Source organism: Pseudomonas asplenii (assembly GCF_900105475.1).
Lineage (GTDB): Bacteria > Pseudomonadota > Gammaproteobacteria > Pseudomonadales > Pseudomonadaceae > Aquipseudomonas > Aquipseudomonas asplenii.
Genome location: NZ_LT629777.1, coordinates 5,274,938 through 5,387,360, shown reverse-complemented (window position 1 = coordinate 5,387,360; position 112,423 = coordinate 5,274,938). Strand labels below are relative to the sequence as shown.

Below are 112,423 nucleotides of genomic sequence, written 5' to 3'. Positions count from 1 at the left end.
CGAGCGTGAATTGTTCGAGCAGGCGCTGGAGCGAACGGCGTCGGCGAAGGAACTCAAGCTGTTGCTGCGCCAGCCGGTGATCCGGGTTTCTCCCCAGCGCTTCACGCAGGCTCGGAGCCGATTGCTCGCGTTGTTCTCCCAGGCCCTGACGCAGGAAGATCTCGACAGTACGCCAGATCGGGAGTTGGCGCTGGAGCAGGCCATGCTCGGCGAGCTGTTGCAACTGATGACCGATCCGGCCTGTGACAAGCAGCAGCGCATTCCCAGCTCCACGCGCAGTTTCATCGTCGAAAAATGCCACCGCATGGCGACTGCGCAAATGATCAACGTGCCCAGCGTGACCGAGTTGTGCCAGCGACTCCAGGTGAGTCGACGCACGATACAGAACAGCTTTCACTCGGTGGCCGAGATGACCCCGCTCAATTACTTGCGCTCCGTAAGGCTCAACGGCGTACGGCGGACCTTGATGTCCACCCGTGCAGCCGACCTCTCGATCGGTGATGCCGCTGCCCAGTGGGGCTTCTATCACCTGAGCCATTTTGCGGCGCAGTACCAGGCTCTGTTTGCGGAATTGCCGTCTCATACTGCCCGCGCGACCCTCGCCGGCTGCACTGCCGCGCTTGTCCCTTACACCCGGAAATGACCGACCAGTTGCTCTTGGTGATTGGCCATTTGATGCAGTGCGTCACTGGCCTTTGACGCATCGTTCATCCGGTGGGTGAGGGTTTCACTGATACCGCGAATGTCACTGACCCGATGGCTGATGTCTTCCACGACGCTGCTCTGCTCCAGGGCCGCGCTGGCGATCTGCTGATTCATCTGTTCGATCATGTCCACGGCCTTGGAAATACTCTCCAGTGCCACCCGGGTCTGTTGTACCTGAATCACGCTGCCGCCGGCTTGCTCGCGGCTCAGTTGGGTACCTTGTACCACCTCAAGGCTCAGCTGTTGCAGGGTCTCGATCACGCTGCGCACCTGTTCGACCGAATGCTGGGTGTTGCTGGCCAGGTGTCGGACTTCATCGGCCACTACCGCGAAACCGCGTCCTTGCTCGCCAGCCCTGGCCGCTTCGATGGCCGCATTCAAGGCCAGCAGGTTGGTTTGCTGTGCGATGCTGCTGATGACGTCCAGTACCTGACCGATCTGGGTACTGCTATCGGCGAGTGCGTTGACGTGTTTGAGGGTGCTTTCCAAACGTTCATCCAGGCTCACAATACTGCGCTCGACCGCGGAAAACACGGACTGGCCTGATCGGCTTGCGCTTTCTGCGGCGGTCGCGGCATCTGCGGCGCTGTGGGAGTGGCGGGCGACTTCCTGGGCACTGGCGCTCATTTCGTGCAGTGCGGTAGCCGCCAGTTCCACCTCATGATACTGGCGCTGCATGCCCGCGCTGATTTCCCGGGCAATCGCCGACGACGTATCGGCGCTGTGGCGGGTATCCAGGGACGCGGCTTGAATGTTGCGGATGATGGGCTGCAACTTGTCCAGGAAACGGTTGAACCCATCGGATAGCTGACCCAGTTCGTCGTGATGTCCGGCGGGCAGACGTTGGGTAAGGTCACCGTCGCCCTCGACGATGGCATCGAGCAGCCCGGCCATCCTGAGCAGGGGGCGTGTCACGCCATAAGCGGCCAGCCAGATCAGCAACATGCCCAGGCTGCTGGCAACGATGCCAAGGCCGAGGTTGAGCCAGTTGGACTCACGGCGCTTGTCGTCCAGTTCGCTTTGCATGTGTCGCGCCGGGGCTTGCACCAAGGCTTGCGGGACCTTGATCACCAGTTGCCAGGGGGGATCGCCCGTCACGGTTTGCACGGCCTGGCGTATATCGTAAGTGTCTCCCGTGACCTCACCACTGCGTCCTGCCACTTGGCCCGAGGCCGACAGAATGGTCACTTCACTGTTGCCCTGATACAGGTCCTGGCCGAGGTTGGCAGCCAGTTTTTGCAAGGTATTGAGGCTGACGTCCATGCCAACCACGCCGATTGCCTTGCCGTTGACGATCAGGGGTACAGAAATGCTGCTCATCAGGACGTTTTGACCTTCCACTTCGCTGGTGTAGGGCTCTACCACACAGGTCCGTTTTTGCGCTTGGGGGCAGGTGTACCAGAGGTTTGCCGCTGGGCTGCCGGGCGGTGCGGTGTTGGTGCTGATTTGTGCCTCGGTCAGTACCTCCTGTACCAACCGCCCGGGCTGGCTCTGTGACCAATACAGCGCAAATCGGCCCGTTTCATTCCCCGCCAGGGCGCGTTGGTCGTGCCACTCGGCGTCGGCACCGGCCAGTGCATCGGGCAGCATGATGACGTACAGCCCCAGGACTTTTTCACGGTTTTTCAGTGTTTCACGGGCCGCGCTGATCAGTGTTTCACGTAATTGCTCGACCGTGAGGCGCCCATTGAGCGTTTGACTGCGCAGTTGGAGCACCTGCTGCGCGAACCCTTCGCCATACAACGCGGTTTCGTTGAAAAAACGCTCCACCTGTTGGCCATGTGCGACGGCCTGAGCTTGCAAGCGCTCTAACGCCGCCTGCCCGAGCAACTGGCTGCTTTGCTCTTTGAGCAGCGTTGCACTGGTCTGATTCTGGTACACGCTGGCGCCTATGAGTGCGCCCACCACCGCCAACAGGCAGAGCCCGCTCAGCAGGGTGATTCGCCATTGAATGGTGAGGTGAGTGAGACGCATGGCTGGGGCTTCCTACTGAGGGATTTGGCGACGCTGGGGGGCGGACCGAGCCCTCGCTCTTATTGTGTTTGCCGGCATCCGGGGTAGAGCGCGGGCGACGTTAGCATGCGGGCAGGGGGCGGGCGGCGACTATCCCGAATCGGCAACAGCTTTCGGGTTGTCAGCGGCGGGTTGAACTGTTTTGGGGCGGCGCTTCGAATGTTACCGATTTGGGATAGCGAGGGGATTGGGGGCGGGCATAGCATCAAATTCAGCGCGCAACTAAAACAAAACGCTAACCGGCACCGATGGAGTTTTTCGGGCCACCCCTAAAGCGACTGCCTCATACAATAAGGTTAATAAAATGAGTGTATCTATTCCGGTCAACGGCTCCACGGAGCTCAAGCGTGGCGCCCTGGGTGTGGGCTTCATCATCTTCTTCGTGGTGTCGGCGGCGAGCCCGCTGAGTGTGATTGCCGGTGGTTTTCCGATCGGCATCATGCTGGGCAACGGTGCCGGGACTCCGGCCTTGCTGCTCCTGGCCCTGGCGGTGCTGTTGGCGTTTTCGGTGGGTTACACCACCATGTCCCGCCACCTGACCAACGCCGGCGGCTTTTATGCGTTCACTGCCAGTGGTCTGGGCGGCCTGGCCGGTGGTGCTGCCGGAGTGTTGGCGATGTTTGCCTATAACATTCTCCAGGTCGCGCTGTACGGTATGTTCGGCGGAGTCGTCAGTGGCACCATGGCAAGTGTGTTCGGGCTGGTGCTGCCCTGGTGGTCTTACTCGCTGATGGCAATGGCAAGCATTGCGATACTCGGTTATCGCAAGATCGATCTGTCCGCGCGGGTGCTCTCGGTGGTGGTGATTGCCGAGTACCTGGCGATTCTGATCCTGGATATTGCCATTCTCAAATCCGGCGGTGACAGTGGCATCAACCTTGACGCCTTTGATCGTAGCCACGTATTCAGTGGCACTCCGTCGATCGGCCTGCTGTTCTGCTTTGCGGCCTTCATCGGCTTCGAAGCCACGACCATTTATGGCGAGGAGGCCAAGGATCCGCAGCGCACTATCCCGATTGCCACTTACTGCTCGGTGCTGTTGATTGGTGGGTTCTATGCGCTGTCGGTGTGGTCGATGATCGTTGGCGTGGGCGCGGACAAGATCGTACCGATGCTCCAGGCCCTGCAAGACCCGACCACGTTTATCTATGGCATGTCTGACCACTTTGTCGGCCCGCATCTGACGCAGATTATCCGTGTGCTGTTCATGGTCAGTACCTATGCCGGGCTGCTGGCGTTTCACAACGCCGCCGCGCGTTATTTCTATGCCGTTGGCCGTGACGGTTTGTTGCACAGTCTGTTGGGCACCACTCACCGAGTGCATCAGAGCCCGCATATGGGGTCGGCGTTGCAGAGCCTGATTGCAGCGGTGGTGGTACTGTTTTTCGCGGCGATGGATGCCGACCCGATTCTGCAATTGTTCGCCTGGCTCTCCAACCTTGCCACACTCTGCGTCATCTTGCTGATGGCGCTGACCTCGGTTGCGGTGTGCGCCTACTTCTACCGTCATCCCGAGCTGGGCGTAGGGCTCTGGCGCGGGCGCATCCTGCCAGGGTTTTCGTGCCTGGCGTTGGTGCTCGTATTAGTGCTGGCCGTGGTGCATTTCGATGTGCTGACCGGTGCCAGCCAACTGTTGTCCTATAGTCTCTGCGCCATTATTCCCGTGGCCCTGATCATCGGCGTTGTGCTCGCTGCGCGCCTGCGAAAAATCTCGCCACAACGCTTTCTCGCCTTGGGCAGCCACAAGCTCTGAGGCAATCCTCGATACCCCCGATTCTCTGGACAATAGCGGTCAGCCGTTCCTCGGCCTGGCTCGTCAGCGTGTGAAAGGAAGGTTGCAAATGAATAATTACAAGATGCTCATCAACGGGGCTCAGGTCGCCGGTGAACAGGGGCAGTTTGACGTCATCAATCCGGCCACCGGTGCGGCATTTGCCCAATGCCCGGCGGGCTCCCTGGGACAACTCGACCAGGCGGTGGAGGCTGCGCAGGCCGCATTCAAAAGCTGGCGGCACAGCACTCACCCTGACCGCTGTGAGCGTTTGCTGGCAATCGCGGTAGATATCGAGCGTGAAGCTGACTCGCTGGCTCGGTTGATTGTACTGGAGCAGGGCAAACCGCTGGAGTTGGCGTTTTCCGAGGTCATGGGGGCCGCCGCCTGGACCCGTTATGCAGCCGCGCAAGAGATTCCCGTGGAACTGGTGGAAGAAACCCCGACCCAACGGGTCGAACTGCATCGCAAACCCTTGGGGGTCGTGGCGTCGATCACCCCGTGGAACTGGCCGTTCATGATTGCCGTCTGGCACATCATGCCGGCGCTGCGTGCCGGCAACTGCGTGATCAGCAAACCGTCGAGCCTGACGCCGTTGAGCACCTTGGGCCTGGTGGCAATCATTGCCCGCCATGTGCCTCACGGCGTGATCAACTGCGTGACGGGGGAGCAGGGTTTCGGCAGTGCGATCACCGCACACACCGGCATCCAGAAGATTGTCTTCACCGGCTCCACCGCCACCGGACAAAGTGTAATGCGTGGCGCCGCCGGCAATCTCAAGCGCCTGACCCTGGAGTTGGGTGGCAACGACGCGGCAATCGTATTGCCGGGCACACCCGTTGACTCGGTAGCTGAAGATATTTTCCAGGCCGCCTTCCTGAACATGGGCCAGACCTGCGCGGCTCTCAAGCGCCTGTACATCCATGAGTCGCAGTACCAGGCCTTTGCCGATGCGTTGACGCGCATTGCGGCGCGGCAGGTGGTGGGTGATGGTCTTGAGGCGGGTGTCACCTTCGGGCCGGTGCAGAACCTTGAACAACTGGAACTTGTGGAGGCATTGGTCGCCGACGCACGGGCCAACGGTGCGCGGGTGCTGTGCGGTGGTACGCGCTTGCAGCACCCCGGATTTTTCTATCCGCCCACGCTGGTCGCGGACGTGACCGACGGACATCGTCTGGTCGACGAGGAGCAGTTCGGGCCCGTCTTGCCCTTGATCGCTTACCAGGATGTCGAGGATGTACTGCAGCGTGCCAATGCCGGTGACATGGGCCTGGGCGGCTCCGTCTGGGGGCCGGATGTCGAGCAGGCGCAGGCCTTGGCCAGTCGCCTGGAGAGCGGCGTTGCCTGGGTCAACTGCCACGCGCAGATCCAGCCGAACACACCGTTTGGTGGCAGCAAGATGTCGGGGTTCGGCGTCGAGTTCGGTCTGGAGGGGCTACTGGAATTCACCGGCCAGCAACTGTTGTTCGTGTGTAAACGTGATGCTGAACAAGGAGCTTGAACCATGCGATATCCATCCGGTAACCCCGTATTCGGGTGCACGCTTGTGTGCACATTGGCGCTTGGCGCTACCCATCAGGCGCACGCCTATGAGCTGTACAGTGATGAAAGTCGTCATCTCAACGCGGACATGACGGCTGTGTACGGCCAGTTCAACAGTCGCAAGAACTACGATGGCACCTCAGGTGGTTCCAGCTGGCGTGAGGGTTATATCAAATATGGCTTGAGCGGCGACCAGGCCTTGGGCGGCAATGGCACCGCGTACGGGGCATTTGCCCTGGTCAGTTCTGCCACCTGGGGTGATGGCGATCCCGGTGGCAATTCCCTCGGCACCGAGCGCACAACAAAGATAGAAGACGCCTACCTGGGCTGGCGTTCCGGTGATCTGTTTCCCGCGCTGGGCAAGGACGGGGTCGATATTTCCGGCGGCCGCCAAGTCGTCAAGGTGGGTCGAGGGTTCCTGATCAACGATGATGGTCTTAACCTGGGCAAGGGCCCGGCCAATGGAACCATGAACCGTGGGGGCGCCTATTATCTGGCAGCCCGGCATGCGTTCGATCAAACTGCGGTATTGCGCCTGGGCGGTCAGGATGGCCTGCATGGCAGCCTGTTGTGGCTCAAGTCCGACAACCGTGTCCAGGCTGAAACCGAACTGGCAGCCGGTACCCTGGATTACACCACCCAGCCGGGTACGATCGGGTTGACCTGGATACATGGCATCGACGTGAACGATCAGTGGGCCAGCGACTTTCAGCGTCAGCGCAAGGGCATGAACGTCTACAGCGTGCGCGGTGAGGGCGATGCGGGGATCAAGAACGTCAGCCTGGCGTTCGAGTATGCCTGGCAGGACAAAGACACGGGCCCCGAGAAAGCCTGGTACGGTGAAGCGGGCTACACTTTCGCCGACACCCCCTGGGCGCCGAAGGTGACCTATCGCTATACCCGCTATTCGCAGAAGTGGGATGCGCTGTTCACCGGCTTGAGCATGGGCTACGGCACCTGGTTCCAGGGTGAGGTGGCCGGCAACTACGCCGGGCCGTTCAACACCAATACCAGCATCCAGCACGTCGGGCTGAAGGCAACTCCGTTGGAAAACCTGACCCTGGGTGCGCTGTACTTCGATTACGCCACGGTACGTAAAAGCAATGCGCTGAACCTCAACGGCAACGAGCTGGATGTGTACGCCGAGTGGGCGGTCAACCCGCACTTGATCATCACGCCCTTGGTGGGGCTCTACAAACCCAAGCAGGACTCGACCACAGGTGGCAATCAAGTCGGCGGCAATGGCACCAACCTGTACAGCCAGTTGACGGTGGCCGTGCCGTTCTGATCATCGGCTAGAGGGCAGCAGAGGGCGGCGGATTGCGCATGTTTTCGGCTATCCGTCGTGTCGTATCCATCACCATTTCGACAACGGTTTCCTGGCGCAGCAGCTTGAAACTTTGGGTGTTGCCGACGGCCGACAGGCTGCCGACCACTTCGTCGATGTCGGCCTGGATGATGGGGGCGGCGATGCCGGTCAGGCCCAGGTTGAGTTCGTCGTGGGTCAGGCAGTAGCCGTCCTTGCGGATCTTTTTTGCGGCCCTGGAGAAGCCTGCCCAGTCATACGGGCTGTCGGGGTCGTTGGCCATGTGCTCGTCGAACAGGCGTTGCAGGCGGCGGCCTTTCTGAAAGGCGATCAACACCTTCGATTGTGCCCCTCGAAAGAACGGTAACGGTTGCCCGCGCCCGAACGCGAAGTGATAGGTGTCGGTGGGTTCGGCAATGTAGGTGTTGATGATGCGCCCGTCATAAAACACGCTGGCAAACACCGCCAGGCCCGTCTGTGCGGACAGTTCGTGCATCAACTCGCGCCCGGCGAGGAGGATCGGATCGTACTGACGCATCATCCAGTCCAGCTCGATGACACGCGGCCCCAGGCCGTAACTGCCAGCGTCCACGCGAGTCAGCAGGCCGCTGTCACACAAGTCCTTGACGTAGCGGTACACGGTCGCCCGTGACAGGCCCATGCGTTCGGCAATGGTGTCGGGGTCGATCTTCAACGTCTGTGGACCGAACAGGTCCAGGACACTCAGCAATTTGCTCAGGCTGCTCATTGTGTTCCTAAAAGAAAGGGAAGGGTGTTTGTTGCGTAGCGGTGTTGATCAGGCAATCCGCGCGAGTGCCAAGCGCTGGCGCAACACTACCGCAGTGAGAGAAAAACGCAATATCGAGTCGATTTTATGAGCAATAAAAACCGTATTAATCTCAATATTTGAGACAAATATAAATAAAATGCTTGTTGATTGGTTTTTTGTGTGTGATAAATCTCATCACTGCAAATGCTCAAGCAAGAGGGCTGAAAATGAATGGTGCGCAACTGATAGTGAATGCGGCAGCGGCAAGCGGTATCGAGTACTGCTTCGCCAACCCCGGGACCACCGAGATTCCTCTGGTGGCGGCCATGGCCAGCGCACCGTCTCTCAAGCCGGTGTTGTCGCTGTTTGAAGGGGTATGCACCGGCGCTGCCGATGGCTATGGCCGGATCGCTGGCAAACCGGCGATGACCCTCACCCACCTGGGCCCAGGCTTTGCCAATGGCATCGCCAACCTGCACAACGCGCGTCGTGCCAATACCCCCATCGTCAATGTCATCGGCGATCACGCCTCATGGCATGTCAACTACGATCCGCCATTGGCCAGTGACATCCAGGCCCTGGCCGGTACTGTCTCCGGCTGGGTGCGCACCTCGCGCACGGCGTCGGGTATCGGTGAGGATTTGCAGGAAGCGGTGCGCGCGGCGTGGCAGGCCAAAGGGCAAATCGCCAGTTTGATCCTGCCCATGGACCTGCAAGCCCAGGCCGTGGCGCACAACGGCGTGTTCGCAGCGTTGCGCGCGCCGGTTCGCCGGTTTGCCGGTGATCGGGTCGAGGTCGTGGCACAGGCACTGCGTGACGGCCAGCGCCTGGTGTTCATCGTCGGCGATGAGGGTTTGTCGGTCGCGGGCCTGGAGGCAGCGGGTCGTTTGGCCCAACTGCCTGGCGTGCGTTTGTTTGCCGAGACCTTTCCACGGCTCAGCTACCGTGGCGGCGGTTTGCCGGACCTGGATCGCCTGCCGTATTTCCCGGAAGTGGCGATTGAAATTCTCGAACAGTACGACCTGGTCGTCTGCGCGGGCGTGCCGGAGCCCATCAGTTATTTCGGTTACGAAGGCATACCGTCGCGTCTCGCCGAGCGTGAGCGTCTGTTGGCGCTGGCCGATGTCGGTGACGATATTGCCGGTGCGTTGACCGCGCTGGCCGATGCCTTGGGTGCGCCTGCCCATGTGCCGACCCCGCAGGGTATCGAGCTGCCGCCCGGGCATGGCGAACTCACACCGCAGTCCATCGGGCAAGTGTTGGCTGCGTCACTGCCGCACGACAGCATTGTCTCGGTCGAAGGCGGCACTTGCGGTTATCCATTTTTCACCGCCTCCGCCCGCGCCGCGCGGCATCGGGTATTGACCAATACCGGTGGCGCGATTGGTCAGGGTATTCCGGTGGGGTTCGGCGCCGCCTTGGCGCAGCGGGGCAATCGCGTGTTCTGCCTGCAATCCGACGGCAGCGCCCAGTACACCATCCAAACCCTGTGGAGCATCGCCCGCGAGCAGTTGCCGGTGGTGATCCTGATTGCCGCCAACCATCGCTACGCCATTTTGCAGAACGAACTGCGGCGTTTCGGCATGACCGAAATGGATCCGCAGGCCCTGCGCCTGACGGTGCTCGATAGCCCGCGCATTGACTGGAAGGCTCTGGCCAAAGGCTATGGCGTGCCGGCCTGCACGGTCAATACCAATGCCGAACTGCACCGGGCGCTGGCCAACGCCAGTGCCGACGGTGGTCCTTGCCTGATCGAAATGGCGCTGTGAAGGAGTCGATGATGAAACAGTTTGACGTGCTGCCGGCTGTCCAGGCCTTTTTGTCTCGACCGGGCCGCCTGTTTATCGGCGGCAGTTGGCAGGATGCTGCCACAGGCCGGCGGTTTGCCGTGGAGAACCCGGCGACAGAAGAAACCCTGACCGAAGTCGCCCAGGGCGATGCGCGCGATGTGGATGCGGCTGTTGCCGCCGCGCGCTCGGCGTTCAACGGCGCCTGGGCGCTGCAGTCTCCCGCCCAGCGTGGCCTGTTGCTGTTCCGCTTGGCGGACCTGCTGGATCAGCACCGCGAGGAGCTGGCGCAGTTGATCACCCTGGAGAACGGCAAGCCTATCGCCGCCGCGCGTGGTGAGGCGGCCAGTGCGGCAACCATCCTGCGTTACTTCGCCGGCTGGCCGACCAAAATCGAAGGCAGCACGCTGCCCGTATCGCCGGCCAGCGGTGCCCCGATGCTCAACTACACGTTGCGTGAGCCGGTGGGTGTGTGTGCGCTGATCGTGCCGTGGAACTTCCCGTTGAACATGTGCGTGTGGAAGCTCGGCCCGGCGTTGGCGACCGGTTGTGTGGCGGTGCTCAAACCCGCCGAGCAGACGCCGCTGGTTGCGATTCGACTGGTGCAGTTGATCGAGACCGCCGGATTCCCGGCCGGGGTGGTCAACCTGGTGACCGGTCTGGGGGCCGAGACGGGCGCGCCGCTGGCTCAGCATCCCGATGTCGACAAGATTGCCTTTACCGGCTCGACCCAGGTCGGTCGGCTGATCGCGCAAGCGGCCACCAGCAACATGAAAAAGGTCTCGCTGGAGCTGGGCGGCAAGTCGCCGAACATCATCCTGCCGGACGCCGATATCGTGCGCGCGGCCAAGGGCGCCGCCGACGGCATTTTCTACAACCAGGGCCAGGTATGCACCGCAGCCTCGCGGTTATACGTCCACGCCAGTGTGCTGGATCAGGTGCTGGAGGAGCTGGAGCGTCATGCCGCCGCTCATGTCCTGGGTAACGGTCTGGATCCGGCCAGCAGCATGGGGCCGTTGGTCTCGGGTCGCCAATTGAACACCGTCAAGGGTTACCTGCAACGAGGCCAGGAAGAGGGCGCCGAGCTGATCTGCGGTGGCGGGCGTCCCGCCCACCTGGAGCGCGGCCACTTCATTGCGCCCAGCGTGTTTCTTGATCGCGCCGAGCGTGCCTGCGTCGCCCGCGAAGAGATTTTCGGCCCGGTGCTGACCGTCATGTGCTGGAGCGAAATCGATGACCTGGTGCTGCGTGCCAACGATTCGCCCTATGGCCTGGCGGCCGGCCTGTGGACCCGTGACCTGCGTTCGGCGCACCGCGTGGCGGCTCAGCTCAAGGCGGGCTCGGTGTGGATCAACTGCTGGAACGTGGTCGATGCAGCCTCACCGTTCGGTGGCTACAAGCAATCCGGCTGGGGCCGGGAAATGGGGAAAAACGTGATCGATGCCTACACCGAGACCAAAAGCGTGTTTGTCGATCTGGCCTGAACTGAATAATCACACGAGGTAATTGCTATGGATCTGGAATTGAAAGGCCGCGTGGCCATTGTCACCGGTGGCGGCATGGGCATCGGCAAGGAAGTGGCGCGTTTTCTGTCTGAAGAAGGCTGCAAGGTGGTGATCTGTGCACGTCGCATGTCGTTCCTGCAGTTGGCTGCCGAAGAGATCAGCGCACAGACCGGCAATGAAGTGCTGCCGCTGTTCTGCGACACCAATGACATGTCGGCGGTATCGGAGATGGTCGAGGCCGCCTACAAGCATTTTGGCCGTATCGACATTCTGGTCAATGGCGCGGCGGCGCCGTCTGGTGTCGTACGCAATGATATCGAGCACGCTGGCGACGATGAGTTGCTGTCGGACCTCAACACCAAGGTGATCGGCTACTTCCGCTGCGCCAAGGCCGTGACCCCGCACATGAAAGCCACCGGCTTTGGTCGGATCATCAATATCGGCGGGCTCACCGGGCGCAGCAGCAAAGTGCTCTCGGGGATGCGCAATCTGGCGATCGCCCACATGACCAAAACCCTCTCCGACCAGTTGGGGCCTTCGGGGATCACGGTCAACCTGATTCACCCAGGCGTCGTCGACACCCCGCATATCCAGGAACTGTACGAACGCGAAGCGCTCAAGCAGGGCAAGACCGCAGAACAGGTCGAGCATGCCTACATCGATTCCACACCGATTCGCCGGACCCTCGCACCGATTGAAATGGGCTGGCTGATTGGTTTCCTGGCGTCGCCCAAGGCGGGTGCGGTGACCGGTGAATCCATCGGCATCGATGGCGGTTTGACCCGTGGCATCTATATCTGAGGAGCATCAGTGATGAGTGACGGAACCTTTCTGGTGGCCACCGTCGGGCAAGCGGTGATCCGCAGTGCCGACGATGGCCGTAGCTGGCATCGCCTGGGCTTGGGACAGGACCTTGAGTTCGATGCAATCACCCGATCCCTGAGCTTTCATCCTGACGCGCCCGAGGTGATCTATGCCGGTACGGACGTAGGCTTGTGCGTCAGCCATGACACCGGTGGCCATTGGCAGCGGGTCGATTCGCCGTTCAATGGGCAGACGGTGTGGAAAGTCGCCGTCGACCCTCAGGACGCCCAACGGATATTCGTCGGCACCGGTGCGCCTTCGCGCGCCGTGTTATGGCGGACCCTGGATGGTGGCCTTGGCTGGGATCGCGCGCCGGTGGAAATCCCGGAGTTCTGCGAAGGCGTCAGTCGTCCGCGCCTGCTGGCTTTCGCCTATGATCCTGGCGACCGCAACCAGCTGTGGTTCGGCCTTGAGGAGGGCGGGTTGTTCCATTCCCGCGACGGCGGCGACCATTGGACTCGCGTCGACGACCGGTTGTTGTGGGACTACAACTCGGACATCCACAACATCGTGGTACTGCCCAATCACGGTGCGAAGGTCATCGTGGTGGTCTGCGTCAATGCGGTCTATCGCAGCCTGGATGAGGGGCTGACCTGGACCGGCATCATCGGCCGCGAAGCTTTCGGTCTGTACTACCTGCGTGCCATGAACGCGCCGTTGGGTACGCAGAACGAGCTGTACCTGAGTATTTCCGATGGCACGCCCGGCACCACCAGCAAGATCCTGGTGTCCCGGGATGCCGCGCTCAGTTGGACCGTGCTGCCCCTGCCGCAGCAGCCCAACTCCTGTGTCTGGGCGATTGCCTTCAACCCGGCTAACCCGCGACAGATCGTGGCGGGGACCAAGTATGGGCACCTGTTCACGTCCGACAATGGCGGTGATGGCTGGCACAAGCATTGGCGCGAGTTCAGTGAGATCGCCGATGTGCTCTGGACACCTGCCGTGGCGCAGATCAAGGCCGGGCATCAATCCATCGTCAAACAGCCCTGAGGTATATCGCCATGAAGGTCGAGATCCTGCGTACCCATTTATCGCTCTGGGTCACTGATCCTGACGTGTCGGCGCGCTGGTACGCCGACATCCTGGGCATGCACGAAAGTGCCCGAGGCGAGAGCTGGGTGATGATGGCGTTTGGCGGCAAGCACCACGACATCGCCTTGATTCGTGCAGACCCTGGCGCCCATCAGGGCGGACTTGGGCTGCAACACTATGGGCTGGAAATCGCCGGCGATATGACCACCCTGCGTCAGCTCTACGGCATGTTGCTGGGCAAGGGCGTCGAGGTGGTGAAGATCACCGATCACGAGATCGGCCATGGCGTGTACTTCAACGACCCTGACGGCAATCGCATGGAATTTTTCCTCGAAACCGAACACGACGATGCGCTCGGTAAGGCCCGGTTCAAGGCCGCTGGTGCGCCGAGCCGACATTTCAAACTGGACCCACTTTGAGGCAACCCTGATGAAAATCGCGAATTTTGCTACCTATCACATCCGCAAATGGTACAGCTTTGTCGAAGAAACCCTGGCCAACGAAAGCGGCCAGTTGGCCGATGGCGAGCCGCTGTTCAAATACGCGGTCGCTGCGGTGATCGCCAACCCCTATGCCGGTCGCTACAGCGAATCGCTGGCTGAACTGGTCGAGCCCTCGCCACTGTTGGGTGAAGAGTTCGGTCGTCGTATCCAGGCGCTGGCCGCCTCCCGTGACATTGTCAGCTATGGCAAGGCGTGCCTGGTGGGCAGCCAGGGCGAGTACGAACATGGCAACGCATTCCTGACCAACCCGGCCGCCGATCCGGTACGCCTGGCGCTCGGTGGCGGCAAGTCCTGGGTGCCTTCCACCGGCAAGCGCGGCGGCCCGGGTTCAACCATTGATGTACCGCTGGCCCACAAGGATGCCCTGTATGTGCGTTCCCACTACGACAGCCTGTCGCTGATGTTCGGTGATGGTCCTGCGCCGGATGAAGTGATCGTGATCTGGGCTTTCGCCACCCGTGGTCGCTTGCATGCAAGGCTGGGCGGTCTGCAGGCTGAAGATGTCAAAGGGCTGGACGGGCTGCACTGATTACAGGCGTGCGGCTTCGGCGATGCGTGATTGAAACCACAACAAGAAAGCGGTGAATAGCGATGAAGCAGGAGAAGACCCAGGTTGTCATTGTCGGCGGCGGGCCGAACGGAATCACAGCCGCGCACTATATGGGGATGTACGGTGTCGACTGCGTCGTCCTTGAACTTGCCGACTGCATACTGCCTTACCCGCGCGCGGTGGGCATGGATGATGAGGCGCTGCGTGTGCTGCAGGGTATCGGCATCGCCGAACTGGCCGCGCGTGACATGATCTGCGATGTGCCGCTGCGCTATTACAACGCGCGCGGTGTCTGTTTTGCCGAGGTCAAACCGAGCACCGCCCATTACGGTTGGCCAATGCGCAATATCTTCATGCAGCAGTTGCTTGAAGGCACGCTGCGCGAAACCCTGGTACAGCGCAGCAGTGTCACCTTGCGCCAAGGCCATGAAATGCTCGAACTGGAGCAGGATGGCGAGGGGGTGAGCTTGCAGGTGCGTGATGCCCGGGGCGAGGTCTATCAACTGCGCGCCGACTATGTCATCGGTGCCGATGGCGGGCGCTCCACGGTAAGGAAAGCCCTCGGTATCGAGCTGCTGGGTCTGACTCATCCGCGCAAATGGGTGGTGGTCGATACCGCCAATGACACCTTGGATGCCCCCTACACCGCACTGCATGCCGACCCTCAGCGGCCCTTCGTGTGCATCTACCTGCCGTACCAGCAGCGGCGCTGGGAGTTCATGCTGATGGAGGGCGAAGATGAGGCGAAGATGTGCGAGGAGGGCACCATCCGCGACCTGATCCGTGGGCATATCGGCGATGCGGTCGATCAGTTGAACATCATCCGTATACGGGCCTATACCCACCACTCACGCGTCGCTGCACGGTTTGTCCAAGGGCGTGTGGCACTGGTGGGCGATGCCGCGCATATATCGCCGCCCTGGGCCGGGCAGGGGCTCAACTCCGGGCTGCGCGACGTTGCCAATGTGGCCTGGAAGCTGGCGGCAATCATCCAGGGTCGCGCTTCCCACGCGATCCTTGCCAGCTACGACCAGGAGCGCCGCGGGCACGCCACCGAGCTGGTGGCCCTGGCCGACAACATGGGCGCCGTATTGGGGCTGACCAACCCATTGATGGCCGGCGTGCGTGACTGGTTGTTCCAGGCGGTGAACACCGTCGACAACCTGCGCTCGCACTTGCTGGAGTTCAAATTCAAACCCAAGGCCACCATCACCAGGGGCCTGGTTCATCACGAGCGTGCCGAACTGCGCGAGGACGACCTGGTCGGCCAGCTGTTTGTGCAACCGTATATCGAAGACGCTCAAGGGCAGCGTCGGCGCCTGGATGAGGTGCTCGGCAATTCCTATGCGGTACTTGGGTACCGGGTCAACCCACGTGAACAACTGAGCGAAGACACGGTGTCTTTTTGGGCACGTTGGGACATGCGCTTCATTCAGGTCAATCGCTCGCGCAGTGGCGTTGGCCGTCATCAACCCTTGACGGCCACGGACGCCCTCAGCGTGGAGGACGTGGATAATCGCCTGGGCGAGTGGTTCTCCAAAGTGCGCGATTGCATCGTCGTGGTGCGTCCAGACCGGTTCGTCGCCGCTATTACCACACCCGAGCGGCTTGAAGGTGTACTGCGCAAATTGGCGGAGCAACTGTCATGAGTGACACCAGGGAGGTATTGAATCGGTTGCAGCATGCCGCGCGCACGGCGCAAGCCATTGCGCCGCTGGTACCTGAGGCACTGGACGTGCTTGCCGGGTATGCGCTGCAACGCCAGGCGCTGGACAGGTACCTGGCCGCAGGCGAACAACGCAGTGGCTGGAAGATCGCTTTCGCCAGCCGTGCCGCGCAAAAGCGTCTGGGGCTCGACGAGCCGGTGTATGGCGGCCTCACTGAGCACATGAGTGTCCGGCCGAACACGGCGGTGGCGCTGTCTCGGTTGATCCAGCCCAAGCTTGAGATCGAAGTGGCGATCGTGCTGGGGCGCAGCCTGGCGCCGGGTGACTACCAGGATGCGGACATTCTGGCCGCCATCGGGGAAGTGGCGCCGGCTTTTGAAATTGCCGATTGCCGTTGGCAGGGCTGGACCTTCGGCGTGGGGGCCTTTCTGGCCGATAACGCGGCGGCGGGTCTTTATTGCCTCGGCCCGCGCACTGCTTTCGATCCCGTGGAGCACGCCAATGTGGCGTACCGCCTGGAGTGTGCAGGCGTGCTCTGCGGTGAGGGCAACACCCTGGGGCGTGAGGACAACCCGTTGGCCAATCTGTGCTGGTTGATTCGCCGTCTGCTGGCTGACGGTCAACCCGTGGAGGCCGGGCAGGTGGTGTTGTCCGGGGCGCTGTTGGCGCCGATCGATATCGAGCCTTCGACGTATCGTCTGCAGATGTTTGGCACGGAACTGGCTTTGGTTTTCACTGCGGACAGCGCCCCCGTGTGAACCTGGCTATCGTCATGGATGACTTGATTCCCTTTCCGGCCGATAACAACAACGGGGGCTACCGAGGAACGACGACCATGCTTGCTGAAGTTCGAACCTTCAATGACTCTCAACAACACGCCGGCTCCATCCAGGGTTGGCGGCAAGTGTATGACCAACTTGGCCGGGGTTGCCTGACCAGTGAACTGCGCCAGTTGTCTGCCGACCGTTTTCAAATCTTCCAGGAAGTATTGGACAAACGTGTAGTGCAGCGCGGTCACGCGCCCCAAGGGCGACTGTGCGCGGCCATGTCGTTGGGCAGTGCGCCCGTGGTACAGGGGCAGCAAGTGGGGACACACAGCATCGTGCTGTTGCGCGATGGCGAGGAGTTTGTGTTGCATGCTCCCGAGGGCACGCACTTTTTTGCCCTTAACGTCGACACGGTACGTTTCGCCAAACTGGCCGCTTTCGAATTGTCCGTCGATCAGCTCAAGCGCCTGACCACCCGTTCTCAACTGTGTGTGGATGACGCGTTACTGCTGCGCATACGCCAGCGTATCTACCCGCTGTTTCGTCACCTTTTGGAACATGCGGATGCTATCACTCGAACCGCTGAAAAAATGCTCGAGGACGAACTGCTCACGGCTTTCCTCGATTTGTTCAGCAACGCTACCGACGAGGTGCGTTGCCGTCGTGGCAACTTTGCCGTGAGTGCTTATCTGGTCAAGCGTTGCCAGGAGTTGATTGACGCCAGCGGCGATGCACCACTGAGCATTCTCGATCTGTGTGAACACCTGCGGGTGAGCCGGCGCACGCTGCAGAACAGTTTCCAGGCGGTGACCGACATGCGTCCGGTCGAGTACCTGCGAAACCTGCGCCTCAATGCCGTGCGTCGACGCTTGATCGCCACCCCCGCCAGCAGCCAAAACGTCGGAGAGGTGGCCGTGGCCATGGGCTTCTTCCATCTGAGCCACTTTGCTGCGCATTACCGGGAGTTGTTTGGCGAGTCACCGTCCGAAACCCGGCGGGCGCAGGTCTGACTACCGGGGGCACTTGTGGTTGTGCTCGATCAGTAGGGAAGGCCTGGCTTGCGTAACGTGTAGGGGGTTGAATTCAGTGTTCCGAGATAAAGATTGCGGGTAACGTCGAGCAAATAACGCGTCTCCTCGGTCATCACCAACAGGTCGATTTGCACTTCTTCGATAATGATCTCGATGATGATCAACAGGCAAATGAGCGGAGCCGTAAATAACCAGTGGTAATAGGACTGGGTGAACAGCGACGCGGTAACGCCAATGATCCATAGCGATAATACAAGATGAGGCGTCCGTTCTTGCAGGGGAATCCAGAACCGCTGCAACCGTCTGAGTTTGTCCTTATAGAGCGTTACCGACTCTTCCAGCAGCACTAAATCAACAAAGTTTTGATCGCGATAATTAATAGGCATACATGCAATCCATGGGTGAACTACAAGGGTTGAGTGATTGACTTGGCCAAGGCGCGTGCAGGCAGCGCTCGGTTCAGCCAGACCAGATTGATTTCGTTGACTTGCACCCATTTGCCGTTTTGTGGAATCCCTTCGCAGCTCTTGAAAGCGATACAGCGTCCGTGTGTGTCGAGCAAGGCAAAGTGGCGATAGTGTTGAAGGCGATTAACTCTGAACAGGGAGAGCCACATGTTTTCACCTGGGGGCGTTGGATTCAGATGGCTACCTGTTGTTCGGGCCAGCTCAGTTCGAATTCGGTGCCACCGTTTTCCAGATTCCGGCAGGTCACGGTACCCGCATGGGCCAGGGCAATGGCGCGCACGACGGCAAGCCCCAGGCCGCTGCCTCCCTGAGCACGGGAGCGAGAGCTTTCCCCGCGTTGGAACGGTTCAAAGATATGTGTTGCAAAGTCTTCATCGATCCCCGGTCCTTCGTCGGCGACGCTCAAGACATTCAGGCCATGTTGGCTGCTCAGGCGTACGCTGACATTTCCCGGGGTGGCATGCTGTCTAAGGTTTTCCAGCATGGCCAGCAAGGCTTGGCGGATTCTGGCCGGGTCACACTGCAGAGGGCGCTTGAGCAGGTCCAGATGGAGCGCGAACCCACTGGCAAGCAGTTCCGGTTCGAACAGGGCCGCGTCAGCCTCAATCTCCTCGGCCAGGTCGGCCTTTCGGATATCCACTTCGAGATAACCATTGTCTGCCAAGCCTACGACCCGCAGGTCTTCGATCAGGCGCGTCAGCCCTTCCACCTGGCTCAGCAGGCTGTAGAACTGGGCCTGGTCCGGTGTGAAGACACCTTCGGCCAACCCCTGCAGCCGGCCGCGCAAGATGGTCAGCGGGGTGCGCAGTTCATGGGCGATGGCGGCGTTCCAGAAAGACTGCTCTTCGGCCATGCGTTTCAAGCGTGTAGCCATGCTGTTGAAGTCATCCACTAACAAGGTCGCTTCTGCCAGGGAACGATCGGAAGCCATCGCACGAGCATCGAGGTCACCATCGGCCAGGCGACGAAGGCTGGCGGCGACAGAGTTCAAGGGCATGAGAATACGGCGAGACAATTTGATCGCCACGACGGCACCGACCGCCAGGCTGATGCAGGTGATCAGCCCCATCCAGGCCCATTCCATGCCGCTGGGCAGCCACTCGTCCATGTCAATGTCCGTCGGTGGCCAGAACATCCAGAGCAACGCGTAAAACACGTAGGACCCGACGAGCGCGAGTGCAATCACGCACATCACCACGGCTGACATCGACAGAATGATCTGCCGGCTCAGGCTATTGGCGACTTTCATGTGCCACTCCCGAATCGGTAGCCGACTCCCCTGATGCTGGCCGGGATCCCCTCCAGGCCCAGGTCTTCGATTTTTCTACGCAACTTGCTGATATGGCTGTCGACCGTGCGTTCAAGGCTGTCACTTTCAGGAGAGCAGAGGGCCAATAGCTCGGCGCGGCTGAATACGCGTTTGGGGGCTTTGGCCAACTGCGCCAGCAACCTGAATTCCGTCACCGTCAGGCTGAGGGGGTGCTTGCGTGCACCGATCTGCACGCTGACTTCATGGTTGTCGATGTCGATTTCAAAGGCATTGACACGCAGCACGCTCTGGCGGCTGCCGTAGCCCTGCGCGATCGAGCGACGCAGTACCGCCTGGGTTCTGGCGACGACTTCGGCCGGGTTGAACGGTTTGACAATGTAGTCGTCGGCGCCGATACGAAGTCCCATCAACTTGTCCATGTCCTGATCCTGCGCGGTCAGCATGATCACGGGGGTATTGCCCCGATGCCGGATCTCGGCCAACACCATCCAGCCATCCAGTTTCGGCATCAGGACATCGAGTAGCACCAGGTCGGGCTTGAGCGATTGATGCAGTTCAAGGGCACGCCGCCCATCCAGGGCATGGGCCGTCTGGAAGCCGCTGCGCTTGAGATAGGCGCTCAGGATGTCGGCAATTTCAGGTTCGTCCTCGGCAATCAGAACCAACGCCTGATGTTGCTCCGCGAGGTCCTGGGGTGCCGATGCAAGGTGCGATTCAGTCATGGTCTGCTCGATCAAGGGGGCCGTGTGCTATGCGGTCATCGCAGTATGGCGAATTTCCACGGGCCGACGAAGTGCACTGTGCACCACGAACATGCACTTTCATGGGAGGTTTTATGGAGAAATGATGGAGGCAGGATTTTATTTTCGAACGGTGATGTCAGGCGTAGCTGATCCGGTCGGTATAGGCGTTCTGCAATATCTTGCGTTGGTAGTCACAGGGCGTGGTGCTGACCAGTTTCTTGAAGTCGCGCAGGAAGTGCGACTGATCGGAAAAACCCAGGTCGAGGGCCAGTTGTGAAAACGACACATCATACTGGGTGTTGAGAGTTTCCAGGGCGGCCTGGCAGCGGATGATCCGGAAAAAAGTCTTGGGTGACATACCGGTGTCCTGGCTGAACTGGCGGTGCAAGGTGCGGCTTGTGTAGCCGCTCAGTTCTTCGAGTTGCTGGATGCGAATATCCCCGCGATGCTGCAAGGCCTGCTGAATCATCATGGTCGTGAGTCGGGAGGTTTTGCCCATCAGGCGCGGCGCCACATAGTCGTTGAACAGGCGTATTTGATCGCCCAACAGGGGTGCCTGAACGATGCTTTCGAAGAGGCGTTGGGCAAACCCCGAGACTTCCAGCAGGTCGAGTTCCCGCTCGGTCAATTCTTCGGCCAGGACGTTGATGAAGCCGGGAACGACCCCCGGTGAAAAACGCACACCGAAGTAGTGATGGTGCTGGTGCAATTCGACGGCCTGGGCGGTCAACGGCGTACCACAGATCCGGGCACTGGGGCGGGTGGCATCGCAGTCGAAAACAATGTCCACGCAGCCGTCCGGAACAGCCAGCAGATTGGCCGATTGAGCCACATCGAAGGCATAGAAATGCGAGATCGCCGGGTGCGTCGAGGGCATCACCGAATAACGTGACGAGTTCAACACGAACCAGGGCTGTTCGTTCGCCGTGTGCTGGCGGCGAGTCGGCATGTTCTGTTTGATCATGGTGGCACCAAGGGAAGGTCGCAATACGGGAATTTTCACGCATTAATCGCGCCAACTATCGTTGTGCCGAACCCCCTGATCTGTCCGAAATTTACAATACCGCCGAAAACCGCCGCCCGATACTCGACGTCGACAGCGTGGAGCTGCGCCTATCGCAGCGATATCACCTTCAGCCCGAGAATAACTATGTCTACAAATACAAAAATCGACTTCATCTACCTCTCCGAGCAGGACATGATCCGCGCGGGCGTGACCGATATGCTGGCGTGCGTGAACACCATGGAAGAGATGTTCGGCTTGCTGTATGCCGGTGACTACCGCATGGCCGGCCCGAACAATGACTCCCACGGCGCGATGGTTGTTTTTCCGCAGGATTCGCCGTTCCCGAACATGCCAAAACCCACGGCGGATCGACGCATGATGGCCATGCCAGCCTACCTGGGCGGCAGTTTTTGCACCGCCGGCGTCAAGTGGTACGGCTCCAATATCGCCAACCGAGAAAAGGGTCTGCCGCGTTCGATCCTGATGTTCACCCTCAACGATCCCGACACCGGCGCACCCCTGGCTCACATGTCGGCCAACCTGTTGTCGGCGTATCGCACCGGTGCAATTCCCGGGGTCGGCGCGCGTCATTTGGCACGCAAGGACTCGAAAGTCGTCGGCCTGCTCGGTCCGGGGGTGATGGGCAAGACCACGCTGGCGGCATTCATCGCGGTTTGCCCGCACATCGACACATTGAAGATCAAGGGCCGTGGGCAGAAGAGCCTCGACAACTTTATCGCATGGGTCCGGGAAACCTACCCACAGATCACCACGATAAAAGTGGTCGATACCCTTGAAGAGGTGGTCCGCGACTCTGACCTTGTTACTTATTGTAGCTCCGGAGAGGTGGGTGATCCCTCGAACTACCCAATCGTGCGGCACGAGTGGGTCAAGCCAGGGGCCTTTCTCGCGATGCCGGCGTCCTGCTCGCTCGACGCTGAAATGGAACAGCCTGATGTGCGCAAGGTGCTGGATAACACCGGTCTCTACCAGGCCTGGTTTGAAGAGTTGCCCAAGCCTGCGCATCACTGCGTGCCAGTGATTGGTGTGCGCTTCATGGACATGATCGCCGAAGGCAAGATGCGCCTCGAAGACGTCGAGGACATTGGCAAGATCATCGCCGGGGCCGCGCCAGGTCGTCAGAGCGATGAAGAAATCATCATCATGTCGGTGGGTGGGATGCCCGTGGAAGATGTGGCCTGGGGCACGGTCGTGTACCGAAACGCCATCGAAAAAGGCATCGGCGTGACCTTGAACCTTTGGGAAACCCCGGTGCTGCGTTAAACCATCCAACCCATTCTCTTGTGAGGCTTTCGACATGACAAAAATCATCAAACTCAAGACCGGTTCGCCGTTTGAAGAGAAGGGCAGCTATTCGCGTCTGGTGGTCGTGGACAACTGGATCCATGTGTCCAACACCGCAGGCCGCAACCCTCAGACCAAGCTGATTGCGGAAGATATCCTCGAGCAGACGCACCAGGTATTTGCCAACATCGAGTCGGCCCTGAAGGCGGTCGATGCGAGCCTGGCGGATGTGGTGTGTTCGCGCGTGTTCATTCAGAACCCCGAGGATGTACCGGCCGTGATGAGCCTGATCGGCGAAAAATTCCGCGGCATCGATCCGGCCAGTACGGTCACCTGTCCGCCCCTGGGCTCCACGGTCTACAAGGTGGAGTTGGAAGTCACTGCGTATCGCGGTGCGTCGAAGGCGCAGGTCGAAGTCATTCGCCTGTCGCAATAATCGTCATGCGGCCCCGCGCAGGCGTGGCCGCCCTTATTCGCTTACCGAGTCTTGATCATGGCACCGACTATAGCGTCCGTGACAACGTCCACTGAGTTTCCCAGCGCGACTTCGGTCGTCATCATCGGCGGCGGAATCATCGGCCTCACGGCAGCGCTGACCTTGGCCGAGCGCAACATCGCGGTGGTGGTGCTGGAAAAGGGTCGTATCGCCGCCGAGCAGTCATCGCGCAACCTGGGTTGGGTGCGCAAGACCAGCCGTCACGCCGACGACATCCCGCTGGCCCTCGCGGCTGACCGTTTGTGGGCACAGATGCCTGAGCGGGTCGGGGCCGATGTCGGCTATCGCCAGGAAGGCATCATGTTTGTCGGCCGTACCTCGGCCCAGATGGCGATGCATGAGGGCTGGCTCAAGTCGGTGGAGCATCTGTCGCTGGATTCACGCCTGCTCAGCAAACGTGAGATTGACGCGCTGGTGCCCGGTGGCCGGGGGGATTGGGCGGGGGGCATTTTCACCCCTTCCGATGCACGTGCCGAACCGACGCTGGCCAGCAGCGCCATCGCCAAGGCCGCCCTGGCCATGGGCGTGGTGATTATCGAACAGTGCGCGGTGCGTACGCTGCAGATGTCCGCCGGTAAGGTCAGTGGCGTGGTCACGGAGAAAGGCGAAATTCGCTGTGATCATGTGTTGCTGGCCGCAGGGATGTGGTCACGGCGTTTTCTGGGCAACCTCGGTGTGTCATTGCCGACCTTGCCCTTGACCTGCTCGGTACTTCGTACCCACCCGATGGAAGGGCCGACGGAGATCGCCGTCGGCGCTCCGGATTTTTCATTTCGCAAGCACAAGGACGGCGGTTTCATCATTACCCAGCGCGGCAAACTGGATGCTCTGCTGACCCTCGATCACTTGCTGCTGGCCAAGCAATACATGCCGCAGTTCCGCGCGCAGCGCAGCGTATTGAACGTGTCGCTGGGCAAGCCGTTTATCAGCGATCTGGCACTGGCCCGGCGTTGGCGATCCGACAGCGTGAGCCCTTTCGAACGGGTCAGGGTACAAGATCCGGCCGCCAATCCACGGCTCAACAACGATGCGATGAACAACCTCATGGCAGCCTGGCCGGTGTTTGAGCAGGCGCGGATCGCCCAGACCTGGGCGGGCACTATCGACGTTACACCCGATTCCAATCCGGTCATCGGGCCGGTCGCGCAGATTCCGGGGCTGACGGTGGCTACCGGCTTTTCGGGGCATGGTTTCGGCACGTCGCCAGCGGCGGGTCATCTGGCGGCGGATCTGGTCAGCGGGCATGCGCCGATCATCGACCCAAGTCCCTATCGCTTCGACCGCTTCTGAAGGAGCATACCCATGCCTCATGACAGCTGTTTTTTTACCAACCGTTCGGGGCTGCGCCTGCACTTTTTGCGCTGGGGTGAATCGAGCGGTGTGCCCCTGGTGCTGTTACACGGCTTGCGCGCTTATGCTCAGACCTGGGAGTCGCTGGTGCAGTCCCTGGGCGAGGGCTATTGCATCTATGCCCTGGACCAGCGTGGTCGGGGGCTGAGCGACTGGGCCGAGCCTGCCAGTTATCACACCCAAACGTATGTCGAGGATCTTGAGGATCTGATTGCCCATGTGGGCTTGCCGCGTTTTGTGTTGCTGGGGCATTCATTGGGCGGCGCCAACGCCCTTGAGTATGCACGGCAAAACCCGGGACGCTTGACGGGCTTGTTGATCGAGGACATTGGTCCAGGTTCCTCAAGCCAGGGCGATGGTGCCGCGCGCATTCGTCGCGAGATGAGCCAGACGCCGTTGCAGTTCGACAACTGGGACGAGGCGCGCGCGTTCTGGCGGGCTTCGCGTCCGGGGTTGTCGCAGGAGGGGCTGGCGTCGCGGCTTGCGCATTCGATGCAAGAGCGCGATGGCATGATTACCTGGCGCCATGACCAGCAGGGTATTGCCGAGGCACGTCTGAGTATCGAACCGACGGATTTGTGGCCGGCGGTGCGCGCGCTGGATTGCCCGAGCCTGTTCATTCGCGGCGGTCGCTCGGACTTCCTGCCTCCCGCGACACTGCAAGCGATGAGTGCCAGCAACCCGCATGTGCGGACGGTGGAAGTCGCCGATGCCAGTCACTATGTTCACGACGATCAAGGCCCGGTGTTCAACGCGCTGGTTGCCGATTTTCTCAAAAGCCTCGTACCGGCACCATGAAACCCACGGCCCGCCTGGTTGCGCTGCTGGCTTCGCTGACGGCCTTCGTGCCGTTTTCCATCGATACCTATCTGCCCAGCCTGCCGCAGATCGCCGTTGATCTGTCGAGCAGTACGGCTCAGGTGCAACATACGATCAGCGCTTTCCTCGCCGGCTTGTGCCTGGGCATGTTGTTCTATGGGCCACTGTCGGACCGCTATGGGCGTCGTCCATTGTTGCTGGGCAGCCTCGTGCTCTATGGCCTGGCAACCTTGGGCTGTCTGTTTGCCGCAAGCATCGAACAGTTGATCGCCTGGCGATTTCTACAGGCGCTGGGTGGGGCCGGCGCACTGGTGCTGGCGCGGACCGTGGCCAGAGATCTGTTTGGCCTGGCACAGGCGGCCAAGGTGATGTCCTGGATGCATATGTTGACGATGATGGCGACATTGGTCGCGCCGATGATTGGCACCTGGCTGGTACTGATCGATGGCTGGCGCACCATCTTCGCCGTGTTGTTCATTCTCTGTACGCTATGCCTGTTGATGGTCGCCACGGGGCTGGGCGAGAGCCTGGCGCCGCAGGCGCGCGGCGGCTCTCTCAAGGGCGCGTTCGCAGCCTATCCGTACATTCTCCAACAACCTCGGGCGGTGGCGTTGATGCTGTGCATGGCACTGGCATCGGGTGGCGTGTTCGCCTTTATCACGGCGTCACCCTTTGTGTATGTGGAGTACTTCGGTGTTTCGCCACGCACGTTCAGCTGGCTGTTTGGCCTTAACATTTTCAGCATCATCGTTGTGAGTTTCATCAATGCCCGTTGCGTCACGCGGTTGGGGCCTCAACGCCTGTTGGGCATCGGTGCTGTGCTGTCGGGTGTGGCCGGCCTGGCGTTGCTGGTGGCGGGTTATACGCAATGGGGCGGGCTGAGCAGTATTGTGCTGTGCCTGATGCTGTACATGGGGGTTACGGGTCTGTTGGGTGCCAATTGCACTGCGAGCCTGATGAGTCTGTTCCCGACGCAGGCGGGGGCGAGTGTCGCCTTGGGGATCGCCGTGCAGTTCGCTTTCGGGTCGCTGGCGAGCGTGTGGGTCAGTCACCTGGCCGATGGCACGCCCTGGCCCATGTGTCTTGTGGTGGGTACCTGCGGGATGGGTTGCCTGGTGGCGTATGGCATTGCCCATCGTGCGCCGGTGATTCCTGTGAAAACCCCTGAGCGCATCGTGCCGTTTCAGCCCTGAGACGGCGATAGTCGCGGGGAGACTGCTGGTATTGCTGGCGAAATACCCGGGAAAAATGCGCCGCGTCCTGGTAGCCGCACTCGAAGGCGATGTCGGTGATCGAGCTGCGGCTACGTGCCGGATCGCCCAGGGCATGGGCTGCTTTCTCCACGCGTAGCCGCTGGATGTACCGACAGACCGGTTCGCCCTCGAACAGGCGATAGAGCTGCCGGCTGGAGATGCCCATCTGCTCGGCCAGCCATGCCGGGTTCAACCGGGGCGATGCCAGTTGTGCCCGCAGCATTCGTTCGGCCTGGACCCGCAGAGGGTCGCTGCTGTGGTTCTGTGTACGCGTGAGTGCGGGGCGCAACAGGGCGATCAGGGCGTCTTCCAATGCACCGTCATCCTCCGTACCCGCCCAGTGATCGAACTCGCCTCGCGACACCTGCAACAGCAGACTGCGCAGCAAATGCCCACTCATGCCGGCGCAGGAGACTTTGCCAAAACGGGTGCCCGGCTTGAGTTTGCTCCGTGGCAAATGAACGCACACATGACGGAACAGGCCCTTGGGCAACATCTCGATGGTCTGTGCGCAATCCAGCAGGGCCATGTCGCCTTCACACAGCTCGATTCTCTCGCTGTCGAGGCGCAGTTCCATGACGCCGGACTGCTGCAGCACGAGAAAGCAGAAACGGTTTTCGGCGCGGTCGCTCGCGCTTTTGTGGCGGGTGATGGAGCCGGCATTACTGCGGATGTGCGCGATCTCGGTGCCGCCCAGGTTCTGCAACTGGATATCACCAATGAACAGTGCGTTGTCATGGGCGAAGCTCGCCGTGAAGGCACCGCACACCGCCGCGACTTTCTGCGACCAGGTGTGAAGCCCGGTATCAGCCTGCTCGAACATGCAACCTCCGTACACACTGCTGTGAATAATTAATACACTATTCACGTGATTTTTTGGGTTGATTGAGGGTCGAGCAGACCTTTGCATACATCAGGCCAAACGTGGCGAATCAGTAACGGATCATCACCGATTTCAGCTCGGTGTAGTCGTCGATGAAGGCACTGCCGAATTCCCGGCCAACCCCTGAGGCCTTGCAGCCGCCAAACGGTACGGCAGGGTCGACGAAGGTGTGCATGTTGACCCACACGGTACCTGCCTCGATGCGTGGAATCAGGCGCAGGGCCTTGGACAGGTCGTTGGTCCAGAGGCTGGCCGTCAAGCCGAACGGACTGTCGTTCATCAGCGCGATCAGTTCTTCTTCATCGTCGAACGGCAACACGCAGACCACCGGACCGAAGGTTTCTTCGTGTAGCAGCGGGTCGTCTTTACCCGTGGCGACGATCAGTGTCGGCTCCACGTAGTAACCGGCGCGGTCGACGGCCCGTGCGCCGCAGATGACCTGGCTGCGTTGGCGGGCACGTTCGAAAAAGCCGAGGATTTTTTCGAAATGGGGTTTGTTGGCCAGCGGGCCGAATTGGGCATGTTCGTCCAAGGGTGAACCGATGACCATCTGTGACAGCACCGCGCCCAGTTTTTGCGTAACGGCGTCGACAAGCGAGCGGTGTACGAACAAGCGTTCGGGCGCCGCACAGACCTGGCCTTGATGCACATAGGCAGACTGCACCAGGCGTTCCACGGCGTCGTCAACGTTGGTATCGGCCAGCAGCGCGGCGGCGTTCTTGCCCCCTAGCTCCAGGGTCACGCGGGTCAAATTGGCAGCCATGGCGGCCTTGCCCACGGCGATGCCGGTGGGCACCGAGCCGGTAAATGACACCTTGCGTACGGCGGGGTGTTCGATCAACTGCTGGCCTACCTGACCGCGCCCGTTGACCACGTTGAGGACGCCGGCCGGAATGCCGGCCTCGATAGCCAGTTCGGCCAGGCGCAACAGCGAAAGCGGGGTGTATTCGCTGGGCTTGAGTATCACGGTGCAGCCCGTAGCCAATGCGGCACCCAGCTTCCACACACCGATCATCAGCGAGAAGTTCCACGGCACGATAGCGGCCACTACGCCCACCGGTTCACGCAGGGTGTAGGCGGTGTATTGCTCGCCCTTGGTTGATGGCATCGAGGGCGTCAGGGTCTGGCCGCTGATCTTGGTGGCCCAGCCGGCGAAATACCGCAGGAAGACCGCGCTCTGTCCGACTTCGATATGACGTGACAAGTTGATCGATTTGCCGGAACTCACGGTTTCCAGTTGCGCCAGTTCTTCGCCATGGATCTCGATCAGGTCGGCCAGGCGATTGAGTGCGATGCCACGTTGATAGGGCGAGGTCTGTGCCCACACGCCTTTGAACGCTTGCTCGGCGCTGGCGACAGCCAGGTCGACGTCATGGGGCAGGGCGTCACGCAGATGGGCTACGGCCTCGCCGGTACTGGGGTCGACCACGGCGATGCGCGTTGCGGACGCGCTGAGCTGTGCTGCGCCCTCGATGAAGTTGGCATGGTCGCGGGCCAGGAAGGCGATGACCGAGGGCAATAAGGCGATGTGCATGCTGGCGCTCCAGAAGGGTTCGTCGCGTCCAGTCCTGTTCAGGTTCTGACGCGCTCGATAGACCCTTTCATTAGAAGCCGATGCCCACTCTTGTGCTTGTTTGAGCTTGCCAGGAGTTTGGAGATGCCTGACAGCAACCAGCCTATCGCCCCTAAGGCTCGCCCAGGTTGTGGAACACCGTTTCCAGCATGCGGTTCAGGCGCTGGATCTGGGCTTCGGTCATGCCGGTGAAGCTGCGCTTGAACACGTCACTGGTCGCAACCTGGATACGCTCGATGGCAGCGCGGCCTTCGGCAGTGATGCGCACCTGGGTAACCCGTCCATCGTCCTCGCATGGCGCGGTGTCGACCAGGCCATCTTCCTTCATGCGGTACACCGTTTTGGTGATGGTCGACAGCTTGGCGATGGCGTGAGTGGAAATCTCGGAAATACTGGACTGGCCGTTTTCCTTGAGGATGAACAACACGCGCCAGCGCGGGATATCCATGCCAATTTTTTTCAGGGCTTTTTCCATGTACTGGCTGTAGCGGCCGTGCACCATGGCCAGCCAGTAGAAGGGAAATTCTTCTTTGTGAAAGTCTTCACTGCCGGGGTCGTAGCGGCTTGCATGGGGTTTGGGAGAGGTCATGGCGGGCTCATGTCGGAAGAGGCGAGTAATCATAGACTTTTCTCGTGAATTGGGCACGGTATTGGTGCGCAAGAGGTGAGGGCGTGAGCAAGGGAAGCCGATGGGATTTAATTGACAATTCACGTAATAGTCGGTGAGTGTGAAAAGGCAAACGGCGTGTCCGCCGTCCCTCTCCGGATTTCGCACTGAAGGAAAAACATGGCATGAGCATTGTGATTGAACAGTTTTCTCTTGGCGGCAACGGGCCTACCGTGATGGTGAAAGACACGATCGACGTGGCAGGCCTGGTGACCCGGGCGTCGAGTCAGGCGCTGAATACCGCGCCGCCCGCCAGCGCCCATGCCGAGGTGGTACAAGCGTTGTTGGACAAGGGCTGCCACCTGGTGGCCAAGACCAGCCTGCACGAGTTGGCGTTCGGTACCACTGGTATCAACCACTGGACCGGTACCGCACCGAACCCACGCTTTCCCGGGCGTATTCCCGGCGGTTCTTCCAGTGGTTCAGCGGCTGCCGTGGCTGCCGGCCTGGCGGACTTTACCCTTGGCACCGACACCGGCGGTTCGGTGCGTATCCCGGCGTGCTGCTGCGGGGTATTCGGCTTCAAGCCGACCTTCGGTCGCGTCAGTCGCCGTGGGGTGATGCCCGCGCGCAGCAGCCTGGATTGTGTCGGACCGTTTGCCGCCAGCCTGCCCATGCTGATCACGGCGATGCAGGCCATCGACGCCACGTTCCAGCCGGTGTCGGTGCAGCAGCAACCCCGGCTCGGCGTATTGGCGGTAGATGCCAGTGCGGCAGTGCAACGCGTGATTGATGCGGCCGTGGCGGGTAGCGGCTTGCCCACTCATTCCATCAGTTTGCCGAGTTTTGACGCGGCTTATGCCGCCGGCATGGTGGTGATCAATCGTGAAACCTTCGACGCCTGTGGTCACCTGCTGGAAAGCGGGCAGGTGGGCGCTGATATCGCCAGCCGACTGGCCGCCGCTGGAACCACCACCGCCGAGGCGTTGGCAAACGCCGAACTGGTGCGCGAGCAGTTCACGGCCGAAGTCGATGCAGCATTGCGTCAAGTCGACGTACTGGTGCTGCCGACCATGCCGGACTTCCCGTTGAGGCTCGCCGATGCTGCCGATACGCAAGCCGTGCTGGGCATGACTCGGTTTGTACGGCCTTTCAACCTGTCCGGTCACCCGGCCTTGAGCATCCCCCTGGGCAGCGCCGAAGGGCTGCCGGTGGGGCTGCAACTGGTGGGTGCCAAGGGCGTGGACGAACAGGTGCTGGCGATCGCCGGTCACTTGCTCGAGCGCCTGTATTCCAGACACGACGGCTGATCGGCCAAGGAGTTGAACATGAGTGAGTCACTGTCTCTGGCAATGCTTGAGCAGCGCTTGCAGCGTTTTGAAACCCAGGACCGCGTCCGTGCCTGCATGAATCGCTACATGGTGCTGTGTGACGGGTTGGATGCGCACACGCCGTTGGAGGAACTGGCCGGCCTGTTCACCCGAGATGCCGTGTGGGAGGGCAAGGGCGCCAAATACGCCAAGAGTTTTGGCGGCTACAGAGGCCGTGAAGCCATTGCCGCGATGTTTGCCGGCTATATGAAGTCACCGGCGCACTTTGCTCTCAATGTGCACTTCCTCACCAGCGAGCTGATCGAGGTTCGCGAGGACTGTGCGATGGGCAGTTGGGTGATGTTGCAGACATCGACGTTTGCCAGCGGCGCGTCCCACTTGAACGCGGCGCGACTGACCGTGCGTTTTGCCGAGGAAGACGGGCATTGGCGCATGGCGCATTTCCAGACGGAAAATCTATTCGGGCGCCCTGTGCAAGCCTGGAACAGCGAAGACGACCTGCCAGTGCCTGAGACGCCCAGGCAATGACCTTGCGCCAGCGCTGACACCTTCTGCCCATCACCTGCCGTGCGCCCCGGTCTAGCGGGGTGCACGCTGTCAAAAAATCAGTCAAATGGCTGATCTGAAAATATTTTTCATGAGGCTTTGGTTTCATGGGATTAAAGTAAAAATCCAATTAAAACAATTATTTGTATCGTATTTCTTTGTTTTTTTGTGGGCTTTTCAGCGAATAAATTCAAGATTAATACGTGAATATTCCATTGACTATTCACGTAAATACGCTCAGATTTATCGCCACGGCAACCACAAAAACAAAGGTAACCACTATGCCGATCCATCCTGTGTGCTCAGCTTGCGTAGCGGCTCTTCTTCGAACCGAAGTCGTCTCTACTGCGCCCGCAACTTCTTTGCGATCCGCCCGCTCCTCTACCCGAGCCCGGCACTGAATCCTGCCCAAGCCCCATACCGTTCCTGACGACGGAGTAAATGTATGCATGCGCTAAATGCCTGCGCGACACAAGTCGCGAGTCCGCTCGCCTGTGGTCCCGATTTCGACGTGTTGCTTGACGACATTCGTAACCGTGCCCAAGCCGGTGAGTTCAATCGCCAGCGGCACATCTCGCCGGATGTGATCGAATCCTTCAAACAGCACGGCGTTTACCGGGCACTGGTGCCTAAACGCTTTGGGGGGCTGGAGTGTTCGCCTGCCGAATTCTGCCGGTTGATCGAACGCATCTCCCAGGCCGATGGCTCGGCCGGTTGGGTGGCCAGTTTCGGCATGAGCCCGGTCTACCTCGCGGCGTTGCCCCTGGACAGCATTGCCCAGTTGTACGCCGATGGCCCTGACCTGGTCTTCGCCGGTGGCATCTTTCCGCCGCAACCTGCTGAAGTGGTCAGCGGAGGCTTCATGGTCAGCGGCCGTTGGAAGTATTCCAGCGGGTCTTTGGGGGCGGATGTCGTCGGTGTCGGCATCGCCCCCAAGAGCGGCGACACGTTTGGCCTGCCACGCATTGCGGTGATGCCGCGCAGTGCGATTCGCATCGAAGAAACCTGGGACACCGTCGGCCTCTTGGGGACCGGCAGTCACGACCTGGTCGCGCAGAACGTGCGAGTTGCCGAGGAGTGGACCTTTGTACGCGGCGGTCTGCCCAACCTCGACGAGCCGTTTTTCCGTTACCCGTCGCTGTCATTCGCCACCCAGGTGCTCTCGGTGGTCGGCCTGGGCGTGGCCCGTGCGGCCCTGGATGCGTTGGCTGACATGGCCAGTGGGCGGGTGTCGGTGACCGGAGCCCCGGCGATTGCCGACCGTCCGCTGGCACAGGTCGATATGGCCCGCGCCGAAGCCGACCTGCGCGCCGCCCGTGCGTTTTTCTACGAGTCCATCGACCGTGCCTGGGATTACGTGCTGGCCGGTGATGCGGTGCCTGTGGAGGCAACCAACTTGCTGCGCCTGTCTTCGACCCATGCCACCCGCGTGGCCGCCGATGTCGCCCGTACCGCGCAGATGCTGTCGGGCATGAGCGGTGTGTACAACGACAGCCCGCTGGCACGCTGTGTCAACGATGCCCAAGTCGTCACCCAGCATGCCTTCATGGGCGATATCACCTATCAGAACGCCGGAGCGATGTTCTTCGGCAAACAGCCCTTGCCTGGCTACCTCTAACCGTCGAGACCTTGAAATGACTTCCAGGAAAATGCTTCGCGTGCTGTTTTGCATGGGTATCAACCAGAATTTCTTCGACGCCCCCCGTGACGAGCAACTGCAGGTGTGGGCCGCGTTCAGCGCCATGTGGAACGGTATTCATGACCTGGCGGGCGTGCACGTGCTGGGCAATATGGACGATGACCAAAGCATGGTCGGGCCCTCCGATGGCTTCCCGTGGACCACCTATCTGCTGGCCGATGTACCGGATATCGAAACCGTGCATGCCGCCTGCAACCTGTTTCGCAGCACGCCGGTCGGTGAGGGGCCATACAAGTTGTGGCGCTACGCCAAGGTCGAAGCCCGGGTTGGGCGCGAGCTGATCATCCAGCGTACTTGAGGCTGACCTACCATGAACAAGCTGATTCCCGCGGTAAACCTGAGCGTTGATCCTGCCGACCTGGTGCAGTCCGATCGTGTGCACACCTCGATGTACACCGATGCCCGGTTGTTCGATGCCGAGCTTGAAAAGATTTTCTACAGTACCTGGATCTGGGTCGCCCATGAAAGCGAGATCCCCGACAACGGCAGCTACAAGACCACCTATGTCGGCAAGCAACCGGTCATCGTGGTGCGCGACCGCAAGAAAGACGTACACGTCTTGCTCAATCGCTGCCGCCACCGTGGCGCAACCGTGTGTGAACACAAAAAGGGCAAGACCAACAGTTTCGTCTGTCCGTATCACGGCTGGGGCTACGCGCTGGACGGTTCACTGCGTGGCATTCCGCATCCGGAGAGCTACGGCGATTGCATCGACAAGGCGCAATTGCCGTTGGTCAGCCTGCGCACCGAAAGTTACGCCGGCATGATTTTCGCCACCTTCAAGGACGATATCGAGCCGCTGGTGGACTACCTGGGCCCGGCGAAAAAATGGATGGACCTGTTCATGAAACAGGGCGCGGGCTATGGCATCAAGGTGCCGGGCGAACATCGCTTCCGCTTTCCGGGCAACTGGAAGATCCAGCTGGAAAACACCACCGACGCCTATCACTTCCCGCTGGTGCATAAGAGCTTTCTGTCCTCGGTGGACGAGCAGACCCTGGCGTTGTTCGACTTCGTCAAAGGCCCGGGTTATGTCGAGGACCTGGGCAACGGCCACAGCGTGATGGTGATGATTCCAGACCTGGTTGACCTGGAAGCCGAGCTGGACAAACCGATCCCCGAACGCTTTGAAGCATTGGCCGCCGAGCTGCGTGAAGAAGGCATCGAAGAGCAGCAGGTGCGCCGTATCGTGCGCGCCGTCGGCGGCACCGGTTTCAACCTCAACCTGTTCCCGAACGTGGCCTGTTCGATGGCCTTTTTCCGTGTGCTGCAACCGATCTCGGTCACCGAGACGGAGATTCATCACTCGGTCATCACCATGGACGGCGGTCCAGCCGCCGCCAACCGCTACCGACTGCGTCTGCATGAGCACTTTCAAGGGCCGATGGGCTTTGGCACGCCGGATGACTCCGAAGCCTGGGAGCGTGTGCAGAAGGGCGCCAATGCCGGTGAGGAACTGTGGATCATGCTCAATCGCGGCTTGCCGGGTGAGCGTGCCAGTGAAGACGGCCTGGTATCTGATGTCAGTGCCGAGACGGGTATGCGCGCCGCCTATCAGCAGTGGAAAAAGATGATGTCGGCCTGAGCCGTGGAGAACCCTATGAACCTGCAATTACTGCAAGAAGTCACCGCCTTCATCTGGCAGGAAGGCGACATGCTTGATCACGGCGAGTACGACAGCTGGCTGAAGATGTGGACGGCCAAAGGCACCTACGTCATCCCGATCAACCCGAAGGAAACCGATTTCGAGAACACGCTCAACTACGCCTACGACGACCACCATATGCGTGAGTTGCGGGTGCAACGTCTGATTGGTGGCGAGTCGATCTCGACCAGCCCGCAGCCGCGGACCGTGCGCACGCAATCACGCTTTCGAGTGCTCAGTGATGACGGTACGCAAGTCACCGTGCGCTGTGCGCAGAACGTGCGTGAGTTCCGCAAGGAAAACCTGAAACTCTACAGCGCCGACCTGACCTACGAGCTGGTGCGTACCGAGGGTGGTTTCAGCATTCAGCGCAAGGTGATCAGCCTTATCAACAGTGACGATGCCCTCGCCGGTATCGGCTACATCCTTTAAGGGGCGCCGACATGAACCAGATTGCATTGGTGACCGGCGCAGGGCAGGGGCTGGGCCAGCATTTTTGCGCCAGCCTGCTGCGGGCCGGTTATTCGGTAGTCATCACCGATATAAAACTGGAGGCCGCAACCGCTTGTGCGTCCCAATTGGACCCCGATGGCATGCGCACCCTGGCCCTGCAACTGGACGCCGGACGCAAGGAAGATTTCGAGCGCGCCCTGGCCCAGGTTCTGCAGCGCTTCGGCGCGCTGCACGTGGTGGTCAATAACGCTGCGGTAACCAAGACCACGCCGCTGATGCAGATCAGCCCTGAGGAGTTCGACGCCGTGGTGGGGGTCAACCTGCGCAGCGTGTTCCTGGGCTGTCAGGTGTTGGGCACGCACATGGCGCAGGCTGGTTATGGGCGCCTTATCAATATGGCTTCTCTGGCCGGGCAGAACGGCGGTACCGCCACGGGGGCGCATTACGCCGCGAGCAAGGGCGCGATTATCACGCTGACCAAGATCTTCGCCAAAGAGTTTGCCGCCAGCGGAGTAACGGTCAACGCGATTGCTCCTGGCCCCATCGACTCCAGCGCCGTGCGTGCCGCGGTACCGCCGGATCGCCTGCCGGGCCTGCTGGCGAATATCCCGGTACAGCGCTTGGGGGATGCGGATTTTCTCGGTGATCTGATTGTGCAGTTGGCACGTCCCGAAGCCTATTTCACCACCGGGGCGACCTGGGACGTGAATGGCGGCCTGTTCATGCGCTGACTGTGACCTGGCCGCTGCGGCGGCCTTTGCGAACTCCATGGAGTAATGACCATGATTGAACAACTGTTGGACGTAGTCGTGCGCAAGCGCGAGCTGCAAGGGGACGGCGTTGTCGTCCTGGATCTGATTCGTCGTGACGGTACGCCGTTGCCGATGTTCGATGCCGGCGCCCATGTGGACCTGCATATCGGCCCGGGCCTGGTGCGCCAATACTCGTTGTGCAGCAACCCCGCCGATCAGAGCGTCTACCGATTGGGGATCCTCAAGGATCCGGCGTCTCGCGGCGGTTCGGTCGGTGTGCATGACACGCTGCATGAAGGCCGAGAAGTACAGATCAGCACGCCGCGCAATCTGTTCCCATTGGCCGCCGAGGCGCGTCGATCGATCCTGCTCGGCGGCGGTATCGGCATCACACCGATGATCGCCATGGCCCACACCCTGCAGGCCGCTGGCCAGGACTTCGAGCTGCATTACTGCGGGCGTGAACGTGGCCGCAGTGCGTTTCTGGCAGAGCTGGCCGACTCGCCGTTTGCCGCGAAGGTGTTCACTCACTTCGACAATGAAGGGCCCGAGCAAAGGCTGGACCTGGCCAAGGTGCTGGGGCGCGGCGAGGCCGGAGCACACCTGTATACCTGCGGTCCCGCCGGTTTCATGGACTGGGTGATTCAGGGCGCGCGTGACCTGGGTTATACCGAGGAACACATCCATAAGGAGTATTTCCAGGTGGAGGTAGACAGTTCCGGTGCCAGCTTCGACGTGGTGGCTGCGCGCAGTGGCAAGACCGTGCAGGTGGCAGAAGGGCAAAGCATTCTCGCCGCGCTGGCGCAAGCGGGAATCAAGATCGAGATGTCCTGTGAGCAGGGGGTGTGCGGCACCTGCTTGTGCGATGTGCTTGAAGGTGAGCCGGATCATCGTGATGTGTACCTCACGGATGAAGAGAAAGCTGGCAATGACCAGATTCTCGTGTGCTGCTCACGCGCCAAATCCAAAACACTCGTGCTGGATATCTAAGGGGAACGACCATGGTAGACGTAAGCAGTTTTCGTAATGCAATGGCCATGCTCGGCGGTGCCGTGACGGTCATCACCACCGATGGCGTGGCAGGTCGGTTCGGTTTTACCGCGTCGGCGGTCTGCAGCGTGACAGACTCACCACCCACGCTGTTGGTGTGCATGAATCGAGCTTCCCATTCCAACGAACACTTCAAGCGCAACGGCGTAGTGTGCGTGAACATTCTGTGTGGCGATCATCAGGAGATGTCCGGAGCTTTCGCGAATCGGGTACTGACGATGGATGAGCGCTTTGCCGTCACGCAGTGGACCACCCTGGAAAGTGGTGCGCCCGTGATGCTCGACGCGCTGGTCAATTTCGACTGCCGTATCGCACAGGTTCACGAAGTGGGCTCCCACAGTATTTTCTACTGTGAGATCCAGACCATTCGCCAGGGTAATGCGGACGAGGCCCTGGTGTATTTCAACCGTGCCTATCACCGTCTGGGTGAAGCCTCCAAAACCTGCTGAACCGCGTGCTTTTTTGCTGCCTGAACCAGGTTGGCGCACGGCAGGGATTACCGAGATAAAAGCCGGCCAATATGGGATAGCTGTTGCCGTGAGCGGCGCCTAACATCCCATGCAATAGTTGAACACTCATAATAATTCGCCACCGGTCTTGCGTGACAAGGTGGCTTTTTCCGCAACGACTGCCCTCATAAAACAAGGTAAATAAAATGAGCGTATCAAGCTGCGACAGTTCCGCCACTGAACTGCGTCGAGGCACCCTGGGTGCCGCCATGATCATCTTCTTCGTTGTGTCCGCCGCCAGTCCGCTCAGCGTACTGGCCGGTGGATTCCCTATCGGCATTATGCTGGGCAATGGGGCTGGCATGCCCGCATTGCTGGCAGCCGCCCTGGTGGTGCTGCTGTGTTTTGCGGCGGGTTACACCACCATGGCCCGGCATGTGGTGCATGCCGGTGGCTTCTATGCATTTATTTCCCGCGGACTGGGTGGCCTGGCGGGCGGGGCGGCAGGGATGTTGGCGATGGTGGCGTATAACGTCCTTCAGGCCGGTATGTACGGGCTTTTTGGCGCAATATTCGCCGGCAATCTGGAGGCAATGCTGGGCGTCCAGGTGCCGTGGTGGTGCTGCTCGCTCGCCACGCTGGGGCTGATTGCTTTTCTGGGCTATCGCAATATCGACTTGTCCGCGCGCCTGCTGTCGGTGGTGGTGATTGCGGAATATGCCGTGGTGCTGGTTCTCGATGTGGCGATCATCGGTCATGGTGGTGCCCACGGTGTGAATCTCAGCTCGTTTACCCCGGCCCAGGTCAGCCAGGGCAATCCTTCGATCGGGTTGCTGTTCTGTTTTGCTGCCTTCATCGGTTTCGAGGCCACCACGTTGTATGGTGAAGAAGCCAAGAATCCCAAACGCACCATCCCGTTGGCCACTTACGCCTCGGTGTTGCTGATCGGCGGTTTCTATACCTTGTCGGTGTGGGCGATGGTGATCGGCGCGGGCAGTGACGACATCGTCTCCAGGTTGCAAGGCATGCAGGATCCGACCACGTTTTTGTACTCGCTGTCGGATCAGTATGTGGGCAGCGGCCTGACTGATCTGATCCGGCTGCTGTTCACCTTGAGTCTGTTCGCCGGGCTGCTGGCGTTTCACAATGCGGCGGCGCGTTATTTCTTCGCGATTGGCCGTGATGGCCTGATTCCGAAACGTCTTGGCACCACCCATGCGCGGCATCAGAGTCCGCACTTCGGCTCCGGTCTGCAAAGCCTGATTGCTGCACTGATCGTGTCGACGTTCGCGTTGCTGGGCGCAGACCCGGTCATGCAGTTGTTTGCCTGGTTCTCCAACCTGGCGACCCTGTGCCTGATCCTGCTGATGGCGCTGACGTCGCTGGCGGTGATCTGCTATTTCAGGACCAATCCCCAACTGATGACCAGTAAGCTCAAGTGCTTTGTGCTACCGGCTTTTTCCGGACTGGCATTGGCGACTATCTGGTTGATGGCGCTGGTGCATTTCGATGTGCTGACGGGCGCCAGCCGAGAGCTGTCGATCCTGCTGTGCTCGATTATTCCGCTGGCGGCATTCATCGGTATCATGCTGGCGGCGCGTCTGCGCAGTACGGCACCCTTGAGTTTCCGTGCGTTGGGCCACTCAGCGGCTTGAGGCGGCGGTATGGGCGAGGGCTCTGCCTTGCGGCAGGTGGCTGAAACTGGCGTGGGTAGCGCTGGTGAAGAAAAGTATTGCGAGTGAACATTTGTTCATTCTAGCATCGGCACTTGCCCCGTCGTGGGGACTATCAATGGCTATCGGAGTCTCTGTATGAAAACCATCACCACTGCAAATGCCCCCGCAGCGATCGGACCGTATTCTCAGGCCAAGGCCTTCGGCAACCTCATTTTCACCTCCGGCCAGATCCCGCTGAATCCTGCCAATGGGCAAGTGGTGGAAGGCGGGATCCGCGAGCAGACACTGCAGACCATCAAAAACCTCGAGGCTGTTCTGACGGAGGCTGGAGTTGGTTTCGAGCAGGTGCTCAAGACCACGTGCTTCCTGCATGACATGGCGGATTTCGCTGCCTTCAACGAGGTCTATGAGCAGTTTTTCCTGTCCAAGCCGGCACGCTCCTGCGTCGCGGTCAAGGCGCTGCCCAAGGGCGTGCTGGTGGAGATCGAGGCGATTGCCGTCTCGGCGTGACGCCCTGAGTCCCATACCTGGTCATACCGCAGGCATTCCAGATGCTCAAAAGAGCAAAATCCAAGCCCGACCTGGTGAAGCTCTCGTCTGCTGACCAGGCCATTCTCCAGTCCCACGCAACGCTGCTGGATGGTCTGGCCGCGTACCTGGGGGCGGGTTTCGAGTTCGTCCTTCACCGCCTGGACAATCTGGATGCCTCGGTGATCAAGATCATCAATGGGCATCTGACCGGCCGGCAAGCGGGGGCGCCGATCACCGATCTGGCGTTGCGTATGTTGGCCCAGATCAATGAGTCGCAGCACAGCAGCGCGATGAACTACTTCTGTAGAAACCGCAATGGTGAGCCGCTCAAGTCAACCACCCTGGTTATTCTTGGCGAGCAGGGCACGCCGATCGGGTTGTTGTGCATCAACTTCCACCTGAACACGCCGCTGCACGAAATACTTGGCAGTTTCATGCAGTCACCGACTGGTGCGACCGAAGTGCTTGCGGAGAACTTTGGGGCCGATGTGAATGAAACGCTAAGCCTTGCGCTCAACACGGCGCGCAAAAAAGTCGCCGAAACGATGGCGTTATCGTCCAGCGGCTACAACAAGGCGGTGATCAACCTGCTTCACGAGCAGGGCATGTTCAAGCTCAAGGGAGCCGTCATCCAGGTCGCCCGGGATCTGGGGGTTTCCAGGAACACGGTCTATCTGCACTTGCGTTCCGCGCAGGACATCGAGTCCTCACTCTGATCGAGAAATAGCCCCTACGACGAATGGCCTGTTGGCTTTGTCGCGCCTGGCTGGCCATGACCAGGCCGGATCAATGGGTTCACCGTCAGCGCCACACAGGGCGAGTGTACGAATGTACATAATTCTATTGAAAATGCGAATCGTTAGCAGATAATATCGCCGCGCATTTTAATCCCTCTCGCTTTTGCTTTTTTTGGAACTGAAATCGATGCGCCGCACGATCGTCTCGCTGTGTCTGCTCCACGCTGCTCCTTCACTTGTCTGGGCCTCGGAACCACCGGCTGCCCCAGGTACCGTCCAGCTGGAAGCCGTGAACATCAACGCCGACGCCAGTGATTACGAACGCGCCGATGGCCCGGTGCAGGGTTACAAGGCCAACCGTTCGGCCAGCGCGACGCGCACCGATACCGCGCTGCACGAAACGCCACAATCGGTCAGCGTGGTCCCCAAGGATGTGCTGGAAGACACCGGGGCCACTCGCCTGCAAGACGCTCTCGACTATGCCGGCGGCGTCGGTCGTGCCAACAACTTTGGCGGGCAGGGGCTGACCACCTTCACCGTACGGGGCTTCACCACGGGTGAGTTCTATCGTAATGGCTTCCCGATCAACCGTGGTTACCCCAACGCCCCGGACGCAAACACTGTCGAGCGTCTGGAAGTATTGCGTGGCCCGGCCACCAGCCTGTATGGCCGCGGCGATCCTGGCGGTACCTTCAACGTGGTCAGCAAGCAGCCACTGCCGGAGTCCAAGGTTACCCTGGGCAGCCAGTTCGATGATCAGGGCATGCACCGCGCCACGCTGGACGCAACCGGCCCGCTGAGCCAGGACGGCAGCCTGGCGTATCGCTTGAACGTGTTGGGTGAGGGCGGCGGCAGCTTCCGCGACGACGTGCAGAGCGAGCGTTATGACGTGGCGCCAGTCGTCAGCTGGCAGGTCAATGACAGCACGAAGATCGTCTTCGAAGGCGACTTCATGCGCAACAATCACCCACTGGACCGTGGCCTCACTCGCTATAACACCCAGACCGGCAGCGCCTCGCGCGATACCTATATTTGGGAGAAGGGCAGCGACAATCTGCTGCACAACGACAACAACATGGCCCAGTTCCGTTTCGAGCACCTGCTGAACGACAACTGGACGCTCGGTGGCGGTTTCCAGTTCCTCGACGGCTCGATCCAGGGTAATGCGGTGGAGGCGAACGGCGCGCCTGCCGATGGGCGTACCCTTCAGCGTAACTTCAACTATCGCAAGTTGGAGTGGACCGACCGCGACTGGCAACTCAACCTGACCGGGCATTTCGATACCGGAGCCTTCAGCCACACCTTGCTGACGGGCGTCGAGTACGAGAACTACGACTACAATTCGATCATCCAGCGTTCTTCAACTGCAGTCGGTACCTATCCGATCGACATCTACAACCCGGTACTGGGGCAGCCACGTCCAGCCCTGACCCGTACCACCACCTGGGACAAGGAAAACCTGCAGACCTGGGCGTTCTTCATCCAGGACCAGGTTGCGCTGACCGAGCGACTCAAGGCGCTGGCCGGTTTGCGTTTCGAGCGCTTCGAGCATGACTACGACAACAAGCTCAATAATGCCGGCGATTTCACCAAGGCGGAAAATGGGGTGACCCCGCGTTTCGGGTTGATCTATGACCTGACCGACACCCTCGCGGTCTATGCCAACACCGCGCGCTCGTTCAAACCCAACAGCGGTACACCGGCTGCCGGTGGCGGTTTCGAGCCGGAAAAAGGCAAGTCTTACGAGCTGGGTCTGAAGTGGGAAGCCCTTGAACGGCAGCTCAGCGTCGATGCGGCGATCTACCATATCGTCAAGGAGAACGTGCTGACGCTGGACCCGGTCAACCCCAACTCTAACCTGGCCGCCGGCGAGGTCCGCAGCCGTGGCCTGGACATCAACGTCACCGGCAACATCACTCCCGAGTGGCGCATGATCGGTGGTTACGCCTACGTCGATGCCGAGGTGACCAAGGACAATCGCCTGCCAACCGGCACGCGCCTGGCCAACATCCCGCGCAACAGCTTCAGCCTGCTCAACACCTATGAGTTCCAGGACGGCTTCGCCAAGGGCCTGGGGCTGGGCATGGGCGTCAAGTATGTGGATGACCGTCGTGGCCAGACCGAGACCGTCACCTACAACATGGATGAGTACACGGTGGTCGACCTGCTGAGCTTCTACAAGGTCAACGAACACGTGCGCCTGAACCTGGACGTGAAGAACATCTTCAACAAGGGGTATGACGAGGGGGCCTTCAACGCCTATGCCTACCCCGGTGCACCGCGCACGGTACAGGCAGGCGTGGCGTATACCTTCTAAGCGAGCCTGCGGCCCGCAAGGCACACGCTCGGTACTCGACCGGGCTTGTGGCTTGCGGGCCGCAAGTTGGCTAGCGGTTGAAGCGCTCGACCAGCGAATATTGCGTGGAGGCGGTTCGGGTCAGGTCCTTGCTCAGTTCCGTGGAGAGGGTGGCCTGTTCCGAGGACTGGTCCGCCAACTGGGCGATGGTGCTGATATTGCGGCTGATTTCTTCGGCGACCGCCGTCTGCTGTTCCGTGGCGGTGGCGATCTGCGAGGTCATGTCGGTGATGTGGGCCACGGCTTCGCTGATGCCCACCAGGGCCTTGTCCGCTTCGAGCACCCAGGCGACCCCTTCTTCGGCCTGGCGGTTGCCGTTCTCCATGGTTTGCACGGCATTGCTGGACGAGGTCTGCAGTTTGGTGATCAGCTCATGGATCTGGTTGGTGGATTGCGACGTTCGCTGTGCCAGTTGCCGAACTTCATCGGCCACCACCGCGAAACCGCGTCCCATGTCTCCAGCGCGTGCCGCTTCGATAGCGGCATTGAGTGCCAGCAGGTTGGTCTGGTCGGCGATGCCCTTGATCACGTCGACCACGGTGCCGATTTCGTCGCTGTCCTTGGCCAGTTGCGCCACTGTCATGCCGGTTTCGCCGACGACAGCCGAGAGGCGCTCGATGGCCTGGCGCGTATCCCGGGCCACATCGCGTCCCCGGCTGGTGAGCAGGTTGGCTTGCTGGCTGGCATCCGCCGTGCGCTGGACGTGGCTGGCCACTTCCAGGGTGGTCGCCGCCATCTGGTTGACCGCGGCGGACACCTGTTCGGTCTCCAGGCGTTGGCGTTCAAGTCCCTTGGAACTGTCGGTGGCCAGCAGGTCGGACTGCCCAGCCAGTTCGCTGACCTGCTCGGCGGTGTCCTGCAGGCGCGTGAGGCAGGTTTTCAGGCGGGAGTTCTGGCTGACCAGCGCAGTTTCCAGGCGCCCTTGGGGGCCTCGCGCATCGCTGTACATTTTCGCCAGCAACGAGTCGCTGGTGGAGGGTTCAACCAGTTGCAACAGCCGCAGGGTTCCTTGCTGTTGCCAGCGTGAGGACAGCAGCGCGATCGGCAGCGAGATGCCCACTGTCACGGCGATCGCCAGCGGTGCGCTGAGGAACAGGCCACTCGTGGTGGCCACCAGGCCCAGCGCCAGGTACGGCAGGTAATCGAGCAACATCGGCAGCCAGCTGTCCTGGCGCGGAACGGCCGGCTTGCCCTGGCTGAGGCGCCGGTACAGTGATTCGGCGCGTTGAACCTGCTCGGCCGTCGGCTTGACCCGAACCGATTCGTAGCCCACCACCTGATTGCCCTCGAATACCGGCGTCACGTAGGCGTTGACCCAGTAGTGGTCGCCATTTTTGGAGCGGTTCTTGACGATCCCCATCCAGGGGCGCCCTTGTTTGAGGGCACTCCACATATGCCCGAATACGGCAGGTGGGACATCGGGATGACGGACAATATTCTGTGGGGCTCCGATCAGATCGGCTCGCTCGAAGCCGCTGATCTCCACAAACGCGTCATTACAGTAAGTGATCATGCCTCGAGCGTCTGTCGTCGAGATAAGCTTTTGTTGCGGGCCTAGCGAGACTTCACGCTGCGTAACAGGCTGGTTGTTTCTCATTCCGACGACTCCTTTTCCATACAAAGCTATCTGCCGACTCTATGAAAAGGTTTAGGGCGAACCGGATAAAATTTTAGCCCAAGAGTGTGAAAGTGTACGCCAGTCGGACGAGATGCTTCAAAAAGCCATCATCTGTAGTTTTTCCGGTACACGATTACTGATAAATCTTACTTTTCCCGCTTCGTTTCCTTGAGAACAGACTTTTACCTGCAGCCCGGGATTCATCTGGGCTGGCGATCAAGGGAGATCGGGAAAATGGTGGCTATGACGCGTCGTTCGGTGGTGGGGCTGATGGCAGCACTGCCGTTGTTGAGTCATTCGGGACGGGCATTTTCGGCGACCGTTCCCGGCGCCTCGAGGGCATCTTCCCGAGAGGTCTATCTCAATTTCAACGAGAGTCCCTGGGGACCTTCGGCGGCGGCGCGGCAGGCAATGGAACAGGGCATCGCCCTGTCCGGACGCTACCCCTACAAGTACCAGTACCAACTGGCGGCGCTGCTGGCGCGGCAACTGTCGATTCCCGAGGAACACATCGAGATCTACGCCGGCTCCAAAGTCGCGTTGCAGCAGGCAGTCGTGGCCTTCACCGGCAGCCGCAGCCTGGTGATGGCGACGCCGTCGTACGAGGTTCCGCGCCTGGCGGCCCAGGCACACGGGGCGGTCGTGCATGAAGTACCGCTCGATAGCGGGCATGCCCATGACATTGGCGCGATGCTTGCGGTGGACCCTGACCTGGGGGCGATCTACCTCTGCAATCCGAATAACCCGACCGGTACGCTCACGACGCTGGCGCAGATCGAGCGCGTCTTGAAAGAAAAACCTGCCGGTGCACGGGTGGTGGTCGATGAGGCGTACATCCATTATTGCGATGCGCCCAGTTGCGTGCCCCTGGTCAAGGATCACCCCGACCTGCTGGTGCTGCGCACGTTTTCCAAAATCTATGGCATGGCGGGCGCGCGTCTGGGGTATGCCGTCGGCCAGCCCGCATTGCTGGAGAAGCTGAACGTGCTGGGTGAGCAGAATGTTGCTGCCACCTCGTCGTTGCTCGGCGCGATTGCCAGCCTCGAGGATCGTGCGCTGCTTGCGGAGCGCAAGCAGACCAACGCCCGGATCCGCGATGAGAGCATCGCCTGGTTCCGCGATCGCGGATTCACCTGTACCGCCGCCCAGGGCAACTTCTTCATGGTCGATCTGCGGCGTCCGGCCAGGGCGATTGCTCAGGCCCTGGCGCAGCAGGGCGTACACGTGGCGCGAATCTGGGAAAACTGGCCGAACTGGATACGTATCACCGTCGGCAAGGATGAGGAAATGGCCCGCCTGCGCAAGGCGTTTGCCCTGGTAGCCCTGCCGGCGAAGCCCTGATCCGGGAGGATAGCGTGACGGCCTTCACATTTTCTGACAGTGCTGGCGCAGGGACAGTCCCTAGTCGTCAGGCCGCCTGCATGTAGCAATAGTTGGTCTACGCTCATTCGGCAAGAGCTGCCTCGAACTCGCTTTCAGGGATAACCACCATGCTTGCAGAACGTGAACTGTGTCAGATCATTGAGTCCGGCTTTCTGCCGTTGTCCTGCACCTGTACCGTCAACGGCAACGGTGCACTGATGATCAAGATCTTCGACCCAGTGTCCGGGCGCGTGGACCTGCAGCTCAATGGCGTCGCCGCCAGCAGTTTCACCAGCGTCCGTTCGGCCGCCAACTTCATCGGCGAACTGCGCACTGAGATGCAGGCCGGGCGCCGAGCCTTCGCCGGCGCGCTTTAGCGCAGGATCAGCTCGCGACTGCGGCGAGGGGCTGGTGGGCGCGTTGCAGGTGGGTAGCGCTCACGGTGTTCTTCAGCAGATAGGCAATGGTCATCGGCCCGACACCGCCCGGTACCGGGGTGATGGCGCTGGCCACGGTGCGGGCACTGGCGTAGTCGACATCGCCCACCAGGCGCGGGCCGGCCTCGGTATCGATGCGGTTGATGCCGACATCGATGACCACCGCTCCCGGTTTCAACCAGCTGGCGTCGATCATTTGCGCACGGCCGACGGCGACCACGACGATATCGGCCAGACGGCACAAGGCTGCTGCGTCGATGCTGCGCGAGTGGACCACGCTGACCGAGCAGTGGGCCCGCAGCAACAGGGTCGCCATCGGTTTGCCGACGATGTTCGAACGACCGATGACCACGGCGTGCAACCCGCTCAGGTCACCGCAGGTCTCCTCCAGCAACCGCATGCAGCCGCTGGGTGTACAGGGAGTCAGCACTTCGGCGCCCTGGACCAGCCCACCCACGTTTTCACGGTGAAAACCATCCACGTCCTTGATCGGGTCGATGGCGTGGATGACCGCCTGTTCCTCGATGTGGGCCGGCAGTGGCAATTGCACCAGGATGCCGTTCACGGCAGGGTCGGCGTTGAGTTCGGCAATCAGGTGCAGGACGTCGGCCTGGCTGGTGGTGGCCGGCAGGCGATGTTCCAGGGAGCGGATACCGGCTTCCTGGGCGCGCAGCAGCTTGTTGCGTACGTAGACATGACTGGCCGGATCGTCACCGACCAGCAGTACCGCGAGGGACGGTACGATACCTTGCCCGGCCAGGGCCGCGACATCCACGCGGACTTCTTCGAGTACCCGAGCGGCAATGGCTTTGCCGTCGATATCGCGGGCGAGGGGAAGGGAATTGCTCATGGAATGCGTCACCGTCGTCTGTGGCCAATAGATCGGCAGCGCCTTGAAAACAGCTCTCAAGGTGCTGGCGGAGTGACGGAAATATAGCACCTGCGTGGTGGTGGGCGGTGTGACATAGCGCAGCAGGTTGGCTGGGAAGGTATTGGATTTACCCGGTCCCTGTCGCAGCCGGCTTGCTGCTGGCGGTGTTCCGACGAACAGGGCCGGAGATCGCTATCGCCAGCAAGCCGGCTCCCACAAGGGGGTTGTGGAGGCCGGCAGGTGGGGTTTACAGCGTGCTCAGCGGAACGCTGGTACGACGTGCTGGATGAACAGTTCCAGCGACTTCTTTTTCTCGGCGTGCGACAGGCCGTTGTCACACCAGAAACTGAACTCGTCGACGCCCAGTTCCTGGTAGTAGCGGATGCGGCTGATGATCTCTTGCGGTGTGCCGATCATGGTGTTCTTGCGGATATTCTCCAGTTCGAACTCCGGACGTTCGGCGAACTTCTCTTCCGGGCTCGGTGCCAGGAAACCGTTCTGCGGCACCTGCTTGTTGCCGAACCAGGCGTCGAAGGTCCGGTAGAACCGGTTGATCGCCGTGGCGCCGACTTTCCAGCCTTCGGGATCGTCCTCGGCGTGCACGTGGGTGTGGCGCAACACCATCAGTTGCGGACGTGGCACGCCGGGGTTGTTATCCAGGGCGGCCTGGAATTTGTTCTTCAGGTCCAGGACTTCTTCATCACCCTTCATCAGCGGCGTGACCATGACGTTGCAGCCGTTGGCCACGGCGAAGTTGTGCGAGTCCGGGTCGCGGGCGGCGATCCACATCGGCGGGTTGGGTTTCTGTATCGGCTTGGGCACGCTGGTGGAGGTGGGGAACTTCCAGATCTCGCCATCGTGGGCATAGTCGCCCTGCCACAGGGCGCGGACCACCGGAACCATCTCCCGCAGCGCCAGGCCGCCGGAAGAGGCCGGCATGCCGCCCGCCATACGGTCGAACTCGACCTGATAGGCACCGCGTGCCAGACCGACTTCCATCCGGCCGTTGCTGATCACGTCGAGCAGGGCGCACTCACCTGCGACCCGCAGCGGGTGCCAGAACGGCGCAATGATGGTCCCGGCGCCCAGGTGAATGGTGGTGGTACGAGCCGCGAGGTAGGCCAGCAATGGCATCGGGCTTGGCGAGATGGTGTATTCCATCGCGTGATGTTCGCCGATCCAGACGGTGCTGAAACCACCGGTTTCGGCCATCAGCGTCAGTTCGGTGAGGTCTTCGAACAACTGGCGGTGGCTGACGCTTTCGTCCCAGCGTTCCATGTGTACGAACAGGGAAAATTTCATGACGCTTACCTCGGGTCTCTTGTAGTCGGCCTGTCGACTGCGGGCCTGTTGCCTGGATGGAGCGCGGCGCGCTGCCGGATATGTTCAAGCGGTTCGAGTCGGGCAGAACATTATTGGCCTCTCGATAAGGTGTTGGTATACCATAATATGGAATATCTGCAAAACCTTTCTCTCCGACAAATCGCACTCACCTGACAAGGAAGGCGAGCTAGATGAACATAAAACAAAAACTGACCCTGGCATTCGCTGCAATTGCCGCTTTGCCGGTCATCCTCGTGGCGCTTCTGGTCATTCTCAACCTGCGCCACGAGGCCCGCGAGGCGTTTCTGGACAGCAGTGGTCGGGAAATCCGCCAGGTCGAGAACGCCATGCAACTGTTCTTCGAGGGTATCACCCAGAACGTCGAGTTCCTCGCCGACGCGCCCCAACTGCAGAATATCGATGGGCAGCTCAAGCGCTACCTGGATGCCGATGCACCGAAGGTCGCCATGGGCGAGCAGGACCAACAGGTGTTTCGCCTGTTCGCTCAACTGGCCAAGAGTCATTCGGCCTACAGCTATCTGTCGCTCGGTACCCGTGAGGGCGGTTATGTATTCTGGCCGGGCGATCCCAAACTCAACAGCTATGATCCGCGCAGCCGCCCCTGGTATCAGACGGCCATGGCTCAGCCCGGCAAGACTCTGCGTACCGGCGCTTATTACTGGGCCGCAGATAACGTCGTGTTGGTCAGCACCGTGCGCAGTTTCGCCAATCGTCTGGGCGAGCAGGGCGGTGTGGTGAATATCGACGTTTCGCTCAAGCAATTGACCGATCTGGTCAAGCAGATCCGACTGGGCGACAGCGGTTATCTGATGCTCACCGAGGGCAGCGACAAGGTGCTGGTGGACCCGCAGCAGCCCGAGCACAACTTCAAGAACCTCGGCCAGTTGGGGGATGGGTATGCGGTCCTTGCCAAGGCCGGCAAGGGCCTGGTTGACGTCGAGTTGGCCGGCGAGCGCTACATCGCCAATATCCAGCCTTCCGAGGCCCTGGGCTGGCGTTTCGTCGGTCTGGTACGCGAGAGCGAGGTGATGGCCGGGGTGACGCGTCTGACCTGGATCATCGCCGCCATCGCCGTGGTCTGTGCGGTGCTGTTCGCCTTTGCCGGGGCGTTCTTTGCTGGCCTGATCGTGCGGCCGATCCGTGGGGTGGCCAATGGTCTGGAAGGCATCGCCCAGGGCGACGGCGACCTGACCGCGCGGCTGGAGGTGCGTGGCCGGGATGAAACCGCGCAGTTGGCAGGCTGGTTCAACCAGTTCCTGGAGGCGATCCGCAGTCTGATTCAGCGCATTGGTGAGGCGGCGATGCAAATCCACGCCACCTCCGGTAGCACCACCGAGGTTTCCCAGGAGATGGCTGAGGTCGCTGCGCGTCAGCGCGAAGCGGTGGACATGGTCTCGACCGCCTTCCACGAAATGGTTGCCACCTCCAACGAGGTCGCCCGTTCCTGCAATCAGGCTGCCGACGCGGCGGACAATGGTCAGCGCCAGGCCCACAGTGGGCAGAAGCAGATCGAGGCGGCAGTGAACAAGGTCGACCGGTTGAGTCAGGAGATTGGCCTGTCTGCCGAGGCGATGCAGCAACTGACACAGGACAGCAACGACATCCAGTCGATTCTCGGCACCATCCGCTCGATTGCCGAACAGACCAACCTGCTGGCGCTCAACGCGGCGATCGAGGCGGCTCGTGCTGGCGAGCAGGGTCGGGGTTTTGCCGTCGTCGCCGACGAGGTGCGCGCGCTGGCCAAGCGCACGGCTGATTCCACCGGCGAAATCGACAACCTGCTGGGCACCCTGGCGCGTCGTACCCAACAGATGGGCAAGCAGATGCATGCCAGCCTGGAGGTTTCCCAGGAAACCGTGGTGTCGATCAATGAGGCGCGGGCCAGTTTCGAGCTGATCCGCGAGTCGGTGGACGTGATTCGTGACATGAACACCCAGATCGCCACGGCGGCTGAAGAGCAGCACCAGGTGGCCGAGGACATCAATCGGCATATCAGCCAGATTCACGGCGACGCGCAGTTGGTGGCGGACCTGGCGGACTCCAGCAGCCAGGATGCGAGAAACCTGACGCAGTTGTCCGAGACGTTGAATCAGTGGGTCCGACGCTTCCGGACCTGAGGTGGGAACGCGGCGGTGCCAGCAGGCACTGCCGCGCAGTTCGATCAGGCCACGGCGGGCAGGGCGCCCATCTTGCCGTGGCAGTACACCAGCGGGCCGTTCTCGCGTTGCGGCACGATCAGGTTTTTCACCGCGCCGACCATGATCGCATGGTCGCCGCCCTCATATTCGCGCCACAGCTCGCATTCGATGATCGCCGTGGCGTTGGCCAACAGCGGATTGCCCAACTCGCTCAACGTCCACTCGATGCCCTGCGCTTTATCCTTGCCCTTGCGGGCAAAGGCGTAGGCTTCGTTCTGCTGGGCCTCGGACAGCACATGGATGGCGAAGCGCTTGCTCTTGATCAGGTGCGGGTACGAGTCGGAGCTGTAGTTGGGGCAGAACAGCACCAGCGCCGGTTCCATCGACAGCGAGCTGAAGGCACTGGCGGTCAGGCCGACAATCTGGCCGTCGTCGTCCAGAGTGGTGATCACCGTGACGCCGGACGGGAACGAGCCCATGACTTGCTTGTAGAGGGTTGCATCGATCATTGGAGAAACCTCGGCCGCAATGAGCGGATTTTTTGTTTGAATATTGTCTGATGGTATACCGTAAATTGGCCTTTGCAAGAGCTTTTTGGGTGCCCCGACAAACGTTCATTAGTGGGGGGATAACCATTTATCACGGGGATTTCAGTTGATTTTACTGGGATTTTTTCTGGGCTGAATGACGGATCAATTGCCTTTGTACAGTACGGATCAGTCTTGAGGAATTGTTGGAATACCATACGTCAGGCGCGGGTGAAGGCGGGGCGGTTGGGATTGGTTGACTAAGTCGGCCTGTTGGAATTGGAAGAGCACGCCGTGACGGGCCATCCATGGCCTTACACGGCTCGCCCGGCATCCCTGCCGGACGACTTTCGAAACAGCACCTCCACTCAGCCTGCTGGGCGGGGCGGGTAGATTAAAAGCAAGATAAAAAGCCAGGTTACAAGCCAAAGCAGAGTTTTTGGCTGACCTGGATATCGTAGGCGCCGCTACCTTCTGTGGGAGCTGGCTTGCTGGCGATAGCGCCCGGACAGTTGCGCAAGAACTGGAGACGAAAAACAACTCTACTTTTATGGACGCGCCGTTTAAAGTTTCTGATTTTTCGAGAGAATGCCATCTGGCTTTCCGACTCTCAGGGAGAAGAGTTTTGCAGAAATTTGACCGAGGTGCTGTTCCCCCGCCGCTCCATCTGAAAAGCGAAGAAGCCAAGTTAGCCAGGGCTCGGCTCTTGGAGTTTTTCTCCAATACTGATGAAAAAATATTACAAAGCAACCTGCCGGCGCTTGGAATTCAGCTGACGTATCTCTCGGTGAAAAAGTGCCTAGAGGAGCTTTTTAATAGAAAATGTGCCTTTTGCGAAAGCGTGTGTACGACGGTTCCTTATAGGTTTCGTCCCGCCTCAAACGCAATCCCTGTTGAAAACCACGACAACGCGCATTTGTATTATTCCTGGCTGGAAAATGCGTGGGAGAATATATATTCAATCTGTACTGACTGCATTCCTGATCGAAGTGATTATTTTCCTGTGATCGGTAGGCGTGCGCCAGTTCCAACACGCAACGAATTTGACTTTTATGTCAAGAGTGGTAGTGGGCAGTGGGGAGCGTATCCGCCAGAAGAAGAGAACTTGTTGCTGGATCCTTGCGCCTCAGTAAATTTTTCAAAACACTTTGAGGTTGACTTGTCAGGTGAGCTGATACCGATTTCAGAACATGCCAGGGAAACCATACAGAATTTCAAGCTCAATCGCCCTAACTTGGTGAGGAAAAGAGGGGAGGTGCTCAAGGGGTATTTGCAACGATATGAAGCTACAAAATCACATGGAAGCGCTTATGAACAGTCTGATCTAATATTCAATTTTCCTCACATCGAATTCGGCGGGGTCTGGCTTATATATCTTGAACAGGAACAAGCACGCTCACTCGGGAATTTGGCTGTGGAGACATTTTTTCAGCCGGGGACTACGAATAATCGGTTGTTTACGGCTTTGAATAAGTATAAGCCTGTTGTGGATGTGACAAATCTTCCACGCTTTCCTGAGCCGGAATATCGCACTCGGCAACTGAAGTCTATTGAACTCAGAAATTTCAAGAGTATAGAGAGGCTTGTCATCGACATGCCTGAAAACCCTGAGCAGTTGTCGGAGGGGACGACCCCCGCCTTGCTCATTCTCGGAGAGAATGCCGCAGGGAAAAGCTCCATTCTCGAGGCTGTTGCGCTCGCAATGTGTTCGAAGCCGGCCCGAAATGAGTTGGCACTCGATGTCCATGCACTGCCCTTGAATCCTGAGTTGTTGGGAAGCTCACTTCCTGAAAAAGTGGCGCCCGCGTTTATCAAGTTGTCTTTTCGGGACTCCACGACCCGGACCCTGGGTATTTCCTCGGGACGTTATCGGGTTGGCGGTGAAGAACACCTTCCCAGTGTATTTGCCTATGGCGCGTTTCGGCAGTATCAGGAGGAGGACCTCCCTCCGGCCGAAGTCAGGCCAATCATTAATCTATTCAAGTCTCATGTGCTTTTGTCTAATCCGGAAAAGTGGTTGCTCGGGCTGAGAGAGCCCGAGTTTCGTATGGTCGTCCGGGCGCTGCGTGAAATTCTGTCGATTGAAGCGGAATTTGATGTCATGGATCGTGACTTTAGTTCTCAGCAGTGCTTTCTAGTGAGTAAACTGGCGGGAACGGAGCGGAAAAGCAGGACACCATTGAGTCTGGCTTCATCGGGTTATCGTGCCGTCCTAGCGATGGTCTGTGATGTCATGCAAGGGTTGATGAATAAAAAATCCAACATGTATTTTCAGACTCTGGTTTCTGCCTCAGCTGTGGTGCTGATTGATGAAGTCGAAGCACATTTGCACCCTCGTTGGAAAATTCAGATTATGCAGGCCTTGCGAAAAGCCTTGCCTAAGGTGACGTTTATCGCCACTACACATGATCCTCTTTGTCTGCGTGGCATGCATAACGGGGAGGTGGTGGTCATGCAGCGCATTGCTTGTCATGACAAGGCGTTGAGTGAATTTCCTGTCTATGTGGAACGAATCACCGAGCTTCCGAATGTCGCTCAGCTGACCATTGAGCAACTGCTGACCTCGGATTTCTTCAATCTATCTTCCACTGACCAGCCTGACACCGAGCGAGAGTTGGCAAAATTCGCAGACCTGTTGAGCGCACGCGAAAAAGGTGAGCAGTTGACGCAGGTAGAACAGGATGCATTGCATGGACTTGAACGCGATATCAGTAGCGCTTTGCCGGTTGGTTCCACTGAGGTTCAGAGGCTGGTACAGGAAGCGGTTGTCGAGTATCTGGATAATCGGCGGCTGGCCTCGGCACAAAAACTCTCGCAGCTTCGGAGCAAAGCCAAGCAGGACATTCTTGATATTTTGAACGGGCTCTGAATCATGCGCGCCGTCAATCGCAAGAGTGTGATCGTTCCGGATGCAATGTCGGGAAAAAATTCACCGGCAATAAAAGAGTTGCAGAAACTTCAGGCATATTTCGACGTGCCGAAAGGCAAGCTGCCAGCCTTTGCCGTCTATAAGTCCGACAGTGTCAAGAAGCAGCTAAATGAGCTGTTCCACGGCAAATGCGCCTACTGCGAGAGCTTCTACTACGGCACTGCCCCGGTGGATATCGAGCACTACCGGCCCAAGGGCAGCGTTTACGAGGACCCGGACCATCCTGGTTACTGGTGGATCGCCATGGACTGGGACAATCTGCTGCCCAGTTGCATTCACTGCAACCGGCGCAGCGGGCAGGTGACTCACGCGCCCACGACAAGTCTGGTCAGCCTGGTGAACGAGGGGCGTGAACTCAGTCGCTCTCGGGTGATGCAGACCGGCAAGCAGGACAGTTTTCCGATCCTGGGCGAGCGAGCGGCAGTCGGTGTTCTCGACTTTGCTGCGGAACAGGCGCTGTTATTGGACCCGTGCCGGGATTCGCCGCAGGAACACCTGAGCTTTCATGTCGACAGCGGTAATCTGATCGGTCTGGTGCTGCCCAAGTCCCATGATAGTGGCGGTCTGGACCTGGCCACAGGGGTGGCAGGGGTCCGGCCGGAACTGCGAGAGGTCATCGAGCAGGCCCTGGCCGACAAACTGAGCCTCAGGGGCGCGGTGTCGATCCATGTCTATGGTTTGAACCGGCTCGGGTTGGTGCAGGAACGCACCCGTGTGCTGCGCCAGCTGGAGTTTCTGGAAATGTTGTCGGTGGAAATGGGCCTGATGGCCCAGGACCTGGACCCCGGCCCAACTGACCCGGTTGCCGAAGAACCCGAGCAGGAGAACCGGGTGCGCGACCGCCGTATTGCCAAGCGCCTGCGTTTTCTCCAGGAGCAGATCCTCGGGCAGATGAAAGCCATGGCCCGTCCCGAAGCACCTTATTCGGTCATGGTCCGGGAGTGGATCGAGGGTTTCAAGGTACGCCTGTCGAGTTGATCAGGGCAGGGCTGCGTCGTTGGTTGCGGCGGGGCGTATACCTTGTCGTTCGGCAACCGCCCGCAACGTCTTGAGGCTGACCATCGGCGCATCGACCACGAACTGATTGGCCAGCCAGGAGGGAATGTCGCCCGCCGGCTCGGCCTGTAACTGGTAGGTCACTTCGGTCACGCCGTCGCCCTTGGGTAGCATCTTCCACAGGCCGTTCAACTGGCGCACACGGATCAGGCCCGGCACGGGTGGCAGGTAGTCGGGGGTTGCCTCCAGGTGGCGAATCAGGTTGCCGTCGTCGGTCTGTTCGCTGTGCACGTGCAGCACCATGTCCCGAGGGGCGGCTGGCCAGGGCAGGTCGGTGGTCAGGTAGACCCAGGTATCGTCGCCGTCGTTCTTCAGCAGGCGCATCTCGGCACAGGCGTAGAGCCACTTGCAGGCGACTCTCAGGTTCTCCTGCAGGTCGCGCAGGGTGGCGACACTGGCCTTGATGTCAGTGACTCCACGAAAGCTCTGGTAGCGTGAACCCGGTACTTTGCTCAGGAAGACCTGAATGCCGTCTTCCTCCCTGGCCAGATTCCAGTGTTCGGCGGCTACACTGACGGTCGGGCCCAGGCAGGCGGTCGTCAGGGCGATCACGGATAGCAGGGTTCTCATCGACAGTCTCCGGGACACACGGAGTCAGGTCCGCGTCAGTCAGATATAACACGCGGGCACGAAGTTTATTCGATGGCTTTGCGGGGGCGGGTGAAGCACTCGCTGTGAGCGCGGGCAGTCGACGGCGATCACAGCGAGAGCAGGCGGGGTGTCAGTGACTGCCAGCGGCCTTGTTCAGGTCGCTTTCCTGCCATTGGGTGTAGACGCAGGCATCGGCCGTGGCCCAGCGTACGGCCACCAGATCACCGGCCTTGAGCGGCATGCCGGTCGCGGACAGGGCCTTGACGGTCATGGCCGTGCCGCCCAGGGTCACAACGCTGCAGGTTTGGCTTTCACCGAGAAACAGCACCTCGTTGACGGTCGCCGTGACCTGGTTCCAGCCGGCGGTCAACGGTTCGCCAGAGCTTTGTTCGAGGCTCAGGGCCAGGGCCTTTTCCGGGCGTACCATCAGCAGTGCGTCCTGGTCGTGCTGCAGGCCCGCCGTCAGCCGGATCGACAGGGTTTGCCCTTCGAAACTGGCCGCACCGTTGCCCTGGGCCTTGAGCCGCAGGAAGTTGGAGTTGCCCAGGAACGAGGCGACGAAGGCGTTCGGCGGGTTCTGGTAGAGGTCGTAGCCGCTGCCCAGGCCGACGATCTTGCCGTGGCTGAAGATGGCGATGCGCTGGGACAGACGCATGGCTTCTTCCTGGTCGTGGGTCACGTAGACGATGGTGATGCCCAGGCGTCGATGCAACTGGCGCAGTTCGTCTTGCAGGTCTTCACGCAGCTTCTTGTCCAGGGCGCCGAGGGGTTCGTCCATCAGCAGGATGCGGGGTTCGTAGACCAGGGCTCGGGCGATCGCCACGCGCTGTTGCTGGCCACCGGACAGTTGTGCCGGACGGCGATGGGCGAACTGTTCCAGTTGCACCAGCTTGAGCATCGCGTCGACGCGTTTCTCGCGCTCGGCGGCAGCCAGTTTGCGAATGGCCAGGGGGAAGGCGATGTTGTCGCGCACCGAGAGGTGCGGGAACAGCGAGTAGCGCTGAAACACCATGCCGATGTCGCGTTTGTGCGGCGGCACGTTGACCAGCGACTTGCCGCCCACCAGGATTTCCCCGGAGCTGGGGCTTTCGAAGCCGGCCAGCATCGACAGCGTGGTGCTCTTGCCCGAGCCGCTGGAGCCGAGGAAGGTCAGGAACTCGCCATCCTTGATGTCCAGCGAGATGTTGTCCACGGCGGCGAAATCGCCGTAGTGCTTGTTCAGGTTGCGCAGGCTGACCAGGGTACGGTCGTTCTGTTGTGCAGGGTCTTTGATCACGGCACTCATGTTCTACTCCTGGGCGCTCAGGCGCTGAGTTCATTGCGCCGACGCAGCGCGGCGGCGATCACCATCACCAATATCGACAGGCCGATCAGCAGCGTCGAAGCGACGGCGATCACCGGGGTCAGGTCCTGGCGCAGGGTGGTCCACATTTTCACGGGCAGGGTCTGCAGGGTCGGGCTGGCCATCATCACGCTCAGCACCACTTCGTCCCACGACACCAGGAAGGCAAACAGTGCACCGGCGACCATGCCGGGGCGAATCGCCGGGAAGGTCACCTTGAACACTGCCTGCAGGCGCGAGGCGCCACAGATCACCGCAGCATCCTCGATCGACTGGTCGAACAGTTTCAGCGAGTTGATGATCGAGATGATGGTGAAGGGCAGGGCGACGATCACGTGGCTGACCACGAAAGCGAACATCGTGCCGGTATAGCCGAGTTTGAGAAACAGTGCATAGACCGCCACCGCGATGATCACCAGGGGCACGATCATCGGCAGGGTGAACAGCCCGTAGAGCATTTCCCGGCCGGGGAAGCGTCCACGTACCAGGGCGAAGGCGGTTGGCAGTCCCAGCGCCACGGCGAAGACCGTGGTCAGTACCGCGACCTTGAGGCTGGCCAGGGCGGCATTCATCCAGTCCGGGTTGGAGAAGAACTGGCCGTACCATTTCAGCGTCCAGCCCGGCGGCGGAAACACCAGCCACTGGGAGGAGCCGAACGACAGCAGGACGATGAACACGATCGGCAGCAGCAGGAACAGGGCGATCAGTCCAGTGGTGAGGTAGAGGCCCAGGCGCATGCGCCGGCTCATGGCGTTCGGGGTCAGGAGCATGACGGCTTACCTCGCGTTGCTCGCGCCGACCGGGGATTCCGGTTGGAGCTTCAGGTAGAAGTAGAACAGCACCAGGGTAATCAGGATCAGCAGGGCGGCGCCGGCGCTGGCCAGGCCCCAGTTGAGGAACGATTGCACCTGTTGAATGATGAACTCCGGCAGCATCATGTTCTGCGCGCCGCCCAGCAGGGCTGGCGTCACGTAGTAACCGAGGGACATCACGAAGACCATCAGCGCACCGGAAAACAGCCCCGGGCGGCACAGTGGCAGGAAGACCCGGAAGAAGTTGGTCCAGGGGCTGGCACCGCAGATGGAGCCGGCTTGCAGGATCATCGGGTCGATGGCCTGCATGGTCGCCTGCAACGGCAGGACGATGAATGGAATCATGATGTAGCTCATGCCGATCACCACGCCGGTCAGGTTGTGCACCATTTCCAGCGGTTGGTCGATGATCCCCAGGCCCATCAGCAGTTTGTTGATCACGCCGGAGGCTTGCAGCAGCACCAGCCAGGAGTAGGTCCGCGCCAGCAGGCTGGTCCACATCGACAGCAGTACGATACTCAGCAACCAGCGGCCCCAGCCGCGAGGTACCAGGGTGATCGCCCAGGCCAGCGGGAAGCCCAGCAGCAGGCTGAACAAAGTGACCAGCCCGGCCACCGAGAAGGTGTTGAGCAGGACCCGGGCATACGCCGAGTTGGCGAACAGTTGCTGGTAGTTCTCAAGCCCTGGCGTGGGCTCCAGCACGCCGCGCAGCAGCAGGCCGATCAGCGGAGCCAGAAAGAACAGGCCCAGGAACAGCAGGGCGGGTGCCAGGTTGCCGGCACCTTTCCAGCGCCGGGCCAGCGAAGGTGTGTGTTTCATGACAGCCGCCTTGCCGCAGGCCGAGCCGGCGGCGCCAGTGGCGCCTCCGGTCGGTGGGGAGGAATGGACCGCGCTGGCGGCCATTTTCATTTGACCAGCCATTCGTTCCACCGTGTCGCGATGGCTGGACCGTTCTTGGCCCAGTAGGCGAAATCAAGGGTGATCTGGTCCTTGACGTAGGCGGTCGGCAGGTTGGGCGCGAGCACCGAGTCCAGGCGCGATACGCTGTCGACGTTGACCGGCGCGTAGGCGGTCAGGTTGGAGAAGTCGGCCTGACCCTTGGCGCTGCTGGCGTTGGCCAGGAACTTCATGGCGGCGGCCTTGTTCTTCGAGCCTTTGGGTACGACCAGGATATCGGCCATGACCAGGTTCTGTTTCCAGCTCACGCCGACGGGGGCGCCGTCCTGCTGCAGGGCATAGATGCGACCATTCCAGAACTGGCCGAGACTGGCTTCACCCGAGGCCAGCAGTTGCTGGGACTGGGCACCGCCGCCCCACCAGACGATGTCTTTCTTGATGGTGTCGAGTTTCTTGAAGGCGCGGTCCAGGTCCAGCGGATAGAGCTTGTCGGCTGGTACGCCGTCGGCCAGCAGGGCCAGTTCGAGAACACCAGGGCTCGGCCATTTGTAGAGGGCACGTTTGCCGGGATAGGTCTTGGTGTCGAACAGGGCGCTCCAGTCCTGCGGCTTGCTGGCGCCGAGCTTGCCTTCGTTGTAGCCGAGCACGAAGGAGAAGAAGAACGAACCCACGCCATGATCGGAGACGAAACGCGGGTCGATCTTGTCGCGCTGGATCACGCTGAAGTCGAGCGGTTCGAGCAGGCCTTCACTGGCGGCACGCAGGGCAAAGTCGGCTTCGACGTCGACCACGTCCCACTGCACGTTGCCACTTTCGACCATGGCCTTGAGCTTGCCATAGTCGGTAGGGCCGTCCTGCACCACGGTGATGCCGCTGGCCTTGCTGAACGGATCGGCCCAGGCCTGCTTCTGCGCGTCCTGGGTGCTACCGCCCCAACTGACGAAGTTGACGCTTTCGGCGGCCATCGCTACCTGGCTCATGCTCAGCAAGCCGGCTAGCAATACAGCGGTCGTACCTTTTTTCAACACCATTATGACGCCCTCATTGTTGTGTTTTGAGCGGGCTATCGATGCCCGCCTATGGGGAGCAGCTGGTCTTTCAGTGCCTTTGCAGGCGGTCACGTCAAGGCTAGTACCGTGTCTCGTTTCTGGCTGGATCTTGGACAAGTTTATTCGGTCTACGGGATATCATATTATGGTATTCCAAACTTTGTGCAAGCACTTTGCCTTACCGGCTATCCGACCAGAACGCTTTTTTCTCCCGGTGCTATTGGGTGAAAGGGATGCTTTCGACCACTTCCAGGTTGTAGCCGGTCAGGCCGGCATATTTGAGTGGCGGGCCGAGGTGGCGCAGCTTGCCGATGCCGAGGTCTTGCAGGATTTGCGCCCCGGTGCCGACCTCGGAATAGATCCGCGATTGCGAGCGGCTGTATTGGCGTGGTGGCTGGGTCAATTGCGGGATGCGTTCGAGCAGGGCCTGGGACGATTCGTGGTTGGCCAGCACCACGACCACGCCGCGTCCCTCAGCGGCGACCCGTTGCAGTGCAGCCCACAGTGTCCAGTTGCTCGGCCCGTGATACTCGGCGCCGACCAGGTCGCGCAGCGGGTCGATGACATGAACCCGTACCAGGGTCGGTTCCTCACGACGGATATCGCCCATGACCATGGCCATGTGCACGCCGCCTTCGATGCGGTCCTCGTAGCTCACCAGGCGGAAGGTGCCGTGTACGGTGGGCAGTTCGCGTTCACCGATGCGCACGACGGTATGCTCGGTACTGAGGCGGTAGTGGATGAGGTCGGCGATGGTGCCGATCTTGATCCCGTGTTTGTGGGCGAAGACTTCCAGGTCCGGGCGGCGGGCCATGGTGCCGTCGTCGTTCATCACTTCGACGATCACCGAGGCGGGGGTGAAGCCGGCCAGGCGCGCCAGGTCGCAACCGGCCTCGGTGTGTCCGGCGCGGGTCAGCACGCCGCCTTCGCGGGCACGCAGGGGGAAGATATGGCCGGGTTGCACCAGGTCGTCGGCGCAGGCATTGGCGGCGACTGCCGCCTCTACGGTCCGGGCCCGGTCCGCAGCGGAGATGCCGGTGGTGACGCCCGTGGCGGCCTCGATGGAGACCGTGAAGGCGGTGCTGAAGGCACTGCCGTTGCTCGGCACCATCTGTTCCAGGCCCAGGCGCTGACAGTGTTCGTCGGTCAGGGTCAGGCAGATCAGCCCGCGGGCCTCGCGGGCCATGAAGCTGATGGCCTGGGCGTTGCAACAGTCGGCGGCGAGCAGCAGATCGCCTTCGTTTTCGCGGTCTTCGTCATCCACCAGCAGCACCATCTTGCCCTGGCGGTAGTCTTCGATTATCTCTTCGATGCTGTTAAAGGCCATATTCGAATCTCAACGTGTGTGGCGAGATTTGTGGTATACCATAATACAAAATAAACAAACAATGAGGTCGACAATGAAGGCTTACTGGATCGCTCATGTGGAAGTCACCGACCCTGAGCAATACACCGAGTACACCCGCCGGGCGCCGGCGGCATTTGCTCAGTATGGTGGACGTTTCCTGGCCCGGGGCGGGCGCTCGCAGGCTGTAGAGGGGCGGGAGACGCCGCAGCGCAGCGTGGTGATCGAATTCGACTCCTATGAGCAGGCGCTGGCCTGTTATCACTCGGCGCTGTACCAGGAGGCGGCTGGGCATCGCGCGGGTGTGGCCCGGGCGGAGATCATCATCGTCGAGGGCATGGCGCCCTGAAGTCGGATGCCGCTAGCTGATCCTGTGGGAGCGGGCTTGCCCGCGAAGCTTTTGGCGAGTTCAAGGGCCTGTTCGCGGGCAAGCCCGCTCCCACAGAGGTCCGCTCAAGAGGCTGCCTTACAGTCAGGGTGCGTGGGTTGGCTCAGCGGATGAAGTGCACCTTGCCGTTGTCGTCGTTGCCGACATACAAGCCGTAGACCCCGTTCTGGCGCTCCTCGATGTAGCGTTCGAGAATCTGCCGGATCGCCGGATAGTAGATGCTGTCCCAGGGAATCTCCTCGGGCGCGAAGAAACGGTAATCCAGGGTCTCCGGGCCGTACTGGTCGGTGATTTCCAGGGCAATGGCGCGGAAGATGATGTACACCTCGCTGATCTTCGGCACGCTGAAAATCGAGTACGGCGAGATGATTTCTGCCCGCACGCCACTTTCTTCCCAGACCTCGCGCAGCGCCGCCTGCTCGGTGGTTTCGCCGCTCTCCATGAAGCCCGCTGGCAGCGTCCAGGTGCCGGGACGGGGCGCAATAGCCCGTTGGCACAACAGGTAGCGCCCATCGCGCTCGATGATGCAGCCGGCGATGATCTTCGGGTTGACGTAGTGGATGTAGCCGCAGCCCCGGCACATCAGTCGCTCATGGGTATCGCCTGGGGGGACCTGGTGAGCGAGGTCACCGGCACCGCATTGCGGACAAAAGCGTGGGGCTGGCATGTCAGCGACCTATACGAGGGTCTTTTACGGCGATAGGCGCAACGATCTCCGGTACCGGGCCGGACTCGTCCTGTTTGCGTTGCAGGTATTCCATCGCCACCTTGGCGGCGGCGCGGACATGGTCCACCGACGCCTGATGCGCGACCAGCGGGTCGCCGCCCTTGATTGCCTCGACGATCCGCTCCATTTCCTGGTTGCTGGCGCCACGACGGTTTTCCTGGGACACCGAGGTGGCGCGCAGGTAGCTGATGCGCGCCTGCAACTGGCGCAGTTGGGTGGCGGCCACATGGTTGCCCGAACCTTCGAGCAAGACATCGTAGAAACCCTGTACCGAATCGAGCACCTGTTGCAGTTCACCGTCCTTGAGGGCCTTGCGGTTCTCCTCCAGGGCCTTTTCCAGGGCCTTGATGTCCTTGGCCTTGGCTCGCAGGGTGAACAGCTGGACGATCAGGCCTTCCAGTGCGCAACGCAGCTCGTAGAGGTCGCGGGCATCGGCCAGGGTGATGATGGCGACGCTCGGGCCCTTGGCATCGGCAAACGCCACCAGTCCCTCGGACTCCAGGTGGCGCAGGGCTTCGCGCACGGACGTGCGGCTGACCCCCAGGCGGTCACACAGATCGCGCTCGACCAGACGGTCCCCCGGCAGCAGCTGGAAGTTCATGATGGCACTTCGCAGCTTGTCCAGCACGATTTCGCGCAGGGTGACGGGGTTGCGATTGACCTTGAAGTTGTCGTCGAGTGGCAGGCGTTTCATGGGGGCGGCTCTGAGTCGGGCTGTCCGGATCACGGGAACAGGGGCATTGCGCCTGTTACGCCATACCGTACAGCCATCGGTTAACTGGAGGAGTCTGCTTCGGCGTCGGCCTCGGCAAAGGCTTCGCGGGCCAGCCGGAAACTGTCCACGGCTGCAGGAACGCCGCAGTAAATACCGACTTGAAGCAGGATTTCGCGTATTTGTTCACGACTGAGACCATTACGCAAGGCACCACGGACATGCAGTTTGAGTTCGTGGGGGCGGTTGAGGGCCGAAATCATCGCCAAGTTTATCATGCTGCGCTCCTTGAGCGATAAGCCATCGCGGCCCCAGACATGACCCCAGCAGTACTCGGTGACCAGCTCCTGCAGGGGGCGGTTGAAGTCGTCGGCATTCTGGATGGACTTCTGCACGTAGGCCTCGCCCAGCACCTGGGTGCGGATCTGCAGGCCCTGCTGGTACTTCTCGTTGCTCATGTCGCGTCCTCGAAAAAGGGCCGTGCGCGAGAGGAGGTGCACGGCCTGAACAGTCGTTACGCCAGGGTCGGCAGTGCGCCGAGTTTGCCCTTATGGTAGATCATCGGTGTCACGGGCTCTTTCGGCAGCACCAGGTTCTTCACCGCGCCGACGATGATCGCGTGGTCGCCACCGTCGTACTCGCGCCACAGCTCGCACTCGATGATCGCCGTGGCCTTGGCCAGCAGCGGATTGCCCAGCTCGCTCAGGTGCCAGTCGATGCCCTTGGCCTTGTCCTTGCCCTTGCCAGCGAAAGCGTAGGCTTCGGCAGTCTGCTCGGCGGACAGCAGGTGTATGGCGAACCGTTTGCTGTCGCGCAGGATCGGGTAGGTGTCCGAGGCATAGTTGGGGCAGAACAGCACCAGGGCCGGGTCGATCGACAACGCGCTGAAGGCGCTGGCGGTGATGCCGACGATACCGCCCTCGGCATCGAGGGTGGTGACCACCGTGACGCCGGAAGGGAAGGAGCCCATGACTTCTTTGTAGATACCGGGTTCGATCATTTTATCTGTCTCCTAGCGCATCACGAAGGGGTCGGGCATCGGGGCCTGCGAGAGGTTGATCCAGACCGTTTTCAACTCGGTGTAGGCCAGTACCGAATCGATACCGCTTTCACGGCCGTAGCCGCTGTTCTTGAAACCACCGATCGGCGCCATCGCCGACACCGCGCGGTAGGTGTTGACCCAGATGATCCCCGAGCGCACGTCCCGAGCCAGGCGGTGGGCGCGGCCCAGGTCGCGGGTCCAGATGCCGGCGGCGAGGCCGAACTGCGAGTCGTTGGCGATGGCCAGCGCTTCGGCTTCGTCCTTGAAACGGATCACCGAGGCGACCGGACCGAAGACTTCTTCCTGCATGATCTTCATCGAGTTGCTGTCGCACTCGAACAGGGTCGGTTCGTAGAACCAGCCGTTGCTGATGTTCGCGCGTTTGCCGCCGGTGCGCAGGCGCGCGCCTTCGGCCAGGGCGTCGGCGACCAGGCCTTCGACCACTGCCAGTTGCTGAGCGGTGGCCATCGGGCCCATCTCGCTGGTTTCATCCTGCGGGTTGCCGATGCGGATGCGTTGGGCACGGGCGACCAGGCGTTCGACGAATTCGTCGTAGATCTCGTCCTGGACCAGCAGGCGCGAACCGGAGACACAGCTCTGCCCGGAGGCGGCATAGATGCCGGCGACCGCGCCGTTGATCGCACTGTCGAGGTCGGCGTCGGCGAAGATGATGTTCGGTGACTTGCCACCCAGTTCCAGCGACAGTTTGGCGAAGTTCTCGGCACTGCTGCGCACCACGTGGCGCGCGGTGGCAGCGCCGCCGGTGAAGGCGATCTTGCGCACCAGCGGGTGACGGGTGAGGGCGGCGCCGGTGCTCGGACCATAGCCGGTGACGACGTTGACCACGCCGGGCGGAATCCCGGCTTCGAGGGCCAGGCGAGCCAGTTCGAGAATGGTCGCCGAAGCATGTTCGGACGGTTTGATCACGATGGTGTTGCCGGCTGCCAGGGCTGGGGCCAGCTTGATCGCGGTCAGGTACAACGGGCTGTTCCACGGAATGATCGCGGCGACCACGCCAATCGGCTCGTGCACGGTGTAGGCGAACAGGTCCGGCTTGTCCAACGGCAGGGTGCCGCCTTCGAGCTTGTCGGCCAGGCCGGCAGTATAGTGGAAAAATTCCGGCAGGTAGCTGACCTGGCCGCGGGTTTCGCGGATCAGCTTGCCGTTGTCACGGCTTTCCAGTTGCGCCAGTTGTTCCTTGTTTTCGGCGATCAGATCGCCCAGGCGGCGCAGCAGCTTGCCCCGTGCGGTGGCGGTCAGGCCACGCCAGGCCGGGTTGTCGAACGCTGTCTGGGCGGCCTGGACCGCGCGCTCGACATCGGCTTCGTCGGCATCGGGCAATTGTGCCCAGGCCTCGGCCAGGGCCGGGTTGAGGCTGTCGAAGGTCTTGCCGGACAGCGCATCGACCCATTCGCCGCCGATGCACATCTGAAAGCGTGCGAGTGTCATGCAACGATCCCCTTTATGGTTTGCTGGACGTAGGCGGCTGCAAGGAAGTCCAGGAGTACCTGGTTGACCAGGCGTGGCGATTCCACCGGCATCATATGCCGTTGCTCGGCGAGCACGGCAACCTGCGCGCCGGGAATCCGCTCGGCCAGTTGCCGGGCCATCAGCGGCGTCGAGCCCGGGTCCAGCTCGCCGGTGGCGATCAGCGTCGGCACCTGAAGGGTATTCAGGTCGTCGGCGCGGTACATGTCTTGAGTGGCGAACAGCTTGTAGGTGGTCAGGTAGCCCTGCGGGTCATTGCTGGCCAGTACCTGGCGGATCGCGGCGATCTGCGCCGGGTTGGCGGCCTGGTATTCGCGGCTGAACCAGCGCGACAGGGCCGCCTCGGCATTGGCATCCGGGCCGTGTTCGGCGGCCTGGCTGGTGCGGGCGATGACTCCTTCGCGCTGTTCGGCGCTGCGATTGAACACACTGTTGAGCACCACCAGGCTTTGCAGCCGTTGTGGGTAGTGCAGGGCGAAGGCTCTGGCGACCAGGCCGCCCATGGAGAAGCCGATGACACTGGCCGTGGGCAATTGCAGATGGTCGAGCAGTTCGCACAACTGATCGGCATACCCGAGCAGCCCACAGTCGGGGTCCGGACGGGGACTGGCACCGTGGCCGAGCATGTCGTAGGCAATAACCCGGTAGTGCGGCGCGAGGCCAACGATCTGGCCGCCCCACATTTCTTTGTTCAGCCCGACCCCGTGGATCAGGACCACGGGTTGGCCTTCGCCGGTCGCCAGGTAACTGGTGCCGGCCGGGGTGCGTTCAGCGGTGTGCCGAATCATGGGGCGCTCCTGCCTTTCTTATTTGATTACTGGGCTTTCTCGGCGGCCAGTTCTTCCAGATCGATATAGCGGTTGCCGATGCGTGGGTGCAGGCGGCCGCCGTCGGCGCAACCCAGCACCACGACGATTTCGTCGGCACGTGGCGCGTCTTCGATCTGCATTTCCAGGGTGATGTAGTGCGAACGCAGGCCTTCGTCGTCCTTGTGCATCATCGGGATCTGGATCGAGGTGCCTGGGCCGCCGCGCTTGTTGGTGAAACTCAGGTAGCTCTTGGCCTTGACCGCTTCGCGGTAGTGGTTGCCGAAGCGCAGGGTGTGGATCACCGCCGAGGCGTGTTCGATCTCGCCGTCGGCGCCGACCACAGCAGCCTTGCCGTAGGCTTCGATCTTCTCTGCACCGCCAATGGCCTTGACCAGGCGTTCGACCATCAGCGCACCGAGGTCGGAGCAGTTGGCACGGATTTCAGGTTTCAGGTCGTCGACGAAACCACGGCCCAACCATGGATTCTTGATCACTACCGCGAGGCCGATCATGGTCACCGGCTTGTCGGTGGCCTTGCCACCCTCGATGAAGGTTTCCTCGATGTAGCTGACGATCTTGCGGATTTCGAAACTCATAAGGGGCTCCACGGTTGTGTGTCGGTCTGTTGGTATGATGGTATACCATAATATTGGCTGTGCAAGCCCCTTGGATGAGTTTGTATTGCACAAGGATGACCGGAGGTCGGAATGTGGCATTGCGCGCAGGCTGGGCGCTTGTCGGGAGGGGGCAGACGGCTTGTTGGCGGCAAGCCGTGCCTTGTCGCGGGGGCGTTTTGCAGAGGGTCAGCGACAGCTGGCTACCGTCACCTTGCAGGTGCCGGGTGTACCGCCAGACTCGGCAGCATAACGCCGGCAGTTATCCAGGGACTTCACGCTGGCGGTCTTCACGTTTGGCCCCCAGGCCAGCCCGCCGACCCCCGTGGTGGGTAAGGCCTTGGCATAACAGGGGTAGCCGTTGACCGGCGTCTGGTGCCCGGAGCAGCCGGCGATGATCGAAAAGCCGCTGGCCAGCAGGAGCAGGCAGGGCAGAGGCAGGAGGTTTCGTCGGCGGGGTTCGGTCATGGCAGGGTCGTTATCGAGAAAAGAGTTGGCCGCTATTGTCCGTTCTTGTCGATGAAGTGCAAGGTCCGTCTGCCAGGCAATCGCTGGTCTGGCACGTGCGCTGCGGGACAGAAACGGATGATCCACCGAGTGGATTAATGGCATCATGGTGGACTGTCGAGGCGCACGAGTCTGTGCGCGTACCTTTCGAGCCTGGAGAGTTGATCAATGGCTGTGCAGCAAACCCTCACCGTGATCCCGCCGAATGCGTCCCTGGACGGCAAGGTGACGCCACCCGGTTCGAAGTCGATCACCAACCGGGCCCTGTTGCTCGCCGCCCTGGCCAAGGGCACCAGCCGCCTGTCCGGCGCGCTGAAAAGCGATGATACCCGGCACATGTCCAACGCCCTGCGGCAGATGGGCGTGACCATCAGCGAACCCGATGACACCACCTTCGTGGTCACTGGCAGCGGCCAGTTGCAGGTGCCTGAACAACCGTTGTTCCTCGGTAATGCCGGCACTGCGGTACGCTTTCTGACGGCGGCGGTGAGCACCGTCAACGGCACCGTAGTGCTCGATGGCGACCACTACATGCAAAAGCGCCCGATTGGCCCGTTGCTCGATGCGCTGCGTCGTGCCGGTCTGGATGTCGAGAGCGCCACCGGCTGCCCGCCGGTGACCGTGCGTGGCCAGGGTCGCGTGCAGGCGCGGCGCTTCGAGATCGACGGCGGCCTGTCGAGCCAGTATGTCTCGGCGCTGTTGATGCTGGCGGCCTGTGGTGAAGAACCGGTGGAAGTGGCGCTGACCGGCAAGGACATCGGTGCCCGTGGCTATGTCGACCTGACGCTGGCGTGCATGCGCGCCTTCGGGGCCCAGGTCGAGGCAGTCGATGAGACCACCTGGCGGGTCGCGGCCACCGGTTACAGGGCCTGCGACTACCAGGTCGAGCCGGACGCTTCGGCGGCCACTTACCTGTGGGCTGCCGAGGTGTTGACCGCAGGACGTATCGACCTGGGCGTGGCCGGTGAGGATTTCACCCAGCCGGATGCCAAGGCGCTGGACGTGATCCAGCAGTTCCCCCACATGCCGGCGGTGATCAATGGTTCGCAGATGCAGGACGCGATCCCGACCCTGGCGGTATTGGCAGCGTTCAACCGCACGCCGGTGCGTTTCGTCGAACTGGCGAACCTGCGGGTCAAGGAATGCGATCGGGTCCAGGCACTGCATGACGGCCTGAACGAAATCCGCGCCGGGCTGGCCGCAGTCGAGGGTGACGATCTGCTGGTCGCGTCGGATCCGGCATTGGCTGGTACGAGCTGCAACGCGCTGATCGATACCCACTCCGACCATCGCATCGCCATGTGTTTTGCCCTGGCGGGGCTGAAGGTTTCCGGTATCCGCATCCAGGATCCGGATTGCGTGGCCAAGACCTATCCGGATTACTGGAAGGCCCTGGCTTCGCTGGGTGTGCAGTACGCTTCGTAACGCCGTCGGCTGATCAGGCCTGGACCAGCGCCAGGCCCTGCTCGTTGCTGTCGACCGTGACCCGGCGGTAGTTCGCCAGCGTCGGGTGCGGTGTCTCCAGCGGATGGCTGTGGGTGTCGGTGATCACTATCACCGGGATGCCAGCCGCTTGCGCTGCACCAATCCCCGCCGGTGCATCTTCGAAAATCAGACATTGTGACGGATCGACCCCCAGTCGCCGGGCGGCCAGCAGATAACCGTCCGGTGCCGGTTTGCCGCGGCTGACGTCTTCGGCGGTGATCACCAGCTCCGGCAGGGCAATGCCGGCGGCGGCCATGCGGCTTTGCGCCAGGGCCCGTGGCGCCGAGGTCACCACGGCCCAACGGTTGGCGGGCAGGGCGGCAAGAAACTCCAGTGCGCCGTCGATGGCGACCACCCCTTCGACATCCTCGATCTCGGCCTGGGAAATGGCCGCTGCCTCGCGCTCCGCGTCGATGCCAGGCAGGTTCTGCCGGCGAATGGTGTCGATGCAGCGCACGCCATGGATGGTCTGCAGAAAGGCCGCTACATCCAGGCCATGCCGGCGCGCCCAATGGCTCCAGACACGCTCGGCGGCGGCGATGGAGTTGAGCAGCGTGCCGTCCATATCGAACAGAAACGCCGCGAAGCGCTGACCTTCAAACATGCCGTATTCCCTCCGGGTAAAAGCCCATGCTAGCACGGCCAGCTGTGGTCGCCGCCGGCTTGCTGCGGGCGGCACTCCGGCGACCGTACCGGTATGAGCATCTGTCTGAGCACTGCCGGCCGTCGAAGCTGCCTGTTCGACACGCCTTTGCCCGGAACCTGTCAAGGAGTGGCGGCTCAGAGCTTTCACCCTTGATGGCTGGCGGTATAGGGCTCATGATCGGTGTCCTTATGCCTTTGTGCACCCGTTCCCCATCAGGTGAAAACCCATGAACCATGCCATTCGTGTCGTTGCCATTCTTCAAGCCAAGCCGGGCAAGGAGGCCGAGCTGGAGGCCGTCTTGAAGGCCGCCGTGGTGCCCTCGCGCGCCGAAGCCGGTTGCCGGGAATACACCCTGCATGTCGACCGGGAAAATACCGGGCGTTTCGTCTTCGTCGAACGCTGGATCGACATGGCGGCGATCGAGCATCATCGTGAAACCCAACACTATCGGGAGATGGGGGCTGCGGCCGTCGACCTGGTGCAGGACAAGCAGGTCCTGCTGCTGGATGAAGTGCCCGGACAGTAATTAATGGCGCAGGCGACGCGACGCCTCCATGGGTGAAGCTTCCGGCGCCGGTCAGGACGCGCAGGGATAGTCCTCCTTGTCACTCGACAGGACCCGCGCAAGGTCAGGCGCGGCCCGCGACTCCTCCAGGCCCGGGGTATGTTCGCCGGCCCGCTCCAGCACCGGGTAGGCCAATGCGGCAATGTGGTGATGGACCCTGCGGTAGTCGCGCAGCACCCGCTGGAAGATGTCGCCGGATTCCGCCCAGGCGCTCTTGTCGACGCTGAGCTTGTGGAAGTGCTCACGGCTGGCGTTGGCTTCCAACCGACGGATCGAGTCCTTGCGCATGACCAGCCGATGAGCGCTGGAGAGGTCTTCGCGCAGGAACACGGTGACCGCCAGGCTCAGGCTTTCCAGCTGTTCGTCGTGCAGTCGGTGGATATGGCCCAACTCGAACGCCGAGAAGGTTTCACCGCGCCGTTGCCGGCGTACGGCCAGTTGCGTGAGGCTGCTGGATAGAATGTCGCCGGCGTGTTCCAGGTTGATCACGAACATGAGGATCTCCTGGGCCCGATCGGCATCCTCGTCGCACAGACCATCGTGGCCGATATCCGCAAGATAGGCGCGGATGGCCGCACTGAGCAGGTCCAGCGACTGGTCCAATTGGCTGATCTGTTCGGGTGTCACCTGGGTGGGCGTCTCGAACCGCTTGAGCACCTGGCTGAACATCAGCGACAGCATGTCGGCCAGGCGCAGGGCTTCGCGGACGGCGTTGGACAGGCCGATATTGGCCACTGCCAGCCCGGCCTCGTCGAGGTACTGCGGCATGCCGGGATCGGCGGCCGGCTCGGGCGCCGGCAACAGCCGGGTCAGCAGGGCGGCCATGTGCTCCACCAGCCCTAGAAAACCCAGGCCCAGCAACAGGTTGAAGGCGCTGTGCAGGTACACCACCTGACGGTCCGGGGCGATACCCGAGGTCGCCAATGCGTTGCCCAGCCAGGAAGCGAACGGCAGCACCAGCAGCGCACCGAACAGCCGCACGGCAAGGTTGCCCAGCGGCAGGCGGCGGGCTACCGCCGTGCTGGCGCTCATCAGCGGCGGCAGCGTACCGCCGATGTTCGCCCCCAGCACCAGGGCCAGGACCGTCACCGGCGACATCACGCCGGTGCTGGCCAGCGAGGCGATCAGCATGATCACCGCGACGCTGGAGTGGCAGATCCAGGTCAGCAGCGCGGCCACCAGCAGCGATATCAGGATATCGCCCTGCAAGCCTTGCATCACCGCATGAAAGACCGCCGTGTTTTCCATCTGGGCGAGTACGCCGCCCAGCAGGCTCAGGGCCAGCAACATAAGTCCCAGGCCGATCAGGGCGCAGCCGATGCTTTCGTAGCGTGAATCGTCGCGCAGGCGGAACACCACAAAACCGACCAGCAGGACGATGGGGATGGCCAGTGAGGTATTGAAACTGAGCAGTTGCACGACCAGCGTCGAGCCGATGTTGGCGCCGAGCATCACCGCCAGCGCAGGGGCCAGGCTCAGGGTGCCGGCAGCGGTGAAGGACGTCGCCATCAGGCTGACCGCCGTGCTGCTCTGCAGGATGGCGGTCAGGCCGATGCCCGAGAACAGCGCTTTCCAGTGCTTGTCCAGGTTGCGTCCAAGGCCGTTGCGCAGTTGGGTGCCGAAGCCCCGCAGCAGGGCGGTGGAGACCATATGGGTGCCCCACAGCAGCAGGGCGATGGTGCCGGCGAGTTTGATCAACAGAGTGGTTCCAGACATGAGGGTTCTCCCAGTGCTGGTGTGTTGCTTTCAGGCTGGTAGGGGCCGATGTGCTGGCGATAGCGGTGCGTCAGTCAGAGGGCCTGTTGACGGACGGCTTGCAATCGCCAGCACGCCGGCCGCTACAGAAGCGGTGGCGTGCTCAGTAACTTGTCAGAACCACTGCTTGAAGCGGCGGATGTAGAACGTCTTCATGCCTTGGGCCAGTACGCAGTAGGCGAGCAGGGTGCCCACCAGCCATGGGAAGTAGCTCATGGGCAACGGCACCAGACCGACCAGGGTGCCCAACTGCGAGAACGGCAGGTAGACACCGATCGCCACCGCCAGCCCGGTCATGATGATGATCGGCAGCGCGGCAGTGCTCTGGAAGAACGGCACTTTCTGGGTGCGCAGCATGTGCACCACCAGCGTTTGCGACAGCAGCCCCTCGACGAACCAGCCGGACTGGAACAGCGCCTGCATTTCCACGCTGTTGGCGGCGAACACGTACCACATCAGCGCAAAGGTGGTGATGTCGAAGATCGACGAGGTCGGCCCGATCCACAGCATGAAGCGACCGATGTTCTTCGCATCCCACTTGCGTGGTTTGCTCAGGAACTCCTTGTCCATCTTGTCCCACGGCAGGGCCAGTTGGGAGATGTCGTAGATCAGGTTCTGCAACAGCAGATGGATCGACAGCATCGGCAGGAACGGAATGAACGCACTGGCCACCAGCACCGAGAACACGTTGCCGAAGTTGGAGCTGGCGGTCATGTTCAGGTACTTCATGATGTTGCCGAAGGTTTCGCGGCCCTTGAGCACGCCTTCCTCGAGCACCATCAGGCTCTTTTCCAGGAGGATGATGTCGGCCGATTCCTTGGCGATGTCGGTGCCGCTGTCCACCGAGATGCCGACATCCGCATCGCGCAGCGCCGGGGCGTCATTGATGCCGTCGCCGAGAAAGCCCACGGTGTGCCCGTTCGATTGCAACGCTTTGAGCACCCGAGACTTCTGCAGTGGGGTCAGTTTGGCGAACACCGTGCGTTCCTCGACCCGCAGTTTGAGGGTGGCCTCGTCCATGTGCTCGATGTCCTGGCCGAGCAGCGGCAGGCCGGGCTCCAGGCCGACCTCACGACAGATCTTGCAGGTCACCACCGCGTTGTCGCCGGTCAACACCTTCACCGTCACGCCGATCTCGCGCAGTGCGGCAAGCGCCGGGCCGGCGGTCTCCTTCGGTGGGTCGAGGAAGGTCAGGAACCCACGGATCACCAGCTCACGCTCATCGGCGGTCTGGTACTGCGCCTTGGCCTCGCCCCGGGTGATATCCCGGGTAGCGACCAGCAGCACGCGGAAACCGTCCCGGTTGTAGTCATTGGCCAGGGCCAGCAGTTCCTGGCGGCGTTGCTCGTCGAGAGCCACCACGGCATCGCCTTCCATCACCTGGCTGGAGATGGCGAGCATTTCCTCGACCGCGCCCTTGCACACCAGCAGGTGATCGCCCTGAGCGTCCTTGACGATGATCGACAGGCGCCGCCGAACGAAGTCGAACGGCAATTCATCGACCTTGCTGTAGGCGAACGGCTTCTGGAATTTCGGATCCTGCTCGGAGAAGCGCAACACCGCCTGGTCCATCAGGTTCTTCATGCCGCTCTGGTGGTGGCTGTTCAGCCAGGCCAGGCCCAGCACTGCATCGTTGCGCTGGCCGGCGCTGTCGACATGGTGCTCGAGGATGATCCGGTCCTGGGTCAGGGTGCCGGTCTTGTCGGTGCACAGCACGTCCATCGAGCCGAAGTTCTGAATGGCGTTGAGGCGTTTGACCACGACCTTGCGCCGGGCCATGGCGACTGCGCCCTTGGCCAGGTTGGCGCTGACGATCATCGGCAGCATTTCCGGGGTCAGGCCGACGGCCACGGCCAATGCGAAGAGCAGGGCATCGCCCCAATCACCCTTGGAAAAGCCGTTGAGCAGGAACACCACCGGCACCATCACCAGCATGAAGCGGATCAGCAGCCAACTGACGCTGTTCACCCCACGGTCGAAGGCGGTCTGCACCCGCGAGCCGACGATGGCCTTGGCCAGCGAGCCGAAGTAGGTGCGCGGACCGGTGGCGACCACCACGGCCTTGGCGGTACCGCTGACCACGTTGGTGCCCATGAAGCAGATGTTCTGCAGGTCCAGCAGGTTGTTCGGATCGGTCGTGGCGCTTGCCGCCGATTTTTGCGCGACATCGCCCAAGGTGTCGTACTTTTCCACCGGCAGCGCTTCGCCAGTCAGCACGGCCTGGCTGATGAACAGGTCGCGGGACTCGATCAGGCGGATATCGGCCGGGATCATGTCGCCGGCCGACAGCTGCACGATGTCGCCGGCCACCAGTTCACGCATCGGTATTTCGCGCAGCGTCGGTTGGCTGCCCAGCTGTTCGCGGCGCAGCACGGTGGCGGTGGTGCGGACCATGGCCTTGAGCGTTTCGGCGGACTTGGCCGAGCGGTATTCCTGCCAGAAGCGCAGGCTGCTGCTGAGGGCGACCATGGTCATGATAATGATGACCTTGGTCAGGTCGCCTTCTTCGCCTGCGCGTTCGGCCAGCCAGAAGTCGGTGAAGAAGCTGATGCCGGCGAGGATCAGCAGCACATAGATGAACGGGTTGTTCAGCGCCTGGAAAAATTGGACCAGTGCGCGTGGTGGTTTGTCGTGGGCGACCTCGTTGAAGCCTTCGCGTTGCAGGCGGCCTTCGGCGTCCAGGTCGGTGAGCCCGTCGCGGCTGGCCTTGACGTTTGCCAGGGTGCTGGTCAGGTCCTGTTGCGATTCGCGGGCGGCACGCATCGACAGCCGGGCGTTGTCCTTGCTGTGGTGTGTGCTTTGGTGTGTGTTGTGGCGTGGTGGAGTTTTTACGTTGCTCATGGGATGCCCCTGTCACGTGTTCGCGACCAGGCATGTCTGGGCTCACCGAATGAGGGGCGAGCGAATACCTGCCGAGTCGCGAGGTTGCGATCGATTCGAATATGGGTGTTGGGGAATATTTAACGTTCGCTGCCCGTCCACGGAAAAATGACAGGCAGCGAACCGACTACTGGCTTCGTCCATAATAACTTTCTCTATATGTATTAATTAACGGGCAAACAAATCCCGTGCACTTGAAGTTTCTGACAGTGCAGGTTTTAAAGTTGTCTTTGTTTGCGCCGGATAATCAGGCGGCGTGAGCCTCGGCCTGCTGCGCCAACGGTTCACGGGCGTGTTGTGGCCGCGCCGCGAGCCAGCTACTCGGTGGTTCCTGGAGGTCAGCAAGGTCCCAGCGTTGTTGCAGCCGGCCGGTGCTCGGGCAGATACGCCAGCTGATGGTCGCCCGCGGCAACGCCTGGGTGCTGGCGGAGGGCACGGCGAACAGCACGCTGGGCCGCGCCGCGCGGGTGGGTTCGCGGGACAGCTTGACGCGCATGCTGGAAGCGAAGGCGCGAACGCCTGGCATTACAGAGGATTTGAAAGTCATAACACACCTCGCGACCGGACTGGCGCCGGCAGAGGCGAGTTACGTTGGAGCACTAGGCCCTGGCGCAGCTCACCCGACTGTGCGTCGAGTCCCGTCATTTTCTGGGTTGATTGCCCGATAAGCCGCGTTTGCGGTAATCGGACTGCGTCTGGGTACTGTGTCCATGGGGCTCTTGAGTGAGTTGAAAAAAGGCCTGTGTTGCAGGCACGGGGAATTTACTCAGCGAGGTGTATCAAGTCAATTAAAAATAGTTTGTTTTATTCTATTAAGCTGAATATTTGCTGAAGTTGCAGTGGATGGGATTTTTTTCTGGTTACTTATGAGGGCAGGGCCTGTCTGTCACGACCGGCCCTGCTTTCATTTCACTCCCAATCGGCCTTGCCGATCGCCAATCCATGCAGTCCGTTGTAGCTGGCGCGTTGTGGCTGTTTCCAACCTTCGAGCACGCTGTCTTCGAGCTGGTAGATCTCGACCCCCAGCGGCCGGCATACGGACAGCGGATCTTGCGCATCCGGCCCCCACATCGGTAGCGACAGGTCACCCCCCGGGCAGGTCGACAGCGCGCAAAGCACGTCGATTTCGGCAAAGAACTCCAGGTAGTCGCCTTTCTGCGCCGGGCAGGCCTTCATGAAGTACAGGTCGTCGTGGTTCAGGCCCGTGCACTGGAAAATGTTCAACACATCGTGCACATCGAATTCAGTCAGGCCGTGGGGCAGCACCGCGCGGGTCAGGTTGGAGTGGCAGTGATGGTGAAAGTCCTCGCCGGTGAGCATCTTGTTGACGTAGGGGTCGCAACGAGTGCCGAGCAGGTCGTGCAGACGCCCGCCGTGTTCGTCGATGCCATAGTCGGCCAGGCTGTCATCGGTGATGGTCACCAGCGGCCGCAGGAACGGCAGGTTCGACCAGAGCCGGTCGTAGGTGCTTACGTGGGCACCCTGCAATTGCCGGGTGCGGGCTGCCCACAGGCGTTCGCGCGGATCGTGGGCGTTCCAGATATTGAAGTCGCCGACCTGCGGACCGACCGGTGCGGTGACACGGAACACATGGCCGGCCGGAACCTTCCAGGCGCGGCCGGTGCGGATCGGCACCTCGAAGGATTCGATCAGGGTACGGGCGTCCTGGCGTTCACGGACGCGGTCGTAGAACGGCTTGTCGACCTGCAGCGCCGAGCCTTTGCTGACCTGGTAGGCGGCGGGATAATCCTTGTACATGGGGAGCGCTCCACTGATTATTGTTCAACACACTAGGCTCAATTCAATCAATAGTCGTGCCAGGCCCAGGCCGATAGACGTGCAATCGGCACTCTTGGCACAATCGGGTTTTGAACGGTATTCACTCAAGGGGCATCATGGACCGCTACGTACAATTGCGCCGCTCGACATTTTTGTTCTGCGCACTGCTGTTGGCGGCTGGTAAGCCCGCAGTAGCCGCTTCTTTCGATTGTCAGAAAGCTTCCTCGGCGGTGGAGAAGGCCATTTGTGCCAGCCCTGAATTGAGCGGACTGGACAGTGCCCTCGGTGCCTACTATAGCCAAGCGCTGACCAAGCTGGCGCCTGAGCCGCGTGATGAACTGCGCAAGGAACAGCGGACCTGGCTGCAGTCGCGCAATGCCTGCGCGGCCGACCCGGCCAAGCTGGCCGGTTGCCTGCAACCCTTATTGAGTCAGCGGGTGGTGGAGGTCGGCAAGCGGGTCCAACCCGATACCGCAGCGCTGGATGCGCTCATCGCCAGTATTCCCTATCACCCGGCCGAGGCCGCCGAAGGGCTCAGGGGGTATCCGAAGAGTGGCTTGGCGGCTGCCTGGCTGGTTTATCTGCATCGTTTCGAGCCGGCCAGCGGTGTGACACAAAAGGAAGCGCAAGAGTATCGGCAGCAGGCCATAAAGGCGTTGGCGGATGACAGCTTCTCGCTGTCGATCTTCAATGACATGGAGAAGGACGCATCGGTCAGTCGTGACCGGGTCGACCTGACGCTGCTGCGCATGCTGATCGAGCGATCGGAATATCAGCCCTATGTGGCTGAGCGTGCCTATGTGCACTGCTTCATCTTTTCGCGCCAGGGTGACGATGCCTACGCCACCTTCGGCCCGCTGTATGGTTCCACCCGCGACACGGGGTCGCCGATCTGCGAGCCCCAGGGCAATCTGTTCGAGCAAGAGGCGTGGAAGCAACTGGATCGCAGCTTCAATCAGGTGGTGGAGGCCGCCAGCGGGAACAGTGGCACCATTCGTTTTGCCAGTTATGCCGGTTGGCAGTTGATGGCATTGCGGGCGACCGTTTCTCCGCGCGACTTTCTCAAGATTGCGCAGGAGCAGAGCGAAGATCCCGAGCAGGTCATCCGTGACTGGACGGACGACACGTCCTGGCCCAAGCAGGAACGGCAACAGGCCTTGGCGGCTGTCGAACCCGCGCGGCAGGCTACCAGCGCCTGGCTGCAGCGCGAGCGCGGCCTGTCGGCCAACGAGGCCCAGCAGGCGGCTCGGGAGATCGTTCGCCAGTGGCTGAGCGATCGTCTGGACTTCATCGGCGAAAACCGCGAGGACTGACCCTCCGCAGCTCTGTTCTCAAACCGCCTCGAACCTCCCTGGGGCAGATTCGAGGTGGTTTGTCGCCTCAGGGTATTTGCAGGCTCGGCAGCGCTGCCTTGCCCTGGCCACTCAACACGGGCTGCAATTGCTCCCAGGTGAAACTCAGTTCGTTGTCGCAACCGTCGCCGGTGGCCGGCGTCGAAAGCTTCATGCCCTGGGTGTCGAATGTCAGGTCGAAGTCGGAGTAATCGGTGATGACCGGGCAGCCTTCGTCGACGGTGGTCTGGTTCGCCAGCCAGGTGCTGAACGGGACGGGCAACCTGATATGGCCGGAGTCGGGGGTGTAGCGCTGGTAATGTCCGCCGAGCCAGGACCAGGGGTCGGTACTTTCTCCGGTCTGCAGATTCCAGGTATGCAGGCCCCAACTGATGCCATTGCTGCCGTACCCGGCGGTCCAGCGGTAGAACCTGACGGTGACCCACTGGGACGACCAATAAACCGGTTCGACCGTGATTTCACTGGTGGCGGTGCCGCCATTCTGGCCCAGCGCCGTGCGCCGCTCCCGGTAGAAATCCTTCTGGCCCTCGGGCGGGATCGCCAGGCGTGCCAGGTCCTGGTTGATCCTGGCGATCCTAGGGAATGTTCGCAGAGCTGTCCATCACGGCTCATGTCCTTGAGTCACGAGCCGTTGAGCATCACCTACAAGGTTTTTGTGACCCTATCGTTACGGTGGTGGGGCGGTTTCTTGACGCCCAAAAGCTGTCACTTTATGATGACGGCCATTAATTTGATATCAATTGTATCAATGGATCGTACAGGCTGGATCGGGGAGCGCGGAGCAATGCTCTCCTGATTGAACAGCAAGGAGTTCAAGGCGTAATGGGTAGTGTGTTCGGTTCGCTGCGGTTTGGCGCGGCAGTGTGTGTGGGTGTGGTATTGACGGGGTGTGCCGAGCAACCCGGAACGCTCGAACAGTGGGGCGGCTACGAGCCCCAGGCTCGGAACCTGCGTGGCAACGTCTCGCTGCACAGTGAAAAAGCGCTGTTCTCGGAGCCGGAAAGCTACATGGATCTGCTGTTGAGTAATGCGCAGACAAGCCAGCGATAACGCTTCTGGCTTTGCTCCTGGCGGTTCCGACTGGCCTGGTTGCGTTGATCGCAGTCGATCGAACACGATCCATGTTCCTCGCCATCACCCCCGCACCATTGATGCACCTCCCAGGCTCCCTATGATGGACGTGAAGCCTGTCGGCCCTTGAAGGTGACCCGACAGCCTCGCGTACTTTCATTCCTGCGAGCGCCACCATGACTCCAACAAGAACCCTTTACGACAAGCACATCGATTCCCACACGGTGTGCCGCCTCGACGATCAGGGCCATGTCCTGCTGTACATCGACCGCCAGGTCATCAACGAATACACCAGCCCGCAAGCCTTCAGCGGCCTGCGCGAAGCCGGACGCAGCGTCTGGCGCCCGGAAACGGCCCTGGCCGTGGTCGACCATGTGAATCCCACCGCACCCAAGCGTATTGCCGCCATGCCGGACGCCGGTGGTGCCCGGCAGGTCTCTTACCTGGCCGAGAATTGCGCCGATTTCGGTATCGAGCTGTTCGATGTGCTCGACAAGCGCCAGGGCATCGAACACGTGGTTGCCCCCGAGCAGGGTTTCATCCTGCCGGGCATGGTGGTGGCCGCCGGTGACAGCCACACCACCACTTATGGTGCTCTCGGGGCCTTCGGTTTCGGTATCGGCACTTCAGAGATCGAACACCTGCTGGCGTCCCAGACGTTGGTCTACAAGCGCCTGAAAACCCTGCGCGTGACCGTCGATGGCGACTTGCCGGCGGGGCTGACGTCCAAGGACGTGATCATGGCGCTGATCGGCGAGATCGGCGCCTCCGGTGCGACCGGCTATGCCATCGAATTCTGCGGTTCGACCATCGATGCTCTGAGTGTCGAGGCACGCATGACCATCTGCAACATGGCGGTGGAGGCCGGTGCGCGGGGCGCCTTCATGGCCCCGGATGAAAAGGTCTTCGCCTACCTCAAGGACAAGCCGCGGGCACCCAGGGGCGAGCAGTGGGACCAGGCCGTAGCCCGTTGGCGCGAACTCAGGAGCGATGAGGGGGCACGGTTCGACCGGGAAGTACATCTCGATGCCACCACCCTGGAACCGATGGTCACCTGGGGCACCAGCCCGGACCAGGCGGCGCCCATCGGTGCGCGGGTGCCGGACCCGGACAGCCTCGACGATCCGATCCTGCGCCAGGACATGCGCCGGGCCCTGAGCTACATGGGCCTGGAAGCCGGTATGCCCTTGAATGAGATCGTCATCAGCCACGCCTTCATCGGCTCCTGCACCAATGCCCGGATCGAGGACCTGCGTGACGCTGCCCGGGTTGTTCGCGGTCAGCAGGTGGCGAAGAACGTGCGGGCGATGATTGTGCCGGGTTCCACTCAGGTCCGTGACCAGGCCGAGGCCGAAGGGTTGGCGGCGGTGTTCATCGACGCCGGTTTCGAATGGCGCCAGTCCGGCTGTTCGATGTGCCTGGCGATGAACGACGACGTGCTGGCGGCGGGCGACCGCTGTGCTTCCAGTACCAACCGCAATTTCGAGGGTCGCCAGGGCGCCGGTGCCCGTACGCACCTGATGAGCCCGGCGATGGTGGCGGCCGCGGCGATTGCCGGGCGCCTGACCGATATCCGTTCCCTGGAGCAACGTCCATGAGCCTGCAACCGTTTTCCCAGGTCACCGGCAAGGCCGCGCCGATGCTGGCTGCCAACATCGATACCGATGTGATCATGCCCAAGCAGTTTCTCAAGGGGATCGACCGCAGTGGCCTGGACCGCGGGTTGTTCTTCGACCTGCGCTTTCTGCCGTCGGGCGAGCCCAATCCCGAGTTCGTGTTGAACCAGCCGGCCTGGCAGGGGGCGAGTTTCATGGTGGTCGGGCCGAACTTCGGTTGCGGTTCCAGTCGTGAGCACGCGGTGTGGGGCTTGAAGCAGGTGGGTATTCGGGCCCTGATTGGCAGCAGTTTCGCCGGGATCTTCTACGACAACTGCCAGCGTAATGGTGTGTTGCTGATTACCCTCGACGAGGCGACGGTGCAGCGGTTGGGGCAGGGGGTGAGCCAGGCGCAGGGTGCCGAGATCTCGATCGACCTGGAGGCCCAGCAGATTCGTTTGCAGGACGGCAGTGTGATCGAGTTCCAGATCGATGCCTTGCGCAAGTCGGCCTTGCTGCTCGGACTGGATGCCATTGGCAGCACCTTGCAGCGTCGTGAGCAGATCAAGGCATTTGAACGGACGCATCTGCAGGCCAACCCCTGGCTGAGCTGACAGGCAACCCCTCACCCCTGTGGGAGCCAGTGGCCCTCGCAGGGGCGAATCAGATCGACAATTGTCGGAAATGCTCCTGCAGGAACTCCACACACGCTCGCAGTTTGCCGGAGTAGGCCAGCCGCGTCGGGTATACCGCCCAGACATTCGCACTCTGGGTATGCTCGTGCAGTACCTGCACCAGCCGACCCTGCTCCAGCAGCGGCTTGACGTCCCACAGCGAGCGCAGCAGGATGCCGCGTGCATCGAGTGCCCACTGCAAGACGATCTCGCCGCTGTTGGATGACAGCGGGCCCCGCACGCGCACGCTGTCCTGGCGGCCGTCGCATTCCAGATTCCAGATGCCGAAGGCATTGTCGCGTTCCTTGAGGACCAGGCAGTCATGCTGCTCCAGGTCCTCCAGCTGTTGCGGCGTGCCGCGTCGCTCCAGGTAGGCGGGCGCAGCACAGAGCACCCGACGATTGCTGACCAGGCGCCGCCCGATGTGCTGACCGGGGATGTCGTCGCCGACGCGGATCTCCAGGTCGAAACCTTCGCTGACGATATCCACCACGCGGTCGAACAGGTCCAGGCGGATTTCCAGGGCCGGATAGCGCTCTGCCAACAGCGACAGGGCCGGCGCCACGTGATTGCGACCGAAGCCGAAGCTGCTGCACAGGTGCAGGCGGCCGCTGGGGCTGTCGTGGGCTTCGGACAGTTCGTCGCTGAGCTGCTGAAAGTCTTCGAGGATGCGCACGGCCCAGCGTTGCACCCGCTCGCCGTCCTCGGTCAGGGCGATACGTCGGCTGGTGCGGTGCAGCAGGCGGGTAGCGAGGGTGGTTTCGAGTATCTGGATACGCTTGCTGACATAGGCCGGCGACAACCCCAGTTCATCGGCGGCGGCAGCGAAGCCGGCCTTGCGGATGACGGTGAGGAACACGCGAAGGTCTTCGGGCAGGGGCACGGTGTCTTTCTTTGGGGTCATGGGCGAGGCAACGCACACTGGCGGCAGGAGCCGCCAGAATAGCACCGATGGTCGTTGTGTCTGTTACTCGGTGGCTTGGCCAGCCAGAGCCTGGCGGTCGCGAGCGAGAGCGATCGGCGCCATTTTGCTACGGTCGAGCTGGCCTTCCCAGGCCGCCACCACCAGGGTCGCGACGGCGTTACCGATGATGTTGGTCAACGAACGACATTCAGCCATGAAACGGTCCACGCCGAGGATCAGCACCATCGCCGCCACCGGTACCGTCGGCACCACCGCCAGGCTCGCAGCCAGGGCGACGAAGCCTGCGCCGACCACTGCGCCAGCGCCTTTGGACGTGAGCATGGTCACTGCCAGCAGGGTCAGTTGTTGCTCCAGTGTCAGGTCGATATTGGTCGCCTGGGCGAGGAACAGCACCGCCAGGGTCATGTAGATGTTGGTGCCGTCGAGGTTGAAGGTGTAGCCGGTCGGCACCACGATGCCTACCACGCCCTTGGAGCAGCCCAGGCTCTCCAGTTTCTGGATCAGTTGTGGCAGCGCCGACTCCGATGAGCTGGTGCCGAGCACGATCAACAGTTCCGATTTGATGTAGCTCAGCAGGCGCAGGATGCTGAATCCGGCATAGCGGGCGATGCTGCCGAGCACGCAGGTGATGAAGATCAGCGCCGTGAGGTAGAAGGTGCCCACCAGCTTCATCAATGGCAGCAGCGAGCCCAGGCCGTACTTGCCGATGGTAAAGGCCATCGCACCGAATGCGCCGATGGGCGCCACCCGGGCGATCATGCCGACGATGCGAAAGAATACGTCGCTGGCCTGATGGATCACCCCCACCAGCGGTCGGGCCTTCTCACCGGCCATCACCAGCGCCAGACCGAACAGGATCGAGACGAACAGCACCGGCAGGATCTCGCCCTGGGTGAAAGCATCGAAGAAAGTGGTGGGGATCACATGCAGCAGGAAGCCGATCACGCCCTCACCATGCTGGGCCTGGCCGACAAAGTTGGCGATGGCCGAGGTGTCGAGGGTCTTCACGTCGACGTTGAACCCCGAGCCCGGATGCAACAGGTGGGCGGCCATCAGGCCGATGGCCAAGGCGAGAGTGGAAACGATCTCGAAGTACAGCAGCGCCTTGCCGCCCACTCGCCCGACCTGCTTCACGTCGTGCATGTTGGTGATACCGGAGACCACGGTGCAGAAGATGATCGGGCCGATGATCATCTTGATCAGCTTGATGAAACCGTCGCCCAGCGGCTTGAGTTCGACGCCGGTCTGCGGCCAGTGGTTGCCGATCAGCACCCCCAGCACGATGGCGATGACCACCTGGACATACAGGGTTCCCAGCAGTTTTCTGATTGTCATTTTTATTATCTCGAGAGAGTTTCAGGCAAGCCGATCCCGTCATGGGCCGTCACGACAGCCCATGGGGGAAGGGTGTTTCACATTTCTTCAGCGCAGAAACGGCAGCACTTCGTCCAGCAGCGCCTGGGGGATTTCCTCGGCCAGGTAGTGACCTCCCGGCAGCGCCTTGCCGCTTGCCTGGGTGGCGACCTGTTGCCATTCGTGCAGCGGGTTGAAGCAGCGGCCGACTGTGCCTTCGGCTCCCCACAGGACCAGCAGCGGCAGGTTCAGCTTGCGCCCGGCGTCGAGATCGGCGCGGTCGTGCTCCAGGTCGATACCGGCGCTGGCGCGGTAATCCTCACAGACGCCACGGGCACTGCCGGGCAGGCTGAGGCAGCGGATGTATTCGCTGAAGGCCTCGTCGGTGAACGGCTTGAGCCCGGCGCTGCGGCTGCCCATCACGCTGCGCAGATACTGCTCCGGGTTGGCCTCGATCAGGCTCTCCGGCAGCGGTGCCGGGCGGATCAGGAAGAACCAGTGCCAGTAGGCGCGGGCGAAGGCTTCGTTGGTCTGGGTGTACATCGACAGGGTCGGCGCGATATCCAGCAGCACCATGCGCTGCACGGCCTCGGGATGATCGAGGGCCAGACGATGGGCAACCCGGGCGCCACGGTCGTGGGCCAGGATCGAGAACTGCTCGAAACCCAGGGCACGCATCAGCTCGACACCGTCGCGGCCCATCACACGCTTGGAGTAATTGAGGTGTTGCTCGTCGGCCGCTGGCCGGCTGCTGTCACCGTAGCCGCGCAGGTCGGCGGCGACCACGGTGAAATGCCTGGCCAGCTCGTCCGCGACCTTGTGCCAGATAACATGCGTCTGTGGGTGGCCGTGCAGCAGGAGCAGGCCTGGTCCGTTACCGCCGATGCGGTAGGTAATGTCCACACCGTTGACGTGGCGCTGGTCTTTCCGGAATCCGGCGAACATGGATGTGACTCCTCGTTATTGTTGCCGACATCCTAAGACCCTCAGCGCCATGGGCAAGACCTGAATCGTGGTGCGCTCGTTCATGAAGTGTGTTGCTGGTCGCGAGCGCGTGTTCAGTCCTTGTGTTCTTGGAACAGCTTGGCTGCCCGCGCCTCGATCTCGGCCTGGGTCAGATCCTCCTTGTGGCTGGCTAGGAACCAGACGTGGCCGAACGGATCCTTGAGGGTGCAACTGCGGTCGCCGTAGAACTGGTCCTGCACCTCACTGATCACCGTTGCTCCGGCTGCCGTGGCGGTTTCGAACTGTTTGTCGACATCCGAGACATACAGGTGAATACCCACCGAAGTTGTTCCCTGTGGACTGCCGAACGGTCCTTCACCGCAGGGGGTACCGAGCATCAGCGGCGAATCGCCGATGCGCAGTTCGGCATGGCCGATGCTGCCGTCGGGCATCGTCAGGCGCATGATCTCCGTGGCGCCGAAGGCGTGCTTGTAGAAGTCGATGGCAGCGGCGGCCTGGCTGACGCCGAGGTAGGGGGTGATGCTGTGGAAACCTTCCGGTATCGCTTTGGTACTCATCGCGGTTCTCCCTTGTCAGGTGGCAATGACCGGCCAACGTGGTCGGTCATTTGACTATAGGCCACGGCTCACAAGGGGCTGGGCGAACTGACGGAGTGTGCGCGCGGAATCAGAAGTCGACATCCGCCTGCCGGTTGTAGAGCGCCAGCAGCACATCGTAGCGATGACCCACGTTCCAGTAGTCGTCGCTCAGCACCTGGGGGGCGGCCCGGTTGCGCCAGTCCGTTGCCAGTTGTTCCAGGGCGGCCTGGTACTGTTGCGCCGGCGGCTCCAGTATCGACCACAGCTCGTGTGCCGGGCCGTTGCGGCGGTTGGCGGGCAGCGCGTTGCGATAGGCCTGAGCGGCGTCCCGGACCTGGCGCAGTCCGTCGGTGGCGCTGCCCAGCAAGGGCAGGTCGAGTTGCCGATTTTGCGCGGCAGTGTCCAGGCGGTTGATGGTCAGGCGGGCCTGCAGCATGTAGTTCAGCAGGTGCCAATGCATATCACGGCCCAGCTCCTGTTCCAGCTGTTTCAGCTGTCTGGGACGTAGCGCGAGATCAGCGGCCTCGAGTTCCTGGCGTAGAGCGTTGGAGTCCGCCAGGAAAGTCTGGAGGGTGCTCGCATACTGCTTGTCATTACGCATGAGCGCCTGCGTCTCTTCTGGCATGGTATCACGCTGCAATGCCTGGTAACGCTCCAGCATGTATTTGAGCGAGTGGGTATAACGCTCCACTGCGTCAGTGATCTGTCGTGTCCCCTGGACCTGGCCGGCCTTGAAGCCGATGTCTGTCTTGCAGAAGTCGTGCAGGATCGCACTGGGGTCATGGCGTTGCAGATAAGGGAAATCGTCATGCTGGCTGACTGCCTGGTGGGTACGGTCGAGTCGCCAGGGGACGTCCATGACGTTGATGCATTTGATCAGAGGGCGCAGAGCATTGGCTTCGGCGACTTCTTCGTTGCTGTGGCGGTCGAGCCAGAGACCGAAGCGACTCTGTTGCTGTTCGGTGCCGAACAGCATGTAGATGGCTGTTATGAGCAACACGCCAAAGGTCAGGAACCAGCGCTGGTCCATCAGTGAGTCTCCCTGCCGTACCATTGCTGTTGTGTCGCCGGTAGGCGGCATTCCTCGACGCTGGCGGGCATCCGGCTGCATAGGCGCTCGGGCCAGGGTTGCAGGCCATGGTTGCGACTGGCGATGGTCAAGCTGTGGGCGGCGTACAGTCCAAGGGTGCTCAGCGTCACGCTCAGCATCATGCCCCAGGCCAACCACCAGGAAGTCGGGTAGGCCGAAGCCAGCCTTGGCCAGGCACGTTTTTTCGTCAACCGGTCGGCCCACCCAAAACTCAGCATGGTTCCAACGTAGGCCATTAGTGAGGGGGCGCCCAACCAGACGCCAATAACCGCCGCGATCAGCCAACAGGGCAACAGATCGCGTAATAGCAGGGGACTGGGGCTGCGTGGGCTCAGTCTTGGCGACAGATAGGGGCTCAGGCGCCTATCGAGTGGCCAGAGGCTGTCGGCCATGCCGGGCCAGAACCACAGCAACATGCCGGTCAGGCCACTGAGGAGGAGCGACCAGAGGGCTATGGCATTGGCTGTCTCGTTCAGTCCGTTACCCGGCAGCAGATGGTGGTGCATGGCCGCCACGCCGGATGCGAGCATCACGGCGGCAAAGCTTAGCCAGCCATTATCCTGGGATTTCAGGTCTTGCCAGAAAAACGGATTGTTCTCCGGCATCCTGCTTAGCAGTCGCGGATGTTTGTCCCTTATCGACTGCGCCAGGTGTTCGCAGAATCTCCAGTCGTCCGGTCGCATGCGTTGGGCGAAGATCTGCCGTTGCAACAGGGGGATGTCGGCGAACAGTAGGTAGGCTGCTCGGTTTTCAGGTGTGTTCAGTGGCAGTTCGAGGCGTTGTTGCTGGTAGTAGAGGAAATTCTCGCTACGGTTACGTTCGAGCAATTGTGTCCAGTAGGGTTCCGGGCACTTGGAGACATAGTCCGTCATACTCCAGTTATTGAGTTTGCAGACGGACTTAAACAATTTCGCCGACCAGAACGGACTGTTCAGCAGCAGTCGGGCCAGTAGCTCATTGAGCTGTTCCCAGCCTGTCCGGCTCTTGAGCCAGTCGAGTTGTTCCAGGTTGTAGTATTCGCGCCAGAACCCTTCGATATCACCCAGGGCGAGCAGGTGGGCGAGGGATTCCTCAAGGCTACTGAACAGCCGCTGATGCAGTTCGAGTGTCGCGCTGTTAGGCAGGTTGCCGCGTTGCGACTGGCTCAGCCATTGAAAATGCTCCAGGCCCCAGCGGGTCAGGGCCTGGAAGTCGTGCTCGGTCTTGAGGCAAAGGAGCAACAGCTGTTCCTCGAACTCTGCCTGGCACCAGGCTTGTTCCGCCTCGGCAAAACGCTCGTCGAGCAGTTGTGGGGTGATTCCTTCAAGCAGCCTGGTGGCTGTGCGCTGGGCCGCAGAGGGCCCCGTGTCGCGTGGTTGGAGGCCGGTTTCCGTGTTATAGAGCGTGATCTCGGCTGCGGGTGCCGTCTCCTCTGTAGCGTTTTGCCGCATCGAGTCGCTCCAGTTCAGCGCATGCTCATAGGCTTCACGCAGTCGTTGGAAACCCTCCGGATCATCGTCCGGGCGCGTTCGTTTGAGCAGTGTGGCGTACTGGCGCTTGATACTGCGGGTATCGGCGTCAGAGGGTAGGCCGAGGATTTCCCAACAACTCATCGACACACTCCTGGCTCTGTGCTCGGTGCCGCTACCAAAACCATGCCGACAAGACTCCCTGAGAGGCTGTTCCATTATTGGCGGCCGATGATAGCAAAGCGCTGTTATTCGCGCTGCAACAGGCTTTATCGGCGCAGCAGGCTGGCTTTTTGCTCGGCGCTCCCTAAGATGGCCGTCAAAGGATCAGCGCAGGGCTCGGGCGACGGACAATGTCGGACAAAGACACCATCTCCATTCATCTGGTGCGCGAGGCACTGCTGCAGAGTTGTGCCGCTGGCGCGGCCACCGATGAGGTGCTGAACAAGGTCGGGATCGCCCCGCACCTGCTGCAGCGGCCCGAGGCCCGGGTGCCGGCCAGCGACTATGCACGCCTGTGGCGCTTGCTTGCGTTGCGCAACGACGACGAGTTCTTCGGCATGGACCCGCGCAAGCTGCGGGCTGGCAGTTTTGCCTACCTGTGTCGGGCGGGCATGGCGCAGCCGACGGTGAGAGCCGGGCTGGAAGCGGTGCTGGAATTTCTCTCGCTGATTTTCGAGCGCCTGCCAGCGCAACTGGTGACCCAGCAGAGCCTGGCGGAAATCGTCCTGGCTGAGCCGGAAGGCGAGGCGGGGCGGCCGTTCACCTATTTCACCTACTGGATGATTGTCCACGGCGTGGCCTGCTGGCTGGCCGGGCGGCGCATTCCGATCCTGGCCATCGAGTTGCGTTGCGCCGAGCCGGATTACTGTGACGACTACCGGGTGATGTTTTCCGAGAACCTGCGCTTTGCCCGGCCACGGACACGGATGATCCTCGCTGCCGATTGCCTGGATCTGCCGATCAAGCGCAGCGCTGAGGAACTGCAGCGTTTTCTCGGGCATGCGCCGGCCAATATCCTGGTCAAGTACCGCGACGCCCAGAGTTTCTCCAGTCGGATCCGGCATGACCTGCGGCAACTGCCGGCCCAGCAGTGGCCGGAAACCGAAGGCCTGGCCTTGCAGTTGTGCATGTCGGCCTCGACCCTGCGCCGCCGGCTGGCGGAGGAAGGGCAGACCTACCAGGCCCTCAAGGACAGCGTGCGCAAAGAGCTGGCAATCGCCTGGCTGGCCGAGCCGACGATCAGCTTCATCGAGATCGCCACGCGCTTGGGGTTTGCCGATCTCAGTTCGTTCTACAAGGCCTTTCGCAAATGGTCGGGCTCCAATCCGGGGCATTATCGCAGCCTGATTCTCAACGAGGCCCAATAACTCCCTGTGGGAGCCGGCTTGCTGGCGATCCGCCGCAGGCCGCCATCCAATGAAATCTGCGTTTCGGACGGGCCGCTATCGTCAGCAAACCGGTTCCCACAGGGGCCAGTGGCGTGGTGCTTGTTCCAGTCCATCATTGGCCAAACCAGTCAATCAGGTTGAAGGCTTTGACCATTGTCCCAAGTCCCTGACGGGGCGACTATTTCCTCGGTTTTTCTACGGTTTCCTCTAATAACAAGACCGGGAGATTGATGGGATGCGTGACTATTTGACTGCCACCGAAGATTTCAATTATCAGCACGTGGCCGACACAAGCCTGAAAGGGACCCTCGCTGCGCTCAATGCCTGTGTCGAATGTTGTGACCGGTACGCCTTGCCGGGCCGGATCGCCCTGTTCTGGGAGGGGCGCGACGGTAGCAGCGCCACCCATACCTTCAGCCAGTTGCAGGAGCAGGCCGCACGCTTCGCCAATTTCCTGCTGGCCCAGGGCGTGGGACGTGGCGACAAGGTCGCCGGACTGTTGCCGCGTAATGCCGAACTGCTGGTAACACTGTTCGCCACCTGGCGTATCGGCGCGGTGTATCAGCCGCTGTTCACCGCATTCGGGCCCAAGGCCATCGAGCACCGGCTGAACAGCTCCAAGGCCAAGGTGGTGGTCACCGATGCCGCCAACCGCAGCAAGCTCAGCGAAGTGGCTGACTGCCCAACCATCGTCACGGTCGCCGGTGCCAAGGGGCAGGGCATCGTTCGCGGGGATTTCAGTTTCTGGGCCGAGCTGGATAATTTTCCGGCCACGTGCGAGCCGGTGATGCTCAGCGGCGAAGAACCGTTCCTGCTGATGTTTACCTCGGGTACCACTGGCCCCGCCAAGCCTCTGGAAGTACCACTCAAGGCGATCATCGCGTTCCAGAGCTACACCCGCGACGCAGTCGACCTGCGTCCCGAAGATGCTTTCTGGAACGTCGCCGATCCGGGCTGGGCCTACGGACTCTACTTTGGTATCACCGGGCCGTTGGGCCTGGGCCACCCGATCACCTTCTACGATGGTCCGTTCACCGTGGAGAGCACCTGCCGGGTGATCGAGAAATACGGCATTACCAACCTGGCCGGCTCACCTACTGCCTACCGCCTGCTGATCGCTGCTGGCGAAGCCTTTGCCAGTCGGATCCGGGGGCGTCTGCGGGCGGTCAGCAGTGCCGGCGAGCCCCTGAACCCGGAGGTGATCCGCTGGTTTGCGGAACACCTCGATGTCACGATTCTGGATCACTACGGCCAGACCGAGCTGGGCATGGTCCTGTGCAACCACCACGGTCTGCAGCATCCGGTGCATGTCGGTTCGGCGGGATTTGCCTCGCCCGGCCATCGCATCGTGGTGCTCGATGACAATCACCAGGAACTGGGCGTGGGCCAACCGGGGATTCTTGCCCTGGACCGCTCCCAGTCACCGATGTGCTGGTTCAACGGCTACAAGGGCTTCGAGACCAAGGCATTCGTCGGCCCGTACTACCTCAGTGGTGACACGGTGGAGTTGAGCGCCGACGGTAGCATCAGCTTCGTTGGCCGCAGCGATGATGTGATCACCACCTCGGGCTACCGGGTTGGCCCGTTCGATGTCGAGAGTGCATTGGTCGAGCATCCGGCGGTGGTGGAGGCAGCGGTGGTCGGCAAGCCCGATCCGGAGCGCACCGAATTGGTAAAGGCGTTCGTGGTACTCAATGCACAGTACCGCGCCGAACCGCAGTTGGCCGAAGAGCTGCGCCTGCATGTGCGCAAGCGCCTGGCAGCTCACGCCTACCCACGGGAAATCGAATTCGTCGACGAGTTGCCCAAGACCCCGAGCGGCAAATTGCAGCGTTTCATCCTGCGCAACCAGGAGATCGCCAAGGCCCAGTCGGGGGCCTGACATGACTCTGTAGAAGCCGGGCTTGTCGGAGCGCCGAACCGCCGCGAATGGTGCCTTGAGGTTGAAAGAGCTTCGCGGGCAAGCCCGGCTCCTACAAGGTAAACCGCTCCAACAGAGATCACCCCAGGGCAGAGATGCATCCAGAATTGAAGTGCGAACGAAGGACAGAACAATGAACATACAAGACAAGGTTTTCCTGGTCAGCGGCGGCGCCTCCGGCCTCGGTGCTGCCACCGCTGAAATGCTGGTGACCGCTGGCGCACGGGTGATGCTGGTGGACCTCAATGCCGAGGCCGTCGCGGCCCAGGCCCGGAAACTCGGCGCCAATGCCCACAGCGTGGTCGCCGACATCACCCAGCAGGACCAGGCGCAACGCGCCGTAGAGGCCGCGGTGAGCGCCTTCGGCGGCCTGCATGGGCTGGTCAACTGCGCCGGCATCGTGCGTGGCGAGAAGATCCTCGGCAAGAACGGGCCGCACCTGCTGGACAGTTTCAGCCAGGTGATCAACGTCAACCTGATCGGTAGCTTCAACCTGATGCGCCTGGCTGCTGCGGCCATGGCCGAGACCGAGGCGGATGCCGCTGGCGAGCGCGGGGTGATCATCAACACCGCTTCGGTCGCCGCCTATGACGGCCAGATCGGTCAGGCCGCCTATGCCGCTTCCAAAGGGGCAATCGTCAGCCTGACCCTGCCGGCCGCCCGTGAACTGGCGCGCTTCGGTATCCGCGTGATGACCATCGCCCCGGGTCTCTTCGAAACCCCGATGATGGCCGGCATGACCCCGGAAGTCCGCGCCTCGCTGTCGGCGGGCGTACCGTTTCCGCCACGGCTGGGCAAACCGTCCGAATACGCTGGACTGGTACGGCACATCATTGAAAACAGCATGCTCAACGGTGAGGTGATCCGTCTCGACGGTGCCTTGCGTATGGCGGCCAAGTAGGAGCAATACCCATGACTATCCAGGACCCCGTGGTCATTGTCAGCGCCGTACGCACGCCCATGGGCGGCTTCCAGGGCGACCTCAAGAGCCTGACCGCTCCGCAGTTGGGTGCCGCTTCGATCCGCGCGGCGGTCGAGCGCGCCGGTGTGGCGGTAGATGTGGTGGACGAAGTGCTGTTCGGCTGTGTGCTCCCCGCAGGTCTCGGCCAGGCGCCGGCCCGCCAGGCGGCACTGGGTGCCGGGCTGGACAAGGGCACCCGTTGCACCACCCTGAACAAGATGTGCGGCTCCGGCATGGAGGCGACCATTCTCGCCCATGACCGGCTGTTGGCCGGTAGCGCCGAGGTGGTGGTGGCTGGCGGCATGGAAAGCATGTCCAACGCCCCGTACCTGCTGGACCGGGCTCGCAGCGGCTATCGCATGGGCCACGGCCAGGTACTCGACCACATGTTCCTCGATGGCCTGGAAGATGCCTATGACAAGGGCCGGCTGATGGGCACCTTTGCCGAAGACTGCGCCGAGAACCACGGCTTCAGTCGCGAGGCTCAGGACGCCTTTGCCGTCGCCTCCCTGACCCGCGCGCAACAGGCGATCAGCGAAGGCCGTTTCCGCGACGAGATCGTGCCGTTGCAGGTCACGGTCGGCAAGGAGCAGCGCTTGATCAGCGATGATGAACAGCCCCCGAAGGCCAGGCTGGACAAGATCGCCTCGCTGAAACCGGCGTTTCGCCAGGGCGGTACGGTCACTGCGGCCAACTCCAGCTCGATTTCCGATGGCGCGGCGGCGCTGGTGCTGATGCGCCGCTCCGAAGCCGAGAAGCGCGGCCTCAAGGCGCTGGCGGTGATCCACGGGCATGCGGCGTTCGCCGACACCCCGGGCCTGTTCCCGGTGGCGCCGGTGGGCGCGATCCACAAGCTGCTGAAGAAAACCGGCTGGTCCCTGGACCAGGTCGACCGTTTCGAAATCAACGAGGCGTTCGCGGTGGTCACGCTGGTGACCATGGACAAGCTGCAGATTCCCCATGAGAAGGTCAACGTCAATGGCGGTGCCTGCGCCCTGGGGCATCCGATCGGTGCATCCGGCGCGCGGATCCTGGTGACATTACTGTCGGCGCTGCGCCAGCAGAACCTCAAGCGCGGTATCGCGGCGATCTGCATCGGCGGTGGCGAAGCCACGGCGATCGCGGTCGAGTGCCTGTAAGGAGTTTCCATGCTACCGAACCAAGAGCAACAACAGATCAGCGAGGCGGCCCGGGACTTTGCCCAGGAGCGCCTGAAACCCTTCGCCGCCGAGTGGGATCGCGAGCACCGCTTCCCCCGGGAGGCCATTGGCGAAATGGCCGAGTTGGGCTTCTTCGGCATGCTGGTGCCGGAAGAGTGGGGCGGTTGTGATACGGGCTATCTGGCTTACGCCATGGCCCTGGAGGAAATCGCTGCCGGTGACGGCGCCTGTTCGACCATCATGAGCGTGCACAACTCGGTGGGCTGTGTACCGATCCTCAACTTTGGCAACGATGAGCAAAAAGCCCGTTTCCTGCCGGCGCTGGCCAGTGGGCAGATGCTCGGCGCCTTCGCCCTGACCGAACCCCAGGCCGGTTCCGATGCCAGCGGCCTGAAGACCCGCGCCCGGCTCGAAGGCGACCACTACGTGCTCAACGGCTGCAAGCAGTTCATCACCTCCGGGCAGAATGCCGGGGTGGTGATCGTCTTTGCCGTGACCGACCCGAGCGCCGGCAAGCGCGGTATCAGCGCGTTCATCGTGCCGACCGATTCGCCGGGTTACCAGGTCGCGCGGGTCGAGGACAAGCTCGGCCAACATGCTTCCGACACCTGCCAGATCCTCTTCGAGGACGTAAAAGTGCCGCTGGCCAACCGCCTGGGCGAAGAGGGCGAGGGCTACCGTATCGCCCTGGCTAACCTGGAGGGCGGTCGGGTCGGCATTGCCGCGCAATCGGTCGGTATGGCCCGGGCGGCGTTCGAGGCGGCCCGCGACTATGCCCGTGAGCGGCAGAGTTTCGGCAAGGCGCTGATCGAGCATCAGGCCGTGGCGTTCCGCCTGGCGGACATGGCAACCCAGATCGCCGTGGCGCGGCAAATGGTGCACTACGCCGCAGCCCTGCGTGACAGCGGTAAGCCGGCGCTGGTGGAGGCCTCTATGGCCAAGTTGTTCGCCTCGGAAATGGCCGAAAAGGTCTGCTCCTCGGCGTTGCAAACCCTCGGCGGCTATGGCTATCTGAACGACTTCCCGCTGGAGCGGATCTACCGCGATGTGCGGGTCTGTCAGATCTACGAAGGCACCAGCGACATTCAGCGCATGGTCATTTCGCGCAACCTGTGAGCAAGGATATCAACGATGAGCTACGAAACCATTCTGCTGGACATCAAGGGCCGTGTCGGCCTGATCACCCTCAACCGCCCACAGGCGCTCAATGCCCTCAACGCACAGATCGTCAGTGAGCTGAACCAGGCGCTGGATCGCCTGGAGGCCGATCCGCAGATCGGCTGTATCGTCCTGACCGGTTCGAAGAAGGCCTTTGCCGCCGGTGCCGATATCAAGGAAATGGCCGAGCTGACCTATCCGAAAATCTACCTCGACGACCTGTTCAGCGACAGCGACCGGGTAGCCAACCGGCGTAAACCGATCATTGCTGCCGTCGCCGGCTTTGCCCTGGGTGGCGGCTGCGAGCTGGCGCTGATGTGCGATTTCATTCTGGCGGGTGATAACGCCAAGTTCGGTCAGCCGGAGATCAACCTCGGCGTATTGCCGGGCATGGGTGGTACCCAGCGCCTGACCCGCGCGGTGGGCAAGGCCAAGGCCATGGATCTGTGCCTGACCGGGCGCTTTATCGATGCAGTGGAGGCCGAGCGTTGTGGCCTGGTCGCACGGATCGTGCCGGTCGATGAGTTGCTCGACGAGGCGTTGAAGGCGGCGGCGGTGATTGCCGGCAAGTCGATTCCCATCAGCATGATGATCAAGGAAAGCGTCAACCGCGCGTTCGAGGTCAGCCTGTCCGAGGGTGTGCGTTTCGAGCGTCGGGTATTCCACGCGGCGTTTGCCACCGAGGATCAGAAAGAGGGGATGGCGGCGTTTGTAGCCAAGCGTGAGGCGCAGTTCAAGGATCGTTGAATCCGGCTGGATTTTGTGGCTACTGATACACCGCTATCGCCAGCAAGCCGGCTCCCACAACGTATTGCGCCGAACCATTCACTGGTGAACGGCGCAATACCTGCAGGAGCCGGCTTGCTGGCGATGCTTTCAGGGCATTACACCAGGTAGTGCCTTAGTTCCCGGGCAATCAGCATTCGCTGAATCTCGCTCGAGCCTTCATAGATCTGCGTGATCCGCGCATCCCGGTAGTAACGCTCCACCGGATAATCTTCCAGGTACCCATACCCGCCATGGATCTGCATCGCCGAGGAGCAGACCTTTTCGGCCATTTCCGAGGCGAACAGCTTGGCCTGTGAAGCCTCCGACAGGCAGGGCTGGCCCGCACTGCGCAGGCGCGCGGCGTGGAGGATCAGCAGTCGGGTGGCGTTGATCCGGGTGTGCATGTCGGCCAGCAGGTTGGCGATGCTCTGGTGCTCGATGATCGGCTTGTCGAACTGCACGCGCTCGCGGGCATAGGCCAGCGCCGCGTCGAAGGCGGCCCGGGCGATGCCCAGTGCCTGGGCGGCGATACCGATGCGCCCACCCTCGAGGTTCGACAGGGCAATCGCCAGGCCCTTGCCGCGCTCGCCCAGCAGATTGGCCTCGGGTACCGTGCACTGGTTCAGGGTGACGGCGCAGGTGTCGGATGCGCGGATGCCCATCTTGTGCTCGGTGCGGTCGACGATGAACCCCGGGGTGTCGGTGGGCACCAGAAACGCCGAGAGGCCTTTCTTGCCCAGTTCCGGGTCGGTCACGGCAAAGACGATCGCCAGGCTGGCGCGCTTGCCGTTGCTGACGAATTGCTTGGCGCCGTTGATCACCCACTGGCCGTCCTTGAGTTCGGCCCGGGTGCGCAGGTTGTGCGCCTCGGAGCCGGCTTGCGGTTCGGTCAGGCAGAAGCAGCCGATGGCTTCGCCAGTGGCGAGTTTCGGCAGCCAGGTCTCCTTCTGCGCCTGGGAGCCGTAGTTGAGGATCGGCCCGCAGCCCACCGAGTTGTGAATACTCATCAACGCACCGGTGGCGCCATCACCGGCAGAGATCTCTTCCACCGCCAGGGCATAGGCCACATAGTCGACATAGGTGCCGCCCCATTCTTCCGGGACCACCATGCCCAGCAGGCCCAGTTCACCCATCTTGCGGACCAGGCCGTCATCGATCCAGCCGGCTTTTTCCCAGGCCTGGGCATGGGGCGCGATCTCGCCACGGGCGAAGTCCCGGGCCATGTCGCGGATCATTACTTGCTCTTCGCTCAGTTCGATGTCGTGCATGGTTTCAATCTTCGCTCGTGTCGAGACCGTGGAAAAAACGCGCGACCCGCTCGGTGCTCAGCGCCTGCAGGGTCGGTGGGTTCCAGTGAGGGGTCTTGTCCTTGTCGATCAGCAGGGCACGGACGCCCTCCATCAGGTCGCCGTGTTCGAACCACTGGCGGTCCAGGTGCAACTCCATGGCAAAGCAGTCTTCCAGGCTCAGGTGGCGACCGCGACGCAGCATTTCCAGGGTCACGGCCATTCCCAGGGGAGAGCGGGTCTCCAGCAGGCTGGCGACGTCCCTGGCCCACTCGTGGCTGTCGGCAACGCTCACCTCGCGCATCTGCTCGATGATGCTGGGCACATCGGGCAGGGCAAAGAAGTGGTCGATGGCCGGACGCAGCTTGTCCAGCGGCGCATCGGGCAGTGTTTGAACGGCGAGTTTGGCCAGCAGGCTCTGCAGGTCCTTGAGCGGGGTGTCGTGCCATTCCATCTGATCGAGACGCTGGTCCAGCAGAGCCAGCTTGTCGCTGTGCAGGTACCAGTCGGCAAGGCCACAGTAGAGCGCATCGGCGGCCCGGATCTGATCGCCGCTCACCCCCAGGTACAGGCCGATCTCGCCGGGAATGCGGGGCAGGAAGTAACTGCCGCCGACATCCGGGAAGTAGCCGATGCCGACTTCCGGCATCCCCAATCGGCTGCGCTCGGTGACCACCCGCAGGTCGGCGCCTTGCACCAGGCCCATGCCCCCACCGAGAACATACCCGTCCATCAGTGCCAGCACCGGCTTGCGGTAGTGGTGGATGCAGAGGTCGAGGGCGTATTCCTCGACGAAGAAGTCCTCGTGCAGCCGGTCGCCGCTCTTGTAGCTGTCGTACAGCGAGCGGATATCACCGCCAGCGCAGAAGGCACGATTGCCGGCGCCGCGCAGGGTCACGGCGTGGATTTGCGGATCGTCGGCCCAGGCATCGAGCTGGCGTTGCAGCAGGCGGACCATGTCCAGGGTCAGGGCATTGAGGCCGGCGGGGCGGTTGAGGGTAAGGTGACCGATATTATTGCGCACCTGCGCCAGTACATCGGCCGAGGTGTCGTCAAGATCCGTGGCAGCGGCGGGTGAAACCTGAGCAGTCATGACTGACTCCCTGCTTTTATTGTCTTTTTAGATGCGTTCGCAAGCGAACGGTGGTTGATCGTATCAGTGCAAATTTGCCGTGTACAACCCGGATAACTGCAAGTCTTGTCTGCATTTTTGCTTGCATGAACAGGCCTCGGGATAGTCTGGCTCAAGGTGTCGGGGTTGCAAGTCCGATCTGGCGTTTCGTCATCGTTTCCAGGGGTTGCGAATCCGGTTCGTATTGCGCGGACTCGGTGCTAAAGTCGCTTCTTTTTTCGAGCAGGGAACGGTCATGCGGATGTTAATCGGGGCGGTGGCGGCAGTGGCATTGGCGGGGTGCATGGGCCCCGGCATGAATCAGAGCCGCAGCACCGGGCCGACCAAGAGCTTCACCTCGACCAAGGCCGACAATGTCGTCGCCCAGTGCATCCAGTTCTCCTGGCAGGACGAAAAGGTCTTCGACGTCGATGCCGCCGCCTACCTGCAACCGGGCTACAAGGGTGGCTCGACCGTTTACACCCGCGGTTCCGAGTACTTCGTCGATGTCCGCCGCGAGGCCGAGGGCACGGTGGTCGACTACTACGCGACGGTGATCAAACCGATCGGTACCAGACGGCTGGCGGCGGTTGCTACCTGTCTCTGATTGTTCAGCTGTAGGCCTGGGTATGCAGCACGTCTGCAACCCACTGGTTGATGCTCTTGTGGGCCAACTCCGCCTTGACGGCTATCGAGGCATGAAGCTCTGGCGCCAGGCGTAGGCTGAGTTTCCCCGAATAGGGTTTTTGAGGGGATCGGCCCAGCTTCGCGCAGGTTTCAAGATAGTCATCAACTGCCTCTTCGAATGCAGCTTTCAGCTCCTTGACCGATTCACCATGGAAACCTACGACATCTCGAATACCGGCGATATGGCCTACGAACAGCTCGTCTTCGGCGCTGAACTCGATGCGAGCAGCGTAGTTTTTGTAATTCATCACATTCATGGTGTGACTCCGACTTGCTCCAGAAAGGCCCGGGCATCGCGAACCTGGTAAGGCTTGGCCTCTTTATCCGGATGTGGCCTATGAAACGTCACAACCACGTCGTTCAACTCGAAACGTACTCGTGACCCCTTGCCTTCGATAACGTTTGCTCCGACGGCGATGAGCAGGCTTTCGATACGGGCCCATTCAAGCGTATAGGGAACCGGCCTCGAAAAGATGGCTCTCAGCGTACTTGGCTGCTTGTTATTCATGGTATTAAAAAATGATATCAGTTTGAAGGAGGGAAAACTGATTTTCGATTGGAAGAAATCAACCGGCAACGATGATTACGTCACCAGTTGAGTCAGGTGCCCATCACCGAGTGGCACTCGCCAACGCACCTTTCACCGCTCCCAGGGCAATGCCTTGCATCAGCAGCCGATGCCCCTGGGGCGCCAGACCCGCGTCGTCGGTCCAGGCCGGCAGGTTGTTGAGCAGGCACAGGAAGGTGCGTACGGTGGTTCGGGCCAGGGATTCGTCAAGGGACAGGCCCAGTGGCGTGAGCAGCTTGACCAGGTGGCTTTCGTAACGGCGGCGCAATTCCAGTACTGCCGTCTGCTGTGAGTCGTCCAGGCAATGGAATTCATGCTCCGCGACGCGGAAGAAATCGGCCTTGTCGCGGTGCAGGTCCAGGTGAGCGCCGATCAATGCATCCAGGCGTTTTTCCGCTGAACGCGAGGCCCGCGCCGCCGGCGTGGCGACGATGTCGAGCAGGTCCAGATACAGGCTTTCGATCAGCTCGAACAGCAGTGCCTGCTTGCTCTCGATATGGTTGTAGATCGACCCCGGCTGGATGCCCAGGTGCGCCGCCAGTTCCCGCAGACCGACCTGGGCGAACCCGCGCCGGGCAAACAGAGCCACGGCTTTCGTGCGGGTTTCCAGATGGCGTGAAGGCTTCTGCTCCGGCGCCTGCGGCGTAATGATGAGGGCTGCCCGGGCCATGGCTGTTCAGCCCTCGTACGTGTAGAAGCCACGACCGCTCTTGCGGCCCAGGTAACCGGCCGCGACCATCTCCCTGAGCAACTGCGCCGGCCGGTACTTGGGTTCGTCGAAGCCCGAATGCAGGCTTTGCATGATCGCCAGCAGGGTATCCAGACCGATCAGGTCGGCCAGGGCCAGCGGGCCGATCGGCTGGTTGCAGCCCAGTTGCATGCCGGCGTCGATGTCTTCGGCACTGGCGAGGTCTTCCTGGAGAACGAAGATCGCTTCGTTGATCATCGGGCAGAGGATGCGGTTGACCACGAAACCGGGGCGGTTACGCGCGGTCACGGCGGTCTTGCCGATCTGCGTGGCCAGGGCGAGGGCTTTGGCGTGGGTGGTGTCGCTGGTTTGCAGGCCACGAATGACTTCCAGCAGCCCCATCATCGGTACCGGGTTGAAGAAGTGCAGGCCGATGAAGCGTTCAGGCTGGCTGATGGCGGCTGCCAGTTCGGTGATCGACAGCGACGAGGTGTTGGTGGCGATGATGCACTCGGCACCGACCACCTCGGCCACCTGCTTGAGGATGCGTTTTTTCAGCTCGAGGTTTTCCGTGGCGGCCTCGATCACCAGTTCGGCGCTGGTCAGTACCGCATAGTCGGTGCTCAGACGGATGCGGCCGAGGGCGGCCTGCTTGTCCTCGGCACTGATCACGGCCTTGCGCACCTGACGGTCGAGGTTGCTGCTGAGGGTCGCCAGGCCCTTGTCCAGGGCGGCCTGGGACACGTCGATCAGGCTCACCTGCAGGCCGGCCACCGCGCACACCTGTGCAATACCGTTACCCATGATGCCGGCGCCGATCACGGCGATGTGTTGAATACTCATGAAGATCGTCCTTAAACCCGTTCGAAAATGACAGCGATGCCTTGCCCGCCCCCAATGCACATGGTTGCCAGGCCGTAACGCCCGCCGGTGCGATGCAACTCGTGGATCAGCTTGGTGGCGATGATGGTGCCTGTGGCGCCGACCGGATGGCCGAGGGCTATACCCGAGCCGTTGGGGTTGACCTTGGCCGGGTCGAGGCCCAGCTCCTGGCTGACCGCGCAGGCCTGGGCGGCGAAGGCGACGTTGGACTCGATCACATCGAGGTCGTCGATGCTCAGACCCGCGCGTTTGAGTGCCAGGCGGGTGGCCGGGATAGGGCCGAGGCCCATCAGTTCCGGCTCCACGCCCGCATGGGCGTAAGCCACCAGTCGTGCCAGGGGCTTGAGGCCATTGGCCTGGACCGCCGAGGCAGTGGCCAGCAGCACGGCGGCGGCGCCGTCGTTCAATCCCGAGGCGTTGCCGGCGGTGACGGTGCCGTCTTTCTTGAAGGCGGTACGCATCTGTGCCAGTTGTTCCAGCGAGGTGCTGCGGGGATGTTCGTCGACACTGAACAGCTCGGTGCCCTTGCGGCTGCGCACTTCCACCGGGACGATCTGCCCATTGAAGCGCCCTTCGTCGAGCGCGCGCTGTGCCCGCAGTTGTTCTTCCAGGGCCAACTCGTCCTGCATCTGGCGGGTGATGCCATTGCGTTCGGCGATGTTCTCGGCGGTGATGCCCATGTGGATACCGTGGAACGGGTCATGGAGAATGCCGAGCATATAATCGACGGCCTGCACATTGCCCATGCGCGCACCCCAGCGGGCGGCGGGTAGCAGGTAGGGACCGCGGCTCATGGATTCGGCGCCGGCCCCGATGGCCACTTCGGCGTCGCCGAGCAGCAGGGTCTGGGCCGCCGAAACGATGGATTGCAGGCCCGAGCCGCACAGGCGGTTGACGTTATACGCCGGGGTTTCCTTGGGAATACCGGCGTTCATCGCCGCAACGCGGGACAGGTAGGCATCCTGGGTATCGGTGGCAATCACGTTGCCCATCACCACATGGCCGACCAGGGCCGGGTCGAGATCACTGCGCTGCAGGGCGGCCTTGACCGCAGTGGTCGCCAGTTCGCTCAGGGGCACGTCCTTCAGGGCGCCGCCGAAGGTGCCGATGGCTGTCCGGACGGCGCTGACGATATACACTTCGGGCTTTGACATGGGGCACTCCTGTTTTGTCGTTGTGAGAGTCTAGGACCGCACATCGCTTCGGCCTATGCCGAAACTGCTCAGTCACTCTGTTCTTTTTTGCCATACGCAGCCCGGGATTCATGAAAGAAAAACATTCGGTGTCGTCGTACTTCGTCAAGGCCCTGCTGGCGCGCTTTCTCGATCAGCCACAGCGGGTCGCCGAACTGCTGCAGGGCGCCGGTTTCAGCGAGCGTTCGCTGGATGAACTGGGCGAGCGCGTTGCGCCCCGGCCATTGGCGCAGCTCTGGCTGGCGGTGACTCGCGAGCTGGGTGACGAGTTTTTCGGCTTCGACTCCCATGGCATGCCCGTCGGCAGCTTCGCCCTGATCTGCCGCGGACTGATCCAGGCACCGACGGTGGGCAAGGCACTGGGCCTGTCACTGGAGTATTTCGCGCTGTTTCTGCGCGATGTCCATGCTCAGGTCCAGGTCCGTGGCAAGCGGGTCGCGGTGGTGATGAGTACGGATACCCGCGACCCATATCTGCAGGCGGTGGTCACTGAAACCTACCTGATCCTGATCGTCGGCCTGATGTGCTGGTTGGCCGGTCGGCGGATTCCCATCAGCCGCGCGCGGTTCGCCCATTCCCGACCGCCCCATGGCGACGAGCACCTGCTGTGGGGCGCCTATGTGGAGTTCGATGCGGCGGTGACCGAGATCGAGTTGGAACGTGAATACCTGCGTCTACCGGTGCTGGCAGATCGCAAGTCGCTCTATGCGTTCCTGCGCGATGCCCCACAGTCGGTGTTCATCCGTTTTCGCAATCGCGAGGGCTTCAGCGCCAGGGTCCACCAGCGCCTGCGCTCGTGTGGCTATGACCATTGGCCGACTCTGGAACAACTGGCCAATGAATTCGATATCCACCTGGCCAGCCTGCGTCGGGCCTTGCAGCGTGAAGGTTTTTCCTACCAGGAAATCAAGGACGAAGTGCGCCGCACCATCGCCTTCGAGCGCCTGCGCAGCACTCGCATGAGCATCGCCGAGATCGCCCAGGAGGTCGGCTTTCGCGAACCGAGTGCATTCCATCGCGCGTTCAAGCAATGGACAGGGGAGAGCCCGGGGAGCTTTCGCTTGCGCGGGCAGAAGGCGTAATGTAGGTGCCCTGACGCGGTAATCCATTCATCCCGAGGAGGAGACCGACGCGATGTTCAGCCACATCCAGATCGGCGCGCGGGACCTGCCGCGCATGATTGCCTTCTATGAGGCGGTTCTGGCCGAACTTGGCCTGGTACGCATGGCCGATGAGCAGGATGGTGGCCCGCCCGGAGCGGGTTGGCGGTTGCCCGGCTGGGAGTGGCCACACTTCTTCGTGCAGCAGCCGTTCAACGGCTTGCCGGCGACTTGGGGCAATGGTGTGCAGGTAAGCTTCGCCGCGCCATCGCAGGCGGCAGTGCAGGCTGCCTGGGACCGAGCCCTGGAGTGGGGTGCCCGTGACGAGGGCGCCCCCGGCCTGCGGCCCCATTACGCCGCCGACTACTACGGCGCCTACTGCCGCGACCCGGAAGGCAACAAGCTGTGCTTCGTGCACACGGTCGAGCTGGAAGTGATGCGCGCCCGGCAGCCGGTCCAGTCCTGAGCGCCACTGTTGCCTGGGCAACAGTGATTCGACAGATGTGTTGAATAAAATACAGACTCTAGATCATGTTTGTTTTGTATCTATTTGATTTTTATAGATAGATTTAATGGCATGGGCCGTGCAAAGCCGATCGGTGAACCCTTTCATCGGCCGCTCAGCGGAGCCCTGTATGCCTTGCACCCTTTTATCGTTTTCCCGTCTCGTCTGGCTCGGCGCCGCGTTGCTGCTGGGCCAGGTGACTCTTGCCCAGGCCACCGAGGGCGATGATGCCGTGCCGTCCTTGGCCGGCAAGCGTATCGCCGTGAGCATGACCGGCACCAGCCACTATTTCGATATCAAGGCGTTCCAGGCTCAGGTCGATGAGATCAAGCGCCTGGGCGGTACACCGATTACCCTCGATGCCGGGCGCAACGACAAGAACCTGGTGACCCAGTTGCAAACGGTGGTCACCCAGAAACCCGACGCGGTAATCCAGACCCTCGGCACCCTCAGCGTGATCGATCCCTGGCTCAAACGCATCAGCAAGGCCGGTATTCCGCTGTTCACCATCGACGCGCCGTCACAGTACAGCCTCAATAACACCACTTCGGATAACGTCGCCACCGGTAAGGCCCTGGCCGACCAGTTGATCAAGGACGCCGGCGGCAAGGGGCGGATCCTGGTGTTCAACGGCTTCTATGGCGTGCCGGTCTGTGCAATCCGCTATGACCAATTGAAACTGGCGCTCAAGGATCATCCGCAACTGGAAATCATCGAGCCGCAACTGCGCGATGTGATTCCCAACACGGTGCAGGATGCCTATTCGCAGGTGTCCGCCTTGCTCAACAAGTACCCGGCCGGCAGCATCACGGCGATCTGGTCGGCCTGGGACATCCCGCAACTGGGCGCGAGCAAGGCGCTGATCGATGCCAAGCGCACCGAGATCAAGACCTACGGCGTCGATGGCACTCCCGAGGTACTGGAACTGCTCGGCCAGCCGAACTCGCCGGTCGGTGCGGTGGTGGCGCAGCAACCGGCGCTGATCGGCAAGACGGCGGTGCAGAATGTCGCCCGTTACCTGGCCGGACAACATGACCTGCCCAAGGAAACCCATGTCGCCACCTTGTTGACCACCGCCAGCAATCTGGCTCAGGTCCAGCAATTGCGGGGTGACTGATGGCGGCCGTCCCGGCGTTGCACCTGGAGCATCTGCGCAAGCGTTTTGGCGCGACCCTGGCGCTGGACGATGCCAGCCTCAAGGTCGAGCGCGGTACCATCCATGGCCTGGTGGGCGAAAACGGTGCCGGCAAGTCGACCCTTATCAAGATTCTGGCCGGCATCCACAAGGCTGACGCAGGGCAACTGAGCATCGACGGGCAGCGCCATGCCGCGCTGTCGCCCCGTCAGGTGGAAGCCCTGGGGGTGCAGTTCATCCATCAGGAGCGGTTGCTGCCGGCCAGTTTCACCGTTGGCGAAGCGCTGTTTTTCGGCCACGAGTTGCGGCGTGGGCCGTTGCTCGACCGGCGTCGGCAAGAGCGCGAAGCCGAGCGCCTGCTGGCGCAATATTTCGATCTGCAGTTCCCGGCCGGGGCGCTGGTGGCTGAGTTGAACAGTGCCCAGCGCCAGGTGTTGCAGATCACCCGGGCGCTGGTGCGCCAGCCGAAGATCCTGGTGTTCGACGAGCCCAGCGTGGCGCTGGTCAAGCGTGAGGTCGACCAGTTGCTGCGCATCATCAAACGCTTGCGCGGGCAGGGGCTGTCGATCCTCTACATCTCCCACTACCTGCAGGAAATCGACAGCCTGTGCGACGAGGTCACGGTGTTGCGCAATGGCCGCGATGTGGCGGTGGTCGAGCCGCGGCACACCTCCAGCGCACAGATTGCCCGACTGATGGTCAATCGCGAGGTGCGGGAAATGTATCCCAAGGTCGCGGTGACGCCGGGCGAGCCGCTGTTGCAGGTGCGCTCATTGAGCCTGGCCCGGCACTACCGGCAGATCGACCTGCAACTGCGTCGGGGGGAGATTGTCGGCCTCACCGGGCTGGTCGGCTCCGGAGCCAAGGAACTGCTCAAGACCCTGTTCGGGGTGATCCGCGCCGACAGTGGCGATATTCATCTGCATGGCCGCCTGCTGCGCCTGCGTTCACCGGGCGAGGCCATTGCGGCTGGGATCGCGCTGGTGCCCGAGGAACGGCGTGGGCAGGGCGTCTCGCCAGTGCTTTCGGTGCTGGAAAACCTGACCCTGGCCGGACTACGCCGTTTCAGCCGCTGGGGACTGCTGAGCCGAGGCCGTGAACAGGCAGAGAGCCTGCGGCTGATTGACGAGTTGGCGATCAAGACTCCCGGGCCGCAGACTGCGGTCAGTCAGCTCAGTGGTGGCAATCAGCAGAAAGTCGCCCTAGGCAAATGGCTGAGTCGGCGTTCGGCCGTGTACCTGCTGGATGAGCCCTGTGTCGGTGTGGATATCGGGGCGAAGGTGGAGATCTATCGCCTTGTCGGTCGCCTGGTGCAAGAGGGCGCGGCGGTGCTGGTGCTGTCTTCGGACCTGCCGGAACTGATCGGTATCAGCGACCGCATTCTGGTGTTGCATCGCGGTGAGATCGCCGGTGAGTTCCAGGCGGGTGAGGTCGACAGTGATCGCTTGCTGGCGTGTGCCACCGGTGCCGGCTCGTCCGATGCGCTGGCCGTGAGCAGGGAGGTTGCGGATGTCGCGGTCTGATCCGTTTCATCTCGAAGCCCCGGCGGTGGGGCTGTCCCGGCGTTTGTGGGTGTTGCTGCTGCGACGAGGTTCCGTGGGGGTGTTCCTGGCCATTCTGCTGGGGTTTGCCCTGGCGGCACCGAATTTCCTTTCGCTGGGCAATATCGCCAATGTCTTCAGCCAGTCGGCGATCCTGGGAGTGCTTGCCTTCGGTCTGACCTGCGTGATCATCGGTGGCGGCTCGAACGTGGTTGCCGGTGGGCTCGATCTGTCGCTGGCGGCCAACCTGGGCTTGTGTGCGGCGCTGTTCAGCCGGCTGAACAATGCCGGCCTGGAACTGCCGATCAGCCTGCCGCTGACCCTCGGTTGCGGGCTGGTGGTCGGTCTGTTCAACGGCCTGGCGGTGGTTGTGCTGCGTCTGCCGCCGCTGTTGGCGACGCTGGCGAGCATGAACGTGCTGGCCGGGCTGGAGCTGGTACTGACCGAAAATACCGTGGTACCCACCGACTCACCCTTGCTGGACCTGCTCAGCAACGGCAGTTGGCTGGGCGTGCCGGCACTGGCGTGGGTGCTGTTGGCGATGGCGGGACTGTTGACCCTGTTGATTCAGCACACCGCCTACGGATTACGCCTGCAGGCGGTGGGCGAGTATTCCCAGGCCGCCCAGGCGGCGGGCATTCCGTTGGCAGGCTACGTGTTGTCCAGCTACCTGCTGGCGGGCCTGTGCGCTGCTGTGGCCGCCTTGTGCTCGGCGGCCTTCTTCAGTGGCAGCACCACCGGCTCCGGCGACATGCTGCTGTCGGTGGTGGCAATCGCCTTTCTCGGCGTGGTGTTCTCCCGTCGGCTGGTGGCGAGTATTCCCGGCACCTTGTTGGCGACCCTGCTGATCGGCTTCCTGATCAATGGCTTTCAACTGTTGAATATCTCCAGTTTCTGGGTCAATGGCGTGCAAGGCCTGCTGATTCTACTGGTGGTCGCAGCTTCCAGCGCATTGAATCGAGGGGAGGGCTCATGAGTCAGGTGCTTTCGCGTCAGACTTGGGGTGTGCGCTCGCTGTTGCCCTTCACCTTGCCCCTGATGTTCCTGGTGATTGTCCTGTTCTTTGCCTGGCAGGCGCCGGGCTTTCTCAGCGGCGGGAATCTCAGGAGCCTGGTGCTGAACAATTTTGTCCTGCTGGCGATCGTTGCCATTGGCATGACTTACGCGGTAGCGGCGGGTGGCATCGACCTGTCGGTGGGCACGGCGCTGGACTTCGCCAGTTTCAGTTTCGTGGTACTGCTCAATGCCGGCCATGGGTTGGCTGTCGCGCTCCCGGTGGCACTGGGGTCGGGACTGCTGGTGGGGGCGTTCAATGCCGGGTTGATCGCCGGACTGCGGATCAGTCCGTTCCTGGCGACCCTGGGCACCTTGTTCATCGGGACCAGCGCCCAGCAGTTACTGTCCGACGGCGGTCAGCCGATCTACATCGCCCAGGGTTTCAAGCCTGAGTTGACCGATCTCAGCCTGTTCGGCGTGGCGTTGCCATTGTGGATCGTGCTGGGCATGGCGTTGGTCTATGGCCTGCTGCTGGCCCGTGGGCGTCTGGGCCGCGAGTTGCTGGCCCAGGGCTCCCAGCCGCTGCTGGCGTACTACTCGGGGTTGTCGGTACGGCGCATCGTCACCCGCGTGGCGCTGGCCACGGCCCTGGCCTGTGCGTTGGCGGGAGTGCTGCTCAGCTCGACGGTCAACGCCTATGTGCCGCTGTCCGGCAATGCGTTCCTGCTCAATGCCATCGGCGCAGTATTCATCGGCACCACCCTCCATCGCCAGGGGCGGGCCAATGTGTCGGGGACGCTGCTGGGCGTGCTGTTCATCAACGTCATTGCCAACGGCCTGTTGCTGATCGGCTGGAACTTCTACTGGCAGCAGGTCGCGACCGGTGTGCTGATCTTTGGGGTGCTGGCGTTCAGCTTTGTCAGCCGGAGGATCATCGAGAGCCGTTAGTCCCACTGGATACCTGTAAGGTACGGGGCTCTTTCAGTATTTTCAGCCATTGGGCGGCGAGGCGATGGCAGTCGCCAGGCCAGCGCGCGGTGAGCAGGTTGACGTCGCGAACGGTGAAACCGCGCTCGGGTTTGCTGGCGGAGTCACGTAACAGTGCCGGTGGCCCGCTGATGAAGTCAGTGGGGCTGGCCAGCACGGCCTTGATTTCCGACTCGACTGTCTGCGGATAGGTGCGGTAGTAGCGACCGAGCCAGGGGGCGGTGATCAGCCAGGCGGCCAGCTCCATGGTCACAGACAGCAGGCCGGTGACCTTGCGACCGAACAATACCGAGCGGGCGGTATCGGGATCAAGGGTTCGGGCGAACAGCAGCGGGCCGTGGCAGACCGAGGCGATCGGCTTGTCGGTCTTGAAAAAGTGCAGGGCGATCTGTTGCGCCGCGCTGGATTCCAGCAGGCTGCGCATGCCCTCGGCATGGCCGCCGGGGACCAGCAGGCCGTCGAATTGTTCGGGATCGACGTCGGCGTAGGCCAGAGGGTGCTGGAAGTGCGGGTCGGCGAGCATCGCACGGTAGCTTTCCAGATCGGGTTTGCGCGTCATCAGCAGGGGATTGAGCGGACCGAAGCCGCCTTCCACCAGGCGTGGGTCGGCATGAGCCACCGTGCCTTGGGGCGTGGCGAAGCGCACCTCGATGCCAGCTCGATGCAGGTACTGCCAGGGGACGCTGCTTTCGGTAGGGTCGTAGTCGCAATGGGGCAGCAGGACCAGAATCATGCGGGGGCTCGCTCAACGTGCATGGACACATGAGTCGAGGATAGCAGTCGGGGGCGCAACATCGCTTCCCCCTGTGGCCAGCGGGCTTGCCCGCGCTCGGCTGCGAAGCAGGCGTAAACCCGGGCTCCCCATTCTTCTGATGCACTGCGTTGCCTGGTTCTGGGGACGCTCTGCGCCCCAAGGCAGCGGTGCGGCGATCTGACAAGAGCCTGCTCGCCACACCGTCGGGTGGTGTTGTAGGTGAAGGGCGTTGCCGCAGTTTTTCAGGCCTTGATCGTTAACGCTCGATCGCCAGTGCCACGCCCTGACCACCCCCGATGCACAAGGTCGCCAAGCCTTTTTTTGCATCGCGCTTGATCATCTCGTGCAGCAGGGTCACCAGCACCCGGCAGCCCGAAGCGCCAATCGGATGGCCCAGGGCAATGGCGCCGCCGTTGACGTTGACCTTGGTCGCGTCCCAGCCCAGTTCCTGGCCTACCGACAGTGCCTGGGCGGCGAAGGCCTCGTTGGCTTCGATCAGGTCCAGTTGCTCCAGGTTCCAGCCGGCCTTTTCCAGGCAGCGTCGGGTCGCGCTGACCGGGCCGATACCCATGATCGCCGGGTCGACACCCGCGTTGGCATACGCCGCGATCTTCGCCAGCACCGGCAGGCCGAGAGCCTTGGCCTTGGCCGCGCTCATCAGAATGACCGCCGCAGCGCCGTCGTTCAGCGACGAGGCGTTGCCGGCCGTGACCGAACCGTCCTTCTTGAATGCCGGCTTGAGCTTGCCCAGCGCTTCGGCAGTGGTGCCGGCTCGCGGCTGTTCGTCGTTGACGAAGGCCAGCGGGTCGCCCTTGCGCTGGGGAATCAGGATCGGCGTGATTTCGTCGACGAAGCGCCCGGCCTCGATGGCGGCCACGGCCTTCTGCTGCGAGGCGGCGGCGAAGGCGTCCTGGGCTTCACGGCTGATGTCGTACTTGGCCACCAGGTTTTCGGCGGTGATGCCCATGTGGTAGTCGTTGAACGCGTCCCACAGACCGTCGCTGATCATGGTGTCGACCATCTGGCTGTGACCCATGCGCAGGCCGGTGCGGGCACCGGGCAGCACGTAGTTGGACAGGCTCATGTTTTCCTGACCGCCGGCAATGATCACCTCGGCGTCGCCGCAACGGATGGCCTGAGCCGCCAGGTGCAGAGCCTTGAGGCCCGAGCCGCAGACCTTGTTCAGGGTCATGGCCGGCACGGCGTGGGGCAGGCCGGCCTTGATCGCAGCCTGGCGCGCCGGGTTCTGGCCGGCACCGGCGGTGAGCACCTGGCCCATGATCACTTCATCGACCTGCGCACCGTCCAGGCCGGTCTGGCTCAGCAACTGACGGATCACCGCCGCGCCGAGGTCCACCGCGCTGACGTTGGCCAGCGAACCCTGGAAACTGCCGATCGCCGTGCGGGTCGCGGCGACAATCACTACGTCTTGCATCGCTTCATTCCTCATCAGGAAAACTGCATTTCAGGCACATGGTCGGGAACGATCAGTTTACCCGCGGTCTTGCTGACAATCTCCTCGACGCTGACGCCAGGTGCGCGTTCCTTGAGGACAAAAGCGCCATTTTCGATTTCCAGGTAGGCCAGGTCCGTCAGCACGCGCTTGATGCACTGGGCGCCGGTCAGCGGCAGGCTGCACCTGGACAGCAGTTTCGATTCACCATCCTTGGAGGCATGGGTCATGGTGACGATGATGTTCTCGGCACCGGCCACCAGGTCCATGGCGCCGCCCATGCCCTTGACCAGCTTGCCGGGAATCATCCAGGAGGCAATGTTGCCCTGGACATCGACCTCGAAAGCGCCGAGTACGGTCAGGTCGATATGGCCGCCACGGATCATCGCGAAGGATTCGGCGGAAGAGAAAATCGACGCGCCGACACGGGCGGTGACGGTCTGCTTGCCGGCGTTGATCATGTCGGCGTCGACCGCATCTTCGGTGGGGAAGGCGCCCATGCCGAGCAGGCCGTTTTCCGATTGCAGCATGACTTCCATGCCATCCGGGATGTAGTTGGCGACCAGGGTCGGGATGCCGATACCGAGGTTGACGTAGAAGCCGTCCTGCAGTTCGTGGGCGACGCGCTGGGCCATTTGTTCGCGGGAAAGTGCCATGTTCTTGTTCTCCGTAAGTCGAGGGGCCGGGGCTTATTTGCGCACGGTGCGTTGTTCGATACGTTTCTCGAACGTGCCGCAGATGATCCGGTCGACGTAGATGCCCGGGGTGTGGATCTGTGCCGGGTCCAGCTCGCCCGGTTCGACGATTTCCTCTACTTCGACCACGGTGATCCTGCCGGCAGTGGCCGCCAGCGGGTTGAAGTTCTGCGCGGTGTGGCGATAGATGACGTTGCCGAAGTGGTCAGCCTTCCAGCCCTTGACGATGGCGAAGTCGCCGGTGATGGACTCTTCCATCAGGTACGGACGACCATTGAACTCGCGGGTTTCCTTGCCTTCGGCGACCGGTGTGCCGACGCCGGTGGCGGTGAAGAAGGCCGGGATGCCGGCGCCGCCAGCGCGCATTTTCTCGGCCAGGGTGCCTTGTGGGGTCAGCACCACTTCGATTTCGCCGCTGAGCAGTTGCTTCTCGAACAGGGCGTTTTCGCCGACGTAGGAGGCCACCACCTTGCGGATCTGCCGGTCTTCAAGCAGTACGCCGAGGCCGAAGCCGTCGACGCCACAGTTGTTGGAGACCACGGTGAGGTCGCGGGTGCCCTTGCGCTTGATCTCGGCGATCAGGTTTTCCGGAATGCCACACAGGCCGAAGCCGCCAGAGAGTACGGTCATGCCATCTTCGAGGCCGGCGAGGGCCTCCTCGTAGGACGCTACGCGTTTATCGAAACCTGCCATCTGCATGATCCTCTTTTGTTGTTCGTTGGCCCGCAGGGCCTTGAACAGAGTGTTGCTCCGGGAAATTTATTTGTTAAGTTGATTTTTAGGTTTGATTGATTGATAAAGTTCAATAATAGCGAGCAGTCGAGAGAGTACCGCGATGACCGTCAAACAGCTTAGGGCTTTTCTCGCCGTTGCCCAGAGCCTGAGCTTCGCGGTGGCGGGCGAGCGTCTGTTCCTCTCGCAATCGGCCTTGAGCCTGACCATCAAGGCCCTGGAAGACGGGCTGGGCGGGCGCCTGTTCAGCCGCAATACCCGCAACGTCGCCCTGACTCCGGAAGGTGAGGCGCTGATGCCCTTGGCCCGGCGCCTGATCGCTGATTGGGATAATGCCGAGGACGAGTTGCGCCAGCGTTTCACCCTGCAGCGAGGACGGGTGACCCTGGCGGCGATGCCGTCGTTCGCCGGCAACCTGTTGCCGGCGATTCTCAAGACCTTTCGCGCCCGCTACCCCCAGGTCAATGTGGCGGTGAATGATGTAGTCAATGAGCAGGTGCTGGAGATGGTCGGCGATCGCCAGGTGGAGCTGGGCGTGGCTTTCGAACCGTTGCAGAACTCGTCGCTGCGTTTCACTCCCTTGTATGTGGATCGTTTCGTTGCCGTGGTCCCCGCGGATTCGCCGCTGGCCGAAGCCACGCAAATCGCTTGGGACAGGTTGCTGTGCGAACCTTTCATTACCTTGCAGCGCCCGTCGAATGTGCGGGTGATGCTGGAGGAGCATCTGCGTGCCCGGGGCATGACCTTGCCCGTGGAATTCGAGAGCCATCAACTGGCGACAGTGGGGCGGATGGTTGCCAGCGGCCTGGGGGTGAGCGCGGTGCCAGCATTGTGTGTCGGGCAGATGCGCGAGCTGGGCGCGCGCTGCATCACCTTGCACGATCCGGTGGTCGAGCGGGCCATCGGCGTGTTGACCAAACCGGGGCATGAGCTGTCTACGGCGGCTCAGGCATTGTTCGATATCCTGTTGGAAGAAAGATCCCGTTACCTGAATTTTTAGAAATAACTCGGCCCCTTGTGGATCTTTTCCTACGATGCGCAATCATTACCCCATGAATATTCAAAGGAGGTGTGTATGTTCGTCCGGTCTTTGACCTTCGCCACCCTGTCGGTCTTCGCGTCTGGCCCGTTGCTGGCCGCCGATGTCGACTCTCCGTTGGCCCAGGACTTCGAAA

Annotated in this window: 108 protein-coding genes and 3 pseudogenes (2 of these 111 cut by a window edge); 59 read left to right on the top strand and 52 right to left on the bottom strand. The window is 61.5% G+C overall.

Annotated elements, in window-relative coordinates:
- On the top strand, positions 1-643 hold the 3' portion of the coding sequence (locus tag BLU37_RS23890) for a helix-turn-helix domain-containing protein (protein ID WP_090209597.1). Its footprint begins 347 nt before the window's first position; 643 of the gene's 990 nt are visible here — the last part of the coding sequence; its start codon lies off the left edge, out of view; its stop codon occupies positions 641-643.
- Here the strand turns inward: BLU37_RS23890 and BLU37_RS30040 are convergent.
- The gene (locus BLU37_RS30040) at positions 628-1,383 is read right to left on the bottom strand and encodes a methyl-accepting chemotaxis protein (protein WP_408003686.1); all 756 of its coding nucleotides are present in this window, start codon (positions 1,381-1,383) and stop codon (positions 628-630) included. The two genes, BLU37_RS23890 and BLU37_RS30040, sit on opposite strands and share 16 nt — an antisense overlap.
- A gap of 102 nt (positions 1,384-1,485) precedes the next feature.
- Positions 1,486-2,679: pseudogene (locus BLU37_RS30035) on the bottom strand (PDC sensor domain-containing protein); the annotation flags it as partial.
- A 343-nt stretch (positions 2,680-3,022) separates the two neighbouring features.
- Between BLU37_RS30035 and BLU37_RS23880 the strand changes: the two are divergent.
- The 3 genes from BLU37_RS23880 (at position 3,023) to BLU37_RS23870 (ending at position 7,319) form a co-directional block, all read left to right on the top strand.
- Positions 3,023-4,471, top strand: a complete 1,449-nt coding sequence (locus tag BLU37_RS23880; RefSeq protein WP_090209592.1) for an APC family permease — start codon at positions 3,023-3,025, stop codon at positions 4,469-4,471.
- A gap of 88 nt (positions 4,472-4,559) precedes the next feature.
- The gene (locus tag BLU37_RS23875; RefSeq protein ID WP_090209589.1) at positions 4,560-5,990 is read left to right on the top strand and encodes an aldehyde dehydrogenase family protein; all 1,431 of its coding nucleotides are present in this window, start codon (positions 4,560-4,562) and stop codon (positions 5,988-5,990) included.
- Between the two features lie 3 nt (positions 5,991-5,993).
- Positions 5,994-7,319: an alginate export family protein gene (locus BLU37_RS23870; protein WP_172833051.1), complete on the top strand. Its 1,326-nt coding sequence runs from the start codon at positions 5,994-5,996 to the stop codon at positions 7,317-7,319.
- Positions 7,320-7,326: 7 nt separating this feature from the next.
- On the opposite strand, the gene BLU37_RS23865 is transcribed toward BLU37_RS23870, so the two are convergent.
- Entirely contained in the window at positions 7,327-8,085 is a 759-nt protein-coding gene (locus BLU37_RS23865) for an IclR family transcriptional regulator (protein ID WP_019362893.1), read from the bottom strand.
- A 248-nt stretch (positions 8,086-8,333) separates the two neighbouring features.
- On the opposite strand from BLU37_RS23865, the gene BLU37_RS23860 reads away from it, so the two are divergent.
- The 9 genes from BLU37_RS23860 (at position 8,334) to BLU37_RS23820 (ending at position 17,791) form a co-directional block, all read left to right on the top strand.
- Entirely contained in the window at positions 8,334-9,875 is a 1,542-nt protein-coding gene (locus tag BLU37_RS23860) for an acetolactate synthase large subunit (protein WP_090209586.1), read from the top strand.
- An 11-nt stretch (positions 9,876-9,886) separates the two neighbouring features.
- Positions 9,887-11,377: an aldehyde dehydrogenase family protein gene (locus tag BLU37_RS23855; protein WP_090209583.1), complete on the top strand. Its 1,491-nt coding sequence runs from the start codon at positions 9,887-9,889 to the stop codon at positions 11,375-11,377.
- A 27-nt stretch (positions 11,378-11,404) separates the two neighbouring features.
- Complete coding sequence (locus BLU37_RS23850; protein ID WP_090209580.1) at positions 11,405-12,199, top strand: SDR family NAD(P)-dependent oxidoreductase; 795 nt, start codon at positions 11,405-11,407, stop codon at positions 12,197-12,199.
- A gap of 12 nt (positions 12,200-12,211) precedes the next feature.
- Positions 12,212-13,252: a beta propeller repeat protein gene (locus tag BLU37_RS23845; protein ID WP_019362889.1), complete on the top strand. Its 1,041-nt coding sequence runs from the start codon at positions 12,212-12,214 to the stop codon at positions 13,250-13,252.
- 11 nt (positions 13,253-13,263) lie between these two features.
- Positions 13,264-13,713 (top strand): VOC family protein, encoded by a 450-nt coding sequence (locus tag BLU37_RS23840; RefSeq protein WP_019362888.1) that lies wholly within the window; start codon positions 13,264-13,266, stop codon positions 13,711-13,713.
- A 10-nt stretch (positions 13,714-13,723) separates the two neighbouring features.
- On the top strand, positions 13,724-14,326 hold the full coding sequence (locus BLU37_RS23835) for an amino acid synthesis family protein (protein ID WP_010451054.1): 603 nt from the start codon (positions 13,724-13,726) through the stop codon (positions 14,324-14,326).
- Positions 14,327-14,388: 62 nt separating this feature from the next.
- The gene (locus BLU37_RS23830; RefSeq protein WP_090209577.1) at positions 14,389-15,996 is read left to right on the top strand and encodes a bifunctional 3-(3-hydroxy-phenyl)propionate/3-hydroxycinnamic acid hydroxylase; all 1,608 of its coding nucleotides are present in this window, start codon (positions 14,389-14,391) and stop codon (positions 15,994-15,996) included.
- Positions 15,993-16,772, top strand: a complete 780-nt coding sequence (locus BLU37_RS23825; protein WP_090209574.1) for a 2-keto-4-pentenoate hydratase — start codon at positions 15,993-15,995, stop codon at positions 16,770-16,772. The genes BLU37_RS23830 and BLU37_RS23825 overlap by 4 nt, the downstream gene beginning before the upstream one ends.
- A gap of 77 nt (positions 16,773-16,849) precedes the next feature.
- Positions 16,850-17,791: a helix-turn-helix domain-containing protein gene (locus BLU37_RS23820; RefSeq protein WP_090209570.1), complete on the top strand. Its 942-nt coding sequence runs from the start codon at positions 16,850-16,852 to the stop codon at positions 17,789-17,791.
- A gap of 29 nt (positions 17,792-17,820) precedes the next feature.
- On the opposite strand, the gene BLU37_RS23815 is transcribed toward BLU37_RS23820, so the two are convergent.
- The 5 genes from BLU37_RS23815 to BLU37_RS23795 all read right to left on the bottom strand — a co-directional run bounded on the left by BLU37_RS23815 (position 17,821) and on the right by BLU37_RS23795 (position 21,256).
- On the bottom strand, positions 17,821-18,198 hold the full coding sequence (locus tag BLU37_RS23815) for a hypothetical protein (protein ID WP_010451047.1): 378 nt from the start codon (positions 18,196-18,198) through the stop codon (positions 17,821-17,823).
- A 20-nt stretch (positions 18,199-18,218) separates the two neighbouring features.
- Positions 18,219-18,428, bottom strand: a complete 210-nt coding sequence (locus BLU37_RS23810; protein WP_090209566.1) for a hypothetical protein — start codon at positions 18,426-18,428, stop codon at positions 18,219-18,221.
- Between the two features lie 23 nt (positions 18,429-18,451).
- Positions 18,452-19,528: an ATP-binding protein gene (locus tag BLU37_RS23805; RefSeq protein WP_090209563.1), complete on the bottom strand. Its 1,077-nt coding sequence runs from the start codon at positions 19,526-19,528 to the stop codon at positions 18,452-18,454.
- Entirely contained in the window at positions 19,525-20,271 is a 747-nt protein-coding gene (locus tag BLU37_RS23800) for a response regulator (RefSeq protein WP_090209559.1), read from the bottom strand. The genes BLU37_RS23805 and BLU37_RS23800 overlap by 4 nt, the downstream gene beginning before the upstream one ends.
- Before the next feature lie 157 nt (positions 20,272-20,428).
- On the bottom strand, positions 20,429-21,256 hold the full coding sequence (locus BLU37_RS23795; RefSeq protein ID WP_090209556.1) for a helix-turn-helix domain-containing protein: 828 nt from the start codon (positions 21,254-21,256) through the stop codon (positions 20,429-20,431).
- A 186-nt stretch (positions 21,257-21,442) separates the two neighbouring features.
- On the opposite strand from BLU37_RS23795, the gene BLU37_RS23790 reads away from it, so the two are divergent.
- The 5 genes from BLU37_RS23790 to BLU37_RS23770 are packed head-to-tail and all read left to right on the top strand — an operon-like array spanning position 21,443 to position 26,461.
- A complete protein-coding gene (locus tag BLU37_RS23790; RefSeq protein ID WP_090209553.1) occupies positions 21,443-22,582 on the top strand; it encodes a tyramine oxidase subunit B in 1,140 nt (379 codons plus the stop codon).
- A gap of 34 nt (positions 22,583-22,616) precedes the next feature.
- Complete coding sequence (locus tag BLU37_RS23785; RefSeq protein WP_010451036.1) at positions 22,617-23,039, top strand: RidA family protein; 423 nt, start codon at positions 22,617-22,619, stop codon at positions 23,037-23,039.
- 57 nt (positions 23,040-23,096) lie between these two features.
- On the top strand, positions 23,097-24,389 hold the full coding sequence (locus BLU37_RS23780) for an NAD(P)/FAD-dependent oxidoreductase (protein WP_090209551.1): 1,293 nt from the start codon (positions 23,097-23,099) through the stop codon (positions 24,387-24,389).
- Positions 24,390-24,401: 12 nt separating this feature from the next.
- Entirely contained in the window at positions 24,402-25,247 is an 846-nt protein-coding gene (locus BLU37_RS23775) for an alpha/beta fold hydrolase (RefSeq protein ID WP_090209548.1), read from the top strand.
- Positions 25,244-26,461 carry a multidrug effflux MFS transporter gene (locus BLU37_RS23770; protein ID WP_090209546.1) on the top strand — a complete coding sequence of 406 codons (1,218 nt, stop codon included), beginning with the start codon at positions 25,244-25,246 and terminating at the stop codon, positions 26,459-26,461. The genes BLU37_RS23775 and BLU37_RS23770 overlap by 4 nt, the downstream gene beginning before the upstream one ends.
- A 13-nt stretch (positions 26,462-26,474) precedes the next feature.
- Here the strand turns inward: BLU37_RS23770 and feaR are convergent.
- From feaR to BLU37_RS23755, 3 genes and pseudogenes are all read right to left on the bottom strand, one after another.
- Positions 26,475-27,344, bottom strand: a pseudogene (gene feaR, locus BLU37_RS29570) (transcriptional regulator FeaR); the annotation flags it as partial.
- Positions 27,345-27,453: 109 nt separating this feature from the next.
- Entirely contained in the window at positions 27,454-28,938 is a 1,485-nt protein-coding gene (locus tag BLU37_RS23760) for an aldehyde dehydrogenase family protein (protein WP_090209540.1), read from the bottom strand.
- Between the two features lie 151 nt (positions 28,939-29,089).
- Positions 29,090-29,566, bottom strand: a complete 477-nt coding sequence (locus BLU37_RS23755; protein ID WP_010451025.1) for a MarR family winged helix-turn-helix transcriptional regulator — start codon at positions 29,564-29,566, stop codon at positions 29,090-29,092.
- Positions 29,567-29,769: 203 nt separating this feature from the next.
- Here BLU37_RS23755 and BLU37_RS23750 point away from each other — a divergent pair, with 203 nt between their 5' ends.
- The 14 genes from BLU37_RS23750 (at position 29,770) to BLU37_RS23690 (ending at position 42,770) form a co-directional block, all read left to right on the top strand.
- Positions 29,770-30,894: an amidase gene (locus BLU37_RS23750; protein WP_090209537.1), complete on the top strand. Its 1,125-nt coding sequence runs from the start codon at positions 29,770-29,772 to the stop codon at positions 30,892-30,894.
- Between the two features lie 18 nt (positions 30,895-30,912).
- Positions 30,913-31,443 (top strand): nuclear transport factor 2 family protein, encoded by a 531-nt coding sequence (locus BLU37_RS23745; protein WP_090209535.1) that lies wholly within the window; start codon positions 30,913-30,915, stop codon positions 31,441-31,443.
- An 85-nt stretch (positions 31,444-31,528) separates the two neighbouring features.
- Positions 31,529-31,891: a hypothetical protein gene (locus tag BLU37_RS29140; RefSeq protein WP_157696408.1), complete on the top strand. Its 363-nt coding sequence runs from the start codon at positions 31,529-31,531 to the stop codon at positions 31,889-31,891.
- 15 nt (positions 31,892-31,906) lie between these two features.
- The gene (gene iacA, locus BLU37_RS23740) at positions 31,907-33,079 is read left to right on the top strand and encodes an indole-3-acetate monooxygenase (RefSeq protein ID WP_090209532.1); all 1,173 of its coding nucleotides are present in this window, start codon (positions 31,907-31,909) and stop codon (positions 33,077-33,079) included.
- 16 nt (positions 33,080-33,095) lie between these two features.
- Positions 33,096-33,458 carry a hypothetical protein gene (locus tag BLU37_RS23735; protein ID WP_010451020.1) on the top strand — a complete coding sequence of 121 codons (363 nt, stop codon included), beginning with the start codon at positions 33,096-33,098 and terminating at the stop codon, positions 33,456-33,458.
- Between the two features lie 12 nt (positions 33,459-33,470).
- Positions 33,471-34,745 (top strand): aromatic ring-hydroxylating oxygenase subunit alpha, encoded by a 1,275-nt coding sequence (locus tag BLU37_RS23730; protein ID WP_010451018.1) that lies wholly within the window; start codon positions 33,471-33,473, stop codon positions 34,743-34,745.
- 15 nt (positions 34,746-34,760) lie between these two features.
- Entirely contained in the window at positions 34,761-35,237 is a 477-nt protein-coding gene (locus BLU37_RS23725) for an aromatic-ring-hydroxylating dioxygenase subunit beta (protein WP_090209530.1), read from the top strand.
- Between the two features lie 11 nt (positions 35,238-35,248).
- Complete coding sequence (locus BLU37_RS23720) at positions 35,249-35,989, top strand: SDR family NAD(P)-dependent oxidoreductase (RefSeq protein WP_090209527.1); 741 nt, start codon at positions 35,249-35,251, stop codon at positions 35,987-35,989.
- A 51-nt stretch (positions 35,990-36,040) separates the two neighbouring features.
- On the top strand, positions 36,041-37,000 hold the full coding sequence (locus BLU37_RS23715; RefSeq protein WP_090209524.1) for a PDR/VanB family oxidoreductase: 960 nt from the start codon (positions 36,041-36,043) through the stop codon (positions 36,998-37,000).
- A gap of 11 nt (positions 37,001-37,011) precedes the next feature.
- Complete coding sequence (locus BLU37_RS23710; protein WP_090209521.1) at positions 37,012-37,509, top strand: flavin reductase; 498 nt, start codon at positions 37,012-37,014, stop codon at positions 37,507-37,509.
- 206 nt (positions 37,510-37,715) lie between these two features.
- Positions 37,716-39,164 carry an APC family permease gene (locus BLU37_RS23705; protein WP_090209518.1) on the top strand — a complete coding sequence of 483 codons (1,449 nt, stop codon included), beginning with the start codon at positions 37,716-37,718 and terminating at the stop codon, positions 39,162-39,164.
- 156 nt (positions 39,165-39,320) lie between these two features.
- A complete protein-coding gene (locus BLU37_RS23700; protein ID WP_010451006.1) occupies positions 39,321-39,695 on the top strand; it encodes a RidA family protein in 375 nt (124 codons plus the stop codon).
- Between the two features lie 41 nt (positions 39,696-39,736).
- Positions 39,737-40,432, top strand: coding sequence for a helix-turn-helix transcriptional regulator (locus tag BLU37_RS23695; RefSeq protein ID WP_090209515.1), 696 nt, complete (start codon positions 39,737-39,739; stop codon positions 40,430-40,432).
- Between the two features lie 208 nt (positions 40,433-40,640).
- A complete protein-coding gene (locus BLU37_RS23690) occupies positions 40,641-42,770 on the top strand; it encodes a TonB-dependent siderophore receptor (RefSeq protein ID WP_090209513.1) in 2,130 nt (709 codons plus the stop codon).
- A gap of 70 nt (positions 42,771-42,840) precedes the next feature.
- Here BLU37_RS23690 and BLU37_RS23685 read toward each other — a convergent pair whose 3' ends face one another.
- Positions 42,841-44,406, bottom strand: coding sequence for a methyl-accepting chemotaxis protein (locus BLU37_RS23685; RefSeq protein WP_090209510.1), 1,566 nt, complete (start codon positions 44,404-44,406; stop codon positions 42,841-42,843).
- 255 nt (positions 44,407-44,661) lie between these two features.
- On the opposite strand from BLU37_RS23685, the gene ptaA reads away from it, so the two are divergent.
- Together ptaA and BLU37_RS23675 are read left to right on the top strand one after the other, a co-directional pair.
- Positions 44,662-45,768, top strand: coding sequence for a pyoverdine biosynthesis transaminase PtaA (ptaA, locus tag BLU37_RS23680; protein WP_090209508.1), 1,107 nt, complete (start codon positions 44,662-44,664; stop codon positions 45,766-45,768).
- 149 nt (positions 45,769-45,917) lie between these two features.
- On the top strand, positions 45,918-46,166 hold the full coding sequence (locus tag BLU37_RS23675) for a DUF1652 domain-containing protein (RefSeq protein WP_090209505.1): 249 nt from the start codon (positions 45,918-45,920) through the stop codon (positions 46,164-46,166).
- A 7-nt stretch (positions 46,167-46,173) separates the two neighbouring features.
- Here the strand turns inward: BLU37_RS23675 and folD are convergent, their stop codons facing one another.
- Together folD and BLU37_RS23665 are read right to left on the bottom strand one after the other, a co-directional pair.
- Positions 46,174-47,076, bottom strand: coding sequence for a bifunctional methylenetetrahydrofolate dehydrogenase/methenyltetrahydrofolate cyclohydrolase FolD (gene folD, locus BLU37_RS23670; RefSeq protein WP_090209502.1), 903 nt, complete (start codon positions 47,074-47,076; stop codon positions 46,174-46,176).
- A gap of 279 nt (positions 47,077-47,355) precedes the next feature.
- A complete protein-coding gene (locus BLU37_RS23665) occupies positions 47,356-48,399 on the bottom strand; it encodes an LLM class flavin-dependent oxidoreductase (RefSeq protein WP_090209500.1) in 1,044 nt (347 codons plus the stop codon).
- Positions 48,400-48,611: 212 nt separating this feature from the next.
- Here BLU37_RS23665 and BLU37_RS23660 point away from each other — a divergent pair, with 212 nt between their 5' ends.
- Positions 48,612-50,558 (top strand): methyl-accepting chemotaxis protein, encoded by a 1,947-nt coding sequence (locus BLU37_RS23660; RefSeq protein ID WP_090209497.1) that lies wholly within the window; start codon positions 48,612-48,614, stop codon positions 50,556-50,558.
- Between the two features lie 44 nt (positions 50,559-50,602).
- On the opposite strand, the gene BLU37_RS23655 is transcribed toward BLU37_RS23660, so the two are convergent.
- Positions 50,603-51,088: a flavin reductase family protein gene (locus BLU37_RS23655; RefSeq protein WP_090209495.1), complete on the bottom strand. Its 486-nt coding sequence runs from the start codon at positions 51,086-51,088 to the stop codon at positions 50,603-50,605.
- A 457-nt stretch (positions 51,089-51,545) separates the two neighbouring features.
- Here BLU37_RS23655 and BLU37_RS23650 point away from each other — a divergent pair, with 457 nt between their 5' ends.
- Both BLU37_RS23650 and BLU37_RS23645 read left to right on the top strand, forming a co-directional pair.
- Positions 51,546-53,975 carry an AAA family ATPase gene (locus tag BLU37_RS23650; protein ID WP_090209492.1) on the top strand — a complete coding sequence of 810 codons (2,430 nt, stop codon included), beginning with the start codon at positions 51,546-51,548 and terminating at the stop codon, positions 53,973-53,975.
- A 3-nt stretch (positions 53,976-53,978) separates the two neighbouring features.
- Positions 53,979-55,013 carry an HNH endonuclease family protein gene (locus BLU37_RS23645; protein ID WP_090209489.1) on the top strand — a complete coding sequence of 345 codons (1,035 nt, stop codon included), beginning with the start codon at positions 53,979-53,981 and terminating at the stop codon, positions 55,011-55,013.
- On the opposite strand, the gene BLU37_RS23640 is transcribed toward BLU37_RS23645, so the two are convergent.
- The 6 genes from BLU37_RS23640 to ribBA form a co-directional block, all read right to left on the bottom strand.
- Positions 55,014-55,661, bottom strand: a complete 648-nt coding sequence (locus BLU37_RS23640; protein ID WP_090209487.1) for an START domain-containing protein — start codon at positions 55,659-55,661, stop codon at positions 55,014-55,016. It lies immediately after the preceding gene.
- Between the two features lie 151 nt (positions 55,662-55,812).
- A complete protein-coding gene (locus BLU37_RS23635; protein WP_090209484.1) occupies positions 55,813-56,967 on the bottom strand; it encodes an ABC transporter ATP-binding protein in 1,155 nt (384 codons plus the stop codon).
- Positions 56,968-56,984: 17 nt separating this feature from the next.
- The gene (locus BLU37_RS23630) at positions 56,985-57,794 is read right to left on the bottom strand and encodes an ABC transporter permease (protein ID WP_010450990.1); all 810 of its coding nucleotides are present in this window, start codon (positions 57,792-57,794) and stop codon (positions 56,985-56,987) included.
- Positions 57,795-57,800: 6 nt separating this feature from the next.
- The gene (locus BLU37_RS23625) at positions 57,801-58,745 is read right to left on the bottom strand and encodes an ABC transporter permease (RefSeq protein WP_010450989.1); all 945 of its coding nucleotides are present in this window, start codon (positions 58,743-58,745) and stop codon (positions 57,801-57,803) included.
- Complete coding sequence (locus BLU37_RS23620; RefSeq protein ID WP_090209481.1) at positions 58,742-59,764, bottom strand: ABC transporter substrate-binding protein; 1,023 nt, start codon at positions 59,762-59,764, stop codon at positions 58,742-58,744. Before BLU37_RS23620 ends, BLU37_RS23625 begins: the two co-directional genes overlap by 4 nt.
- Before the next feature lie 235 nt (positions 59,765-59,999).
- On the bottom strand, positions 60,000-61,109 hold the full coding sequence (gene ribBA, locus BLU37_RS23615) for a bifunctional 3,4-dihydroxy-2-butanone-4-phosphate synthase/GTP cyclohydrolase II (protein ID WP_019363213.1): 1,110 nt from the start codon (positions 61,107-61,109) through the stop codon (positions 60,000-60,002).
- A 73-nt stretch (positions 61,110-61,182) separates the two neighbouring features.
- Between ribBA and BLU37_RS23610 the strand changes: the two genes are divergently transcribed.
- Positions 61,183-61,476, top strand: coding sequence for a DUF1330 domain-containing protein (locus tag BLU37_RS23610; protein ID WP_010450980.1), 294 nt, complete (start codon positions 61,183-61,185; stop codon positions 61,474-61,476).
- Between the two features lie 142 nt (positions 61,477-61,618).
- Here the strand turns inward: BLU37_RS23610 and BLU37_RS23605 are convergent, their stop codons facing one another.
- The 8 genes from BLU37_RS23605 to BLU37_RS23570 form a co-directional block, all read right to left on the bottom strand.
- Positions 61,619-62,182, bottom strand: coding sequence for an NUDIX hydrolase (locus tag BLU37_RS23605; protein ID WP_090209478.1), 564 nt, complete (start codon positions 62,180-62,182; stop codon positions 61,619-61,621).
- Between the two features lies 1 nt (position 62,183).
- Complete coding sequence (locus BLU37_RS23600) at positions 62,184-62,936, bottom strand: GntR family transcriptional regulator (protein ID WP_090209475.1); 753 nt, start codon at positions 62,934-62,936, stop codon at positions 62,184-62,186.
- Positions 62,937-63,016: 80 nt separating this feature from the next.
- The gene (locus BLU37_RS23595; protein WP_090209472.1) at positions 63,017-63,412 is read right to left on the bottom strand and encodes a carboxymuconolactone decarboxylase family protein; all 396 of its coding nucleotides are present in this window, start codon (positions 63,410-63,412) and stop codon (positions 63,017-63,019) included.
- A 56-nt stretch (positions 63,413-63,468) separates the two neighbouring features.
- A complete protein-coding gene (locus BLU37_RS23590; RefSeq protein WP_090209470.1) occupies positions 63,469-63,954 on the bottom strand; it encodes a flavin reductase family protein in 486 nt (161 codons plus the stop codon).
- A gap of 12 nt (positions 63,955-63,966) precedes the next feature.
- Complete coding sequence (locus tag BLU37_RS23585) at positions 63,967-65,445, bottom strand: aldehyde dehydrogenase (protein WP_090209466.1); 1,479 nt, start codon at positions 65,443-65,445, stop codon at positions 63,967-63,969.
- Entirely contained in the window at positions 65,442-66,272 is an 831-nt protein-coding gene (locus tag BLU37_RS23580; protein WP_010450969.1) for an alpha/beta fold hydrolase, read from the bottom strand. The genes BLU37_RS23585 and BLU37_RS23580 overlap by 4 nt, the downstream gene beginning before the upstream one ends.
- 26 nt (positions 66,273-66,298) lie before the next feature.
- A complete protein-coding gene (locus tag BLU37_RS23575; protein WP_010450967.1) occupies positions 66,299-66,889 on the bottom strand; it encodes an amino acid synthesis family protein in 591 nt (196 codons plus the stop codon).
- A gap of 207 nt (positions 66,890-67,096) precedes the next feature.
- Positions 67,097-67,375 (bottom strand): hypothetical protein, encoded by a 279-nt coding sequence (locus tag BLU37_RS23570; protein WP_010450965.1) that lies wholly within the window; start codon positions 67,373-67,375, stop codon positions 67,097-67,099.
- Positions 67,376-67,582: 207 nt separating this feature from the next.
- Between BLU37_RS23570 and BLU37_RS23565 the strand changes: the two genes are divergently transcribed.
- The gene (locus BLU37_RS23565; RefSeq protein WP_090209463.1) at positions 67,583-68,839 is read left to right on the top strand and encodes a 3-phosphoshikimate 1-carboxyvinyltransferase; all 1,257 of its coding nucleotides are present in this window, start codon (positions 67,583-67,585) and stop codon (positions 68,837-68,839) included.
- A gap of 13 nt (positions 68,840-68,852) precedes the next feature.
- Here BLU37_RS23565 and BLU37_RS23560 read toward each other — a convergent pair whose 3' ends face one another.
- On the bottom strand, positions 68,853-69,503 hold the full coding sequence (locus BLU37_RS23560) for an HAD-IA family hydrolase (RefSeq protein WP_090209460.1): 651 nt from the start codon (positions 69,501-69,503) through the stop codon (positions 68,853-68,855).
- A 268-nt stretch (positions 69,504-69,771) separates the two neighbouring features.
- Between BLU37_RS23560 and BLU37_RS23555 the strand changes: the two genes are divergently transcribed.
- Complete coding sequence (locus tag BLU37_RS23555; protein ID WP_010450958.1) at positions 69,772-70,071, top strand: putative quinol monooxygenase; 300 nt, start codon at positions 69,772-69,774, stop codon at positions 70,069-70,071.
- A gap of 51 nt (positions 70,072-70,122) precedes the next feature.
- Here the strand turns inward: BLU37_RS23555 and BLU37_RS23550 are convergent, their stop codons facing one another.
- The 4 genes from BLU37_RS23550 to BLU37_RS23535 all read right to left on the bottom strand — a co-directional run bounded on the left by BLU37_RS23550 (position 70,123) and on the right by BLU37_RS23535 (position 76,503).
- Positions 70,123-71,826 carry a Na/Pi cotransporter family protein gene (locus tag BLU37_RS23550; RefSeq protein WP_090209458.1) on the bottom strand — a complete coding sequence of 568 codons (1,704 nt, stop codon included), beginning with the start codon at positions 71,824-71,826 and terminating at the stop codon, positions 70,123-70,125.
- A 153-nt stretch (positions 71,827-71,979) separates the two neighbouring features.
- Positions 71,980-74,706: a magnesium-translocating P-type ATPase gene (gene mgtA, locus BLU37_RS23545; RefSeq protein WP_090209455.1), complete on the bottom strand. Its 2,727-nt coding sequence runs from the start codon at positions 74,704-74,706 to the stop codon at positions 71,980-71,982.
- A 286-nt stretch (positions 74,707-74,992) separates the two neighbouring features.
- A complete protein-coding gene (locus tag BLU37_RS23540; protein WP_232000379.1) occupies positions 74,993-75,292 on the bottom strand; it encodes a hypothetical protein in 300 nt (99 codons plus the stop codon).
- Between the two features lie 362 nt (positions 75,293-75,654).
- Positions 75,655-76,503, bottom strand: a complete 849-nt coding sequence (locus BLU37_RS23535; protein ID WP_010450951.1) for an urea carboxylase-associated family protein — start codon at positions 76,501-76,503, stop codon at positions 75,655-75,657.
- A gap of 137 nt (positions 76,504-76,640) precedes the next feature.
- Between BLU37_RS23535 and BLU37_RS23530 the strand changes: the two genes are divergently transcribed.
- Positions 76,641-77,837, top strand: coding sequence for a lysozyme inhibitor LprI family protein (locus BLU37_RS23530; RefSeq protein ID WP_090209448.1), 1,197 nt, complete (start codon positions 76,641-76,643; stop codon positions 77,835-77,837).
- Positions 77,838-77,904: 67 nt separating this feature from the next.
- On the opposite strand, the pseudogene BLU37_RS23525 reads toward BLU37_RS23530, so the two are convergent.
- Positions 77,905-78,456 (bottom strand): annotated as a pseudogene (locus BLU37_RS23525) (hypothetical protein); the annotation flags it as partial.
- A 242-nt stretch (positions 78,457-78,698) separates the two neighbouring features.
- On the opposite strand from BLU37_RS23525, the gene BLU37_RS23520 reads away from it, so the two are divergent.
- From BLU37_RS23520 to leuD, 3 genes are all read left to right on the top strand, one after another.
- On the top strand, positions 78,699-78,926 hold the full coding sequence (locus tag BLU37_RS23520; protein ID WP_090209445.1) for a hypothetical protein: 228 nt from the start codon (positions 78,699-78,701) through the stop codon (positions 78,924-78,926).
- 197 nt (positions 78,927-79,123) lie between these two features.
- Complete coding sequence (gene leuC / locus BLU37_RS23515; RefSeq protein ID WP_090209443.1) at positions 79,124-80,545, top strand: 3-isopropylmalate dehydratase large subunit; 1,422 nt, start codon at positions 79,124-79,126, stop codon at positions 80,543-80,545.
- Positions 80,542-81,156: a 3-isopropylmalate dehydratase small subunit gene (gene leuD / locus BLU37_RS23510; RefSeq protein ID WP_090209440.1), complete on the top strand. Its 615-nt coding sequence runs from the start codon at positions 80,542-80,544 to the stop codon at positions 81,154-81,156. The genes leuC and leuD overlap by 4 nt, the downstream gene beginning before the upstream one ends.
- A 49-nt stretch (positions 81,157-81,205) precedes the next feature.
- On the opposite strand, the gene BLU37_RS23505 is transcribed toward leuD, so the two are convergent.
- From BLU37_RS23505 to BLU37_RS23480, 6 genes are all read right to left on the bottom strand, one after another.
- On the bottom strand, positions 81,206-82,120 hold the full coding sequence (locus BLU37_RS23505; RefSeq protein ID WP_040651569.1) for a LysR substrate-binding domain-containing protein: 915 nt from the start codon (positions 82,118-82,120) through the stop codon (positions 81,206-81,208).
- Positions 82,121-82,183: 63 nt separating this feature from the next.
- The gene (locus BLU37_RS23500) at positions 82,184-83,476 is read right to left on the bottom strand and encodes a dicarboxylate/amino acid:cation symporter (RefSeq protein ID WP_090209437.1); all 1,293 of its coding nucleotides are present in this window, start codon (positions 83,474-83,476) and stop codon (positions 82,184-82,186) included.
- Between the two features lie 87 nt (positions 83,477-83,563).
- Positions 83,564-84,439 carry an alpha/beta fold hydrolase gene (locus tag BLU37_RS23495; protein ID WP_010450934.1) on the bottom strand — a complete coding sequence of 292 codons (876 nt, stop codon included), beginning with the start codon at positions 84,437-84,439 and terminating at the stop codon, positions 83,564-83,566.
- Between the two features lie 113 nt (positions 84,440-84,552).
- Positions 84,553-85,017, bottom strand: coding sequence for a VOC family protein (locus BLU37_RS23490; RefSeq protein ID WP_090209435.1), 465 nt, complete (start codon positions 85,015-85,017; stop codon positions 84,553-84,555).
- Positions 85,018-85,126: 109 nt separating this feature from the next.
- The gene (locus BLU37_RS23485; RefSeq protein WP_157696407.1) at positions 85,127-86,068 is read right to left on the bottom strand and encodes a DUF3829 domain-containing protein; all 942 of its coding nucleotides are present in this window, start codon (positions 86,066-86,068) and stop codon (positions 85,127-85,129) included.
- A complete protein-coding gene (locus BLU37_RS23480; protein ID WP_090209430.1) occupies positions 86,068-87,720 on the bottom strand; it encodes a J domain-containing protein in 1,653 nt (550 codons plus the stop codon). The genes BLU37_RS23485 and BLU37_RS23480 overlap by 1 nt, the downstream gene beginning before the upstream one ends.
- A 209-nt stretch (positions 87,721-87,929) precedes the next feature.
- Between BLU37_RS23480 and BLU37_RS23475 the strand changes: the two genes are divergently transcribed.
- From BLU37_RS23475 to BLU37_RS23450, 6 genes are all read left to right on the top strand, one after another.
- Positions 87,930-88,946, top strand: a complete 1,017-nt coding sequence (locus tag BLU37_RS23475; protein WP_010450925.1) for an AraC family transcriptional regulator — start codon at positions 87,930-87,932, stop codon at positions 88,944-88,946.
- 256 nt (positions 88,947-89,202) lie between these two features.
- Positions 89,203-90,849, top strand: a complete 1,647-nt coding sequence (locus tag BLU37_RS23470) for an AMP-binding protein (protein WP_090209427.1) — start codon at positions 89,203-89,205, stop codon at positions 90,847-90,849.
- Positions 90,850-91,021: 172 nt separating this feature from the next.
- Positions 91,022-91,789 carry an SDR family NAD(P)-dependent oxidoreductase gene (locus BLU37_RS23465; protein WP_090209425.1) on the top strand — a complete coding sequence of 256 codons (768 nt, stop codon included), beginning with the start codon at positions 91,022-91,024 and terminating at the stop codon, positions 91,787-91,789.
- A gap of 11 nt (positions 91,790-91,800) precedes the next feature.
- Positions 91,801-92,988: an acetyl-CoA C-acyltransferase gene (locus tag BLU37_RS23460; RefSeq protein ID WP_090209422.1), complete on the top strand. Its 1,188-nt coding sequence runs from the start codon at positions 91,801-91,803 to the stop codon at positions 92,986-92,988.
- A 9-nt stretch (positions 92,989-92,997) separates the two neighbouring features.
- Positions 92,998-94,125, top strand: a complete 1,128-nt coding sequence (locus tag BLU37_RS23455; protein ID WP_019363437.1) for an acyl-CoA dehydrogenase — start codon at positions 92,998-93,000, stop codon at positions 94,123-94,125.
- Positions 94,126-94,140: 15 nt separating this feature from the next.
- A complete protein-coding gene (locus BLU37_RS23450) occupies positions 94,141-94,914 on the top strand; it encodes an enoyl-CoA hydratase (protein WP_090209419.1) in 774 nt (257 codons plus the stop codon).
- A 137-nt stretch (positions 94,915-95,051) separates the two neighbouring features.
- Here BLU37_RS23450 and BLU37_RS23445 read toward each other — a convergent pair whose 3' ends face one another.
- Positions 95,052-96,203 carry an acyl-CoA dehydrogenase family protein gene (locus tag BLU37_RS23445; RefSeq protein WP_019363438.1) on the bottom strand — a complete coding sequence of 384 codons (1,152 nt, stop codon included), beginning with the start codon at positions 96,201-96,203 and terminating at the stop codon, positions 95,052-95,054.
- A 4-nt stretch (positions 96,204-96,207) separates the two neighbouring features.
- On the bottom strand, positions 96,208-97,314 hold the full coding sequence (locus BLU37_RS23440) for an enoyl-CoA hydratase/isomerase family protein (protein ID WP_090209417.1): 1,107 nt from the start codon (positions 97,312-97,314) through the stop codon (positions 96,208-96,210).
- A 274-nt stretch (positions 97,315-97,588) separates the two neighbouring features.
- Between BLU37_RS23440 and BLU37_RS23435 the strand changes: the two genes are divergently transcribed.
- A complete protein-coding gene (locus BLU37_RS23435; protein WP_172833050.1) occupies positions 97,589-97,939 on the top strand; it encodes a hypothetical protein in 351 nt (116 codons plus the stop codon).
- A 4-nt stretch (positions 97,940-97,943) separates the two neighbouring features.
- Here the strand turns inward: BLU37_RS23435 and BLU37_RS23430 are convergent, their stop codons facing one another.
- From BLU37_RS23430 to BLU37_RS23410, 5 genes are all read right to left on the bottom strand, one after another.
- A complete protein-coding gene (locus BLU37_RS23430; RefSeq protein WP_090209412.1) occupies positions 97,944-98,276 on the bottom strand; it encodes a type II toxin-antitoxin system HicB family antitoxin in 333 nt (110 codons plus the stop codon).
- On the bottom strand, positions 98,273-98,527 hold the full coding sequence (locus BLU37_RS23425; protein ID WP_090209409.1) for a type II toxin-antitoxin system HicA family toxin: 255 nt from the start codon (positions 98,525-98,527) through the stop codon (positions 98,273-98,275). The genes BLU37_RS23430 and BLU37_RS23425 overlap by 4 nt, the downstream gene beginning before the upstream one ends.
- Before the next feature lie 103 nt (positions 98,528-98,630).
- Positions 98,631-99,257 (bottom strand): TetR/AcrR family transcriptional regulator, encoded by a 627-nt coding sequence (locus BLU37_RS23420; protein WP_090209406.1) that lies wholly within the window; start codon positions 99,255-99,257, stop codon positions 98,631-98,633.
- Positions 99,258-99,263: 6 nt separating this feature from the next.
- Entirely contained in the window at positions 99,264-100,118 is an 855-nt protein-coding gene (locus tag BLU37_RS23415; protein WP_090209403.1) for a 3-hydroxybutyryl-CoA dehydrogenase, read from the bottom strand.
- An 11-nt stretch (positions 100,119-100,129) separates the two neighbouring features.
- The gene (locus BLU37_RS23410) at positions 100,130-101,311 is read right to left on the bottom strand and encodes an acetyl-CoA C-acyltransferase family protein (RefSeq protein ID WP_010450902.1); all 1,182 of its coding nucleotides are present in this window, start codon (positions 101,309-101,311) and stop codon (positions 100,130-100,132) included.
- A gap of 110 nt (positions 101,312-101,421) precedes the next feature.
- Between BLU37_RS23410 and BLU37_RS23405 the strand changes: the two genes are divergently transcribed.
- From BLU37_RS23405 to BLU37_RS23380, 6 genes are all read left to right on the top strand, one after another.
- Positions 101,422-102,432 carry an AraC family transcriptional regulator gene (locus tag BLU37_RS23405; RefSeq protein ID WP_090209401.1) on the top strand — a complete coding sequence of 337 codons (1,011 nt, stop codon included), beginning with the start codon at positions 101,422-101,424 and terminating at the stop codon, positions 102,430-102,432.
- 52 nt (positions 102,433-102,484) lie between these two features.
- The gene (locus BLU37_RS23400; RefSeq protein WP_010450898.1) at positions 102,485-102,916 is read left to right on the top strand and encodes a VOC family protein; all 432 of its coding nucleotides are present in this window, start codon (positions 102,485-102,487) and stop codon (positions 102,914-102,916) included.
- Between the two features lie 169 nt (positions 102,917-103,085).
- Positions 103,086-104,072 (top strand): sugar ABC transporter substrate-binding protein, encoded by a 987-nt coding sequence (locus BLU37_RS23395; RefSeq protein ID WP_010450896.1) that lies wholly within the window; start codon positions 103,086-103,088, stop codon positions 104,070-104,072.
- A complete protein-coding gene (locus BLU37_RS23390; RefSeq protein ID WP_090209398.1) occupies positions 104,072-105,613 on the top strand; it encodes a sugar ABC transporter ATP-binding protein in 1,542 nt (513 codons plus the stop codon). The genes BLU37_RS23395 and BLU37_RS23390 overlap by 1 nt, the downstream gene beginning before the upstream one ends.
- Positions 105,600-106,607 carry an ABC transporter permease gene (locus tag BLU37_RS23385; RefSeq protein WP_090209395.1) on the top strand — a complete coding sequence of 336 codons (1,008 nt, stop codon included), beginning with the start codon at positions 105,600-105,602 and terminating at the stop codon, positions 106,605-106,607. The genes BLU37_RS23390 and BLU37_RS23385 overlap by 14 nt, the downstream gene beginning before the upstream one ends.
- Complete coding sequence (locus BLU37_RS23380) at positions 106,604-107,575, top strand: ABC transporter permease (RefSeq protein ID WP_090209393.1); 972 nt, start codon at positions 106,604-106,606, stop codon at positions 107,573-107,575. Before BLU37_RS23385 ends, BLU37_RS23380 begins: the two co-directional genes overlap by 4 nt.
- On the opposite strand, the gene BLU37_RS23375 is transcribed toward BLU37_RS23380, so the two are convergent.
- From BLU37_RS23375 to BLU37_RS23360, 4 genes are all read right to left on the bottom strand, one after another.
- Entirely contained in the window at positions 107,559-108,347 is a 789-nt protein-coding gene (locus tag BLU37_RS23375) for a DJ-1/PfpI family protein (RefSeq protein WP_090209391.1), read from the bottom strand. The two genes, BLU37_RS23380 and BLU37_RS23375, sit on opposite strands and share 17 nt — an antisense overlap.
- 277 nt (positions 108,348-108,624) lie before the next feature.
- On the bottom strand, positions 108,625-109,803 hold the full coding sequence (locus tag BLU37_RS23370; protein WP_090209388.1) for an acetyl-CoA C-acetyltransferase: 1,179 nt from the start codon (positions 109,801-109,803) through the stop codon (positions 108,625-108,627).
- A 14-nt stretch (positions 109,804-109,817) separates the two neighbouring features.
- The gene (locus BLU37_RS23365; protein ID WP_090209385.1) at positions 109,818-110,477 is read right to left on the bottom strand and encodes a CoA transferase subunit B; all 660 of its coding nucleotides are present in this window, start codon (positions 110,475-110,477) and stop codon (positions 109,818-109,820) included.
- A gap of 33 nt (positions 110,478-110,510) precedes the next feature.
- Complete coding sequence (locus tag BLU37_RS23360; RefSeq protein ID WP_010450881.1) at positions 110,511-111,209, bottom strand: CoA transferase subunit A; 699 nt, start codon at positions 111,207-111,209, stop codon at positions 110,511-110,513.
- 142 nt (positions 111,210-111,351) lie between these two features.
- On the opposite strand from BLU37_RS23360, the gene BLU37_RS23355 reads away from it, so the two are divergent.
- Both BLU37_RS23355 and BLU37_RS23350 read left to right on the top strand, forming a co-directional pair.
- Positions 111,352-112,248, top strand: coding sequence for a LysR family transcriptional regulator (locus BLU37_RS23355; protein ID WP_090209382.1), 897 nt, complete (start codon positions 111,352-111,354; stop codon positions 112,246-112,248).
- 75 nt (positions 112,249-112,323) lie between these two features.
- A protein-coding gene (locus BLU37_RS23350) for a DUF4174 domain-containing protein (RefSeq protein ID WP_090209380.1) crosses the window boundary here: on the top strand, positions 112,324-112,423 show its 5' end (the start). 464 nt of this gene lie beyond the right edge of the window; only the first 100 of its 564 coding nucleotides appear in the window; it begins with the start codon at positions 112,324-112,326; the stop codon falls past the right edge of the window.

Bases quoted from the DNA above. Each gene is read 5' to 3' on its own strand.
- BLU37_RS30040 (WP_408003686.1), bottom strand. From the start codon at position 1,383: ATGCAGCGCCAGTATCATGAGGTGGAACTGGCGGCTACCGCACTGCAC.
- BLU37_RS23880 (WP_090209592.1), top strand. From the start codon at position 3,023: ATGAGTGTATCTATTCCGGTCAACGGCTCCACGGAGCTCAAGCGTGGC.
- BLU37_RS23875 (WP_090209589.1), top strand. From the start codon at position 4,560: ATGAATAATTACAAGATGCTCATCAACGGGGCTCAGGTCGCCGGTGAA.
- BLU37_RS23870 (WP_172833051.1), top strand. From the start codon at position 5,994: ATGCGATATCCATCCGGTAACCCCGTATTCGGGTGCACGCTTGTGTGC.
- BLU37_RS23865 (WP_019362893.1), bottom strand. From the start codon at position 8,085: ATGAGCAGCCTGAGCAAATTGCTGAGTGTCCTGGACCTGTTCGGTCCA.
- BLU37_RS23860 (WP_090209586.1), top strand. From the start codon at position 8,334: ATGAATGGTGCGCAACTGATAGTGAATGCGGCAGCGGCAAGCGGTATC.
- BLU37_RS23855 (WP_090209583.1), top strand. From the start codon at position 9,887: ATGAAACAGTTTGACGTGCTGCCGGCTGTCCAGGCCTTTTTGTCTCGA.
- BLU37_RS23850 (WP_090209580.1), top strand. From the start codon at position 11,405: ATGGATCTGGAATTGAAAGGCCGCGTGGCCATTGTCACCGGTGGCGGC.
- BLU37_RS23845 (WP_019362889.1), top strand. From the start codon at position 12,212: ATGAGTGACGGAACCTTTCTGGTGGCCACCGTCGGGCAAGCGGTGATC.
- BLU37_RS23840 (WP_019362888.1), top strand. From the start codon at position 13,264: ATGAAGGTCGAGATCCTGCGTACCCATTTATCGCTCTGGGTCACTGAT.
- BLU37_RS23835 (WP_010451054.1), top strand. From the start codon at position 13,724: ATGAAAATCGCGAATTTTGCTACCTATCACATCCGCAAATGGTACAGC.
- BLU37_RS23830 (WP_090209577.1), top strand. From the start codon at position 14,389: ATGAAGCAGGAGAAGACCCAGGTTGTCATTGTCGGCGGCGGGCCGAAC.
- BLU37_RS23825 (WP_090209574.1), top strand. From the start codon at position 15,993: ATGAGTGACACCAGGGAGGTATTGAATCGGTTGCAGCATGCCGCGCGC.
- BLU37_RS23820 (WP_090209570.1), top strand. From the start codon at position 16,850: ATGCTTGCTGAAGTTCGAACCTTCAATGACTCTCAACAACACGCCGGC.
- BLU37_RS23815 (WP_010451047.1), bottom strand. From the start codon at position 18,198: ATGCCTATTAATTATCGCGATCAAAACTTTGTTGATTTAGTGCTGCTG.
- BLU37_RS23810 (WP_090209566.1), bottom strand. From the start codon at position 18,428: ATGTGGCTCTCCCTGTTCAGAGTTAATCGCCTTCAACACTATCGCCAC.
- BLU37_RS23805 (WP_090209563.1), bottom strand. From the start codon at position 19,528: ATGAAAGTCGCCAATAGCCTGAGCCGGCAGATCATTCTGTCGATGTCA.
- BLU37_RS23800 (WP_090209559.1), bottom strand. From the start codon at position 20,271: ATGACTGAATCGCACCTTGCATCGGCACCCCAGGACCTCGCGGAGCAA.
- BLU37_RS23795 (WP_090209556.1), bottom strand. From the start codon at position 21,256: ATGATCAAACAGAACATGCCGACTCGCCGCCAGCACACGGCGAACGAA.
- BLU37_RS23790 (WP_090209553.1), top strand. From the start codon at position 21,443: ATGTCTACAAATACAAAAATCGACTTCATCTACCTCTCCGAGCAGGAC.
- BLU37_RS23785 (WP_010451036.1), top strand. From the start codon at position 22,617: ATGACAAAAATCATCAAACTCAAGACCGGTTCGCCGTTTGAAGAGAAG.
- BLU37_RS23780 (WP_090209551.1), top strand. From the start codon at position 23,097: ATGGCACCGACTATAGCGTCCGTGACAACGTCCACTGAGTTTCCCAGC.
- BLU37_RS23775 (WP_090209548.1), top strand. From the start codon at position 24,402: ATGCCTCATGACAGCTGTTTTTTTACCAACCGTTCGGGGCTGCGCCTG.
- BLU37_RS23770 (WP_090209546.1), top strand. From the start codon at position 25,244: ATGAAACCCACGGCCCGCCTGGTTGCGCTGCTGGCTTCGCTGACGGCC.
- BLU37_RS23760 (WP_090209540.1), bottom strand. From the start codon at position 28,938: ATGCACATCGCCTTATTGCCCTCGGTCATCGCCTTCCTGGCCCGCGAC.
- BLU37_RS23755 (WP_010451025.1), bottom strand. From the start codon at position 29,566: ATGACCTCTCCCAAACCCCATGCAAGCCGCTACGACCCCGGCAGTGAA.
- BLU37_RS23750 (WP_090209537.1), top strand. From the start codon at position 29,770: ATGAGCATTGTGATTGAACAGTTTTCTCTTGGCGGCAACGGGCCTACC.
- BLU37_RS23745 (WP_090209535.1), top strand. From the start codon at position 30,913: ATGAGTGAGTCACTGTCTCTGGCAATGCTTGAGCAGCGCTTGCAGCGT.
- BLU37_RS29140 (WP_157696408.1), top strand. From the start codon at position 31,529: ATGGCTGATCTGAAAATATTTTTCATGAGGCTTTGGTTTCATGGGATT.
- iacA (WP_090209532.1), top strand. From the start codon at position 31,907: ATGCATGCGCTAAATGCCTGCGCGACACAAGTCGCGAGTCCGCTCGCC.
- BLU37_RS23735 (WP_010451020.1), top strand. From the start codon at position 33,096: ATGACTTCCAGGAAAATGCTTCGCGTGCTGTTTTGCATGGGTATCAAC.
- BLU37_RS23730 (WP_010451018.1), top strand. From the start codon at position 33,471: ATGAACAAGCTGATTCCCGCGGTAAACCTGAGCGTTGATCCTGCCGAC.
- BLU37_RS23725 (WP_090209530.1), top strand. From the start codon at position 34,761: ATGAACCTGCAATTACTGCAAGAAGTCACCGCCTTCATCTGGCAGGAA.
- BLU37_RS23720 (WP_090209527.1), top strand. From the start codon at position 35,249: ATGAACCAGATTGCATTGGTGACCGGCGCAGGGCAGGGGCTGGGCCAG.
- BLU37_RS23715 (WP_090209524.1), top strand. From the start codon at position 36,041: ATGATTGAACAACTGTTGGACGTAGTCGTGCGCAAGCGCGAGCTGCAA.
- BLU37_RS23710 (WP_090209521.1), top strand. From the start codon at position 37,012: ATGGTAGACGTAAGCAGTTTTCGTAATGCAATGGCCATGCTCGGCGGT.
- BLU37_RS23705 (WP_090209518.1), top strand. From the start codon at position 37,716: ATGAGCGTATCAAGCTGCGACAGTTCCGCCACTGAACTGCGTCGAGGC.
- BLU37_RS23700 (WP_010451006.1), top strand. From the start codon at position 39,321: ATGAAAACCATCACCACTGCAAATGCCCCCGCAGCGATCGGACCGTAT.
- BLU37_RS23695 (WP_090209515.1), top strand. From the start codon at position 39,737: ATGCTCAAAAGAGCAAAATCCAAGCCCGACCTGGTGAAGCTCTCGTCT.
- BLU37_RS23690 (WP_090209513.1), top strand. From the start codon at position 40,641: ATGCGCCGCACGATCGTCTCGCTGTGTCTGCTCCACGCTGCTCCTTCA.
- BLU37_RS23685 (WP_090209510.1), bottom strand. From the start codon at position 44,406: ATGAGAAACAACCAGCCTGTTACGCAGCGTGAAGTCTCGCTAGGCCCG.
- ptaA (WP_090209508.1), top strand. From the start codon at position 44,662: ATGGTGGCTATGACGCGTCGTTCGGTGGTGGGGCTGATGGCAGCACTG.
- BLU37_RS23675 (WP_090209505.1), top strand. From the start codon at position 45,918: ATGCTTGCAGAACGTGAACTGTGTCAGATCATTGAGTCCGGCTTTCTG.
- folD (WP_090209502.1), bottom strand. From the start codon at position 47,076: ATGAGCAATTCCCTTCCCCTCGCCCGCGATATCGACGGCAAAGCCATT.
- BLU37_RS23665 (WP_090209500.1), bottom strand. From the start codon at position 48,399: ATGAAATTTTCCCTGTTCGTACACATGGAACGCTGGGACGAAAGCGTC.
- BLU37_RS23660 (WP_090209497.1), top strand. From the start codon at position 48,612: ATGAACATAAAACAAAAACTGACCCTGGCATTCGCTGCAATTGCCGCT.
- BLU37_RS23655 (WP_090209495.1), bottom strand. From the start codon at position 51,088: ATGATCGATGCAACCCTCTACAAGCAAGTCATGGGCTCGTTCCCGTCC.
- BLU37_RS23645 (WP_090209489.1), top strand. From the start codon at position 53,979: ATGCGCGCCGTCAATCGCAAGAGTGTGATCGTTCCGGATGCAATGTCG.
- BLU37_RS23640 (WP_090209487.1), bottom strand. From the start codon at position 55,661: ATGAGAACCCTGCTATCCGTGATCGCCCTGACGACCGCCTGCCTGGGC.
- BLU37_RS23635 (WP_090209484.1), bottom strand. From the start codon at position 56,967: ATGAGTGCCGTGATCAAAGACCCTGCACAACAGAACGACCGTACCCTG.
- BLU37_RS23630 (WP_010450990.1), bottom strand. From the start codon at position 57,794: ATGCTCCTGACCCCGAACGCCATGAGCCGGCGCATGCGCCTGGGCCTC.
- BLU37_RS23625 (WP_010450989.1), bottom strand. From the start codon at position 58,745: ATGAAAATGGCCGCCAGCGCGGTCCATTCCTCCCCACCGACCGGAGGC.
- BLU37_RS23620 (WP_090209481.1), bottom strand. From the start codon at position 59,764: ATGGTGTTGAAAAAAGGTACGACCGCTGTATTGCTAGCCGGCTTGCTG.
- ribBA (WP_019363213.1), bottom strand. From the start codon at position 61,109: ATGGCCTTTAACAGCATCGAAGAGATAATCGAAGACTACCGCCAGGGC.
- BLU37_RS23610 (WP_010450980.1), top strand. From the start codon at position 61,183: ATGAAGGCTTACTGGATCGCTCATGTGGAAGTCACCGACCCTGAGCAA.
- BLU37_RS23605 (WP_090209478.1), bottom strand. From the start codon at position 62,182: ATGCCAGCCCCACGCTTTTGTCCGCAATGCGGTGCCGGTGACCTCGCT.
- BLU37_RS23600 (WP_090209475.1), bottom strand. From the start codon at position 62,936: ATGAAACGCCTGCCACTCGACGACAACTTCAAGGTCAATCGCAACCCC.
- BLU37_RS23595 (WP_090209472.1), bottom strand. From the start codon at position 63,412: ATGAGCAACGAGAAGTACCAGCAGGGCCTGCAGATCCGCACCCAGGTG.
- BLU37_RS23590 (WP_090209470.1), bottom strand. From the start codon at position 63,954: ATGATCGAACCCGGTATCTACAAAGAAGTCATGGGCTCCTTCCCTTCC.
- BLU37_RS23585 (WP_090209466.1), bottom strand. From the start codon at position 65,445: ATGACACTCGCACGCTTTCAGATGTGCATCGGCGGCGAATGGGTCGAT.
- BLU37_RS23580 (WP_010450969.1), bottom strand. From the start codon at position 66,272: ATGATTCGGCACACCGCTGAACGCACCCCGGCCGGCACCAGTTACCTG.
- BLU37_RS23575 (WP_010450967.1), bottom strand. From the start codon at position 66,889: ATGAGTTTCGAAATCCGCAAGATCGTCAGCTACATCGAGGAAACCTTC.
- BLU37_RS23570 (WP_010450965.1), bottom strand. From the start codon at position 67,375: ATGACCGAACCCCGCCGACGAAACCTCCTGCCTCTGCCCTGCCTGCTC.
- BLU37_RS23565 (WP_090209463.1), top strand. From the start codon at position 67,583: ATGGCTGTGCAGCAAACCCTCACCGTGATCCCGCCGAATGCGTCCCTG.
- BLU37_RS23560 (WP_090209460.1), bottom strand. From the start codon at position 69,503: ATGTTTGAAGGTCAGCGCTTCGCGGCGTTTCTGTTCGATATGGACGGC.
- BLU37_RS23555 (WP_010450958.1), top strand. From the start codon at position 69,772: ATGAACCATGCCATTCGTGTCGTTGCCATTCTTCAAGCCAAGCCGGGC.
- BLU37_RS23550 (WP_090209458.1), bottom strand. From the start codon at position 71,826: ATGTCTGGAACCACTCTGTTGATCAAACTCGCCGGCACCATCGCCCTG.
- mgtA (WP_090209455.1), bottom strand. From the start codon at position 74,706: ATGAGCAACGTAAAAACTCCACCACGCCACAACACACACCAAAGCACA.
- BLU37_RS23540 (WP_232000379.1), bottom strand. From the start codon at position 75,292: ATGACTTTCAAATCCTCTGTAATGCCAGGCGTTCGCGCCTTCGCTTCC.
- BLU37_RS23535 (WP_010450951.1), bottom strand. From the start codon at position 76,503: ATGTACAAGGATTATCCCGCCGCCTACCAGGTCAGCAAAGGCTCGGCG.
- BLU37_RS23530 (WP_090209448.1), top strand. From the start codon at position 76,641: ATGGACCGCTACGTACAATTGCGCCGCTCGACATTTTTGTTCTGCGCA.
- BLU37_RS23520 (WP_090209445.1), top strand. From the start codon at position 78,699: ATGGGTAGTGTGTTCGGTTCGCTGCGGTTTGGCGCGGCAGTGTGTGTG.
- leuC (WP_090209443.1), top strand. From the start codon at position 79,124: ATGACTCCAACAAGAACCCTTTACGACAAGCACATCGATTCCCACACG.
- leuD (WP_090209440.1), top strand. From the start codon at position 80,542: ATGAGCCTGCAACCGTTTTCCCAGGTCACCGGCAAGGCCGCGCCGATG.
- BLU37_RS23505 (WP_040651569.1), bottom strand. From the start codon at position 82,120: ATGACCCCAAAGAAAGACACCGTGCCCCTGCCCGAAGACCTTCGCGTG.
- BLU37_RS23500 (WP_090209437.1), bottom strand. From the start codon at position 83,476: ATGACAATCAGAAAACTGCTGGGAACCCTGTATGTCCAGGTGGTCATC.
- BLU37_RS23495 (WP_010450934.1), bottom strand. From the start codon at position 84,439: ATGTTCGCCGGATTCCGGAAAGACCAGCGCCACGTCAACGGTGTGGAC.
- BLU37_RS23490 (WP_090209435.1), bottom strand. From the start codon at position 85,017: ATGAGTACCAAAGCGATACCGGAAGGTTTCCACAGCATCACCCCCTAC.
- BLU37_RS23485 (WP_157696407.1), bottom strand. From the start codon at position 86,068: ATGGACCAGCGCTGGTTCCTGACCTTTGGCGTGTTGCTCATAACAGCC.
- BLU37_RS23480 (WP_090209430.1), bottom strand. From the start codon at position 87,720: ATGAGTTGTTGGGAAATCCTCGGCCTACCCTCTGACGCCGATACCCGC.
- BLU37_RS23475 (WP_010450925.1), top strand. From the start codon at position 87,930: ATGTCGGACAAAGACACCATCTCCATTCATCTGGTGCGCGAGGCACTG.
- BLU37_RS23470 (WP_090209427.1), top strand. From the start codon at position 89,203: ATGCGTGACTATTTGACTGCCACCGAAGATTTCAATTATCAGCACGTG.
- BLU37_RS23465 (WP_090209425.1), top strand. From the start codon at position 91,022: ATGAACATACAAGACAAGGTTTTCCTGGTCAGCGGCGGCGCCTCCGGC.
- BLU37_RS23460 (WP_090209422.1), top strand. From the start codon at position 91,801: ATGACTATCCAGGACCCCGTGGTCATTGTCAGCGCCGTACGCACGCCC.
- BLU37_RS23455 (WP_019363437.1), top strand. From the start codon at position 92,998: ATGCTACCGAACCAAGAGCAACAACAGATCAGCGAGGCGGCCCGGGAC.
- BLU37_RS23450 (WP_090209419.1), top strand. From the start codon at position 94,141: ATGAGCTACGAAACCATTCTGCTGGACATCAAGGGCCGTGTCGGCCTG.
- BLU37_RS23445 (WP_019363438.1), bottom strand. From the start codon at position 96,203: ATGCACGACATCGAACTGAGCGAAGAGCAAGTAATGATCCGCGACATG.
- BLU37_RS23440 (WP_090209417.1), bottom strand. From the start codon at position 97,314: ATGACTGCTCAGGTTTCACCCGCCGCTGCCACGGATCTTGACGACACC.
- BLU37_RS23435 (WP_172833050.1), top strand. From the start codon at position 97,589: ATGCGGATGTTAATCGGGGCGGTGGCGGCAGTGGCATTGGCGGGGTGC.
- BLU37_RS23430 (WP_090209412.1), bottom strand. From the start codon at position 98,276: ATGAATGTGATGAATTACAAAAACTACGCTGCTCGCATCGAGTTCAGC.
- BLU37_RS23425 (WP_090209409.1), bottom strand. From the start codon at position 98,527: ATGAATAACAAGCAGCCAAGTACGCTGAGAGCCATCTTTTCGAGGCCG.
- BLU37_RS23420 (WP_090209406.1), bottom strand. From the start codon at position 99,257: ATGGCCCGGGCAGCCCTCATCATTACGCCGCAGGCGCCGGAGCAGAAG.
- BLU37_RS23415 (WP_090209403.1), bottom strand. From the start codon at position 100,118: ATGAGTATTCAACACATCGCCGTGATCGGCGCCGGCATCATGGGTAAC.
- BLU37_RS23410 (WP_010450902.1), bottom strand. From the start codon at position 101,311: ATGTCAAAGCCCGAAGTGTATATCGTCAGCGCCGTCCGGACAGCCATC.
- BLU37_RS23405 (WP_090209401.1), top strand. From the start codon at position 101,422: ATGAAAGAAAAACATTCGGTGTCGTCGTACTTCGTCAAGGCCCTGCTG.
- BLU37_RS23400 (WP_010450898.1), top strand. From the start codon at position 102,485: ATGTTCAGCCACATCCAGATCGGCGCGCGGGACCTGCCGCGCATGATT.
- BLU37_RS23395 (WP_010450896.1), top strand. From the start codon at position 103,086: ATGCCTTGCACCCTTTTATCGTTTTCCCGTCTCGTCTGGCTCGGCGCC.
- BLU37_RS23390 (WP_090209398.1), top strand. From the start codon at position 104,072: ATGGCGGCCGTCCCGGCGTTGCACCTGGAGCATCTGCGCAAGCGTTTT.
- BLU37_RS23385 (WP_090209395.1), top strand. From the start codon at position 105,600: ATGTCGCGGTCTGATCCGTTTCATCTCGAAGCCCCGGCGGTGGGGCTG.
- BLU37_RS23380 (WP_090209393.1), top strand. From the start codon at position 106,604: ATGAGTCAGGTGCTTTCGCGTCAGACTTGGGGTGTGCGCTCGCTGTTG.
- BLU37_RS23375 (WP_090209391.1), bottom strand. From the start codon at position 108,347: ATGATTCTGGTCCTGCTGCCCCATTGCGACTACGACCCTACCGAAAGC.
- BLU37_RS23370 (WP_090209388.1), bottom strand. From the start codon at position 109,803: ATGCAAGACGTAGTGATTGTCGCCGCGACCCGCACGGCGATCGGCAGT.
- BLU37_RS23365 (WP_090209385.1), bottom strand. From the start codon at position 110,477: ATGGCACTTTCCCGCGAACAAATGGCCCAGCGCGTCGCCCACGAACTG.
- BLU37_RS23360 (WP_010450881.1), bottom strand. From the start codon at position 111,209: ATGGCAGGTTTCGATAAACGCGTAGCGTCCTACGAGGAGGCCCTCGCC.
- BLU37_RS23355 (WP_090209382.1), top strand. From the start codon at position 111,352: ATGACCGTCAAACAGCTTAGGGCTTTTCTCGCCGTTGCCCAGAGCCTG.